The sequence below is a fragment of the Thermotoga sp. SG1 genome (assembly GCF_002865985.1).
In the GTDB taxonomy this organism is placed as follows: Bacteria; Thermotogota; Thermotogae; order Thermotogales; family Thermotogaceae; genus Thermotoga.
In genome coordinates, this window is record NZ_LNDD01000005.1 from 1 (window position 1) to 115,343 (window position 115,343).

At 46.3% G+C, this 115,343-nt stretch carries 122 protein-coding genes, 3 tRNA genes and 1 CRISPR repeat array (1 of these 126 running past the window's edge); of the genes, 73 read left to right on the forward strand and 52 right to left on the reverse strand.

Annotation, left to right across the window (positions count from 1 at the left end; all coding sequences use genetic code 11):
* Positions 1-259: 259 nt before the first annotated feature.
* Positions 260-2,230: a CRISPR direct-repeat array (repeat unit 30 nt; unit sequence GTTTCAATACTTCCTTAGAGGTATGGAAAC).
* 89 nt (positions 2,231-2,319) lie between these two features.
* From AS006_RS07550 to tsaE, 11 genes are all read right to left on the reverse strand, one after another.
* Positions 2,320-3,903, reverse strand: coding sequence for a bifunctional aspartate carbamoyltransferase catalytic subunit/aspartate carbamoyltransferase regulatory subunit (locus AS006_RS07550; protein ID WP_101513758.1), 1,584 nt, complete (start codon positions 3,901-3,903; stop codon positions 2,320-2,322).
* 34 nt (positions 3,904-3,937) lie between these two features.
* Positions 3,938-4,456, reverse strand: a complete 519-nt coding sequence (gene folA / locus AS006_RS07555; RefSeq protein ID WP_101513759.1) for a dihydrofolate reductase — start codon at positions 4,454-4,456, stop codon at positions 3,938-3,940.
* Positions 4,435-5,838, reverse strand: a complete 1,404-nt coding sequence (gene gltA / locus AS006_RS07560) for an NADPH-dependent glutamate synthase (RefSeq protein WP_101513760.1) — start codon at positions 5,836-5,838, stop codon at positions 4,435-4,437. The genes folA and gltA overlap by 22 nt, the downstream gene beginning before the upstream one ends.
* Positions 5,835-6,668 carry a sulfide/dihydroorotate dehydrogenase-like FAD/NAD-binding protein gene (locus AS006_RS07565; protein ID WP_101513761.1) on the reverse strand — a complete coding sequence of 278 codons (834 nt, stop codon included), beginning with the start codon at positions 6,666-6,668 and terminating at the stop codon, positions 5,835-5,837. Before AS006_RS07565 ends, gltA begins: the two co-directional genes overlap by 4 nt.
* Positions 6,665-7,216, reverse strand: coding sequence for an ABC transporter ATP-binding protein (locus AS006_RS07570; RefSeq protein WP_233185694.1), 552 nt, complete (start codon positions 7,214-7,216; stop codon positions 6,665-6,667). The genes AS006_RS07565 and AS006_RS07570 overlap by 4 nt, the downstream gene beginning before the upstream one ends.
* Positions 7,217-7,290: 74 nt before the next feature.
* The gene (locus AS006_RS07575; RefSeq protein WP_101513763.1) at positions 7,291-7,911 is read right to left on the reverse strand and encodes a HEAT repeat domain-containing protein; all 621 of its coding nucleotides are present in this window, start codon (positions 7,909-7,911) and stop codon (positions 7,291-7,293) included.
* Positions 7,904-10,465: an SbcC/MukB-like Walker B domain-containing protein gene (locus AS006_RS07580; RefSeq protein ID WP_101513764.1), complete on the reverse strand. Its 2,562-nt coding sequence runs from the start codon at positions 10,463-10,465 to the stop codon at positions 7,904-7,906. Before AS006_RS07580 ends, AS006_RS07575 begins: the two co-directional genes overlap by 8 nt.
* Complete coding sequence (locus tag AS006_RS07585) at positions 10,455-11,606, reverse strand: exonuclease SbcCD subunit D (RefSeq protein ID WP_101513765.1); 1,152 nt, start codon at positions 11,604-11,606, stop codon at positions 10,455-10,457. The genes AS006_RS07580 and AS006_RS07585 overlap by 11 nt, the downstream gene beginning before the upstream one ends.
* Positions 11,599-11,985, reverse strand: a complete 387-nt coding sequence (locus AS006_RS07590; protein WP_101513766.1) for a hypothetical protein — start codon at positions 11,983-11,985, stop codon at positions 11,599-11,601. Before AS006_RS07590 ends, AS006_RS07585 begins: the two co-directional genes overlap by 8 nt.
* Complete coding sequence (lon, locus tag AS006_RS07595) at positions 11,982-14,345, reverse strand: endopeptidase La (protein ID WP_101513767.1); 2,364 nt, start codon at positions 14,343-14,345, stop codon at positions 11,982-11,984. The genes AS006_RS07590 and lon overlap by 4 nt, the downstream gene beginning before the upstream one ends.
* Positions 14,299-14,784 (reverse strand): tRNA (adenosine(37)-N6)-threonylcarbamoyltransferase complex ATPase subunit type 1 TsaE, encoded by a 486-nt coding sequence (tsaE, locus tag AS006_RS07600; protein WP_101513768.1) that lies wholly within the window; start codon positions 14,782-14,784, stop codon positions 14,299-14,301. Before tsaE ends, lon begins: the two co-directional genes overlap by 47 nt.
* 66 nt (positions 14,785-14,850) lie before the next feature.
* Here tsaE and AS006_RS07605 point away from each other — a divergent pair, with 66 nt between their 5' ends.
* Genes AS006_RS07605 through AS006_RS07635 form a run of 7 tightly spaced genes read left to right on the forward strand, consistent with a single transcriptional unit; the run spans position 14,851 to position 19,859 of the window.
* The gene (locus AS006_RS07605) at positions 14,851-15,636 is read left to right on the forward strand and encodes a DUF72 domain-containing protein (protein ID WP_101513769.1); all 786 of its coding nucleotides are present in this window, start codon (positions 14,851-14,853) and stop codon (positions 15,634-15,636) included.
* Positions 15,633-15,935: a hypothetical protein gene (locus AS006_RS07610; RefSeq protein WP_101513770.1), complete on the forward strand. Its 303-nt coding sequence runs from the start codon at positions 15,633-15,635 to the stop codon at positions 15,933-15,935. Before AS006_RS07605 ends, AS006_RS07610 begins: the two co-directional genes overlap by 4 nt.
* An 11-nt stretch (positions 15,936-15,946) precedes the next feature.
* Positions 15,947-17,281, forward strand: coding sequence for a bifunctional UDP-N-acetylglucosamine diphosphorylase/glucosamine-1-phosphate N-acetyltransferase GlmU (gene glmU / locus AS006_RS07615; protein ID WP_101513771.1), 1,335 nt, complete (start codon positions 15,947-15,949; stop codon positions 17,279-17,281).
* 1 nt (position 17,282) lies between these two features.
* Positions 17,283-18,230 carry a ribose-phosphate pyrophosphokinase gene (locus AS006_RS07620; RefSeq protein ID WP_015919323.1) on the forward strand — a complete coding sequence of 316 codons (948 nt, stop codon included), beginning with the start codon at positions 17,283-17,285 and terminating at the stop codon, positions 18,228-18,230.
* Between the two features lie 22 nt (positions 18,231-18,252).
* Positions 18,253-18,903: a 50S ribosomal protein L25 gene (locus AS006_RS07625; RefSeq protein WP_101513772.1), complete on the forward strand. Its 651-nt coding sequence runs from the start codon at positions 18,253-18,255 to the stop codon at positions 18,901-18,903.
* Positions 18,904-19,464: an aminoacyl-tRNA hydrolase gene (gene pth, locus AS006_RS07630; protein ID WP_101513773.1), complete on the forward strand. Its 561-nt coding sequence runs from the start codon at positions 18,904-18,906 to the stop codon at positions 19,462-19,464.
* On the forward strand, positions 19,461-19,859 hold the full coding sequence (locus AS006_RS07635; protein WP_101513774.1) for a UvrB/UvrC motif-containing protein: 399 nt from the start codon (positions 19,461-19,463) through the stop codon (positions 19,857-19,859). Before pth ends, AS006_RS07635 begins: the two co-directional genes overlap by 4 nt.
* A gap of 19 nt (positions 19,860-19,878) precedes the next feature.
* Here the strand turns inward: AS006_RS07635 and AS006_RS07640 are convergent, their stop codons facing one another.
* Positions 19,879-22,242: a glycoside hydrolase family 2 protein gene (locus tag AS006_RS07640; protein WP_101513775.1), complete on the reverse strand. Its 2,364-nt coding sequence runs from the start codon at positions 22,240-22,242 to the stop codon at positions 19,879-19,881.
* Positions 22,243-22,343: 101 nt separating this feature from the next.
* On the opposite strand from AS006_RS07640, the gene lepA reads away from it, so the two are divergent.
* From lepA to pyrH, 21 genes are all read left to right on the forward strand, one after another.
* A complete protein-coding gene (gene lepA, locus AS006_RS07645; RefSeq protein ID WP_199167516.1) occupies positions 22,344-24,161 on the forward strand; it encodes a translation elongation factor 4 in 1,818 nt (605 codons plus the stop codon).
* Positions 24,158-24,622, forward strand: a complete 465-nt coding sequence (locus tag AS006_RS07650) for a DUF3242 domain-containing protein (RefSeq protein ID WP_101513777.1) — start codon at positions 24,158-24,160, stop codon at positions 24,620-24,622. Before lepA ends, AS006_RS07650 begins: the two co-directional genes overlap by 4 nt.
* Positions 24,619-25,287: a glycerophosphodiester phosphodiesterase family protein gene (locus AS006_RS07655; RefSeq protein WP_101513778.1), complete on the forward strand. Its 669-nt coding sequence runs from the start codon at positions 24,619-24,621 to the stop codon at positions 25,285-25,287. Before AS006_RS07650 ends, AS006_RS07655 begins: the two co-directional genes overlap by 4 nt.
* A 5-nt stretch (positions 25,288-25,292) precedes the next feature.
* Positions 25,293-25,658 (forward strand): carboxymuconolactone decarboxylase family protein, encoded by a 366-nt coding sequence (locus AS006_RS07660; RefSeq protein WP_101513779.1) that lies wholly within the window; start codon positions 25,293-25,295, stop codon positions 25,656-25,658.
* Entirely contained in the window at positions 25,636-28,317 is a 2,682-nt protein-coding gene (polA, locus tag AS006_RS07665) for a DNA polymerase I (protein WP_101513780.1), read from the forward strand. The genes AS006_RS07660 and polA overlap by 23 nt, the downstream gene beginning before the upstream one ends.
* A 13-nt stretch (positions 28,318-28,330) precedes the next feature.
* Entirely contained in the window at positions 28,331-28,795 is a 465-nt protein-coding gene (locus AS006_RS07670; RefSeq protein ID WP_101513781.1) for a chemotaxis protein CheX, read from the forward strand.
* Positions 28,795-29,082 (forward strand): AtpZ/AtpI family protein, encoded by a 288-nt coding sequence (locus tag AS006_RS07675; protein ID WP_101513782.1) that lies wholly within the window; start codon positions 28,795-28,797, stop codon positions 29,080-29,082. Before AS006_RS07670 ends, AS006_RS07675 begins: the two co-directional genes overlap by 1 nt.
* Positions 29,018-29,368, forward strand: a complete 351-nt coding sequence (locus tag AS006_RS07680) for an ATP synthase subunit I (RefSeq protein WP_101513783.1) — start codon at positions 29,018-29,020, stop codon at positions 29,366-29,368. The genes AS006_RS07675 and AS006_RS07680 overlap by 65 nt, the downstream gene beginning before the upstream one ends.
* Complete coding sequence (atpB, locus tag AS006_RS07685) at positions 29,365-30,207, forward strand: F0F1 ATP synthase subunit A (protein ID WP_199167518.1); 843 nt, start codon at positions 29,365-29,367, stop codon at positions 30,205-30,207. The genes AS006_RS07680 and atpB overlap by 4 nt, the downstream gene beginning before the upstream one ends.
* A 12-nt stretch (positions 30,208-30,219) precedes the next feature.
* A complete protein-coding gene (locus tag AS006_RS07690) occupies positions 30,220-30,477 on the forward strand; it encodes a F0F1 ATP synthase subunit C (RefSeq protein ID WP_004082074.1) in 258 nt (85 codons plus the stop codon).
* A 12-nt stretch (positions 30,478-30,489) separates the two neighbouring features.
* Entirely contained in the window at positions 30,490-30,984 is a 495-nt protein-coding gene (gene atpF, locus AS006_RS07695; RefSeq protein ID WP_101513785.1) for a F0F1 ATP synthase subunit B, read from the forward strand.
* Entirely contained in the window at positions 30,981-31,532 is a 552-nt protein-coding gene (locus AS006_RS07700) for a F0F1 ATP synthase subunit delta (RefSeq protein ID WP_101513786.1), read from the forward strand. The genes atpF and AS006_RS07700 overlap by 4 nt, the downstream gene beginning before the upstream one ends.
* On the forward strand, positions 31,529-33,040 hold the full coding sequence (gene atpA, locus AS006_RS07705) for a F0F1 ATP synthase subunit alpha (protein ID WP_041844199.1): 1,512 nt from the start codon (positions 31,529-31,531) through the stop codon (positions 33,038-33,040). Before AS006_RS07700 ends, atpA begins: the two co-directional genes overlap by 4 nt.
* Before the next feature lie 6 nt (positions 33,041-33,046).
* Positions 33,047-33,883, forward strand: a complete 837-nt coding sequence (gene atpG, locus AS006_RS07710) for an ATP synthase F1 subunit gamma (protein WP_233185695.1) — start codon at positions 33,047-33,049, stop codon at positions 33,881-33,883.
* An 11-nt stretch (positions 33,884-33,894) separates the two neighbouring features.
* Positions 33,895-35,301 (forward strand): F0F1 ATP synthase subunit beta, encoded by a 1,407-nt coding sequence (gene atpD / locus AS006_RS07715; RefSeq protein ID WP_101513788.1) that lies wholly within the window; start codon positions 33,895-33,897, stop codon positions 35,299-35,301.
* A 4-nt stretch (positions 35,302-35,305) separates the two neighbouring features.
* A complete protein-coding gene (locus AS006_RS07720; RefSeq protein ID WP_101513789.1) occupies positions 35,306-35,629 on the forward strand; it encodes a F0F1 ATP synthase subunit epsilon in 324 nt (107 codons plus the stop codon).
* Positions 35,629-36,450, forward strand: a complete 822-nt coding sequence (locus AS006_RS07725) for a DegV family protein (RefSeq protein ID WP_255408730.1) — start codon at positions 35,629-35,631, stop codon at positions 36,448-36,450. The genes AS006_RS07720 and AS006_RS07725 overlap by 1 nt, the downstream gene beginning before the upstream one ends.
* A 12-nt stretch (positions 36,451-36,462) precedes the next feature.
* On the forward strand, positions 36,463-36,999 hold the full coding sequence (gene hpf / locus AS006_RS07730; protein ID WP_101513791.1) for a ribosome hibernation-promoting factor, HPF/YfiA family: 537 nt from the start codon (positions 36,463-36,465) through the stop codon (positions 36,997-36,999).
* A 69-nt stretch (positions 37,000-37,068) separates the two neighbouring features.
* Positions 37,069-38,433 carry a ribonuclease E/G gene (locus AS006_RS07735; RefSeq protein ID WP_101513792.1) on the forward strand — a complete coding sequence of 455 codons (1,365 nt, stop codon included), beginning with the start codon at positions 37,069-37,071 and terminating at the stop codon, positions 38,431-38,433.
* 1 nt (position 38,434) lies between these two features.
* A complete protein-coding gene (gene tsf, locus AS006_RS07740; protein ID WP_101513793.1) occupies positions 38,435-39,028 on the forward strand; it encodes a translation elongation factor Ts in 594 nt (197 codons plus the stop codon).
* Between the two features lie 34 nt (positions 39,029-39,062).
* The gene (pyrH, locus tag AS006_RS07745; protein WP_101513794.1) at positions 39,063-39,758 is read left to right on the forward strand and encodes a UMP kinase; all 696 of its coding nucleotides are present in this window, start codon (positions 39,063-39,065) and stop codon (positions 39,756-39,758) included.
* Here pyrH and AS006_RS07750 read toward each other — a convergent pair.
* Genes AS006_RS07750 through AS006_RS07780 form a run of 7 tightly spaced genes read right to left on the reverse strand, consistent with a single transcriptional unit; the run spans position 39,755 to position 46,009 of the window.
* Complete coding sequence (locus AS006_RS07750) at positions 39,755-41,026, reverse strand: MFS transporter (protein ID WP_101513795.1); 1,272 nt, start codon at positions 41,024-41,026, stop codon at positions 39,755-39,757. The genes pyrH and AS006_RS07750 overlap by 4 nt on opposite strands.
* A gap of 4 nt (positions 41,027-41,030) precedes the next feature.
* On the reverse strand, positions 41,031-41,552 hold the full coding sequence (locus tag AS006_RS07755; RefSeq protein WP_101513796.1) for a transcription repressor NadR: 522 nt from the start codon (positions 41,550-41,552) through the stop codon (positions 41,031-41,033).
* Between the two features lie 20 nt (positions 41,553-41,572).
* Positions 41,573-43,228 carry a radical SAM protein gene (locus tag AS006_RS07760; RefSeq protein WP_101513797.1) on the reverse strand — a complete coding sequence of 552 codons (1,656 nt, stop codon included), beginning with the start codon at positions 43,226-43,228 and terminating at the stop codon, positions 41,573-41,575.
* Positions 43,225-43,992 carry a hypothetical protein gene (locus tag AS006_RS07765; protein ID WP_233185696.1) on the reverse strand — a complete coding sequence of 256 codons (768 nt, stop codon included), beginning with the start codon at positions 43,990-43,992 and terminating at the stop codon, positions 43,225-43,227. Before AS006_RS07765 ends, AS006_RS07760 begins: the two co-directional genes overlap by 4 nt.
* A gap of 4 nt (positions 43,993-43,996) precedes the next feature.
* On the reverse strand, positions 43,997-44,365 hold the full coding sequence (locus AS006_RS07770; RefSeq protein ID WP_101513799.1) for a hypothetical protein: 369 nt from the start codon (positions 44,363-44,365) through the stop codon (positions 43,997-43,999).
* Positions 44,346-44,915 (reverse strand): RNA polymerase sigma factor, encoded by a 570-nt coding sequence (locus AS006_RS07775; RefSeq protein ID WP_101513800.1) that lies wholly within the window; start codon positions 44,913-44,915, stop codon positions 44,346-44,348. Before AS006_RS07775 ends, AS006_RS07770 begins: the two co-directional genes overlap by 20 nt.
* 32 nt (positions 44,916-44,947) lie before the next feature.
* The gene (locus AS006_RS07780; RefSeq protein ID WP_101513801.1) at positions 44,948-46,009 is read right to left on the reverse strand and encodes a lysine racemase; all 1,062 of its coding nucleotides are present in this window, start codon (positions 46,007-46,009) and stop codon (positions 44,948-44,950) included.
* Positions 46,010-46,063: 54 nt separating this feature from the next.
* On the opposite strand from AS006_RS07780, the gene AS006_RS07785 reads away from it, so the two are divergent.
* The 3 genes from AS006_RS07785 to AS006_RS07795 are packed head-to-tail and all read left to right on the forward strand — an operon-like array spanning position 46,064 to position 51,443.
* Positions 46,064-46,861 carry a purine nucleoside phosphorylase I, inosine and guanosine-specific gene (locus tag AS006_RS07785; protein ID WP_101513802.1) on the forward strand — a complete coding sequence of 266 codons (798 nt, stop codon included), beginning with the start codon at positions 46,064-46,066 and terminating at the stop codon, positions 46,859-46,861.
* A complete protein-coding gene (locus AS006_RS07790; RefSeq protein ID WP_101513803.1) occupies positions 46,862-47,863 on the forward strand; it encodes a bifunctional oligoribonuclease/PAP phosphatase NrnA in 1,002 nt (333 codons plus the stop codon).
* Entirely contained in the window at positions 47,820-51,443 is a 3,624-nt protein-coding gene (locus tag AS006_RS07795) for a GGDEF domain-containing protein (protein WP_199167522.1), read from the forward strand. Before AS006_RS07790 ends, AS006_RS07795 begins: the two co-directional genes overlap by 44 nt.
* Here the strand turns inward: AS006_RS07795 and AS006_RS07800 are convergent.
* The 7 genes from AS006_RS07800 to AS006_RS07830 all read right to left on the reverse strand — a co-directional run bounded on the left by AS006_RS07800 (position 51,409) and on the right by AS006_RS07830 (position 53,653).
* Positions 51,409-52,152, reverse strand: coding sequence for an Mrp/NBP35 family ATP-binding protein (locus AS006_RS07800; RefSeq protein WP_101513804.1), 744 nt, complete (start codon positions 52,150-52,152; stop codon positions 51,409-51,411). The two genes, AS006_RS07795 and AS006_RS07800, sit on opposite strands and share 35 nt — an antisense overlap.
* 10 nt (positions 52,153-52,162) lie before the next feature.
* Positions 52,163-52,519 (reverse strand): 50S ribosomal protein L20, encoded by a 357-nt coding sequence (rplT, locus tag AS006_RS07805; RefSeq protein ID WP_101513805.1) that lies wholly within the window; start codon positions 52,517-52,519, stop codon positions 52,163-52,165.
* A gap of 13 nt (positions 52,520-52,532) precedes the next feature.
* Positions 52,533-52,730: a 50S ribosomal protein L35 gene (rpmI, locus tag AS006_RS07810; RefSeq protein WP_101513806.1), complete on the reverse strand. Its 198-nt coding sequence runs from the start codon at positions 52,728-52,730 to the stop codon at positions 52,533-52,535.
* 14 nt (positions 52,731-52,744) lie between these two features.
* Positions 52,745-53,431, reverse strand: a complete 687-nt coding sequence (gene infC / locus AS006_RS07815) for a translation initiation factor IF-3 (RefSeq protein ID WP_233185697.1) — start codon at positions 53,429-53,431, stop codon at positions 52,745-52,747.
* Positions 53,402-53,477: transfer RNA gene (locus AS006_RS07820), tRNA-Lys, on the reverse strand. Before AS006_RS07820 ends, infC begins: the two co-directional genes overlap by 30 nt.
* A 19-nt stretch (positions 53,478-53,496) precedes the next feature.
* A tRNA-Arg gene (locus tag AS006_RS07825) sits at positions 53,497-53,571 on the reverse strand.
* 6 nt (positions 53,572-53,577) lie between these two features.
* Positions 53,578-53,653: transfer RNA gene (locus AS006_RS07830), tRNA-Ala, on the reverse strand.
* Between the two features lie 182 nt (positions 53,654-53,835).
* On the opposite strand from AS006_RS07830, the gene AS006_RS07835 reads away from it, so the two are divergent.
* The 3 genes from AS006_RS07835 (at position 53,836) to AS006_RS07845 (ending at position 54,764) form a co-directional block, all read left to right on the forward strand.
* Positions 53,836-54,036, forward strand: coding sequence for a cold shock domain-containing protein (locus tag AS006_RS07835; RefSeq protein ID WP_015919363.1), 201 nt, complete (start codon positions 53,836-53,838; stop codon positions 54,034-54,036).
* 117 nt (positions 54,037-54,153) lie between these two features.
* Positions 54,154-54,369 carry a 50S ribosomal protein L31 gene (gene rpmE / locus AS006_RS07840; protein WP_101513807.1) on the forward strand — a complete coding sequence of 72 codons (216 nt, stop codon included), beginning with the start codon at positions 54,154-54,156 and terminating at the stop codon, positions 54,367-54,369.
* Between the two features lie 32 nt (positions 54,370-54,401).
* Complete coding sequence (locus AS006_RS07845; RefSeq protein ID WP_101513808.1) at positions 54,402-54,764, forward strand: S1 RNA-binding domain-containing protein; 363 nt, start codon at positions 54,402-54,404, stop codon at positions 54,762-54,764.
* A gap of 31 nt (positions 54,765-54,795) precedes the next feature.
* Here AS006_RS07845 and AS006_RS07850 read toward each other — a convergent pair whose 3' ends face one another.
* The 9 genes from AS006_RS07850 to thiI are packed head-to-tail and all read right to left on the reverse strand — an operon-like array spanning position 54,796 to position 62,202.
* A complete protein-coding gene (locus AS006_RS07850; protein WP_199167524.1) occupies positions 54,796-55,941 on the reverse strand; it encodes a L,D-transpeptidase family protein in 1,146 nt (381 codons plus the stop codon).
* The gene (gene coaBC / locus AS006_RS07855; RefSeq protein ID WP_101513810.1) at positions 55,904-57,088 is read right to left on the reverse strand and encodes a bifunctional phosphopantothenoylcysteine decarboxylase/phosphopantothenate--cysteine ligase CoaBC; all 1,185 of its coding nucleotides are present in this window, start codon (positions 57,086-57,088) and stop codon (positions 55,904-55,906) included. The genes AS006_RS07850 and coaBC overlap by 38 nt, the downstream gene beginning before the upstream one ends.
* A 3-nt stretch (positions 57,089-57,091) precedes the next feature.
* Positions 57,092-57,331 carry a DNA-directed RNA polymerase subunit omega gene (locus tag AS006_RS07860; protein WP_101513811.1) on the reverse strand — a complete coding sequence of 80 codons (240 nt, stop codon included), beginning with the start codon at positions 57,329-57,331 and terminating at the stop codon, positions 57,092-57,094.
* A complete protein-coding gene (gmk, locus tag AS006_RS07865; RefSeq protein ID WP_101513812.1) occupies positions 57,316-57,939 on the reverse strand; it encodes a guanylate kinase in 624 nt (207 codons plus the stop codon). Before gmk ends, AS006_RS07860 begins: the two co-directional genes overlap by 16 nt.
* Before the next feature lie 11 nt (positions 57,940-57,950).
* Complete coding sequence (locus AS006_RS07870; RefSeq protein WP_015919370.1) at positions 57,951-58,229, reverse strand: DUF370 domain-containing protein; 279 nt, start codon at positions 58,227-58,229, stop codon at positions 57,951-57,953.
* A gap of 12 nt (positions 58,230-58,241) precedes the next feature.
* Positions 58,242-59,120, reverse strand: coding sequence for a YicC/YloC family endoribonuclease (locus tag AS006_RS07875; RefSeq protein WP_101513813.1), 879 nt, complete (start codon positions 59,118-59,120; stop codon positions 58,242-58,244).
* Between the two features lie 33 nt (positions 59,121-59,153).
* Entirely contained in the window at positions 59,154-60,308 is a 1,155-nt protein-coding gene (locus AS006_RS07880; RefSeq protein ID WP_101513814.1) for a cysteine desulfurase family protein, read from the reverse strand.
* On the reverse strand, positions 60,305-61,048 hold the full coding sequence (locus AS006_RS07885; RefSeq protein WP_101513815.1) for a 1-acyl-sn-glycerol-3-phosphate acyltransferase: 744 nt from the start codon (positions 61,046-61,048) through the stop codon (positions 60,305-60,307). Before AS006_RS07885 ends, AS006_RS07880 begins: the two co-directional genes overlap by 4 nt.
* The gene (gene thiI, locus AS006_RS07890) at positions 61,045-62,202 is read right to left on the reverse strand and encodes a tRNA uracil 4-sulfurtransferase ThiI (RefSeq protein ID WP_199167526.1); all 1,158 of its coding nucleotides are present in this window, start codon (positions 62,200-62,202) and stop codon (positions 61,045-61,047) included. The genes AS006_RS07885 and thiI overlap by 4 nt, the downstream gene beginning before the upstream one ends.
* A 106-nt stretch (positions 62,203-62,308) precedes the next feature.
* Here thiI and AS006_RS07895 point away from each other — a divergent pair, with 106 nt between their 5' ends.
* From AS006_RS07895 to AS006_RS07915, 5 genes are read left to right on the forward strand one after another with little or no spacing between them, the layout of a single operon-like run.
* Positions 62,309-63,382: a lipopolysaccharide assembly protein LapB gene (locus AS006_RS07895; protein WP_101513817.1), complete on the forward strand. Its 1,074-nt coding sequence runs from the start codon at positions 62,309-62,311 to the stop codon at positions 63,380-63,382.
* Entirely contained in the window at positions 63,367-64,089 is a 723-nt protein-coding gene (locus AS006_RS07900; protein WP_101513818.1) for an A24 family peptidase, read from the forward strand. The genes AS006_RS07895 and AS006_RS07900 overlap by 16 nt, the downstream gene beginning before the upstream one ends.
* Complete coding sequence (locus AS006_RS07905) at positions 64,090-65,259, forward strand: class I SAM-dependent rRNA methyltransferase (RefSeq protein WP_101513819.1); 1,170 nt, start codon at positions 64,090-64,092, stop codon at positions 65,257-65,259.
* A gap of 1 nt (position 65,260) precedes the next feature.
* The gene (locus AS006_RS07910; protein WP_101513820.1) at positions 65,261-66,463 is read left to right on the forward strand and encodes a pyridoxal phosphate-dependent aminotransferase; all 1,203 of its coding nucleotides are present in this window, start codon (positions 65,261-65,263) and stop codon (positions 66,461-66,463) included.
* The gene (locus AS006_RS07915; protein ID WP_233185698.1) at positions 66,421-68,343 is read left to right on the forward strand and encodes an HD domain-containing phosphohydrolase; all 1,923 of its coding nucleotides are present in this window, start codon (positions 66,421-66,423) and stop codon (positions 68,341-68,343) included. Before AS006_RS07910 ends, AS006_RS07915 begins: the two co-directional genes overlap by 43 nt.
* Here AS006_RS07915 and AS006_RS07920 read toward each other — a convergent pair.
* Positions 68,330-68,932, reverse strand: coding sequence for an HAD family hydrolase (locus AS006_RS07920; protein ID WP_101513821.1), 603 nt, complete (start codon positions 68,930-68,932; stop codon positions 68,330-68,332). The two genes, AS006_RS07915 and AS006_RS07920, sit on opposite strands and share 14 nt — an antisense overlap.
* Before the next feature lie 147 nt (positions 68,933-69,079).
* Here AS006_RS07920 and AS006_RS07925 point away from each other — a divergent pair, with 147 nt between their 5' ends.
* Complete coding sequence (locus tag AS006_RS07925) at positions 69,080-70,369, forward strand: MATE family efflux transporter (protein ID WP_255408720.1); 1,290 nt, start codon at positions 69,080-69,082, stop codon at positions 70,367-70,369.
* A gap of 21 nt (positions 70,370-70,390) precedes the next feature.
* Complete coding sequence (locus AS006_RS07930; RefSeq protein WP_101513823.1) at positions 70,391-70,774, forward strand: hypothetical protein; 384 nt, start codon at positions 70,391-70,393, stop codon at positions 70,772-70,774.
* Positions 70,775-70,776: 2 nt separating this feature from the next.
* On the opposite strand, the gene AS006_RS07935 is transcribed toward AS006_RS07930, so the two are convergent.
* Genes AS006_RS07935 through murB form a run of 12 tightly spaced genes read right to left on the reverse strand, consistent with a single transcriptional unit; the run spans position 70,777 to position 81,392 of the window.
* Entirely contained in the window at positions 70,777-72,534 is a 1,758-nt protein-coding gene (locus AS006_RS07935) for an LTA synthase family protein (protein ID WP_101513824.1), read from the reverse strand.
* 3 nt (positions 72,535-72,537) lie between these two features.
* Positions 72,538-74,280 (reverse strand): peptidyl-prolyl cis-trans isomerase, encoded by a 1,743-nt coding sequence (locus AS006_RS07940; protein ID WP_101513825.1) that lies wholly within the window; start codon positions 74,278-74,280, stop codon positions 72,538-72,540.
* Positions 74,277-75,785, reverse strand: coding sequence for a lysine--tRNA ligase (lysS, locus tag AS006_RS07945; RefSeq protein WP_101513826.1), 1,509 nt, complete (start codon positions 75,783-75,785; stop codon positions 74,277-74,279). The genes AS006_RS07940 and lysS overlap by 4 nt, the downstream gene beginning before the upstream one ends.
* Before the next feature lie 13 nt (positions 75,786-75,798).
* The gene (gene greA, locus AS006_RS07950) at positions 75,799-76,269 is read right to left on the reverse strand and encodes a transcription elongation factor GreA (protein WP_015919387.1); all 471 of its coding nucleotides are present in this window, start codon (positions 76,267-76,269) and stop codon (positions 75,799-75,801) included.
* Positions 76,266-76,736, reverse strand: coding sequence for a transcriptional regulator NrdR (gene nrdR / locus AS006_RS07955; RefSeq protein WP_101513827.1), 471 nt, complete (start codon positions 76,734-76,736; stop codon positions 76,266-76,268). The genes greA and nrdR overlap by 4 nt, the downstream gene beginning before the upstream one ends.
* On the reverse strand, positions 76,733-77,620 hold the full coding sequence (gene whiA / locus AS006_RS07960) for a DNA-binding protein WhiA (RefSeq protein ID WP_101513828.1): 888 nt from the start codon (positions 77,618-77,620) through the stop codon (positions 76,733-76,735). Before whiA ends, nrdR begins: the two co-directional genes overlap by 4 nt.
* Positions 77,614-78,558, reverse strand: coding sequence for a YvcK family protein (gene yvcK, locus AS006_RS07965; protein ID WP_101513829.1), 945 nt, complete (start codon positions 78,556-78,558; stop codon positions 77,614-77,616). The genes whiA and yvcK overlap by 7 nt, the downstream gene beginning before the upstream one ends.
* Positions 78,559-78,560: 2 nt before the next feature.
* A complete protein-coding gene (gene rapZ / locus AS006_RS07970; protein WP_101513830.1) occupies positions 78,561-79,406 on the reverse strand; it encodes an RNase adapter RapZ in 846 nt (281 codons plus the stop codon).
* The gene (locus tag AS006_RS07975) at positions 79,403-79,669 is read right to left on the reverse strand and encodes a hypothetical protein (protein ID WP_101513831.1); all 267 of its coding nucleotides are present in this window, start codon (positions 79,667-79,669) and stop codon (positions 79,403-79,405) included. The genes rapZ and AS006_RS07975 overlap by 4 nt, the downstream gene beginning before the upstream one ends.
* A complete protein-coding gene (locus AS006_RS07980) occupies positions 79,647-79,913 on the reverse strand; it encodes a hypothetical protein (protein ID WP_101513832.1) in 267 nt (88 codons plus the stop codon). Before AS006_RS07980 ends, AS006_RS07975 begins: the two co-directional genes overlap by 23 nt.
* A 19-nt stretch (positions 79,914-79,932) precedes the next feature.
* On the reverse strand, positions 79,933-80,508 hold the full coding sequence (locus tag AS006_RS07985) for a YigZ family protein (protein ID WP_101513833.1): 576 nt from the start codon (positions 80,506-80,508) through the stop codon (positions 79,933-79,935).
* A complete protein-coding gene (gene murB / locus AS006_RS07990; protein WP_199167529.1) occupies positions 80,487-81,392 on the reverse strand; it encodes a UDP-N-acetylmuramate dehydrogenase in 906 nt (301 codons plus the stop codon). Before murB ends, AS006_RS07985 begins: the two co-directional genes overlap by 22 nt.
* 47 nt (positions 81,393-81,439) lie before the next feature.
* Between murB and rlmN the strand changes: the two genes are divergently transcribed.
* From rlmN to rpe, 4 genes are read left to right on the forward strand one after another with little or no spacing between them, the layout of a single operon-like run.
* A complete protein-coding gene (gene rlmN, locus AS006_RS07995) occupies positions 81,440-82,471 on the forward strand; it encodes a 23S rRNA (adenine(2503)-C(2))-methyltransferase RlmN (protein ID WP_101513834.1) in 1,032 nt (343 codons plus the stop codon).
* The gene (locus AS006_RS08000) at positions 82,429-83,082 is read left to right on the forward strand and encodes a PASTA domain-containing protein (protein ID WP_233185700.1); all 654 of its coding nucleotides are present in this window, start codon (positions 82,429-82,431) and stop codon (positions 83,080-83,082) included. The genes rlmN and AS006_RS08000 overlap by 43 nt, the downstream gene beginning before the upstream one ends.
* Before the next feature lie 2 nt (positions 83,083-83,084).
* Complete coding sequence (rsgA, locus tag AS006_RS08005) at positions 83,085-83,966, forward strand: ribosome small subunit-dependent GTPase A (RefSeq protein ID WP_199167531.1); 882 nt, start codon at positions 83,085-83,087, stop codon at positions 83,964-83,966.
* Complete coding sequence (gene rpe / locus AS006_RS08010; protein WP_101513837.1) at positions 83,966-84,628, forward strand: ribulose-phosphate 3-epimerase; 663 nt, start codon at positions 83,966-83,968, stop codon at positions 84,626-84,628. Before rsgA ends, rpe begins: the two co-directional genes overlap by 1 nt.
* Here rpe and mutS read toward each other — a convergent pair.
* Together mutS and AS006_RS08020 are read right to left on the reverse strand one after the other, a co-directional pair.
* The gene (gene mutS, locus AS006_RS08015) at positions 84,597-86,984 is read right to left on the reverse strand and encodes a DNA mismatch repair protein MutS (RefSeq protein WP_101513838.1); all 2,388 of its coding nucleotides are present in this window, start codon (positions 86,982-86,984) and stop codon (positions 84,597-84,599) included. The two genes, rpe and mutS, sit on opposite strands and share 32 nt — an antisense overlap.
* Complete coding sequence (locus AS006_RS08020; protein WP_101513839.1) at positions 86,981-87,415, reverse strand: GNAT family N-acetyltransferase; 435 nt, start codon at positions 87,413-87,415, stop codon at positions 86,981-86,983. Before AS006_RS08020 ends, mutS begins: the two co-directional genes overlap by 4 nt.
* Before the next feature lie 65 nt (positions 87,416-87,480).
* Between AS006_RS08020 and AS006_RS08025 the strand changes: the two genes are divergently transcribed.
* The 3 genes from AS006_RS08025 to AS006_RS08035 are packed head-to-tail and all read left to right on the forward strand — an operon-like array spanning position 87,481 to position 90,664.
* Positions 87,481-88,656 carry a hypothetical protein gene (locus AS006_RS08025; RefSeq protein WP_199167533.1) on the forward strand — a complete coding sequence of 392 codons (1,176 nt, stop codon included), beginning with the start codon at positions 87,481-87,483 and terminating at the stop codon, positions 88,654-88,656.
* A 3-nt stretch (positions 88,657-88,659) separates the two neighbouring features.
* On the forward strand, positions 88,660-89,526 hold the full coding sequence (locus tag AS006_RS08030) for a DMT family transporter (protein ID WP_101513841.1): 867 nt from the start codon (positions 88,660-88,662) through the stop codon (positions 89,524-89,526).
* Entirely contained in the window at positions 89,510-90,664 is a 1,155-nt protein-coding gene (locus AS006_RS08035) for an amidohydrolase (protein ID WP_199167535.1), read from the forward strand. Before AS006_RS08030 ends, AS006_RS08035 begins: the two co-directional genes overlap by 17 nt.
* Before the next feature lie 6 nt (positions 90,665-90,670).
* Here AS006_RS08035 and fabG read toward each other — a convergent pair whose 3' ends face one another.
* Positions 90,671-91,411 carry a 3-oxoacyl-[acyl-carrier-protein] reductase gene (gene fabG, locus AS006_RS08040; protein WP_101513843.1) on the reverse strand — a complete coding sequence of 247 codons (741 nt, stop codon included), beginning with the start codon at positions 91,409-91,411 and terminating at the stop codon, positions 90,671-90,673.
* Positions 91,412-91,492: 81 nt separating this feature from the next.
* On the opposite strand from fabG, the gene AS006_RS08045 reads away from it, so the two are divergent.
* The 17 genes from AS006_RS08045 to AS006_RS08125 all read left to right on the forward strand — a co-directional run bounded on the left by AS006_RS08045 (position 91,493) and on the right by AS006_RS08125 (position 107,897).
* Complete coding sequence (locus AS006_RS08045; protein ID WP_101514089.1) at positions 91,493-92,596, forward strand: alanyl-tRNA editing protein; 1,104 nt, start codon at positions 91,493-91,495, stop codon at positions 92,594-92,596.
* Positions 92,587-93,381 (forward strand): Rossmann-like and DUF2520 domain-containing protein, encoded by a 795-nt coding sequence (locus AS006_RS08050; RefSeq protein ID WP_101513844.1) that lies wholly within the window; start codon positions 92,587-92,589, stop codon positions 93,379-93,381. The genes AS006_RS08045 and AS006_RS08050 overlap by 10 nt, the downstream gene beginning before the upstream one ends.
* Positions 93,347-94,159: a 3-methyl-2-oxobutanoate hydroxymethyltransferase gene (panB, locus tag AS006_RS08055; RefSeq protein ID WP_101513845.1), complete on the forward strand. Its 813-nt coding sequence runs from the start codon at positions 93,347-93,349 to the stop codon at positions 94,157-94,159. The genes AS006_RS08050 and panB overlap by 35 nt, the downstream gene beginning before the upstream one ends.
* Positions 94,156-95,367: an S-layer homology domain-containing protein gene (locus AS006_RS08060; protein ID WP_101513846.1), complete on the forward strand. Its 1,212-nt coding sequence runs from the start codon at positions 94,156-94,158 to the stop codon at positions 95,365-95,367. Before panB ends, AS006_RS08060 begins: the two co-directional genes overlap by 4 nt.
* A gap of 111 nt (positions 95,368-95,478) precedes the next feature.
* Positions 95,479-96,483, forward strand: coding sequence for a Holliday junction branch migration DNA helicase RuvB (gene ruvB, locus AS006_RS08065; protein ID WP_101513847.1), 1,005 nt, complete (start codon positions 95,479-95,481; stop codon positions 96,481-96,483).
* An 11-nt stretch (positions 96,484-96,494) separates the two neighbouring features.
* Positions 96,495-97,184 (forward strand): YggS family pyridoxal phosphate-dependent enzyme, encoded by a 690-nt coding sequence (locus AS006_RS08070; RefSeq protein ID WP_101513848.1) that lies wholly within the window; start codon positions 96,495-96,497, stop codon positions 97,182-97,184.
* Positions 97,185-97,481 (forward strand): YggT family protein, encoded by a 297-nt coding sequence (locus AS006_RS08075; RefSeq protein WP_101513849.1) that lies wholly within the window; start codon positions 97,185-97,187, stop codon positions 97,479-97,481.
* The gene (locus AS006_RS08080) at positions 97,478-98,254 is read left to right on the forward strand and encodes an NAD(+) kinase (protein ID WP_101513850.1); all 777 of its coding nucleotides are present in this window, start codon (positions 97,478-97,480) and stop codon (positions 98,252-98,254) included. The genes AS006_RS08075 and AS006_RS08080 overlap by 4 nt, the downstream gene beginning before the upstream one ends.
* Entirely contained in the window at positions 98,251-98,958 is a 708-nt protein-coding gene (gene phoU, locus AS006_RS08085; protein WP_038067310.1) for a phosphate signaling complex protein PhoU, read from the forward strand. Before AS006_RS08080 ends, phoU begins: the two co-directional genes overlap by 4 nt.
* A complete protein-coding gene (locus tag AS006_RS08090) occupies positions 98,942-102,121 on the forward strand; it encodes an LptF/LptG family permease (protein ID WP_101513851.1) in 3,180 nt (1,059 codons plus the stop codon). The genes phoU and AS006_RS08090 overlap by 17 nt, the downstream gene beginning before the upstream one ends.
* 11 nt (positions 102,122-102,132) lie before the next feature.
* Entirely contained in the window at positions 102,133-103,488 is a 1,356-nt protein-coding gene (dnaB, locus tag AS006_RS08095; protein WP_101513852.1) for a replicative DNA helicase, read from the forward strand.
* 37 nt (positions 103,489-103,525) lie between these two features.
* On the forward strand, positions 103,526-104,362 hold the full coding sequence (locus AS006_RS08100) for a purine-nucleoside phosphorylase (RefSeq protein WP_199167537.1): 837 nt from the start codon (positions 103,526-103,528) through the stop codon (positions 104,360-104,362).
* A gap of 9 nt (positions 104,363-104,371) precedes the next feature.
* Positions 104,372-105,109, forward strand: a complete 738-nt coding sequence (locus AS006_RS08105; protein WP_101513854.1) for a ZIP family metal transporter — start codon at positions 104,372-104,374, stop codon at positions 105,107-105,109.
* Positions 105,110-105,113: 4 nt separating this feature from the next.
* Positions 105,114-106,022 carry a DNA double-strand break repair nuclease NurA gene (locus AS006_RS08110; RefSeq protein ID WP_233185701.1) on the forward strand — a complete coding sequence of 303 codons (909 nt, stop codon included), beginning with the start codon at positions 105,114-105,116 and terminating at the stop codon, positions 106,020-106,022.
* Positions 106,023-106,026: 4 nt separating this feature from the next.
* Entirely contained in the window at positions 106,027-106,494 is a 468-nt protein-coding gene (locus tag AS006_RS08115; protein ID WP_101513856.1) for a Mini-ribonuclease 3, read from the forward strand.
* Positions 106,400-107,128 (forward strand): 23S rRNA (guanosine(2251)-2'-O)-methyltransferase RlmB, encoded by a 729-nt coding sequence (gene rlmB, locus AS006_RS08120; protein ID WP_101513857.1) that lies wholly within the window; start codon positions 106,400-106,402, stop codon positions 107,126-107,128. Before AS006_RS08115 ends, rlmB begins: the two co-directional genes overlap by 95 nt.
* The gene (locus AS006_RS08125; protein WP_101513858.1) at positions 107,118-107,897 is read left to right on the forward strand and encodes an HAD-IIA family hydrolase; all 780 of its coding nucleotides are present in this window, start codon (positions 107,118-107,120) and stop codon (positions 107,895-107,897) included. The genes rlmB and AS006_RS08125 overlap by 11 nt, the downstream gene beginning before the upstream one ends.
* Here AS006_RS08125 and AS006_RS08130 read toward each other — a convergent pair.
* The gene (locus AS006_RS08130; protein ID WP_101513859.1) at positions 107,877-108,701 is read right to left on the reverse strand and encodes an aldo/keto reductase; all 825 of its coding nucleotides are present in this window, start codon (positions 108,699-108,701) and stop codon (positions 107,877-107,879) included. The genes AS006_RS08125 and AS006_RS08130 overlap by 21 nt on opposite strands.
* Positions 108,702-108,794: 93 nt before the next feature.
* Between AS006_RS08130 and ltaE the strand changes: the two genes are divergently transcribed.
* From ltaE to AS006_RS08170, 8 genes are all read left to right on the forward strand, one after another.
* Positions 108,795-109,826 carry a low-specificity L-threonine aldolase gene (gene ltaE, locus AS006_RS08135; protein WP_101513860.1) on the forward strand — a complete coding sequence of 344 codons (1,032 nt, stop codon included), beginning with the start codon at positions 108,795-108,797 and terminating at the stop codon, positions 109,824-109,826.
* Positions 109,827-109,902: 76 nt separating this feature from the next.
* Positions 109,903-110,502 (forward strand): hypothetical protein, encoded by a 600-nt coding sequence (locus AS006_RS08140; protein ID WP_101513861.1) that lies wholly within the window; start codon positions 109,903-109,905, stop codon positions 110,500-110,502.
* A 160-nt stretch (positions 110,503-110,662) separates the two neighbouring features.
* The gene (gene buk / locus AS006_RS08145) at positions 110,663-111,742 is read left to right on the forward strand and encodes a butyrate kinase (protein WP_101513862.1); all 1,080 of its coding nucleotides are present in this window, start codon (positions 110,663-110,665) and stop codon (positions 111,740-111,742) included.
* Complete coding sequence (locus tag AS006_RS08150) at positions 111,739-112,605, forward strand: phosphate acyltransferase (RefSeq protein ID WP_101513863.1); 867 nt, start codon at positions 111,739-111,741, stop codon at positions 112,603-112,605. Before buk (AS006_RS08145) ends, AS006_RS08150 begins: the two co-directional genes overlap by 4 nt.
* Positions 112,598-113,737, forward strand: coding sequence for a butyrate kinase (gene buk / locus AS006_RS08155; RefSeq protein ID WP_101513864.1), 1,140 nt, complete (start codon positions 112,598-112,600; stop codon positions 113,735-113,737). The genes AS006_RS08150 and buk (AS006_RS08155) overlap by 8 nt, the downstream gene beginning before the upstream one ends.
* 20 nt (positions 113,738-113,757) lie before the next feature.
* On the forward strand, positions 113,758-113,991 hold the full coding sequence (locus AS006_RS08160) for a ferredoxin family protein (RefSeq protein ID WP_199167539.1): 234 nt from the start codon (positions 113,758-113,760) through the stop codon (positions 113,989-113,991).
* An 11-nt stretch (positions 113,992-114,002) separates the two neighbouring features.
* Complete coding sequence (locus tag AS006_RS08165; RefSeq protein WP_101513866.1) at positions 114,003-115,058, forward strand: 3-methyl-2-oxobutanoate dehydrogenase subunit VorB; 1,056 nt, start codon at positions 114,003-114,005, stop codon at positions 115,056-115,058.
* Positions 115,055-115,343, forward strand: partial view of a thiamine pyrophosphate-dependent enzyme gene (locus AS006_RS08170; RefSeq protein WP_101513867.1) — the 5' portion only. 455 nt of this gene lie beyond the right edge of the window; 289 of the gene's 744 nt are visible here — the first part of the coding sequence; its start codon is at positions 115,055-115,057; the stop codon falls past the right edge of the window. Before AS006_RS08165 ends, AS006_RS08170 begins: the two co-directional genes overlap by 4 nt.

Here is a 115,343-nt window from a genome sequence, read left to right on the forward strand (position 1 = left end):
AATTTGTGAAAACAAGAACTAGTTGATTTTCCCCTGAAACACCCCAAAATGGCCTGACCTAGGTTAGGGTAATTTATCTTTTGTTTTTGCTATGGTTTAGGCTTTTCATTGACTATGCAATTATTCCATTTTTCCAAACAGTACTTGACTGACCCTTTCTGTGTGTTAGAATCACTTATGATGAAACACCCTCTCTATCTTCTTATATACTCTTGCTTTCTGATATGTTCTGTGGTATAATTTCTTTGAAATCCAACGGGTTTCAATACTTCCTTAGAGGTATGGAAACTTGCGTCTCTTCGCAATTCCAATTTGATCATCGCAATCCCTCGTTTCAATACTTCCTTAGAGGTATGGAAACATGAATGAAGAATGTGTAGTGATACATGGAAACGGATTGTTTCAATACTTCCTTAGAGGTATGGAAACTCATCGTGAAGTACGATTCTTACACCCGCTCGGAACAGTTTCAATACTTCCTTAGAGGTATGGAAACAATGTTCTCCAGCAATACTCAAAATGCCAGATCGGGTTTCAATACTTCCTTAGAGGTATGGAAACCACAGCAGAACACAACAGAGAAAATACAAATCACAGGTTTCAATACTTCCTTAGAGGTATGGAAACCGTGAAAGGTGTAAAATGAAAGATACAAAAAGGTAAGTTTCAATACTTCCTTAGAGGTATGGAAACAACTTCGACGACATATCTCGTATTGCTGATGTTCTTGAGTTTCAATACTTCCTTAGAGGTATGGAAACGTATACTGAAGGGGATGAGCTTGTAAAGAAAGGCTTGTTTCAATACTTCCTTAGAGGTATGGAAACAAAGACGAAGAGACGGCTTTAAGCAGCTCTACCAGGTTTCAATACTTCCTTAGAGGTATGGAAACTGTGTCTGTGCCGACAGGCGCTGTAAGAGCAAGCGTGTTTCAATACTTCCTTAGAGGTATGGAAACTTCTTCTTGTAACCTTCCTTTCTCGTTCCAACTTTCCGGTTTCAATACTTCCTTAGAGGTATGGAAACTATATAAACGGTGTTTCCTTGTACGTTTCTTCAACTGTTTCAATACTTCCTTAGAGGTATGGAAACCCGTTGAATTGCCATAGCTGAACGTTGTATCTGATGGTTTCAATACTTCCTTAGAGGTATGGAAACTCACGATCGCTACATTCGTTCGGCTTTCCTTCCTTCGTTTCAATACTTCCTTAGAGGTATGGAAACATCCGAATGCTTTTGCGAAACTAGTCTCTCGGTGGCTGTTTCAATACTTCCTTAGAGGTATGGAAACCCATGGAGGTGAAAACTTTCTGGGAACTCCTAGAGAGGTTTCAATACTTCCTTAGAGGTATGGAAACTGGGGAAGGTTTTTCACCAACTCCCACACCTCCTCTAGTTTCAATACTTCCTTAGAGGTATGGAAACCCTCCTAAAGCAATTTCGAGCCAGTTTCGCGGAAAACTGTTTCAATACTTCCTTAGAGGTATGGAAACTTTCTACGTATTCTCCAGTTGAGAAACATTCCCAATTTTCAAGTTTCAATACTTCCTTAGAGGTATGGAAACATTCCTCCTGTGGGAGTTTGATACCAGAAAATTTCCCTCGCGTTTCAATACTTCCTTAGAGGTATGGAAACTAAGTCCCCTCTACGGGCATCATTGCGCTGTTCATGTTTCAATACTTCCTTAGAGGTATGGAAACTATATACTATGGGCAATGTTACAAAAGTGTTAACAAGTTTCAATACTTCCTTAGAGGTATGGAAACACCCTTCCGTCATCGGACCACTTAAAATTTTTCCCTATGTTTCAATACTTCCTTAGAGGTATGGAAACTCGCTTTCAAGAACGAAGACTGCGCCTCATAGGGATGTTTCAATACTTCCTTAGAGGTATGGAAACTCGTCCTCGACACCAACTACCTTCTCAGAAAGAACGTTTCAATACTTCCTTAGAGGTATGGAAACCAGCAACTTGGCGAGGTTGCAGTAAAACGTATCAGTGTTTCAATACTTCCTTAGAGGTATGGAAACAACGGGCGATTGAGGAGGAAATGAGATGATCGAATTGTTTCAATACTTCCTTAGAGGTATGGAAACATGAACTCGCTTGAACGAGCGTAGACAAGGATCTCGGTTTCAATACTTCCTTAGAGGATATGGAAACTATTCGCTAGGTCTATCTGTTGAATTGCTTGGAACGTTTTAACACTTCCTTTGATGTATAAAAACGAGGTACAGACACTCAGAGATAAGCAAGGTATGAAAGCAAAAAACAAAAAGCGGGGAATGATCCCCGCTTTGTTTGTTTTTAGAAGAGATCAAATGCTCCATATTTCTTCGAACGAATGGGGAGTTTCACAATATTCGCAGACAAATCGGCCGTTTTCATCTCTCACGAACGAGGGGGACACGTTCTCACCGTGTGCAGGATTTGTGATGCAGTTTTCGTTTTTGCATCGCAATTCTTCAAACCCGTATATGGTAGGCGGCAGTTTTATTCTGTACTTTTCCACAACGGAACTGTTCTTTATGATGTTCACGGTCGTGTTCGGAGAGATCGCTGCGAGTTTCTTTATCTCCTTTTTAGAAAGATATCGGTCGGGCAGACTGATGTATCCTTTGAAACTACCATCGCTCGACCTGAAGATACCATCTGCACTGTCCACATCGTAGAGTTTCAAAATCTTCCTTATTTTGACGATCGTGGCGTAAATCTCCTCAGGCGTTTTTCCTTTGGCGATATGGTCTATCACGGTTCCATTTTCTATTGGTTTTATTCCTCTCTTTCCGTCTTTTTGAACACCCTTTGTACCGTGCACAATAGGGGCTGGTATGATGAAATCTTCCTCCTTCTCCGGTGCTTTTTTCGACGTGTCGAAGGGAGCTTCGAGAGCCCCACCGAACATGGAAAGAAGCACTATCCTCACCCAGTAACCGTTTCTTGCCTGCGTTTCCCAGCCGTTCAAAGGAAGAGAGTCAAGAAAGTTCGGTATGGTCGGATACAGCTTGTGCCGTGGAAGTGGATGGTAGAACTTCACACCTTCTGGTAGTTTCTCGAGAAATTCTTTTTTGAACGTAACGGCTTCGCGCAAAAGATGAACCTTCTCAAGGATGTCTTCACCCATTCGTTCGAGTTGAAGCCGTGTGAAGTACCACATCTTTGCCACATCTTTCTGACTCAAATACTCTTCGATCGAAGAAAAGATTCTGACCTCAAAACCGTTTTTTTTCATTTTCTCGATGTAGTGTTCGGGCATCATGAGTTCTTCAGGAGCCACAAGATCCACCCTCACGTTTTTGAAGATCTTCAACCCGTTCACCTTTGAGTGGACCGTTCTTCCATGGAGCAGATCCCCAACGAGTGCCAGGTGTATGTAAGAGTTGTCGAAGTTGTTCTGTTCTAAAAATGTGTACTCGTCCAGAAGTTCCTGTGTGGGATGCTCGTGTTTTCCGTCCCCTGCGTTGATGAAAGATGGTATCTCTATGCCGTTTCTGAGAGCAAACTCAGAGATCCTTCTTTCAAGGAGCCTGCAGACTCCCTCGAGTCTTGTTCTTACCACGAATATGGAGTAGTCACTGTATCCTGTGAGCATGGCGAAGGTATCGGTGTAACTTTCCTGTTTGTTGAATGAGGAGTGTTCAGAATCGAAGATGTTCACCTTCACGTTCGGTCCGGCATGGAACTTGGCGGCGTTTATGAAAGACTCTTTTGTTCTGGTGCTTGGCTCGACGAAAACGATGTATATACCAACATTTCTCTTTCTTATCCTGAAATCTGACACATCCTCTCCACTGTACCATCGCTTTTTCAATTCCCTGGTTTTCTCGTAGAGAAACATCTGCTCTTCCACACTCAGATCTTCTATAACGGCGAGTGTTCTGCCGAGAAAATCCCTCTTCAACTTCAGCACCTCCCCTTGATAAAAAAACTCGCACCTAACGGTGCGAGTGTTCTACGGAGTATTTGAGAAACAGTGTGCCTTTTTCGTTCAATCTCGATATCTCTAGAAGTTTCAAAGTGAAAAAACCATCGAACTCGCTGAAAAAAGGCATCCCCCTTCCAAACACGTAAGGTTCAATGGTGATGAACATTTCATCCACCAGTTTTTCTCTCAGAAACTGAGTGAACACAGTCCTTCCTCCTATGACGGCCACCTCTTTGTATCCCCTTCCTTCGAGGAATTCTACCACATCCTTTGGTGATCCGTTGAAAAAGACAAGGGAAGGGTTGCTGGAGGTCTTTCTGGTTTTCGTCAAAACCACGTTCAGTCTTTCTGGAAGGGGCTTTCCTATCTCCTCGAAAGTGATCCTTCCCATCACCACGTTTCCAATCTCTGTGGTGACCTCTCTGAAGTGCTTTCTGTCCTCAGGAGAGTTCCATCCGCTAACCGAAGATGCGATCTTTCCAGAAAGATCCATGGCGAAGATAAGGATCACTTTTGCCACGGATCCCATTCTCCCGACAGATAAGAGTGGATGAACTGTGCTGCCCTTTTTCCTGCTCCCATGGCCTCTATCACCGTTGCGGCACCGGTCACTATGTCTCCACCCGCAAAGACACTCCTCACGCTGGTGGCTCCCGTGTCTTTTTCTGCTTTTATATAACCACGCTCGTTCAGTTCAAGGCCTGGAAATTCAGAAAGGAGCACCCTGTTTGGTCCCTGCCCTATCGCTTCTATCACCATATCGACCTCGAGAACGAAGTTACTCCCTTCCACGGGAACGGGCTTTGGTCTTCCAGATTTGTCCACTCCTTTGAGTTCCATTTTCACGCATTCCATTGCCTCCACGTTTCCGTTGGCATCTCCAAGGTATCGAACAGGAAGGGTCAGCCAGAGAAACTCTATTCCCTCCTCGAGGGCATGGTGGTACTCTTCTCTTCTTGCGGGCATTTCTTTTCCTGTTCTTCTGTAGACGATGTACACCTTTTCTGCTCCAAGTCTCAAAGCACTTCTTGCTGCATCCATGGCGGTGTTTCCGGCACCGATGACGGCCACTCTCCTTCCAACACGGATCGGTGTGTCGTAATCTGGGAAGAGATAGGCTTTCATGAGATTGACCCGGGTGAGAAACTCGTTCGCAGAGTAGACACCGTTCAGATTCGTTCCGGGAATTCCCATAAACTTTGGTGTTCCCGCACCGGTTCCTATGAAGATGGCATCGTACTCTTCCAGAAGATCTTTAACCTTCACGGTCTTTCCAATGACGGTGTTCAGAAAGATTTTCACACCGAGTTTTTCTATGTAGTTGACTTCCCTCTCAACGATCTTCTTTGGAAGACGAAACTCCGGTATCCCATAGACGAGAACGCCTCCTGGTTTGTGGAGTGCCTCGAAGACATCGACGCTGTATCCCATTTTTGCAAGGTCTGCCGCCGCTGTGAGCCCGGCGGGTCCAGAACCCACGATGGCGACTTTCTCCTTTCTCTGACCGGCACTTTCTTCCACTTTTTCTTCGAGGTTTTCGGCCGCCCAGTCTGCCACGAACCTTTCCAGTCTTCCTATCGCAACAGGTTCACTGTCCTTCATCTTTCCAACAACACAGCGAGACTCACACTGAACCTCCTGCGGACAGACCCTTCCACAGACGGCAGGAAGGTTGTTGTAACTTTTCAGTATCCTGTAGGATTCTTCGAGTCTTCCGTTGCGAAGTTCTCTTATGAAACCTGGAATATCGATTCCCACCGGACACCCGGACACACACGGATGTGTGGGGCATTGAAGACACCTCTGTGCTTCTGATACAGCCTCTTCAAGCGTGTAGCCGAGTGCGACTTCATCGAAGTTTTTCTTTCTCACATCGGGTGGTTGTTCTCTCATCGGGGTTTTTTTGCTCATTTCGTTTCACCTGCCGTTTTCAGAAATCTCTCATAGGATATCCTTTCCTGTTCTCTGTACTGGGCAAGCCTCTTTAGAAGTTCATCCCAGTCCACTTCTTCTCCTCTGAACTCTGGCCCGTCCACGCAGGCAAACTTCATCCGTCCCGAAACCGTCACTCTACAGGCACCACACATGCCGGTACCATCGACCATTATCGGGTTGAGAGAGACCCATATCGGAACACCGTACTCCATCGCCTTCAAAGTACAGAACTTCATCATGATGGTTGGACCTATCGCCCAGCAAACGTTGAAAGATCCTTCCTTGAAGAGTCTGTCCATTGCATCGGTGACGACACCTTTCATGCCCGCACTTCCGTCGTCCGTTACAAGAAAGACTTCGGAGATTTCCCTGAACTCATCCACCATGATCAGATAATCCTTCGTGCGGGCTCCAAGCACAGCCACTACCTCGTTTCCAGAGTTCTTCAAAGCCTTCGCTATCGGATAGAGTGTGGCTATTCCCACCCCACCGCCAACAAGAAGGACTCTGCCATAATTTCTGATCTCACTCGGGTTTCCAAGAGGACCCACCACATCCAGGATGGTGTCTCCCTCTTTTCTCAAAGAGAGTTCGTGGGTGGTCTTTCCCACAACCTTCACGACCATTCTGAAGAGTCCTTCTTCAGGCTTTGTGTCGGCCACAGTCAGGGGAATCCTCTCTCCCTTCTCATGGAGTCTGATGATGGCGAACTGTCCCGGTTTTGCCTCTTTCGATATCGAAGGAGAGTGGACCCAGAAATCGAAAACATCGAACGCAAGACGTTTCTTCGCCACGATCTCGTTCACAGTTTTCTCCCTCCATTGTTGATGAAGAATATCCTGTCGCACACACTCTTTATGTCTTCCTCTATGTGTGAAGAAACAATTATCGTGATGCCTTCTTCTTTCAACCTTTTCAGCAACTCTCTCACAACGGTTGCAGATTCCACATCCAGTCCACTGGTGGGTTCATCGAGAATCACAAGTTCGGGCTCACCAAGAAGAGCAACCGCTATTGCCAGCCTCTGTTTTATTCCCTTCGAAGCGTTCTGGACGATAGTGTTCAAAAAGGGTTCCAGCATGAGATCTGATATCAACGAATCTTTCAATTTAACACCCTTGAGTTGAGAAAAGAACATAAGGTTCTCGTAAACGGAGAGTTCCTCCAAGAGTGAGGGAAACTCCGGAACGAAGGCTATCTTTTTGCGGACGCTCTTGAGATCCTTGGGAACATCTTTTCCAAAGAGAATCAGTCTTCCCTCGTCTGGTTTTAAGATGGTCGCCAGGATCTTTAAAAGAGTTGTCTTACCAGCCGAATTCTTTCCAACGACACCGAGGGACTCTCCTTTTTTCACGTGAAGGGAAACACCTTCCAGTATCTGCTTTTTGCCGTAAGATTTTCTGATATTCTCCGCGATGACAGGTTCAACTATAATCCCATCTCCTTTCTTTCGTTTTCGTCTATGAGTGAGGCAAGTTCTGGCTTCTTGTACAATATCATCTCCACTGCCTTTCTGAAGAACTCTTTTTGATCTTCAGAAAATTCGTTGCTTTTCAGAGACCTCAGGAGTATCTTCAAAGACTTTTCGTTTGGTATGTGTGCCAGAACCATGGCCACCTGTTCGCAGAGTTCTTTTCTGTAGGAATCTTCGAACATGAGGTACTCCAGTTCCGGCAGGAACACCTCTCCCTCACCTATCTTTGCCAATGCTTCGTATATCACAAGCAAGGCCTCTTCTGAGTCGTATTTTTCCATGAGTTCGTAGAGGATGTTTTTCATTCTCTTTTCTCCCAGATCTCCAAGGATATCCACTATGTACAGGTTCGTGATGTCGTTCTTCTCAAAGCCCTTCTCTCTTCTTTTCTGTATTTCGTTGAAAAGAAATTCCCTCGCTTTGTCTCCGAATCTATAGAACACCTCCGCGACGATCTCTTTCACCTCTGGATCCTCGTCTTCCAGTAGTTCTATTAGTTTTGGAAAAGCCTCTTCACCTTTTTCTTTGATGATCCTCTCTATCAGTTCTTCTTTTTTTCTTCTTTCCTCATTCATTTGACACAACAACCCCTTCCTCTATTCTCAATTTTCTTTCAAAGGCATTCGAAAATTCCCTGTCGTGCGTTATCAGAACGATCACCTTGTTCAGTTTCTTCAATTCTTTCAAAACAGAGGCAACTTTTGCCTTGTTTTCTGTGTCGAGACTTGAAAAGCCTTCGTCTATGAAAAACGCATCGAGCCTTCCGGAAGCAACTTCTGCCAGAGACATCGCAAGAGAGATCGCTATCAGAGAACTTTCTCCTCCAGAAAGTCCACTTGCCATTCTCTCTGTCCCTCTATCGTATATAACAAATCCTTTGCCGGAAACAAAATCTATCTCGAATCGACCGTCTGTCAGCACTTCCAGATAGGAATTTGTTCGCTTCAGAACAGCTTCGAGTACCCTTTCTGTGAAGTACGAATAGAACTCGTCCTTTCGGAAAAGAAGTCGCTTCAAAAGTCCAAACTCTTCGAGTCTTTTTTTCAACTCGAGTAGTTTGCTTTCCAGTTCCTTTCTCTTTTCCTCTTTTGCCTTCACTTCCTCCAATATGTGCCGTATGATACCCTCTTCTCTGTTCAACTCGGAAAGTTTTTCTTTTATTTTCTCAAGATGATCCAGAATCTTTTTGTGTTCTTCCAGTATTTTCGGGCTCATACCCTTTTCTTTTTCGATGTCTTTTTCGAGAAGACGGATCTCTGTTTCAACGGCTTTCAGTTTGTCTTCTGCGTTCTTTGGTTCTTCGTTCACCAGTATCCTGAACTCTTCAACGCTTAGGCCTGCGTCTTCTAATCTTTTCATAAAATCTTCCTTCAGATGGGACAGTTCTGCCTTTGAATCTTCGAACTCTTTTCTTTTTGCCTCTATTTCATCCATGGTGTTTTTGATCTGATCATCTAATTGTTCGATCCTTGTTTTCTCCGAGGCTATCTTTTCTGAGAGAACTTTGCAGTTTTCTTCTAGCATTTCGACGGTTTTTCTTTTTTCTTTGATAGTTTTTTCCATTCCTTCTTTGTAGCCAAGTCGGTTGAGGTCTTCTTCCATCTTTTCTTTTTCTTTTTTCAGTTCACTCAGAATTTTTTCTCTGCTCATCAGAGATTCTTTTGTTTCCTCGATGGCCGATGAAAGATTTTTCTTTCTTTCTTCAAGGATCACAAGTTCGCTTTCCAGAGAAGACTTTCTCTTTTCTAGCTCTTCGAATTGTTCACGATCGAAATCAACTCTTTTTGCCTCGCCGTGGTACTCTCCACCACATACCGGGCATGTGTCTCCATCCTTCAGTTGTGAGGCTATTTGATACACCAGCCATGCGAGGTGGTTCTTTTTCAACTCAGCAAGGCTCTTCTTTGTTTCTTCAAGAACTGTCTTTTTCTCTTCAACGATACTCTCAATGCGGAGAAGTTCTCTTTCCTTTTCTTCCAGATCTTTGTGAAGCTTTTTCACCTCTTCTTCTGCTTGCCTTATGGCTTCAAGCGTTCTGATCATCTTTTCCAGAATCGGTCGTGATCTCTCCAGTATTCCCTCAGCCTCTTCCAACTCACGGCGAAGTTTCTTGGCCTGTTCTTTCTTGCGTGAAAGATCTTCTTTGTACAACAAAAGTCTTTTTGATGCGTTTTCTCTTTCTGTTTGAAGTTTTTTGAGGCGCTCTACATATTTGTTTATCTCATCGGAAATACGTTTTAGATTGCTTTCTCTGATGCGTAACTCTTCAAAGATGGGCTTGAGTTCCTTTGCCTTCTTTATTTTCCTTTCCTGTTTCACCTCTTCTTCCAGTTGCGTCTTTTCCTGAAGAAGTTCTTTCAGCCTTTTTTTCTTTTTCACTATCTCCTGGTATCGTTCAACAAGATTAGACAACCTTTTTTCTTCACTTCGAAGTTTTTCTTCTTCATCCAGAAGTCTTTTCTTCTCATTCAACAGATATGAGAGTTTTTTGTTCATATCTTCTAGTCTGTATTTGTCGAGGTAACTGATGATCTCCGAAAGAAGACTTTCGTAACCTGAGGTTTCCTGGTTCAGTTCGTTCATCTTTTTGTTGAGGGTGTCTTCCAGCCTTTTCAGAATGTCCTCGTCCAGGAAGACATCAGATATGATTCTTGATATCTCACCGGAAGTTGATTTTAGAAGTTCGTCGATCTTTCCCTGTGGGAGAAAGATCGTTTTCGTAAAGGTTCTGGAGTCCACCCCCAGGATCTCTTCGATTTTCTTTCTTACATCGTCCACCTTCACCGCCTGTCTTGCTTTCTTTCCTTCTTCGAGCACTTCAACGAGGACGGCAGAATGTTTCTTTCTTACACCAGATTCTATTTCTCTTAGGACTTCGTACCTTTTGCCTCCACGTTCAAAACGGAAGATCAACTGGGCCCTTCTTTCTGGAGATTCTGTGTTCACATAATCATAGACGTTTCTTCCGTACCTTATACCCTCTCCAAACAACGCAAAGGAAATGGCTTCGAATATCGAGGACTTTCCGGCCCCGTTTGGTCCCTCTATGATCGTGATACCTTTTTCGAAGTTTATATCCACGCTTTTCAAACCGAGAAAATTTTTGGCCACAAGCCTTTCAGGTCTCATTCCCTTTCACCTCTTCGAGTAATTCCTCAAGGAGCTTTATGAGATTCTCATGATTTTCCACGCGGGTCTTCACGTATTCTTTGAAGAGTTCAAAAAAGTCCAGCTTTGATATCTCTTCCCTCACGTCATCCACACCGCTTTGAAACACCTTTTCGATTCTTTTTTCTACCTTTACCACGTTGTCGATCTCACCCAGAAGTTCGTGAGCCATGTTGAGGGGATCTTCTTCGTAGGTGATCCTCACATAACCGGGAAAGGTCCGACAGAAATCTTTTATTTCCCTTCTGGCCGATGTGTCCAGCGTTCTGTAAAAGAGGGTTTTCAGGGGAAGCGGGTTGGTGTCGATCTTTCTGAATACAGGTTCGCTGCCTTTTTTCACGACCACAAGCACGGCACCTTTTTCATCCTTTTCCTCGCCGAAATCCAGCCTTATGGGAGATCCGGAGTAGATCATCAACGGTTGTTCCTGAACCACATGAAAACCATGTAAATGACCAAGAGCCACGTAGTCAGCAAAGAACGGTATGAGGTTTCGATTTATCACGACTTCTCTTCCCTGTTCAGCACCCGCGTAAGGTTCCAGTCCTTCCACCGTGAAATGACCCACGAACACGGCAAAATCCTCTTTGCCCGCCTCTTTGAGCTTTGCCAGTTTTTTCTCAAGCCACTGCCTGAAATCCCTTCCTCTGGAGATTTTCGCCTCGAGATCCTCTGATTCCTCTGGATATGGGAAGGGAAGGATTCTTACTTTCTGGCCTCTTCCTGCAACAACGTCCACGGGTTCTGGATATCTCAAAAAAACAAGGTCATCCGATAGAACCTGAAGTAGGTCTCCAAACGCCGTCAAGCCGCGCCAGTCGTGGTTGCCCAGAAGTACCACAACCGGTGCGATTTTCAGCATCTTCTTCAGAACTTCCATGACATCTTTTATCGCAAGAACACCAGGATTCGATCTGTTGTGAAGCAGATCCCCCGCCACCAGGAAGAGATCCACACCTTCTTTCCTTGCTTCTTCAATCACCCTATCCAGTGCTTCATTTATTTCGGCTCTGCGGTCCCTGGGTTTTGAACTGCTCCAGGAAGTGAGACCAAAATGCCAGTCTGCGGTGTGGAGGAGTTTCAGTTCTTCCAACTCAATCACCCTCCAGTTTTTTCTTGCACTCTTCTACGTAAAAATCTGCTATTTTCTTGATCTCCTCGTTTTCTGTCAGATTCGACGCTTTTTCGAACAGAGCAAGAGCCTCTCCATAATTGGCAAGTTTGTACAGATCCTTTGCCTCTGCAAGAAGGGATCGTGCTTTTTTCTCTCTCAGAAGGTCCATTCCCTCTATTTTCAGTCCCTCTTTTTCGACGTAATCGGCGAATTTTTCGTAATCGGAGAATATGTAGAGTTCGTAAGCCTTCACCAGTTTTTCGGTGTACTCAACCTTTTCGTTGAGTGTCCTGTAAGAAAAGTACGTGATGGTGAAAAGAAGTGCAAATACCGTCAAAACGACCACGTAGAACACGTCTTTTTTCACCCGAGCACTGCCTCCTTCAGAACATCAGTTATTTCCCTACAGAACACGATTTCCAGTCCGTTCAGAAACTCCTTTGGGATTTTTTCTACGTCTGGTCTGTTGCGCTCTGGAAGGATCACCTTTTTTATCCCTGCTCTCTTTGCTGCGAGGAGTTTTTCTCTGATTCCCCCAACCGGAAGCACTTTTCCTCTTAGGGTGATCTCTCCAGTCATCGCCACGTCTTTTCTCACTTTTTTCTTGGTGACGGCAGAGTACAGAGCCACCGTGATGGTAACACCTGCTGAAGGTCCATCCTTCGGCACGGCACCTTCGGGAACATGTATGTGTATGTCGTTCTTTTCAAAAACATCCCTGCATTCTTCTCCACACATCTTTCTTACCACACTGAGTGCGATTTTAGCGGATTCTTTCATAACGTCCCCCATGTAGCCTGTCAATACGAGATTTCCTTTGCCTGGGACAAGAAGACTTTCCACGATCAAAACACTTCCACCCACTGGTGTCCAGGCAAGCCCGGTGACAGCCCCCACCGTATCTTCCTCCAGCACGTCTTCTGATCTGTAAACAGCCGGGCCGAGTAGTTCCTCCACGTCCTTTGTTCCTATTTTCAGATTTTTCCTCTCTTTTTTTACAAGACTTTTTCTCACAACCTTTTCTATGATCCTTTCCAGATTTCTCACACCCGCTTCTTTTGTGTATTCCCTTATGATCTTCTTGATCGCACCGGGGGTGAATTCTATCCGGGACAGACCATATTGGTTTGCAATTCGTGGAACGATGTAGTCCTTTGCGATGTGGTACTTTTCCGGATCAGAGTATCCCGGTATCTCTATGATCTCCATCCTGTCTCTGAGGGCCGGTGGGATCGTGTGGAGTACGTTCGCCGTTGTGATGAAGAGGACCTGAGAAAGATCGAAGGGTATCTCAAGGTAGTGATCCACAAAATCTTTGTTCTGTTCTGGATCGAGAACTTCAAGAAGTGCCGAGGCAGGATCTCCCTGGAAACTGATACCCATCTTGTCCACCTCGTCCAGCAGGATGATCGGGTTTTTCGTTCCAACTCTTCTGATTATCTGGATGATCCTTCCGGGCATGGCACCGACGTAGGTTCGACGGTGGCCCTTTATCTCAGCTTCATCCCTCAGCCCTCCAAGGGACATTCTTCCGAATCTTCTTCCCATAGCCTCGGCTATGGTTCTTCCAAGGGAAGTCTTTCCAACACCTGGGGGCCCGACAAGACACAGAATCGGTGCCTTGAGATTCTTTGAAAATTTCCTTGCAACGAGGTACTCCAGGATCCTCTCTTTCACCTCTTCCAGACCGCAGTGATTCCTGTCCAGAATCTTTCTTGCTTCTTTCACGTCTATTCTGTCTTCCGTTGTAACGTTCCAGGGAAGGTTCAGCAGCCAGTCCAGATAGGTCCTCACGACGGTGGCCTCAGCACTGTAGGGGGACATCTTCTCCAGTCTCTGGATTTCTTTCACTGCCTTTTCTTTCACGTACTCTGGATAATCACCCTTTTCAACTTTTTCGTAGAGTTCCCTGATCTCTACCTCTTCTTCCGCACCCAGTTCCTCTTTTATAGCCCTGAGTTTTTCGCGCAGGACATACTCTCTCTGTGTCTTTTCTATCCTATCTTTTACCTTCTTTTCTATCTCCTCTTCTATTTCCAGTATCTCTATTTCCTTCACCAGAATGGAGAGGACCTTTTCGAGGCGATGCAAAGGATGGATCGTTTCAAGGAGTTCTTGCTTTGTCTCAAGGGGAACGGGTAGAATGGAAGCCACAAAATCTGCCAGCCTGTTTGGATCCTGCATTTCCTTCAACGTGACGAGGGTTTCCTGAGGAAACTTCCTGGTGAGGTTGAAGTACCTGATCGCTTTGTCCTTCACACTCCGCATCAGTGCTTCCAGTTTTTTTGTCTTCCGGTATTTCACCTTCAAGACTTCGAGTTTCACCAGGAAGAAAGGTTCTGTGGAGACGAATTCCTCCACGCGGGCTCGTTCCAATCCTTCAACCAGCACTTTGAAGGTGTCGTCGGGAAGTTTCATTATCTGAAGAACCTTGACGATCGTTCCCACTCTGTAGAGATCTTCAGAGCCCGGATTTTCAATGGACGGATCGATCTGGTTGACAACAAAAAGCAGTCTATTGTATTTTTCCATCGCCTCTTCGAGGGCAATGAGAGATTTTTCCCTTCCAACGTAGAAGGGAACGACAGTGTTTGGAAAGACTCCCAGACCGTTTCTCAGGGGAATACAGGGAAGGCTTTCTGGAATCTCTATATCTCGCTCCCGCTGTCTGGCGTATTTTTCAAGAACCTTGAAGCTCTTTTCCACCTCTTTCGACTGCTTCGACAAGATAGTTCACCTCCTCAGGTATTGAGATTTCCACGTTCCTGGAAAGTTCATCCGCCACCTCGATCTTCACCTTTATCGCATCTTCTGGCCAGAAGTTTTCAAACAGGTCTCCCCATTCTACAACCAGCACTCCTTCTTCACTCTCCAGCACGTCTTCAACGTCGAGAAGGAGAAACTCGGGATCCTCCACCCTGTAAAGATCAAGATGGTATATCGTTTTCGTTCCGGGGTAGACGTTCATGAGTGTGAAGGTAGGACTCCTTACAATGGATTCATCCAGTCCAATTGCCCTGACCATCCCCCTCACAAACGTTGTCTTTCCTGCGCCGAGTTCGCCTGACAGTACAACCACCTCTCCTCCTTTCAATGCCCCTGTCATCGCCTCAGCCAGTCTTTTGAGTTTTTCTTCATCGAGATGTTCAAACACGAGTTTTTTCATCTTTCATACCTCCATGTGTGTTGTACAATACATATTGAAGCATTCTTCCAGAAGGGGAAGGAACGGATGGTTTATGTTGGAACGAGCGGTTTTTCCTTTGAAGATTGGAAAGGAGTTGTGTACCCTGAGTATCTAAAACCCTCTCAGTTTTTGAAATATTACTGGGCGGTACTCGGTTTCAGAATAGTCGAGTTGAACTTCACATATTATACACAACCATCGTGGCGCTCTTTTGTGCAAATGTTGAGAAAGACCCCTTCCGATTTTTATTTTACCGTAAAGTTTCCGGGAAACGTGACACACGTACTCTGGAAAGAGGGAAAAGACCCGAGGGGCGAGGTTGAAAACTTCGTGGAAGAGTTGAAACCACTCATCGAAGAGGGAAGGTTGAAAATGACCCTTGCTCAGTTTCCGTTTTCGTTCAAATATTCTTCCAGCAACCTGGAGTATCTGAAACGATTGAAAGAGATCTTTCCCCATCATCTTGCGTGTGAATTTCGCCACAGTTCTTGGGACAGAGACGATGTGTATCATTTCCTGAAGGAACAGGAGATAACCCTTGTGATAGTGGACGTACCGAAGATTCCGGGTCTTTTTCCTTACAGACCCATTGTGACAACGGATTATGCTTACTTCAGGTTCCATGGGAGGAACGAACGCTGGTTTGAAGCAGAGGGAGAAGAACGGTACAATTACCTGTACAGCCGTGAAGAGTTGAGTTCTTTCCTGAGCGATGTACTGGATGTGTCTCAGAAGGTGAAGGAAACGTATGTTTTTTTCAACAACTGCTATAGGGGCCAAGCGGCGATGAACGCGCTTGAGTTCAAAAAGATGCTGGAGGAGAGAGTGTGAGTGCTCTGGATGATATACTGAACGTCCTTGAGGGATCCCAGGAAGACATCTTCGATCTCATGGAAAAACACATTCATCATCTCAGAAAGAAGTACTCAGATGAGGAAATTCACGAGGCGCTTCAGATGATACTGTTTGCCATGGAGATCTCACAAAAGCCGATCGTTCACCACGTTTTCGAGACTTTCCCCAGGGAAAAGAGAGTGTTTGTTGAGGACGAGATAACAAGAGAAGAGATCGAAGGCTTTCTGAAGGGAGAACTGAACGAACTGGATCTTGAAAAGAAAAACTGGTTTTGAGAGGTGAAACCATGAAAGCACTCATTCTGGCTGCTGGAAAGGGAACGAGGATGAAGTCCGCGGTACCGAAAGTTCTACACAGACTCTCCGGCAAATCCATGATAGAGTGGGTGATCGACACGGCGGGGAAAGTGGCCCAGGAAGTTGGTGTTGTTCTCGGTTTTGAGGCAGAAAAGGTCAGAAAACACCTTCCAGAATGGGTCAGGATTTTCATTCAGGAAGAGCAACTGGGAACAGCACACGCTGTGATGTGTGCAAAAAGTTTCCTGAAACCAGACGATGATGTTATCATCCTATACGGAGACGTCCCACTGATAAGTGAAAGCACCCTCAAGAGGATGATCGAAGAGCACAGAAAAGGAGCGGATGTCACGATCCTTGTGGCAGACGTGGAGGATCCTTCTGGATACGGTCGGGTTGTGGAGGACGGGGGAAGGTACAGGATAATAGAGGAAGTGGATCTTCCGGAGAATCTGAAAGGAATTAAAACGATCAACACGGGTTTTTACGTCTTTTCCGGCGAATTTCTGCTGAAAGTGCTTCCAAAGATCAAGAACGACAACGCGAAAGGAGAGTACTACCTCACAGATGCGGTGAACCTCGCCGAGAACGTTCGGGTTGTCAGAACAGCGGATCCTCTGGAGATCACGGGAGTGAACACAAGGAAGACCCTGGTCTGGCTTGAAGATCAGCTGAGAAGAAGAAAAATAGAAGAGCTTCTCGAAAATGGTGTTACGATACTGGATCCGAACACCACATACATACACTACTCGGTGGAGATAGGGATGGACACGATCGTATATCCCATGACCTTCATAGAGGGGAAAACGAAGATAGGTAAAGGCTGCGAAATAGGCCCTCTGAGCCGTATCGTAGACTGCGAAGTGGGAAACAACGTAAAAATAATGCGTTCAGAGTGCTTCAAAAGCGTGATAGAGGACGGCGTTTCTGTTGGACCTTTCGCAAGGCTGAGAGAGGGAACCGTTTTGAAGAAATTGTCAAAAATCGGAAATTTTGTTGAAATCAAAAAAAGTACAATTGGAGAGGGAACGAAGGCCCAGCATCTTAGTTACATAGGAGATGCTTACGTTGGGGCGAACGTAAACATAGGAGCCGGTACCATCACGTGCAACTACGATGGAAAGAGAAAAAATCCCACTTTCATCGAGGACGAAGCCTTCATAGGAAGCAACACATCACTGGTGGCACCTGTTCGCGTAGGAAAGGGAGCTCTCATAGGAGCCGGATCTGTGATCACAGAAGACGTTCCTCCATACTCTCTGGGTCTGGGAAGAGCCCGCCAGATCGTGAAAGAAGGGTGGGTACTGAAGAGAAAGGAGGAATGATATGTCTTTTTCAAACGAGATGAAGGTTTTTGCTGGAAATTCTAACAAGCCTCTTGCAGAGAAGATAGCAAGGTACCTGAATCTTCAGCTTGGTGACTGCGAGGTTGGCAGGTTTGCTGATGGGGAGATAAACGTCCGAATCAACGAGACAGTGAGAGGCCATGACATATTCCTCATTCAATCCACGTCTCCCCCGGTCAACGAAAACTTGATGGAGCTTCTCATCATGATCGATGCGTTCAAGCGGGCTTCAGCCAACACGATAGCTGTCGTTATTCCTTACTATGGATACGCAAGGCAAGACAGGAAGGCAAAGGGAAGAGACCCGATAAGCGCCAAACTGGTGGCAAATTTGATCACGGTGGCTGGTGCAACCCGGGTTCTCACGGTCGATCTTCACGCAGAACAAATTCAGGGATTCTTCGACATACCGGTTGACAATCTATGGAGTTATCCTGTGTTTGCAGAAGAACTTCAAAAAAGGGAGGAAATAGTCCCCGAAGAAACGGTGGTTGTGTCTCCAGATGTGGGTGGAGTAAGAAGGGCAAGAAGAATGGCAGAACGACTGAAAACATCCCTTGCCATACTTGACAAAAGAAGACCGAGTGACAATGTGGCGGAGGTTGTAAACATAATAGGAGAGGTGAAGGATAAAGTAGTTATCCTTTTTGATGATATAATAGATACTGCCCATTCGATAGTAAAGGGCGCTGAAGCTCTGAAGAAGGCCGGTGCGAAAAAGATCATCGCCTGTGCAACACACGGGGTGTTCTCGGAGAACGCCCTTGAAAGAATAGAAAATTCCCCGATAGATACCGTCTACATAACGGATACCATTTACCATGAAAGGCTACCTGAAAAGGTTAAGGTTATCTCGGTGGCAAACCTGATAGGAGAAGCCATCATGAGGATCAGAAAGCATCTGTCGGTGAGCATACTCTTCAGATGAAGACCTACAGGAGGGAGAAAAGATGGTAAGTCTAGAGGTCAGATTGAGAACACCAAAGGGCAAAAGAGAAGCAAAACGCCTCAGAAGAAGAGGAGAAGTACCCGCCGTTGTGTACGGACCCGCAACGGATCCTATTCCTGTGAAGATAAAAAGATCGCTGCTTGAAAAGGTCTTCCACACGATAACCGAAACCACTCCCATTCGTCTGATTATCAAGGATGATGAGGAGAAGACCGTTTCGGAAAAGACCGTGTTCTTGAAGATGATCCAGAGAGACAAGGTCTCCGAAGCGATCGTCCACGTGGATTTTTATGAACCTGTCAAGGGTCACAGGATGAGAATCAACGTTCCTCTCAAAGTGGTAGGAAAACCCGTCGGCGTGGAAAAAGGTGGCTTCCTCGAAGTCTACCATGAAGAGATCCCCGTTGAAACAGATCCCGACAGGGTACCACAGGAGATAGAAGTGGACGTTTCTTCACTGGATCTTGGAGATGTGATCCACGCAAGGGATCTGAAACTCCCAGAGGGCGTGAAATGTCTTCTGGAAGATGAAGAAGCAGTGGTATCCGTCCTTGTTCCTAAAGAAGTATCCATCGAAGAAGAAGAAGCGGTAGAAAAGGAAGAAGTAGAACCTGAAGTAATAAAGAAGAAGGAAGAAGAGGAAGAAGAGTAAATGGTCGCTGTGGGGTTGGGAAACCCAGGCCCACGTTATGCCTTCACAAGGCATAACGTGGGTTTCCTTTTTCTGGATTACTTGAAAAGCAAAGGCTGGAAGTCGGAGAAATTTTTCGAGTGGAACAGGGCAGAACTGGATGGCCACGAAATTGTACTTGTGAAACCGCTGACCTACATGAATCTCAGCGGTGTTGCTATGCCTTATATAATGCGTTTCTTTCAAGTGAACGTGGATGATATAATAGTAGTGTACGATGATGTGAGTCTAAAGCTTGGAAAGATCAGGGTCAGAAAGAAAGGTTCGGACGGTGGACACAACGGAATGAAGTCGATAATCCAGGCACTTGGAACACAGGAGATAAAGCGTATAAGAATCGGAATAGGAGAGAAACCAGAAGGAACAAGTTTGGTGGATTTCGTTCTGGGTGAGTTTTCAAAAGAAGAACTCGAAGTACTTCAGAAAGTCTTTGAACTTTCCAGAGATGCACTGGTGACAATTCTCAACGAGGGAATAGACAAGGCAATGTCCGTTTACAACTCCTTAGAGGTGAGAGTATGAAATGCATGAAATGTGGTCAAAAAGCTTCCCATTCTTATCAGATAGACTTTGATGGTGTAGAAAAAAAGATCTCTTACTGTAAAAAATGTGTAGCCGAAGTTCTGAGAAACAGTGTGCCTCTCAGAAAGATTGCTGGTGTTCCGGACGAGACCCTCAAAAAAGGAAGACATGTTTTTGAAGATGAAATGGTAGTTTTCGTAGAGATTCCTGTCTATGTGCTGGAGCAGATGTTTGGGAAATGGCATCCACAAGAAAGGGAGGTCCTTCTGAACGAAAGGAAAATAGCGTTTCTTGAGCGAAAATTGAAGGAAGCCATAAAAAATGAAGACTACAGAAGAGCGAGCCGATTGAAACAGCTGATCACTCAGATAAAGAGAAAGATGGATGTGAAATGAAAGCCCCTCAAGGGGGCTTTCATCTTTCTAGATAATCAAAGAGAGATTTCACACCGAAAAACCCGCCTGGTTTTTTGAGGACGATCTTTTCCCCGGGCTCAAGGAACAGGAAGTCGTCTTCTGGCAGTTCTTCTGAGAGAATCTTGATACCAAAAGCAGGCCTTTCTGCTGTTATTTCGATTTCGTTCTCTTTTTCAATCACCGAGATCTCTGGATCTATAATGTCCATTTCTCTCCATTTTTTCAGGATCCTGTAGTTCTTGAAAGATCTGCCTTCTACCTTCACTTCTACAAAGAACGCCAGATCGGCCGAAGTGGAAACGGTATCCACCAGGATCACTGAATCCGCTGGTAACGTGACATCGTAGAGGTTTTCAAAAATCAGATCTCCTGACATTCTGTAGGCTGCAAATCTGACACTGGCTTTTTTAAGCTCTCTGAGATCGCTCACAACAAAAAGGCCCACCCTGTCATCGATTTTCTTCACAACTGGAAGTACGTCTGCGAAAAACCTTCTTGCGTAATAGTACAATGCTTTTGGTCTTTTGAAATAATCCACGGCAGACCAGCTGAAAACAGGCCAACTGTCGTTCAATTGCCAGAAGAGCGTTCCTGCCGTTTTGTATTTTCTGCTTCTCCAGTGTTCCACGCCGAACTTGATCGCCTCTGCCTGATTGAGCTGGGACAGATAAACAAAACTTTCGAAGTCTCTGCAACGGCCAAAGTTTCCGTAGATGAACCTGATGAGTCTTTCTTGTCCTTCGACCTGCTTGTTGTGCTTCAACATGACCGGATGAAATAGATCTCTTTCATGTGGTTTTGAGAAAAATTCAATCGTCTTCATATGGGGGGCTCCCTGAAAACCGAACTCGCTTATGAACTTTCCGCTGTCTTTTTCGTAATGATCGTAGTTCATCCAGTCGCTCCATACGTTCCAGACGTGCCTGTCACCTTCTTTTTCACTGTTTGCCTTCTCTCCACCGTATGGACTGGAAGGCCAGTACGGAGTTGCGGGATCTTCTTCCGCACATATTTTGGGAAAGTCGAAGAGATAGAGTCTGTTTCCCAGATTGATGCCGTCCACCTTTCTTGACATGTTACCCCATTCGTCAAATCCCCAGTTGTTCTCGTTGTTGCCACACCACAAAACGATGGAGGGATGATACCTGAGCTTTCTCACGATCTTTCTTGCCTCATCGTTTGCTAGCTTTCTGAACCATGGCAGATGATCCGGATATTCTAAACATGCGTACATGAAATCCTGCCATACCATGATCCCAAGTTCGTCACACAGTTTGTAGAAATCTTCGCTCTCGTAGATCCCGCCACCCCAGACCCTCAACATGTTCATGTTGGCATCTTTTGCCATCCTTACGAGTTTTTCGTAATCTTCTGTTTTCAGCCATGTGAGGATGTTGTCGGCCGGTATCCAGTTCGCTCCCCTTGCGAAGACTTTCTCACCGTTGATCTCGAAGATGAAAGTCTTTCCTTCGCCGTCTGGTTCCTGTAAAATCCTTACCTTTCTCAAACCGATTCTTTTCTCTTCCCTGTATACTTCTTTTTCCGATTCTTTCAGAACGAAGGTGAAATCATAAAGGTACGGTTCTCCAACATTCCAGGGATACCAGAGTTTTGCGTTCTTCAGGCTGAAAACACCCTCGAAGAACTTTTCACCGTTTTTCTCCATCACCTGGTAACTTCCCATCTTCTCGCCGTTTACAAAGACATCGACTACAAGGTCCCCTTCTCCATAAACGAACCCGTTCACTTTCACCACGGCATCCTTTCCTTTCAGATCAACAAGGTAAGCAGTGGAATCCTGAAGACGGGCTTTTCTGTATGTTTCGATGTAAACGGGTCTCCAGATACCGCTTGTTACGATTCGAGCGCCCCAGTCCCACCCGTAGGAATACTGAGCTTTTCGAATGTAACCTCTGATACTGTCCTCTGGGCCACCCAGCACCCCATAATTTTGTTCAAGGGTCTTTGGAACTTTCACAGGAGACTTTATGAACACCCTGAGATGATTCCTTTCTTTTAGTACATCTTTGATGTCGAAACGATACTCCAGGAACATGTCCTCTGCGCTTCCAAGATACACGTCGTTCAGGTAAATGTCGGCCAGAGTATCTATCCCCTCGAAGACAAGGTCGACCCTGTCCTCGTCTGAGAGATCTTCCTGAAAGTTGAACTCTCTCTCGTAGATCCACTCTCTATCTTCGATTTCTTTGAAAAGATCTTCGTTGGTTCCCACATAGGGATGGGGAAGTAATCCCTCTCTGACCAGGTCAGCCTGAACGACTCCCGGGACAAGTCCCACAAGGGAGAATTCCCCCTTCGAATCTCTGATTTGCCATCTTCCATTGAGGTCGATTCGTCTCATAACTTTCCCTCCTTCCTTCTGAATGTATATCACAGGGAAGTTGAAAAAACGAAATGGTAAAATTCAAAAGTGAGGTTAATTTCTCCGGAGGTGATCTGTGGGTGTACAGACCCGACCTGATCAGGAACATCTGTATAATCGCTCACATTGACCACGGTAAAACAACCCTTGTGGACAGGATTCTCGAGATCACAAACACAGTGGATAAAAGAAAAATGAGAGACCAGTACCTGGATATGATGGACATAGAAAGAGAGCGTGGGATCACGATAAAGGCCCAGCCAGTGAAGGTTATGTACACAGCCGAAGACGGGAACACCTACGAGATAAACATAATCGATACACCGGGCCATGTGGATTTCTCCTACGAAGTGGGAAGAAGCATGGCAGCCTGTGAAGGAGCAGTGCTGCTTGTGGATGCAACCCAGGGAGTGGAGGCACAGACCGTCGCACACACTTATCTTGCCATAGAGCACGACCTGGAGATAATCCCCGTGATAAACAAGATAGATCTTCCAAACGCCAACATCGAAGAGACAGCCCTTGAGATAAAGGACCTTCTCGGTGTGAAAGACGAAGAAATACTGCTCGTCAGTGCCAAGGAAGGTACGGGTGTTAGAGAACTTCTTGAGGCCATAGTTAAAAGAGTTCCTCCACCTAAGGGGGACATCAACGGAAAACTCAAAGCACTCATATTCGACGCCAAATACGACAACTACAAAGGTATTATCGTTCACATTCGTCTCTTCGATGGGCAGATCAAGCCCGGCGATCGTATCATGACCTTTTCAAACAAAAAGGTCTACGAAGTGCAGGAAGTCGGGGTGTTTTTGCCAGAGATGACACCAGTGGACGCACTCAGCGCGGGAGAGGTTGGATATGTGATAGCGGGTATAAAAGAAGTGGGAGACGCCCGGGTGGGAGACACCATAACATCAGCCGACGATCCAGTAGAAGAGCCGCTTCCAGGATACAGAGAAATAAAACCCATGGTATTTGCGGGGATGTTTCCAGGACTTCCAGAGTACTATGAGGAGCTCAGAAAAGCCCTTGAAAAGTTGAAACTCAACGATTCTGCCCTGCAATTTGAACCCACCATGTCTCCTGCACTGGGATTCGGTTTCAGATGTGGTTTTCTCGGACCTCTTCATATGGACGTTGTGAGAGAAAGAATAGAGAGAGAATTCGATCTGGCAGTCATTTTGACGGCTCCGAACGTCAGGTACAAAGTTGTTTTGAGAAACGGGGAAGAACTGGAGATCACCGATCCCTCAAAGTTTCCAGAAGAGGGAGAAATACTGGAAGTGTACGAACCCTACGTTGATCTTTCGATCATAACGCCCACCGATTACATAGGACCACTCATCAATCTCGTTCAGAACGAAAAGAGAGGAGAACTCAGGGCAACAGAGAACGCCGGGAGAAATCGTGTGATACTGAGGTTTGATGCTCCTCTTTCTGAGATAATCTACGACTTCTTTGATAAAATGAAGGCAGTGAGCAGAGGCTATGCTTCGATGGATTACGAATTCAAAGAGTACAGAAAGAGCGACCTGGTGAAAGTGACGATTCTGGTCAACAAAGAACCCGTCGATGCACTCTCTTTCGTCGTTCATAGATCGAAGGCTTATCCAGTGGCAAAAAAGATGGTGGAAAAATTGAAAGAGTTGATTCCGAGACATCAATTTCAGATACCGATTCAGGCAAAAGCAGGAGGCAGGATAATAGCAAGAGCCGATATAAAAGCGCTCAGAAAGGACGTCCTTGCCAAGTGTTACGGTGGGGATGTGACAAGAAAGATGAAGCTTCTGGAAAAACAAAAGGAGGGAAAGAAAAGACTCAGGGAGATAGGACGTGTTACCATTCCCCAGGAGGCATTCCTGGCCCTTCTGAAGATAGGAGAAGGTGATGAAAAGTGAGATGGATCCTTCTTGGAGCACTTGTTTTTCTTCTCTCTGCTTGCTCGTTTTTTCAAATAGAGGTTCCACCCGATGCCTACTCTGTGGAGACCGCTCTTCAGATACTGGAGAATCAAGAGTACAGACTGGTAGACATCAAAGAGGTGGATCAATACAGAGAAGTGGAAATGAAGGGAAAAGTAGCCATCTTCGAGTCGAAAACCGGAGATGTTTTGCTTCTTTATGCATACAGGGGAGAAGATGTCAAGCGGGTATGGAATGCGGTAAAAAAGAAGACGGGTTTTCTCTCGGTGAGAAGCATCTTGGAATTGCCAAACATGGGAAAGTTTTCCACGGTAGTGGACGGAAAAAGGATCGTTTCCTGGTGGAAAAAGAGCTGGTTTTTCACTGTGGAAGGTCGAAACGGAGTTGACGAGTTTGTGAAGCACGTGTTCAGAGTGTACGGGGTGTTGAAAGGATGATCGTACTTGGCCACAGGGGCTATTCAGCGAAGTACCTGGAAAACACCCTGGAAGCGTTCATCAAGGCCATCGAATGCGGTGCGGATGGTGTGGAACTCGATGTGAGGCTTTCAAAGGATGGAAAAGTGGTGGTGTCACACGATGAGGATTTGAAAAGACTGTTTGGAAAGGATCTGAAAGTGAAAGATGCCACGCTCGATGAGTTGAAAGAGCTTTCAGATGGAAAGATAACTACTCTGGACGAGGTGTACGAACACATCTCTGACGACAAGATCGTGAACGTTGAAATAAAAGAACGGAGAGCGGCCAGACCTGCCCTTGAGCTTTCGAAAGGCAGAAAAAACGTGATCTTTTCTTCTTTCGACCTGGACCTCCTGGATGAAGAGTTCAAAGGGGCAAGATACGGATATCTCATAGACGAGGAAAACTACGGGGACATCCAGAGCTTTGTTGATCGTGTTGAAAGAGAACGTCCTTATTCTCTCCACATTCCGTACCAAGCATTCGAAAGCGAGTTCGTGACAGAACTTTGTGATAGGTTCAGAGAAAAAGGCATCAGAATCTTCGTCTGGACCCTGAACGATCCTGGGATTTTCCAGAGGATAAAGGCTCATATCGATGGTATCATAACGGACGAAGTGGAGCTTTTCTCGAAAATGAGGTGAAAAGCATGGAATACAGAAAATTCGTCGAGACCAGACGAAAACTGAACGAGAAGGTGCTCTCCAAGGGAACGTTGATCACCAAACGATTCTTCAACTTGGACACGTCCGTGTACAGACCGGGAAAACTCGACACGAAAACCAAAGAGTTGATGGGACTTGTTGCATCGATGGTCTTGAGGTGCGATGACTGTATAAGGTACCATCTTGTGAGATGTGTACAGGAAGGTCTGAGCGACGAAGAAATATTCGAGGCCTTCGATGTAGCCCTTGTAGTAGGAGGATCGATCGTGATTCCACACCTGAGACGAGCGGTGGATTTTCTGGAGGAACTCAGGGGGATGCAAGAAAATGGCGAGACTATTTCTCTTTGATGGCACAGCCCTGGCCTACAGGGCATATTACGCCCTCGACAGATCTCTTTCCACATCCACGGGAATTCCAACGAACGCTGTCTATGGCGTTGCCAGGATGCTCGTGAAATTCATAAAGGAACACATAATACCTGAAAAGGACTACGCAGCTGTGGCCTTCGACAAGAAGGCAGCAACGTTCAGACACAAACTGCTCGAAGCGTACAAGGCGCAAAGACCAAAGACGCCGGATCTTCTAGTTCAGCAGTTACCTTACATCAAGCGTCTGATAGAAGCACTTGGTTTCAAAGTACTGGAGCTGGCGGGATACGAAGCGGACGATATCATCGCCACGCTTGCAGTCAAGGGTTGCACGTTTTTCGATGAGATTTTCATAATAACCGGTGACAAGGACATGCTTCAACTTGTAAACGAGAAGATAAAAGTCTGGAGAATCGTCAAGGGGATATCGGATCTTGAGCTTTACGATTCGAAAAAGGTGAAAGAAAGATATGGTGTGGAACCACATCAGATACCAGATTTTCTAGCACTGACGGGAGACGAGATAGACAACATTCCCGGTGTAACGGGAATAGGTGAAAAAACCGCTGTACAACTTCTTGGCAAGTACAAAAATCTTGAAGACATTCTAGAGCATGCCCGTGAACTTCCCCAGAGAGTGGGAAAGGCTCTCTTGAGAGACAGGGAGGTTGCCATCCTCAGCAAAAAACTTGCAACTTTGGTGACGAACGCACCCGTTGAAGTGGACTGGGAAGAGATGAAATACGGGGGATACGACAAGAAAAAACTGCTTCCGATATTGAAAGAACTGGAGTTTGCTTCCATCATGAAAGAACTTCAGCTGTACGAAGAAGCAGAACCAACCGGATACGAGATCGTAAGGGATCAAAAGACCTTCGAAGATCTCATCGAAAAGCTGAAGGAGGTTCCATCTTTTGCCCTGGACCTTGAAACGTCCTCTCTGGATCCGTTCAACTGTGAGATAATCGGCATCTCCGTGTCGTTCAAACCGAAAACGGCCTATTACATTCCGCTTCACCATAGAAACGCCCAGAATCTCGATGAAACACTGGTACTGTCGAAATTGAAAGAAATCCTTGAAGATCCGTCTTCGAAGATCGTGGGGCAGAATCTGAAGTACGACTACAAGGTTCTTATGGTAAAGGGTATATCGCCGGTTTATCCGCATTTTGATACGATGATAGCCGCATACTTGCTGGAGCCAAACGAGAAAAAATTCAACCTCGAGGATCTGTCTTTGAAATTTCTCGGATACAAAATGACGTCCTACCAAGAGCTGATGTCGTTTTCCTCACCACTTTTTGGTTTCAGCTTTGCGGATGTTCCGGTGGACAAGGCTGCGAACTACTCCTGCGAAGATGCAGACATCACTTATAGGCTCTACAAGATACTCAGCATGAAACTCCATGAGATGGAACTCGAGAATGTCTTCTACAGGATAGAGATGCCTCTTGTGAACGTTCTTGCACGCATGGAACTGAACGGAGTGTATGTGGACACAGAATTCCTGAAAAAGCTCTCGGAGGAGTACGGCAAAAAGCTCGAGGAACTCGCCGAAAAAATTTATCAGATAGCAGGTGAACCTTTCAACATCAATTCTCCAAAACAGGTTTCAAAGATTCTTTTTGAGAAGTTAGGGATAAAACCCCGTGGTAAGACAACGAAAACAGGAGAGTACTCCACCAGGATAGAAGTGCTGGAAGAGATAGCGAACGAACATGAGATAGTACCCCTCATTCTCGAGTACAGAAAGATCCAGAAATTGAAATCGACCTATATAGACACCCTTCCGAAACTTGTGAACCCGAAAACCGGAAGAATTCATGCATCTTTCCACCAAACCGGTACCGCCACTGGCAGGTTGAGTAGCAGCGATCCAAACCTTCAGAACCTCCCGACGAAGAGCGAAGAGGGAAAAGAAATCAGAAAAGCGATTGTGCCCCAGGATCCAGACTGGTGGATCGTCAGTGCGGATTACTCCCAAATAGAACTCAGAATCCTCGCTCATCTCAGTGGTGATGAGAACCTTGTGAAGGCCTTCGAGGAGGGCATCGATGTACACACCCTGACTGCTTCCAGGATCTACAACGTAAAGCCAGAAGAAGTGAACGAGGAGATGCGACGGGTTGGAAAGATGGTGAACTTCTCTATAATATACGGTGTCACACCGTACGGCCTTTCCGTGAGACTTGGAATACCGGTTAAAGAGGCAGAAAAGATGATCATTAGCTATTTCACGCTGTATCCAAAGGTGCGAAGCTACATCCAGCAAGTTGTTGCAGAGGCAAAAGAGAAGGGTTACGTCAGGACTCTCTTTGGAAGAAAAAGAGATATTCCCCAGCTCATGGCAAGGGATAAGAACACCCAGTCCGAAGGCGAAAGAATCGCAATAAACACCCCCATCCAGGGAACGGCGGCAGATATAATAAAATTGGCCATGATAGATATAGACGAGGAGTTGAGAAGAAGAAAGATGAAATCCAAAATGATCATTCAGGTTCATGACGAACTGGTCTTCGAGGTTCCCGATGAGGAAAAAGAAGAACTAGTTGATCTGGTGAAGAACAAAATGACAAACGTGGTAAAACTCTCTGTGCCTCTTGAGGTTGACATAAGCATCGGAAAAAGCTGGTCTTGAAGGAGGAATTGGTATGGATGCGAAAATAGTGAACGCCCTCATCGGATCTGTGTACGAGACCATAAAGAGTGTTTTGAGGGTGGATCCAAAGCTTGGGAAGCCTTCTGTTGTGCCACACATAGAGATTCCCCACTCGATGGTTACCGTTATCGGTGTAACGGGTAGTATAGAAGGAAGCCTGATTTATTCCTTTTCTTCAGAAACGGCTCTAAAAGTTGTTTCTGCGATGATGGGCATGGAGTACGGGCAGCTTGATGAACTTGCCATGAGCGCCATAGGAGAACTTGGAAACATGACGGCCGGAAAACTCGCGATGAAACTTGAAACTCTTGGGAAACACGTTGATATCACACCTCCCACGGTGGTGAGCGGGAAAGAACTCAAGATAAAAAGTTTTGGAACTGTTTTGAAACTGCCGCTCTCTGTTTTCTCAAACGAGGACTTCGATCTTCATCTGTCTGTGAAGAGCGGAGGGTGATGAATATTTCAAAGAATCTTTTTAGGGACTTCGGGAAATACAACATGGTTGTCATGTTTACGACAACACTGATATCGAACATAGTGGTAGGGGCTCTGCTTGGGTACTATCTGGACAAATGGACGTTTAAGAATGGAATTTTACTCTTTGTTTTTACAATTTTAGGGATTTTTTCTGGTTTGTATAACGGTTTCAAAATACTTTTGAAAGAATCCGAGAGGTATGATAAAAGTGAAAAGGTTAACAAAAAAGATGACAGCAGCGATAGCAATTCTGGGACTGGTTGAAGCGATCATCTTCAGTTTGATCTTCGGATTTGAAAAGGGATGGGGACCGATTCTTGGAAGTGTTGGAGCGATTGCAAATCTCTTCTCTCTGAAGAAAGATATAGAGAGAATGGTAGCCAGAAAGACAACGAAAGGCTGGGTTTTAGGGTATCTGGGCCGGTACACGTTCAACGCTGCTCTTTTTCTGATAGGTGGGTTGGTATCGCTTGAAACACTCATCGGTGTCTTTGTTGGACTGATGAACCTGAAAATCGTTTCTTTCATTGCCTGGAGGTGGCTGGATTGAAGATCACGTTCAGCAAAAAAGAGAAAATATTCCTCTCGATCTTCATTGCGGCTTACGTAGTGGTTGCTATTTTGAACATTCAGCAGTTGAAAAAGACTCCGATGGAAGAGATCTTCGGAGGTCTTGGGAAAAGGTGGATAGTGGATATAAACGGTTTCAGGTTCAACCCGATGACGATAATGGTGGGAGCCGGTATAGCCGTTCTTCTCATCCTCATTGCGTACAGATTGAGAAGGTTTGAACTGGTACCGAACAGAAAACAGGCACTCATGGAGTCTATCCTTGAAACCTTCTATGAGATCGTCGATGAGTCGATACCGGACAAGAGGTTTGTAAAACCCACCTTTGTGATCGCGACCACACTGTTTCTTTTCATAGCCTTCTCCAACGTGATCGGCGGGGCGGTACCTGGAATAAACGTTGTCGCTGCCGAAGATGGATCCATCCAGAAAATCACCCTCTTTTCTGACATCTGGCCCGCTCCCACGGGAGATCTGAACACGAACCTCACCTACGCCGTCCTTGTTTTGATCATCAGTCACGTGTTTGCAATAAAATCCAAGGGATTCAAAGAGTGGCTGAAAACCTGGTTCTATCCGAATCCTGTGATGTTCCCGATAAACCTCATCGGTGAACTGGCAAAACCCATTTCTCATTCTTTGAGGTTGTTTGGTAACATAGGTGGTGGTGCCATACTCGTTTACATTCTCTCTTACATGACGAAGTACTTCTTTGCACCCATAGTCTTCTGGGGATTCTTTGGGATATTCGTGGGACTGGTGCAGGCTTTCGTGTTCAGTATGCTCGCTGTTGCATACATCAGTTCACAACTTTCGTGAGGAGGGATGAATATGGAAAACCTGGGTGATCTCGCACAGGGACTGGCACTTCTTGGGAAATATCTTGGAGCAGGGCTCTGCATGGGAATAGGTGCCATAGGACCGGGTATAGGAGAAGGTAACATAGGTGCACACGCCATGGATGCCATGGCAAGACAGCCCGAGATGGTCGGTACCATCACCACAAGAATGCTCCTTGCTGACGCTGTGGCGGAGACAACTGGTATATACTCACTTCTCATAGCCTTCATGATCCTCCTCGTGGTGTGAGGAGGGATAACTTTGGGTTTTCTAGAGATAAACTGGACTTCGGCGGCAATGTTGATGCTCTTTGTATTGATGGTCTACTTTCTGAACAAGTTTCTCTACACACCATTCATCGAAATGGCTGAGAAGAGAAGAAAAAAAGTCGAAAGTGATCTAAAAAATGCTGAAGAACTAAAGAAAGAGGCAGAAAAGATGAAAGAAGAAGCGGAAAAACAACTGCTGGAGGCTCGCCAGAGAGCCGATGAAATAGTTGAGAGTGCAAGAAAAGAAGCAGAAACAATCGTTGAAGATGCAAGGGAAAAGGCAAAAAAAGAGGCACAGAGCATCATAGACTCTGCAAAAGCCCAGATAGAGGTTGAGTACAAAAAAGCCCTGGAGCAGATCCAGGAACGTGCCGCGGAGCTTTCCGTGGTTCTGGCCACCAAGTTGCTTCAGAGGGTCTTCCAGGATGAAAGGGCAAAGAAGGAATACCTCATCAAAATTCTCAAAGAGGAGATAGAAAAATCATGAAACTTTCTGCGGTAGCCGGAAGATATGCCAGGGCTTTTCTGAACGTCGCCATCGAAAATGAAAAAGAAGATGAATACCTGAGATTTCTGGATTTTGTTTGCAACGTTTACGAGTCGAACAGGGATCTGTTCGACAATCCGGTTGTGAAACCGGAAAAGAAAGTAGCGTTGATAAAGAGCGTCCTGGAAGAGTTCGGAGAAGAGATGGATGAGTTTCAAGAAAGGTTTTTGATACTTCTTTTCGAAAGAAAAAGACAGAAACTGCTCAGGAACATTCGTGAGCTGTTCGAGTACGAAAAGATACTTTCAGAACAGAAGGTGCCTGCAGATCTGAAAATAGCACACGTTCCGATAGAAGAAGAGCTAATTCTTCTCAGGAAATTCATACGAAAATACGCCCTCAGAGATCCTGTGTTCAAAACGATTGTAGATGAATCTCTGATAGCGGGAGCCGTCGTGGAATTCGAAGGATTCAGACTGGATACGACCGTTCAGGGCAGGTTGAAGAGGCTCTCCCAGGAAACCCTCAAAAGGGGTGAGATGAGTTGAGGATAAATCCCGGTGAAATCACCAAAGTACTGGAAGAAAAGATAAAGAGTTTCGAAGAGAAGATAGACCTTGAGGATACTGGAAAGGTCATCCAAGTGGGGGACGGTATAGCCCGTGTGTACGGTTTGAACAAGGTGATGGTGAGCGAACTTGTGGAGTTTGTGGAGACGGGCGTCAAAGGTGTGGCCTTCAACCTGGAAGAAGACAACGTTGGTATCATCGTGCTCGGCGAATACAAGGATATAAAAGAAGGACACACCGTCAGAAGGCTCAAAAGGATCATAGAAGTGCCCGTCGGTGAAGAACTCCTCGGAAGAGTGGTGAATCCTCTCGGTGAACCTCTCGACGGTAAAGGCCCCATAAACGCCAAAAATTTCAGACCAATAGAGATAAAAGCCCCTGGTGTTATCTACAGAAAACCCGTTGACACACCACTTCAGACGGGTATAAAGGCCATAGACTCCATGATTCCTATTGGTAGAGGCCAGAGAGAATTGATCATAGGCGACAGACAGACAGGAAAGACCGCCATCGCTATCGACACGATCATCAACCAGAAGGGACAGGGTGTTTACTGTATATACGTGGCAATCGGTCAGAAAAAATCTGCAATAGCAAGGATTATAGACAAACTCAGGCAGTACGGAGCCATGGAGTACACCACGGTGGTGGTGGCTTCTGCATCCGATCCCGCCACACTCCAGTACATAGCACCTTATGCGGGATGTGCCATGGGAGAATACTTTGCTTACTCCGGAAGAGACGCACTCGTGGTGTACGATGACCTTTCGAAACACGCCGTTGCCTACAGGCAACTCTCGCTTCTCATGAGGAGGCCTCCTGGAAGAGAGGCATACCCCGGTGACATATTCTACCTGCACTCTAGACTCCTTGAAAGAGCGGTTCGATTGAACGACAAACTCGGTGGTGGTTCTCTGACGGCACTCCCCATTGTTGAGACCCAAGCAAACGACATATCCGCTTACATACCAACGAACGTGATATCCATCACAGATGGACAGATCTACCTGGAACCCGGCCTGTTCTACGCAGGACAAAGGCCTGCTATAAACGTTGGTCTGTCCGTGTCCAGGGTGGGAGGAGCCGCACAGATAAAGGCTATGAAGCAGGTGGCCGGAATGTTGAGAATAGAACTTGCCCAGTACAGAGAACTGGAAACCTTCGCCCAGTTTGCAACGGAGCTAGATCCGGCCACAAGAGCTCAGATCGTAAGGGGTCAAAGGCTCATGGAACTTCTGAAACAGGAACAATACAGTCCAATGCCCGTTGAAGAGCAGGTTGTTGTGATATTCGCAGGAGTCAGGGGCTATCTGGACGATCTGCCTGTGGAGGCGGTCAGAAGGTTCGAAAAAGAGTTCCTCAGGTTCATGCACGAGAAACACCAGGATATATTGGACGATATCAGAGAGAAGAAAGAGCTTACCCCCGAGACAGAAGAAAAACTCAAGAAGGCCATCGAAGAGTTCAAAGCCGTGTTCAGGGTGTGATGGGACATGAGCAGGGGTCGAATGTTACAGATAAAACGGAAAATAAACGCCACGCAGTCTCTCATGAAGATCACACGTGCCATGGAAATGGTGGCACGTGCGAAATCGAGAAAGATGGAAGCAGAGTATCAGAAATTCAAGCCCTTTTACGAAGAGGTAAAACGTCTGTGGTCACTGATACCGGATGAGAGTCTTGATCCCGTCTTCTTCGAAGAAGGAGACAGAGATCTGATCGTGGTGATAACGAGTGATATGGGGCTCTGTGGTTCCTTTAACAGCGAAATTATAAGAGAAGCAGAGAAAGTGATCTCTGAGTCGAAAAATCCCCATCTTATACTCATAGGTCTCAAGGCAATAAACCATTTCAGAACAGGGAACATTTTGAAGATGTACGATAGATTCTATGAAATACCGGATTTCAGGAACGGTTCAACGATCGTGGAGGATATCTACGAATTCATGGACGGCAGACCTGTGAATGTCAAAGTGGTGTTCAGTCGATTCAAGAACATACTCATTCAAAGACCAGAGGTGTACGATCTCATCCCTCTCAAAAGGAAAGAGAAGAAAAGAGAAGATTTTGAATACGAACCTCTTCCTGAGCAACTCGTCCCTGTCGTACTCCACTACTATCTGTCTACCACTTTGATGGAACTCATGTTCCAGACGAAGATAGGGGAGTTCTACGCCAGACAGAATGCCATGAAGAACGCAACCGACAACGCCCAGGAAGTGATCAGAGAGTTGACACTGGCTTACAACAAAGCACGTCAGGCTTCGATCACCCAGGAACTCATAGAGATAGTGACGGGTGCCGAAGCACTGAAGGAAATCGAAAAATGAGGTGATACGGTATGGCAAAGGGTTCAAAAGGATACATAGTGGGAGTGATGGGACCCGTTGTGGATGTGAAGTTCCCCGAAGAAGAACTTCCAGACATATTCAACGCCCTTGAGGTTGTGAACCCTCAGACGGGACAGAAAGTTGTTCTTGAAGTAGAACAACTCATAGGAGACGGTGTCGTGAGAACGGTGGCAATGGACTCCACCGATGGGCTCACGAAGGGTCTGGAAGTGGTTGATACGGGTGAACCAATTACCGCTCCTGTGGGAAAAGAAGTACTCGGAAGAATACTGAACGTTATAGGGGAACCTGTGGACGAAGCCGGCGAGATAAAGTCGAAAGAAAGGTGGCCGATCCACAGGCCGGCCCCTGAACTTGTGGAACAGTCCACCGAGATCGAAATCCTCGAGACGGGAATAAAAGTTATCGATCTGCTTGCACCGTTCCCGAAAGGTGGAAAGATAGGTTTCTTCGGTGGTGCCGGTGTTGGTAAAACAGTGCTCGTTATGGAATTGATCAGAAACATCGCTATAGAGCACAAAGGGTTTTCTGTGTTCGCGGGTGTCGGTGAGAGGACAAGGGAAGGGAACGAACTCTGGCTTGAAATGCAGGAAAGCGGTGTTCTTGGTAACACCGTCCTCGTCTTCGGACAGATGAACGAACCACCGGGGGCAAGATTCAGAGTCGCCTTGACAGCGCTTACAATAGCAGAGTACTTCAGGGACGTTGAAGGAAGGGACGTTCTTCTCTTCATAGACAACATATTCAGGTTCGTTCAGGCAGGAAGTGAGGTTTCTGCCCTTCTTGGTAGAATGCCGTCTGCAGTCGGTTATCAGCCCACTCTTGCAACCGATATGGGAGAACTTCAGGAGAGGATCACCTCGACCAGAAGAGGATCCATCACTTCTGTTCAGGCCATTTACGTACCCGCAGACGACATTACCGACCCCGCCCCCGCAACCACCTTCGCTCACCTGGATGCAACCGTCGTTCTGTCAAGAAGAATAGCAGAACTTGGGCTTTACCCTGCCGTTGACCCACTAGATTCTTCTTCGAAGATACTCGATCCCGCTGTCGTTGGAAGAGAACACTACGAAGTGGCAAGAGGTGTTCAGGAAGTACTCCAGAGATACAAGGACCTGCAGGATATCATAGCCATTCTCGGTGTAGAGGAGTTGTCTCCGGAGGACAAACTCGTTGTTCACCGCGCAAGGAGAATTCAGAGGTTCCTTAGTCAGCCTTTCCATGTTGCCGAAAGGTTCACAGGAAGGCCTGGTAAATACGTTCCTCTCGAGGAAACGATCAGAGGCTTCAAAGAGATCCTAGATGGAAAGCTCGATGATGTGCCAGAGCAGGCGTTTCTCATGGCTGGAACCATCGACGAAGTCAAAGAGCGCGCCAAAGAAATGAGGAGTTGAAACCGTGAAAGTGAAGATCGTAACACCCTACGGAACGGTGTTCGACAGAGAAAGCGATTTCGTTTCTTTTCGTACTGTCGAAGGTGCGATGGGTATCCTCCCGAGGAGGGCCCCCATCATCACGCAGCTTTCTGTGTGTGATGTAAAAATCAGATCTGGTGAAGATGAGTTTCGTCTCAAAGTTGCAGGTGGTTTTCTCGTGTGTGATGGAAAAGAGGTGACCATAATAACTGAGGAAGCGGGAAGGGAAGAGGACATCTCTCCGGACAGGTTCATGGAAGCCAGGGAAAGGGTAGAAAGGGTGAGAAAATTCTTCCAGTCTTCGTAATCGACAGTGCCGTAACCGTTGGAGATTGGAAGCTCCCGTTTCCGCTGAAGACTATTGGAATAAAGGTTTACATCGACGATAGAGAGTTCACCGATGGAGTAGATCTTGATTCGGAGACGTTTTACAGTTTTTTTGGAAAAGCAAAAGACTTCAGAACGGCCGTTCCTTCTCCAGTTGAAATGGAGAAGGTTTTGCGTGATATAATTTCTGAAGGCTACACCAGAATCTTCTGTGTTCATCTGTCCTCGAAGTTGAGTGCTTTCTACAGTGTCATGAACGGCGTTGTAGAACGCTTGAAGAAAGAATTTCCAGATGTAGAATTCAAGGTGATAGATACCAGGCAGGTTTCGATCGGAGCGGGATACGTGCTGCTGGAACTGATGAGAGCAGTCGAAAGAGGAGAGGAAGATCTGGAAGCAGTCGTTGAAAACGTGAACAGGAGGATAAAAATAAGATTCTCTGTTCTTGAGTTCAACTACCTCATAAAGAGTGGAAGGGTCAGAGCAACGGTCGGCATACTGGGAAATCTGGCGAAGATATTCCCTATCATGAGTCTTGAAAACGGAGAACTGAAGGTCGCTGCAAAAAAGCGAGGTTTGAAAAACGTCGTCGAAAAAATCGTGGAAGATCTGAAGGCAGAAGAACCCATAATGCTTGGATTGGCTTACGCTGGCGAAGAGATGAAGGAGATCGTTCTTGAACTGAAGGCAAGACTTCAGGATGAGAAAGTGAAAAGAGTGGACATCGTCAGATTACCCCCTACCCTTGCCGTTCACTCGGGACCCAAGATGTTTGGAGCAGGGATTCTGACACTCGAATGAGGAGGTGTTCACATGGATTACAGAATAACGGGAAAGGGCGTAGAGATATCGGACGCCATAAAGAACTATCTCGAAAAGCGTCTCGATAAAGTCGACAGAGTGATCTACGATGACGAACTGGTTTCGTTCAACGTCAGGATAGAGAAAGACGGAAAGAACCAGTACGTTGTGAAGTTCAACATGAACCTGAAGGGGAACATCATAAACGTGGAAGAAAGGCATCCGGACATCTACACGGCGATAGATTTCGCATCCGACGCTCTGGAAAAACAGGTGAAGAGGCTGAAAGAAAAGATAAAGAACCACGATCACAGAAGGTCGGTCCCGGTGGAAAGACCTCTGGAAGAACCCGGGGAATTTTCTCCTTCTGATAAGATCTCTTCTGTGAAGAGAGTCTCTCTGCTCAACATGGATCTCGATGAGGCGGTCATGCAGATGGAAGAATTGAATCACAAGTTCCTTGTTTTCAGGAACGTCAACACCGGAGAGATAAACATGCTCTACAGAGACGAGGATGGTGGAATTCACCTTCTCGAAATGGCAGAGTAAACCGGAGGTGTCGAAGATATAAGAGAGTTCCTTCTGAACATACAACCAGACAGTTTATCTTACGCAATTCTGAACGAAGGTGATCTGGAAGAAATCTTCCTCGATGAAATAGAGACGATCACGGGAAAGATCTATCTTGGAAAGGTAGAAAGGATCGCACCTGGCCTTGAGGCGGCCTTTGTGAAGATCGGAAAGGGCAGAAACGCTTTCTTGAAGCTCAACGAGATAAACGGGTCCTACAGAGAGATCGTTCTGAAAGGGCAGGAAGTAACAGAGGGAGCAAAGGTACTTGTACAGGTGAAAAAGGACGCCTCTGGAAAAAAGGGGCCACAGGTGACAGCACAGATCGGAATTGCTGACAGATTCGTGGTAATCTTTCCCTTCAAGAAAGCGGTGGGAGTCTCCAGAAAGATCGAAAACAGACTGGAAAGACGGAGGTTAAGAAGTCTTGCCATCGACTTGAGAAGGAGATACGGCATTGGAGTGATCATAAGAACAGCCGCTGAAGGAGTTGAAGAGGAAGAAATCGTCAAAAACTTTCAGGAAGCCCTGAACAAATGGAACGAGGTCCTTCAAAAGTTCAGAAGATCGAGAAAACCAAAACTCCTTTATGAAGAGGACCCCATCGAACAGATAGTGAAAGAGAAAGTGAATTCAAAGATCGACAGGTTGATCTACAACGAAAAATCGATCCTGAGCACTCTGGAGAAGTACGTTCAAACGCTTCCGAAAAAACCAGAACTCGTGTATACAGAAGGCGATCTGTTTGAAAAGTACTTCATTTACGACAGGTTGAAACAACTTCTCTCTCGAACGGTGCCACTGAGGAGTGGCGGAAACATAGTGATAGACAGAACAGAGGCCCTCACGGTGATAGACGTAAATTCAGAAAGTTACACGGAGGCTGAAAATCAAGAAGAACTTGCTTTGAAAACCAACTTAGAGGCCATCGAGGAGATCATCAGACAGTTGATCCTCAGAAACATCGGTGGTATCGTCGTGGTGGATTTCATAAAACAGCGGAATCCAAAAAACTACGAAAAGATCCTGGAACGCTTCAAAGAACTTGCAAAGAAGGATGGAACAAAAATAGAAGTTTTCGGTTTCACGAACCTGGGTCTTCTGGAAATGACAAGAAAAAGAACAACCAGACCACTAGATACTTTTCTTTTCACTAGATGTCCTGTTTGTGGTGGTACCGGAAGAGTCATCTCGCAGAAGGTCCTTCTAAAGAGGATAAAAGAGGACCTGAAAAAACTGAGAGAGTTCGGTGAAGTTACTCTAAGGCTCCATCCGAACATGTCTGGATATTTTAAGAAAGAGGATGTGAAAAGGCTGGAGAAAGAATTCAAGGTGAAAATTTCTCTGGATTACACTTGGAACGACCCAAATTCTTATGAACTCAGTGCAAAGACCAAGAAAGGAGGAAAGTGAAATGGAAGTATCCATGGATCTCATCAAAAAACTCAGAGAGATGACGGGTGCGGGAGTGCTCGACTGCAAGAAAGCACTTGAAGAGTCCGAAGGAGACATAGAAAAGGCAGTGGAAATTCTGAGGAAAAAGGGAGCAGCGACCGCAGAGAAAAAGGCAGGAAGGGTCACGAAAGAAGGTATAATAGTTGCCTACGTCCATTTCAACGGAAGAATAGGAGTTTTGCTCGAGATGAACTGTGAAACGGATTTTGTGGCAAGAACAGATGAATTCAAAGAACTGGCTTACAACCTGGCAAAACAGGTTGCTGCCATGAAGCCGAGATACGTCAGAAGAGAAGACGTTCCAGAAGAAGTCATAGAGAAAGAGAAGGAAATCTACAGAGCTCAGATAAAGGACAAACCAGAACATGTGATCGAGAAAATCGTAGAGGGAAAACTGGAAAAATTCTTCGAACAGGCGTGTCTCTACGAACAGACCTACATATTCGATGACTCGAAGAAGGTGAAGGACCTCATCAACGAACTCATAGCAAAAACGGGAGAAAACATAAGAGTTTCTAGGTTCACAAGATACGAAGTCGGAGAAGAAGGGTGAGCAGAAAGCTCACCCTTTTTTTGGAGGTAGAGTCATGAGGGTGCTGGTAAAACTGAGCGGAGAGGCACTATCCGGTGAAGGAAAAAAAGGTTTTGATCCAGAAAGGGTCTCGTATCTCATCTCGGAAATAAAGAAGGTGGTCGAAGAAGGTTACAGAGTGGGAATAGTGGTGGGAGCGGGAAACCTGTTCAGGGGAATTGAATTGAAAAGTCTTTCCAGAGAGAGGGCAGACCAGATTGGCCTTCTTGGAACTGTCATGAACGCGGTGTATCTGAAAGACCACTTCGAAAGGGAAGGTTTGAAGACAAAGATATTCTCTCAGATAGTGAACCTTCCCGACGTGGAGAGCGTGAGTTACGATTCGATTGAATCGGCCATTGAAAACGGTTTCGTTTTGATATTCGCGGGTGGAACGAGCAATCCGTTCTTCACAACAGATACCGCCGCCGTTTTGCGTGCGAAAGAGATGAAGGCCCAGATCATCGTCAAGGCAACAAAGGTGGATGGAATCTACGACAGAGATCCCAAACGATTCTCAGATGCCAAAAGGATCGAACGCTTGACCTTTTCCGAAGCGATGAAAATGGGAATCGAGGTCATGGATGCCGAGGCCTTTGCACTTTGCAAAAAGTTGGGCATAACCGTCAGGGTTATAAATTTCTTCGAGCCAGGTTCACTTTTGAAGGCCCTGAAGGGAGAAAACGTAGGAAGCATCGTTTTGCCCGATTAATCGATATACCTTCCTTTTGTCTCTCTTCCGAAGATCAAAACAGCGATTCCTGCTGCCACGGCCATCGCAGAGATCCATGAAAGGGTTTCTGCGATGCTCTTTCCTTTTTCCATCATGAAACCTGTGTAGTACGGTGCTATCATTCCGGCTATCCTTGCCCATACACCGGCTGCTCCATTCCCGGTGCCCCTGAGTGGCGTGGGGTAGAGTTCGGGAGTGTAGGCATAGACCAGTCCCCATACTCCCAGACAGAAGAATGAAAGAACCATGGCAAAAGCAAGAAGCGAAACGTCTCCACGTACGTTGGCCCAGAGCAGAGCGGCAGCTCCCGTTCCTATGAAGTAAACTCCCAGAGAAATCTTTCTTCCCCATTTCTCTATGAAGTAAGCCGCTGAAAGATATCCGGGAAGCTGAGCCACCATCATGTAAAAGGTGAACCATGAAGACTTGAGCACGCTTATGCCCTGAGAAGAGAAGATCCGTGGAGCCCACGTGAACAGTGCGTAGTACACGAAGCTAACCACAAACCACACAGACCAGATCAAAACTGTGTCTTTCAGATGTTCTTTCTTCAAAAGTGAAACTATGGGTACCTTTTCTTTCTTCGGAGGAACTATCTCCTCTTCCACTTTTCTTCCAAGAACCCTTTCCAGAGCGCTCTTTCCACCTTTCAAGAGGGCGTATTTTGGGGTTTCTGGCATTTTGGAAAATACCGGAACGAAGACGTATCCAAAACCGAAGATCCAGAAGATCCATCTCCAGTTTGGAAGAACGAAAACCGCGAAAAGCCCGATCAGAATGCTTCCAACTGCCCAGCTGGATTCCAGAAGAACAAGGTACCTTCCTCTGAGCCCAGTACTGGTGAACTCGGAAAGGTACGCGTTGAAAGACGGCATCAACCCACCGTATCCAAAACCAGACAACGCCCTTAAAACCACAAGTGCACTGAGCGACTTCGAAAATCCTGACAGGAACGTGAAGGTGATTGTGACAACGAAAAAGAAAAGGTTCGAGGTCTTCCTTCCAAGAAGGTCTGCCACAAAACCAACGGAAAGAGCACCAAGGAGCATTCCCAGAAAAGTAGCACTTGCTATCGTAGCCCCCTGAGTAGAAGTGAGTTTCCATTCCTCGATCACGTAGGGAAGAACGAACGAGAGGAGCATGACACCTGCCGCATCGAACATCCAGGCGATAGAGGTAAGTATCAGAAATTTTCTCTGAGTTTTCCTGTCAACGTACTTTTCGACGATTTCGTCTATTCTTTTCACGGTCTCATACCTCCTCTATCAGAAAGCCTTTCTCATTCAGTTCTTTCAGTATTTTTCTCATAGTTTCTTCGTCAGGAGCCTCTATGGTGTGAAGATGAACTCCTCCCGACAGTTTCAAAAGTGGTTCCGTCTTGGTCATCTCCATGAGGCTGACAAATTTTAGAACATCCTCTTCTGTGGAGACATCAATGATTCCCCTGATCTCACCGTAGACCGGATGTTCCACGATCACGTCCAAAACTCTTCCGCCGTTTCTTACGATACAGAGCAGTTCTTCCTTTATATCTTCCGGCTCATGCTTTACAGCGACAAGCTTTGAGACCTTCGCTTTTCCTTCACTGAGAAAATAACCTCTGGGAGTTGCGATTATGCCGTATCCCTGGCTTCTCAGATAGGCGATATCCTGGACTATTATCTGTCTGCTCACACCAAGCTCTTCTGCCAGTTTAGAGCCACTGACAGGTTCTTTTGACCTTTCGAGAATCTTCAGAATAGACCTCAGACGTTCCTTCTTGAACTCTCTCATGTTCGTCACCCATAAATATTTTACACCTGCTGTAAAGAAATGTCAATCTTTTTCAGCACTCTCATCGTTTCGGGGGGAATTATCTTTTCCAGTTCACTCCAGTTTCTGAACGGGCGATTCAGGATGATCTTTCTCGCCAGTGCCTGGCCAATTCCGGGTATCGCGGTGAGTTCCTCGAGTGACATACTGTTCAGGGAAGGAGGATAGGGGATGGCAGTGACGGAACGTTCTCCGTGCGACACAATCACGACGTCCATCACATCGGAATGAACACCGGGAATTCCCACGAGAATGGGGTAACTTCCAAGTTGCCTTCCAAAGGTGAATTTCCCTTCCACATACTCTGGTATCACTTTCCTCAGAATGGTTCCCACGGGAAAGACCCGTTTTAACATCTCGTGGTCGATCTCCTCACGGATCTTTCTTTTCCATTTTTCATGGAGGTGGCTTTTGATCTTGGGCTTTCTGGTTTTGAAATATTCGTAAACAGGTGTTCCTGGATACACAAGGAGTTTTCTGATGTTGATCCTTCTTAAGAGGTATCCATCGTCCAGAATTTTTTTCAAATAAAGGTAGTCTTTCTCGAGGGTTTGTTCGGTCTCACCGGAAAGACCGAAAATCAGGTTTATACCGGGAAGAAGTTTTGGGATTCCTTCCACACGCTTGCCACCTATTTCGTTCACTATGAAAACGGCTCTCAGGAATTCTTCAGGAGAACCTTGTATGTTGTTTCTTTTCAGAACAGTTTCATCGAAAGATTCCACACCGAAGGAGAACACGTCCCCGGGTGTATTGTACCTGACGATGGTTTCCACAATCTTTCTACACTCTTTTTCGTGTTTGACAAGATAAACAGGGTTGGCGTTGTCGGTGTGAAGAACCTCGAGTGAAGGGGCAACCATTCTTGTGCCGGAGTACAGCTCTTCAATTATCTCTGGAGAGGGTTTTCCAGCATTCATATCGGATCCGTAGGCCAGGATGTTCGCCGTTCTGCCAAAGCGAAACGCCCTGCATCCTGCCTTGTAGAGAGACTCTATCTCTTTCAGTATAGAACTGACCTTTCTTGAAATCAGTCTTCCATGGAGTATGGGTTCCGTACAGAAAGTACAGAAGGTCTCCCTTTCACATCCCTTTGAAAGTTCTATTTCGCAGATAATGTGTGGAAAGTTGGGGTGTTTTCTGAGAATGACCGCACCGTGGGGTGCTACCATGTCGATTGTTTCGTAGTCGCTTTTGGCCGTTGGATCGGGTTCTCCCCTGAAATAAGAAAGCACAAAGGCCTCTAAGTCACCCGTCACCAGATAATCTGCTGAAATTTCCGGAAGCTTGGCAACGGTTCCTCCTCTGAGAGAATAGCCCCTGACGATGGGACCTCCCACGATCTTCAAGGGCTTTCTGGCAAGGTTCAGTATCCTCTGGAGCTCTCCAAGGGTCAGGGGTGTTCCTCCCTTGTACCGTCCCGGAACGGTGATACCCGCCACCACGAAGAGATAATCGTATTCGTTGACAATTTCCCACAGCTGCTCTTTTCTCATCCTGTCTACGGTGATGTAGTCAACTTCCAGCCCCGCCAGAACGAGAGCACCCGCGAGGTATCTTACGTAAGGGCTTATGTAAGGTGGGACACCGAAAACGGCAGGCTCATCAACGTATCCATCGAGAATCAGCGCTTTCATTTTTTCAAAATCACCTTTATCTCTTCAAGTGTTTCCTTGTCAGCAACTATAGCTATCTCCAGACCGTTCACGTTGATCTTCATTGCACCGTCTGGAAGGTTACTTCCGATAAATATCTCCACCTTCTGCCCGTTCTTGTAGATACCTTCTATCTCAAGTCCAGAGGCACCTTCTCTGATGATGATGAACTTGAAGTTGTTCAAAACGTTCACGAGTTCTTTCGGAAACTCTATTTCTGTGTCCACAAGGGAGTAATTTTTCAGAACATCCTCTTTGGAAAGAGAAAGAGACTTGACTTCTTCATAGATCAATCGGCTCTTCGTGTTCATGTAGTTTCTCTCTATCTCTTTTGGAAATCCCTCTTTTGTTAAAAGGATCCTGTAGCTTCCGGTATCCTGCAGTGTGATCTCGTATCCATCGTCTGTTTCTCTGAGTGTAAGATTTCTTCCCTGCAAAATCTCCTTGAAGGCAAGATCTTCAAGATCCAGGATCAGCATTGGTGATCTTCTCAGAGTTGTATCGGAACCCATGTAACAACTCTGGCCCAGCCTAACCCAGTTCACCCTGATCGGTTCGTGAACGAGGACCATTTTGTCGGCTCCCCACTTGTAGACTTCTTCGTATCTGAAGCGTGTCTTGAGACCTATCTCGATCATGACTCTTTTGGCGTAGTAGTTCGAGTACAACCACCTTTCCACGATATCAGGTAGTGCGAAGATGGTGGCCGCTATTAGGAAAAAAAACATGAACACCTGTTTTTTCACGTTCTCACCATCCATCGTTCACCATTTCCACCGTTTTTATGTAATTTATGACCTCGTTGACCACCGGTTTCTGATTTTGAACCACTTCCGTTCTGGAGGGAGAGATCGGTAGAATATCGAGAACAAGAGAAATCAAAAGAAACGAAGTGATCGCTCCCGTGAGAACGAAAGAAAGGATGAGCTTTTTGCGCTTTCTTGTCTTCAGAATTTTCTCCATCAATCTGCTGCTGGGGATGTACTCACAGCGCATTCTGTATATCGACATCGCTTCTTTGTAAATCCGGTAATCTTCGAGTAATTCCCTTGGCAGGTTTTCGAAGGGTTCTTCTCCATCGAGAATCCTGTTCAATCTGTCATCTTTCAACCCTTTCACCCTCTTTCAGGAGTTCCCCCAGTCTTTTTCTGGCGTAGTGAAGCCTGCTTTTGACAGTACCAACAGGCTTTTGAAGAACGGACGCTATCTCTTCGTAGCTCAATCCATCTATGTCTCGAAGTTTTATGAGCAATCGATCCTCCGGTGAAAGTTTCTCCAGGGCTTCCTGTACCTTTTCGACTGTTATGGAACGCAGTACCTCTTCTAGCACATTTTCTTTGGCCTGTGGCTGGATGTAGATTTCGTCTTCGTTGTCGCTTTCCTGAAAATCCGTCAAGAACTCGTTTCTTCTTTTGTACTTCTGAAGGTAGTCCTTGCAAACGTTCACCGCTATCCTGTAGATCCACGTGGAAAGTTTCGAGTCTCCCCTGAACTTTTTTATACCTTTGAAAATCCTCACGAAAACATCCTGCACCACATCGTCCACATCGTCCGTGTTCAGATAACTTTTTGCTATGCTTCCTATTTTGGGTGCAAACTCTCTATACAAAACCTCGTAAGCCCAGTTTTCTTTCTTCTTCAAGGCTTCCACGAGTTTTTTCTCGTTCAAAGCAGTTTCCTCCTCGTATTAAGACTCACCCCTCAAATCGACGGTTCATACCGCTTTTCTACGAAAGGAGAAGTCATCGCCTTCAGAAGGCACGAGTACGTCATTCTGAACCTGAACACATCCCCCACTTTCACATCACCGTATTCTGTCACATCTAAAACTATGTGGTCGCTGGAGGCGTGAAGTACCTCCACCTCCTTGTCCACTGGTATGAGTCCTCTGCTGTCTATATCCTGCTCACCGAGAGCACAGATTGCCCTTCTTCTTATACCCCTATCGACGAATTCCACCTTTCTGCCAAAAACATCCAGGCCCCTCTTTCCAACAGGGATCGAGGGTTTTTCCTTCACTTCGATCACTTCCGCTTCCACGATGAACGTATCTTGAGACAGCCAGTCTATCACACGGTTGTTCGTTATATCCCTTCCGAGAGCGATCGCTTCTCCTATTCTCAGTTGATTAACACCTTCTGGAATCTCCCCGCTTTCCAGTGCAAGCAACGTGGGAGTGTTTCCACCAGACACTATTTCTATGTTGAAGCCGTGTTCTTTTTCCAGTTTTTCTTTTATGCTGAGAAGCATCTCGAACTTCTCTTTCGTGGGAATGATTCCCCCATAGCAACCAAAGTTCGTACCTATTCCCGATATACTAGAAGGGTTGCATTGGGAGATCTCTTCCACTGCTTTTTCGTACCACACACCCTCCCTCAAATCGCCCACGTCTATCATGTAGATGATCTTCACGTTCCTTCCTGCTTCCTTTGAGAGTTCTTCCACCATCTGGGCAACTCTTGGATCGGAAACCATTATGTAATCGAAATGCTTCACATCTTCAATCAGCTCGCTCATCATGGGAAGCCTCAACAACATAAAAGGTCCTTCTATCCCCTCTTTTTTCATCCTCAGAACGTTCTTCAGTCTTGATTCTCCCAAAATTTTTATTCCTGCTCTTTTCAAGGCCTCGGCGAATTTCGGATCTCCCAGCGTCACCTTGGTGACTCCCACTATCTCTATACCTCTTTTTCCTGCCATCTGGACAACTTTTCTGGCGTTCTCTTCGATCTCCTTCAGGTTTATCAGAACTCTTGGATACACGCTGAACACCTCTTTTTGTAGTAGAATAGTACTGATATGGAGGTGGTAAGAAATATGATCACAGAGATCAAAAAAGCAAGTGAATTCTTAAGAGAAAGAACGAGTGTTTTACCTGAGATCCTCATCGTTCTTGGATCTGGCTTCAGCTCTTTTGTAGAAGTCATGGATAACCGTACTACTATAGATTATAAAGACATTCCACACTTTCCACAACCAACGGTGGAGGGCCACAGCGGAAAACTGGTCTTCGGGATTGTGAAAGATCGTCCCGTGATGGTGATGGCAGGAAGGTTTCATCTCTACGAGGGACACGTTCCCCAGACAGTTGCTTTTCCCATCTACGTTGCGAAGTTTCTTGGAGTAAAGGGTGTGATCGTCACGAACGCTGCTGGCGCGATAAATCAGGAGTTCAAACCCGGAGAAGTGATCCTGGTGCGGGATGTTATAAACTTCATGTTCAGAAATCCTCTGAGAGGCCCGAACGATGAAAGGCTTGGTCCCAGATTTCCCGACATGTCATCAGTGGTGGATCCAGAGTGGGCCAAAAGAGTGAAAGAGAGAGTAGAATTGAAAGAGGGGGTTTACATAGGAGTGTTGGGACCGAGTTACGAAACACCAGCTGAAATAAGGGCTTTCGAAAAACTTGGGGCCGATCTTGTGGGAATGTCCACAGTTCCGGAGCTGATAGCAGCTAAGCACTGTGGTTTGAAGACGATCGTGTTTTCCTGTGTGACCAACATGGCCTCGGGTGTCAGCCACGGAAGGCTTTCCCACGAGGAAGTGATAAGAACAACGAAAATGGCACAGGGCAGAATAGAAAAGGTGCTGAGAACGGCAGTGGAGGTGTTTTGAGTGAAGGAAATAGTAGATGCCATATCGCAATACAACAGAATACTCGTTGTGGGGCACATTATGCCAGATGGTGACTGTGTGAGTTCCGTTTTGAGCCTGACACTGGGACTGGAGAAGATAGGCAAAGAAGTAAGAGCCGCTATAGATTACAGGGTTCCCTACGTGTTCGAAAACTTTCCACACATCGAAAAAATTGAGCAGAATGTTGACTTTGAACCTGAACTTGTGGTTGTAGTGGATGCTTCATCTCCAGACAGAATAGGAAAATTTCAGGATCTTCTGAAAGAGGTTCCCTCCGCGGTGATAGATCATCATTCGACGAACGTTCTCTTTGGAAAGTGGAACTGGGTGGATCCTTCGTTCGCTGCCACAGCACAGATGGTCTTCAGATTGAACAAAAAGATCGGTGTCGAGTACGATCCTGTCCTCGCCACTCTGAACTATCTTGGAATAGCAACGGACACAGGATTTTTCAGGCATTCCAACACGGACGCCAGGGTCTTTGAAGATGCTTACGAACTGGTGAAAATAGGGGCGGATGCGCACTTTGTTGCAAAGGAAATTCTGGAAAACAAGAGGTTCGAACAGTTCAAACTCTTCGCAGAGGTCCTGGAAAGACTACAGCTTCTGGAAAATGGCAGGATCGCTTACTCTTACATCGACTACGATACGTACTTGAGACACAACTGCACTGATGAGGACAGTGCCGGATTCGTTGGTGAACTTCGCTCCATAAGGGATGTGGAAGTCGCCGTTTTGTTCATGGAATTCCCGAAGGGGAAGATACACGTTAGCATGAGGTCAAAAGACTGGTTCAACGTGAACGAGGTGGCCTTCGAACTTGGAGGAGGGGGACATCCCAGGGCAGCGGGTGTGACTTTCGAAGGAGAAAAATTGGAAGATGTGATTTCGAGGGTTATAGATCATCTCCTTGGAAGATTCAAAGAAGGTGTAAGCCGTGAGGGTGAAAAGACTTCTCAGAGAAGCATACTGGGGGGATGAGTTTCTCGTAGAAGAAGACGGCGAAGACAAGGTTCTCAAGATAGTGAACATTCCTCTGGACAGGTACTTTTTCTTCAACGAGTACTCAAAACTGAAAAGACTGAAAGTTCCAAACGTCCTCATACCTGAAAAGATCAAAATCTCAGGAGAAAAATATCTGCTCTTCTATCCTTACTATCAATCTCTCAAGCCGCTTGAAGCCTTGAGCGAAGAGGTTTCGGGGCAGATTTTGAGGCTCTTCACGTTTCTTTCAAAAGCGGGAGTGATCGTTCCAGTTTTGGGACTGGACGATTTTTTGCTGGGAAGCGGTGTGGTATTCGTTCCCTCGTTCATCAGTGACCTTTCGGATAAGACAAAAGAAGTGGTGTTTTCCGTCGAAAAAACTCCTCAAGCAACCCGAAAGGTATGCCATCAGTTCTTGAAAAAACATGGAATAGACCCGATTGAGATCGAAGATGATCTGCCAGTTACATTGACCACAGAGATCAGGTTTCCATACGTACACAGGGAAATCGAAGGAGAAATAAAAGAAGGTATAGATCAGACCACCCGTTTTCCCTTGTTCATCTTGATAACCGGCGAACAGAGAGTTGGAAAGACGAAGATGGCATCTGTTCTGGCGGACGATCTCAGAGAAAAAGGGTTTCTCGTGCACCAGGTTTTTTCTCTTTCGGACCTGAAAATGTGGTACGATGCTTCTGATGAACTAGATCTTCTGACCAGACTGGACGACGGTGAGAAGAAAGTGATTCTGATCGATGATCTTTCAGATGGGTCGGATCTCATTCCTCTCATAGAGAAGTTATCGACGATCTCCACCAGCACAGAAATCGTGGTCATTGGGACATCTACAAAGACCTACGACTTTTTCCACAGGATTTACAGGCTTTCTCCGTTCACCCTGGAAGAAACACAAGTTTTTCTGGAAAGATCCCTCGGAAAGATTCAAGATAGCACTGTGAAATTGATCTACCATCTCAGCAGAGGCCTTCCCGGATACATGGTGGAAATCCTCAAGGTCCTGAACGGAGCAGATCCTGGAGACGATGCTTCAAATGTTTTTGAACCTCTTCTTCAAAAACTAGACTCACCTGGGATCAGAGATCTGAGCGTTTTGGGTCAGAAATTCACAGGAGATGAACTTCGTGCACTTCAAAAGATCACTGGAGAAGATCTTCCCAGAATCGTAGAGAAAGCGATGAACACTGGTATCATGATGGTGGAAGATGGATACTACAGGTTCACGTTGAAAGAGTTCTGGGATTACTACTACAGGAAAGTGCCCAATAGGAGAAAAAGTTTTCTTCACGAACGGCTCTTTAAGGAGCTTCCGGAAGATCTTGCTCTAAAACATGTTATGTCCATAGAAGACGTGAAAGCCCGGGCCGTTCAGATTTTGAGGTACGTGAGGAACCACTTCTGGGAGTACGAAAAAACGAGGTCGATGATCGAGTATCTGGAAAATCTGGAAAAATCTCTTGGAAGAACTCTCTACACTATTGAAAGTCTCAAGACAAAGCTTCTTTTCAGAATAGATCACTCCATGATAGAAAAGGAGAACTTCAGATTTTCATGGTTTGTGAGATTCAAAGAACTTGTTGGCAATCCGGAAAGGGTGTTCGAAAAAAGCGGACATCTTTCCTACCGTGATCTCTACGGTCTTGCTATTGCTTCACGCTCTTACAGAAGGGCTGGCAAAAGAGTGCCCCAGAAACTGTTGGAACTCATCGAAGAGGAACTCGAAAAGAAGAACTTCTCAACAAAAGAGCAGCGCTATCTGAGGGCTGTTTTGCTTTACGAAAAATTTTCTGCAAGCGAAGAGCATGATCTTTTAAAAGAAGCCATGTACATCGCTACTCAGGAAAGATTCCTGGATGTGGAGATAGCCGGTTACAGAGCCCTTGGCACCCTGTCGAGGACCAGGGCAATGAGTAATTATTATTTCAACCGTTCCCTTGAGATCTCAAAAAAGATAGATCCGTCCCTTGCCATCGTCGATGAAAGCAATCTGACGTGGAGACTTCTCTACGAGGGAAAAATCTCCGACTTTCTCACGCAGCTTCACCGCCTCAGAAAACAGTCTCAACTCTTTGGAAGTGCGACCATTCTCTCCTACACTTACTTTCTGGAGGGGCTTTACTATCTTCATAGAAAAGACTATCAGAACGCGGAGAAAATTTTCAGGATTGAACTCGATCTGGAAGAAAGAAGCCACATCGAAAGGCGGGCACTTCGAGGCCTTGTGATAAACCGTCTCTTCGCTGGGGATTTCGAAGGTGCAAGATCTCTTTTGAAGAAAGAAGAACCGGAATTCGAAAGGTTCGGTTTTGGGTTGTTGAGAAAGATGGTACTCGCAGAAAACGACGCAGAATTTCTAAAGACATGGAAAGAAGTGATTGACCAACCAAGGAAGTTTTTCAACGAGGAGATCGCCTATGTCTTTTCTGAAAAACTTGCAAAGTTAGATCCAGAAGGTTTCGAAGAATTCGCTCTGGAACTTGAAAAGGAGAATGTGGAAAACACCTCCAACCTCACACTGGCACTGGTTTATGAAAGCTTTTACAGATTCTACACCGTCCTGGGTCAGAACTTCAAGGCAAAAAGATTTCTGAAGAAGGCTATTCTGGTCTACAACACAATAGGGTTGAAAGAGGTATCGTCGAAACTGGAAACAAACCTGGAGACCTTTTCCTTTGAGAGCAGAATACCCCATTACCTTTTCGTGAGTTTCATCGAACCAAACAAGGATTTCTCTGAAGTGATGGAACTCGTTGCTGCGAAACTTTCGGAGATATTACCGTATGATGTTTTCTCTCTGAAGATAGTGGAAAGACGAACTGGGAAGGCGATAGAAGAATTCAGTACCTCTTTTTCGGGTGTTTCCGATGGAGAGGATTTCCTCGAGACGTCTCCTTTTAAAACACGCATGTCCTTCAATCTGGACATGAGACACGACATGTTGATCTACATAAGCACCAACCTGGAGTGCGACGAAAAATCGGCCTGGGATTTCGTGGAAGCGCTCGAATGGTTCGGCCATACCCTCACAGCGGTGCTCAGAGAGCGTCTGTACAGGGACAGAAGCATAAAGGACTCGCTCACGGGAGTTCTTTCCAGGTGGTATTTCATGGAAAGACTCGAAGAAGAGGCGTACAAATCAACCAGGTACAGAATACCTCTTTCTCTGATAATGTGTGATATTGATGATTTCAAGAAAATCAACGACCAGTTCGGTCACATGAGCGGGGACAGTGTCCTCAGATGGATTGGAAAGAAGTTGCTTTCAAGTTTGAGAAAAAGCGATCTTGTGGGAAGGTACGGGGGAGAAGAATTCGTGGTTGCTCTTCCCGGAACCTCCTTGAAAGAAGCCAGACTGGTGGCTGAAAAACTGAGAAACTCTATAAAAACCGATCCTGAAAACACCCACCATATCACCATGAGTTTTGGAGTTTCAGAGTACATTCCAGGTGAATCCACATTTGAAACCATAAAGAGGGCCGACGAGGCCCTCTACATGGCAAAATCCCTTGGGAAAGACATGGTGGTCACAGAGCAAGAACTCTCTCAACGATCTTTCTGAATTCTTCTTCTATCACAGTTCCTCTCTTGTAAACCACAGCGGGTTTTCCATCATCCGAAAGTACAGCCACCTCTGGATCCATGGGAATTCTTGCAAGAAGTGGAACGTTGAATTCCTCTGCTATCTTCTCTGTTTCACCCTTTCCAAAGAGGAATATCCTTTCTCCGCACTTTGGACAGACAAGGTAAGACATATTTTCCACAACTCCGAGGATCTTTCCGTTCAATCTTTTCACAAAATTCATGGCCCTTCTCACGTCGTCTCCTGCCACTTTTTGAGGTGTAGAAACTATTATTACGGCATCGGGCTTTATTATCTGGAAGGTGGAAAGTGCTTCATCTCCCGTTCCTGGCGGAAGATCACAGATCAGATAGTCAATTTCTCCCCAGTCCACATCTTTTGTGAGTTGTTCTATCGCCCGATGTTTCAACGGACCTCTCCAGATCACGGGGGCGCCTTCCTGAAGGATCATGGCAAGAGAAAACACTTTAAGAGACTCTCCGTATTTTGCCGGAACGATCTTTTCTCCTTCAGAAGGGGGAAGGGACACACCGAGCATTCTCTGAACGTTGGGGCCGTGAAGGTCGAGATCCAGAAGACCCACCTGATACCCTTCCGATGCCAGAGCGACGGCGAGGTTGACTGCAACGGTTGTTTTTCCGACCCCTCCTTTTCCACTCATGATCGCCAGTTTCTTCGTTTTCTCCAACGTTAACACCTCACGATGCGAGGGCTTCTTTGGCAATTCTCACGTACTCCTTGAATGCCTCTGGATCGTTCACAGCAAGTTCAGAAAGCATCTTTCTGTTGATGGAAACACCTGCCAGTTTCAAACCGTGAATGAACTCACTGTATTTCAAACCTTCATTTCTAGCGGCTATGTTGATCCTGGTGATCCAGAGTTTCCTCATGTCTCTCTTCTTTATCTTTCTTCCAACGTAGGAGTACCACTTGGACCTTACGTACATCTGTTTTGCGAGTTTGTACCTTCTACTGAGGGCTCCTCTGTATCCCTTCGCCTCTTTCAGAAACTTCTTTCTTTTCTTCTTTGCATGCACGGCTCTTTTTACACGCATAGTTCATCCCTCCTCATTTTTTCCCAAGAAGCCTGAGAATTCTGTTCTTGTCTGCACTTGACACGACATCCTTCTTCCTCAGTGCTCTCAGAACGTTCCTTCTCTTTTTCCTCGTCTTGTGACTCTTGTAGGCATGATTTCTGATGATCTTTCCTTTTCTTGTGATCCTGAACCTTTTTGCTGCGCTCCTGTTCGTTTTCATCTTGGGCATTTTCGGGACCTCCCTTAAGAATTTTTGGGCTTCAGGACCATCCACATGTCTCTTCCTTCCATCTTCGGTGGTCTTTCAACGACCGCAAGATCTTCAGTGTCTTTGATCACCCTTTCGAGAATTTCCCTGCCTTTGTCTGTGAACATCATCTCTCTCCCGATGAACATGACAACAACCTGAACCTTGTGTCCTTCTTCAAGAAACCTTCTGATATGCCTTACCTTGGTCTGATAGTCGTGTTCGTCGATCTTCAATCGGAACTTCATCTGTTTTAGTTGAACAGCCTTCTTTTTGTTTTCTTTCTGTTTCTTGGTGAGTTGGTACTTGTACTTTCCATAGTCCATTATCCTGGCAACGGGGGGATCTGCGTTTGGAGCAACAAGTACAAGATCAAGCCCCTTCTCTCTTGCAAGATCCAATGCCTTCCTGGTGGGCATGATACCTATCTGTTTTCCGTTTTCGTCCACTACTCTGACCTTCGGAACCTTTATTTGTTCGTTCCTAGGAAGATCCACGTTTGCACCGATACCGATCGCCTCCTCTTTCACAAAAAATAGCGGGCAAAAAGCCCGCTTCCCTTTGAAGCTGATGTTCTCAGGGATATTTACCCTGGTAGCCTTCTGCTCCAGGGTGGGAAGCCGGGCTGGCCTCCACTTGCTTTTAAAAAATTCTGGTGGGCCGTGCAGGACTCGAACCTGCAACCCCCTGATTAAGAATCAGGTGCTCTACCTGTTGAGCTAACGGCCCACCCCAATGGTTTCCTCTGTGGTGCCCCCGGGAGGAATCGAACCTCCATCTGCGGATTAGGAATCCGCCGTTCTATCCGTTGAACTACGGGGGCCCCCGCTGGTGGAGCCGATGGGACTTGAACCCACGACCTCTACCGTGCCATGGTAGCGCTCTCCCAACTGAGCTACGGCCCCACCTTCTGCTTCTATATTATAACATGACTTGTTTTCCTTGAAAAGACCTTTTTTGACACACCGGAGAGAATTATAACATGAAGATCTGGAATGTTCAATCCCTTACTCCAAATTACTTGACACGACAGGTTGGAAAGTGTTATGATTAGTCAGTACCATCTTTTGTTAAGGAGGCATGTGGTATGAGAGGAAAGGTCAAGTGGTTTGACGCCAAGAAGGGTTACGGATTCATCACAAAGGACGAAGGAGGAGACGTGTTTGTACACTGGTCAGCCATCGAAATGGAAGGTTTCAAGACGTTGAAGGAAGGCCAGGTAGTTGAGTTCGAAGTTCAAGAAGGTAAGAAAGGTCCTCAAGCAGCGCACGTAAGAGTAGTTGAGTGAAGAGACCAATCAGCCCCCATCCGGGGGCTTAAATTTTGCCTTCCTCTTGATTTTTGATCTCATGTGTGGTAGTATTTGGCATGTGAGAACATACAATGTTGGAGAGGTGAGGACCCGGTGAAAAAGGGAATACATCCAGAAATAAAACTTGTAACGGTCAAATGTGCGTGCGGTGCAGAGCATACTTTCTACACAACAGCCGATAATGTAAGAATCGATGTGTGTTCAAAGTGTCACCCCTTCTACACCTCCGGTGGAAAAGGTGGTGTCCTCATCGTCGACACGGAGGGTAGAGTGGAGAAGTTCAGAAGGAAGTATGGAGACAATTACTGACGGTAATACCACTTTTGTGAGGAGGGTTTTTTGTGAAAGTTGGTGAATTTGTGAAAGGGAAAGTTTCTAGGATCGTTAGGTACGGAGCTTTCGTGGATATCGAAGGGGGGGAAAGAGGCTTTATCCACATCTCGAAGATCTCTAAAGACTACGTCAAAAGAATAGAGGACTACTTGAAAGAGGGACAGGAGATATCCGCGAAAGTGATTGGAAAAGCCAGAAATGGTGGCTGGGAACTTTCTCTGAAAGACGTGTCCGAAGACACGGAAGCGAAAACTGAGAAAAAAGATATGGATTTTGAGAGAAAACTCTCTAGATTTTTAAAGGAAAGCAGTCAAAAGTTCTCCGAGTATAAAAAGAGACTTGAGAAAAAAGGCAGAAGAAGTTCGTGGTGAAAAAAGCGGGGGATTTCCCCGCTTTATTTTTTTAGTAGAGCCTTTTTGGGAAATCTCCCTCTTCTTTTACAACGATCACCTCTGTTCCAACACCCGCAAAGGCGTCCAGTTCTTCTACATCCCTGTTGAACATCCTTATACATCCGTGTGATATCCTCTTTCCTATTTCCCAGGGTTTTGAAGTACCATGAATCGCATAGGTGGGGTTCGAAAGTTGAAGGTATCTGGTTCCAAGACCGTTCAACGGTGTCCTGGGTGAGATGTACTCTCCGAACCAGTAAAGAGCGGGATCGATCTCTTTCCTCAGGATCCAGTATCTTCCAGGAGGTGTGGCATCGCTCCTTCCCAGTGCCACCGGGTACACCTTCAGCAGGACACCATCGTAGTAGAGCCCCAGTTTGGAAGAAAACAGGTTGACGACGATCGTAACCGGATTCTCTCGAAAGGTAACACGACCTATTTTCAGGATCTGTCCCACCATGATCCTGTGCGGATCCTCCAGGCGGTTTATCAGGACCAAATCCCCCACCCTCACACCGTACTGATTCGCTATGCTCCAGAGGGTCTCACCTTTTTGAACAACGTGCTGAGAAAACACGGTGTAGTCAAAATTTCCGTCTTCTCCGCGCATGGAAACGGCAACCCGCTTTATAACGTAAACTTCCTTCTCGACGAAGAAGGTGTAGTCCAGTGGCCCTTTGAACTGAACTTTCACAACGTGGGAGCCGTCTTCAAGGAAAGACCTGAAAACACTGATCCACTTTCCTTCGAATTTGAAGAATCTGAAGGTCCTGCCCTCCAGTTCCAGAGAAACCGGTGTGAAATCATCTGATTCGACAACCACGTAGATGTAAACATCGTCTTTTTTGATATCCGAGATGATCTTTATATTTGGCTTTTCACGGGTTAGCCGCAGAAAGGTGGGTGATACGTGATGCATTCTTTTGCCGAAAACGTTGAGGCCTTCAATCACTGGAATGATAAGATCATCTCTCTTCAATTCAAAGGTGTATTCATCACCTTCTATCTTTTCTGGAAAAACGAATCCAGTAGGAGTGTAGAGGTAGAAACTTTTGATTTCACCGGTGTAGAGTTTTTTTACAGAGAGGGTTATCTCAAACTCACCCATGTGTTTCAACTCAACGAGATGATCCGCTAACGATATCTGAAACAACATCAAGAATACCGCCAGCCACACGAGTCTTTTCATCTTCATCAATCCTTTTGATGAGACCTTCTCTGTTGTAAATGAAGACCTCCACTCTCTCAGAGGAGAAGGCTTTCCTTGCGTCGTTTAAAACGATGAGGTCCAGGTTCTTTCTTTTCAACTTTTCCAGGGAGTTTTTTTCGAAGTCTTCGACTTCGGCAGCAAAGCCAACAAGAAACTGATGCTTTTTCCTTTTACCGAGTTCTTCAAGAATGTCTCTGGTTCTTTCAAGGTGAAGTGTCAGTTCTTTTTCTGTCTTCTTCAGTTTTCCACTGAACGTTTCTTTCGGTTTGTAATCACCGACGGCGGCGTTCATGATGACGATGTCCACGTCGTCGTATCTTTTCATCACTTCGTTGAACATCTCTTCTGAGCTTTCCACCGAGACAAATTCATCAACGAAATAGGGTGGTTTCAAATGTGTGGGACCAGACACCAGATACACGGTTGCGCCCATTCTCTTTGCAACCGTTGCCAGAGCGTATCCCATCTTACCCGAGCTTGCGTTGGTGATAAATCTAACATCATCTATTCTCTCACGCGTCGGCCCCGCTGTTATCAGCACACGTTTCCCGAGGAGTTTTTTTGGGGTCGTGAGAAGGTAGATCGCTTCAACTATCTTCTCGTTCTCCGGATACCTTCCCCTGCCAGTTTCTCCACAGGCGAGATGACCCTCTTCCGGTTCCACCACGAACCAGCCGAGTTTTTTCAGCTTTTCGAGGTTTTCTTGAAGGACAGGATTCATGTACATTCTGTGGTTCATCGTCGGCACGAGAATCTTTGCTTTTTTGTTGAAACCCATCGCAACAAGAGTAAGCAGGTTGTCGGCGATCCCGTTTGCGATCTTCGAGATCGTGTTGGCCGTCGCAGGGGCTACGACGAACACATCTGCTTCTCTTGAAAGCTCCGTATGAGGAATCCAACCGTTTTTTACTTCCATATGATCGATATACACCGGACAATTTCCCACCGAGGAGAACACCACCGGTGAGATCATCCTGGCTGCATCCGGTGTCATCACCACACAAAGTTCGTGGTTTTCCTTTCGAAGTTTACTGACAAGATCAACCGCTTTGTAGATCGCTATACCACTGCTGACACCGACCAAGATCTTCATGTATCACTTCACCTTCGGAATGAGGGCTTTGAGAATATCTTCGTTCTTTATTCTGATGTAGTTCATACTCAGCTCCATGAAGGCGATGCTGACGGGATTTTCGTCTTCTGTGATCACAAAGGGCTTGGCGTACTCTCTTATGGCTTCCGCCCGCTTGGCCACAACGACCGGGATGGCGTACTTGTAAGGTATCTTTTCCAGAATTTCGTCGTATTTCAGTTCGAACTTCACCATCTTTTCCATCCTTTCACCTCCATCTTGAACTGTTCTATCCTGTCCAGGTTTCTGGAAACTTTTGATCTTTCCGCTGTCAGAATCGCCAGTACCGTTTCTATTGCCCTCTGGAGATCATCGTTGATCACAATGTAGTCAAACTCATCCATGAACATGAGTTCCCATTTTGCGTTCTCCAGTCTCACGAGGATGTCCGCTTCCCTTTCCGTTCCCCTTGCAAGGATCCTCTCTTTCAAATCTGAATAAGACGGAGGAGCGATGTATACGAACACTGCGTTAGGATAGTTCTTTTTGACGGACAGCGCGCCCTGCACGTCGATATCCAGTATCACATCTTTGCCTTCGGCGATGTGCGTTTCAACGAAAGAGCGAGGTGTGCCGTAAAGATGTCTGTGTACACGTGCCCATTCCAGAAACTCACCTTTTTCAACTCGCCTCAGGAATTCCTCCTCTGTGATGAAAAAGTAATCTTCTCCATCCACCTCGTGAGGGCGTTTTGGCCTGGTGGTGCAGGAGACGGAAAATACCACGTTGTCTATTCTTTTGAGAACTTCTTTGATGATGCTGGTCTTTCCTGCTCCCGACGGTCCACAGATGACGAAGAGTTGGCCTTTCATTGTTCACACTCCTACTTTTTTCCTTCCCGGAGAGTTTTTTCTATCTCGTAGAAGTTTTCCATGAATCTCTGTGCGATCGTTTCAGGCTGTATAGCACTCAGAATGATGTGGTTACTGTCTGTGATTATTATGGATCGTGTTTTCCTTCCATAGGTTGCATCGATCAGTTTTCCCTCTATTTTTGCCTCGTCTTTCATCCTTTTCAGAGGTGAGGACTCTGGATTCACAATGGCTATCACGCGATCTCCCGCTATGACGTTTCCAAAACCAATGTTGATCAACCCGTACACACTCTCTCCCCCTCATTCAACATTTTGGACTTGCTCTCTGAACTGAGAAACAAGCACTTTCCCCTCAAGGGCAAGGTTAGATATGTCAACAGAAATCGATTTCGATAGAATTGTATTCAATTCCCGTAACATCTCCTGACCGAGAAAATCCAGATTCAACCCAACGGAAGAATCACTTTCAATCAGTTCAAGAGACCTTTTTATGTGACTTCTGAGGCGCGTTATCTCCTCTCTTATATCAGCTTTCGTCGATATGAAGGCTATGTGGTTCTCCAGTACATCCTCTCTCACCGATATGTCCTGAGGAAGGATCTTTTCAACTTCTTCTTTCAATTTTTCCCGGTAAAGAGCAGGGATTTGATCTGAATACTTTTCAATTTTCTCGACTCTTGCCAGTAGATCTTCCAGAATCTTTTTCAGGTCGACGGCGATTCTTTCTCCTTCTTTTCGCCTCTCTTCAACCAGTTTTTCCAGTGCCTCCCTCAAGATCGGCACGAAGTGATTCCAGACGTTTTCAATCTCTTCGTCTGAAAGCTCCATACGGAAAACATCCCTGAACATGAGGAGGTCCGAGAGCTTCACTGGTTCGGGCAGAGAAAGTGTGTTGACAACGTCTTCGAGCATGGAATGATAGGCCTGTACGATGTTTTTGTCGATTTCGAGCACTTTCGGTGGTTCAAGAAACTTTATCTGAACCCTGAGATGGATTTTCCCTCTTTTTACGTACTCCTGAAGGATGCTGTTCATCTCCAGTTCCTTCATGGAGAGATACCCAGGTATCTGGCTTGTGATGTTCAGACCCTTCGAGTTGAGGGACTTCACCTCTACCCTGAAATGGTAGGGACCAGACACTCTTTCAACCCTGCTGAAACCTGTCATGCTTTTTATCACCGAATATTCCTCCTTCTGATTGAAATTATACCATTATCGGCGATTATTTTCGTTTATGCCCAGAAAACTCAAGATTTCTCCTGTTTTCTCCAGAAAATAATTTACTTCCTCCTCGGTGTTGTATCTGCAAAGGCTGATTCTTATCGCACCCTGAGCAATCCTGCGATCGATTCCCATGGCTGTCAGAACGTGACTGAGGTTTTCATCTTTACTTGTGCAGGCAGAAGAGGTGGAAACGAATATGTCGTGGCTGGAAAGAAGGTTCTGAAGGGTTGATCCTCTCAGATTCGGGAAGGAAACGGAGAGAGTGTTGGGGAGTGAAATGTCGAGCGGCGTTATGATGTGAGCCCCTAGTTTTCTCAGGCCTTCAGCGAGTTTTCTTCTCAGTCTTTCCATGTGTTCCATGGCACTCTCGAGGTTTTCAACGGCAAGTTCCATCGCCTTCGCTGCACCGACTATACCTGGAACGTTTTGAGTGCCGGATCTGAGACCTCTTTCCTGTCCGCCTCCGTGTACAAAGGGGCGTATGGGGGCACCTTTTTTTATGAACGCTATACCGACACCCTTTGGACCGTGGAACTTGTGTGCGCTGAAACTCGCATAGTCCACGTTCAGTCTTTCAAGAGAAAAGGGAATTTTTCCTATCGCCTGAACGGCGTCCACATGTATCAGGATTTCTTTGTTTTTCTTCTTGACGATTTTTACGACTTCTTCTATGGGTTGAATGGTACCCACTTCGTTGTTTGCGGCCATTACGCTGACAAGGAACGTGTCCTCGTCTATCATTTGCTCCAGTTCCTCCAGTTTCACGACACCTCTGGAGTCAACGGGGACGTATTTCACCCTGAAACCCCTGAGGGAGAGATACTTCAGTGTTTCGAGAACTGCTTTGTGTTCTATGGGAGTTGTGATGATGGTTCTTTTCCTCTTCTCAAAGACTTCCGCAACCGCTTTGTGTATCCAGTTTATCGCCTCTGTTGCGCACGAAGTGAAGAATATCTCTGAAGACGATACACCGAGGATCTTCGCAATCTTTTCTCTTGCCTTTTCAAGATGAAGGTTTGCTTCTATTCCCATTCCATGGGCGGAATTGGGATTTCCAAATTTTTCTTTGTAGAACGCTATCATCTCTTCTAGTACTCGTTCGTCCAGCCGCGTCGTCGCGTTGTTGTCGAAATAAACTCTCACTCTGTCCACCTCGCTTTCAACTCCTCTACGCCTTTTCCGACAATACTTTCTACGTAATCTCTCAATTCCCTTTCACCAGAAAATTCCCGTGGGTCAACGGGCTTATGTATCTTAAGAAACACCTTTCCGGGGGTGAAAATCCAGTGGTTTTTCGGTATCAAATGGTAGGTTCCCCAGATGGACACGGGAAGAACAGGTACACCGGTCTTGATAGCGATCATAAGGCTGTCCTTTTTGAACGGAAGCATTTCACCGTTTGGAGACCTTGTGCCCTCTGGAAAAACGACAAAAATAGTACCGTTTTTCAGTTTCTCAATCGCTTCTCTCAGTGCCCTCACAGCCTTTCTTGGATTTTTTCTGTCAAGAAAAACCCCATTCAGATATTTTATGTACCAGTTCACGCCCGGTATCTTTTTCAGTTCTTCTTTGGCAATGAAGGCACCTGTTGCGACAAACCCGAGTATCAAAGGAATGTCCATAATGCTCTGGTGGTTCGCTACAACGATGAAATTCCTGTCCTTCGGTATGTTCTCTTTCCCCTCGACGACCACTTCAGAGAAGAGCCACTTGAACGCTCTCCTTCCGAACTTTTCTATCTCTCTCAGGACGTACTCTCTTGCCCTTTCTCTGCCCTTCATTAAAAAGGACCTGAGGAGCACGAATCCCCCATAGAAGACGATGTAGACAACCGCTATGAAATAAAAGTACAGGGTCACCAGTAGGTTTTTGAACTTTTTCACTCTATCACCTCGATCCTTCTTGTCCTGAACGCTTCTTCTTCAAGTACTGATAGATCGGGTATGTTCCGTTCCAGATCCTCCAGAGTAGAAGGGTGAGATCTTGTGGCGGGGTTTTTCGGTGCAAAGAAAACGCAACTGTCCTGGTAAGGTTTGATGGATATTTCGTACGTTCCTATTTCTTTTGCTTTTTCTACGATCTCCGTCTTGTCGAACCCCGCAAGGGGTCTGATCACCGGCCTTGTTGTGACACTTTCAATCGACCACAAATTCTCCAACGTCTGACTTGCAACCTGCCCAACGTTCTCACCGGTGTAGAAGGCGATCGCATCGACTTCTTCTGCTATTTTCTCTGCGATTCTGAACATGGACCTTCTGTACATGATCAGGGAATATTTATCTGGAACACTCTTTTTTATCCTGAGCTGAATTTGTGTGAGATTCACCACATGCAATCTCAGAGGATGTCCTCCACTGAATTCTCTGAGCACCCTGAGGATGTCTTTTACCTTTTCAACAGCGCCTTCCGATGTGAACGGAGGTGACACGAAGGTGACGGACTCTATCAAAACACCCCTCTTCAAGGCGTACCATCCGGCAACCGGGCTGTCTATTCCACCGGAGAGAAGCAGTATCGCCCTTCCGCCCGTGCCAACAGGAAGACCGCCGTAGCACTCAACTTTGTCCGTGAACACAAGGATACCCTCTGGCCTCACCTCAACCCCCAGAACAAAGTCTGGATTGTGCACGTCCACGCTGAGTTCTTTGAAGTTTTTGAGAACGAGAGCACCGAGTTCACTGTTCATTTCGTAGACGCCCTTTTTGTACTCCTTGTATGCCTTCTTCGCCTGAACTTTAAAGGTCCTGAACTCTCCCTGTTTCAGTTTCTCCTTCACCGCAACAAGGACTGTTTTTTTCACTTCCTCGAAATCGTGGCTCACAAGAAACCCTCTACTGAAATTCTGAATTCCAAAAATCTTTTTCAGCTTGTCGTCGAGATTGATATCTTCATCGAGTGGTATGATGAACCTCCCCCATTGTTTTTTCACCTTCACACCCGTTATCTTTTCGATGTTCCTCTTCAGAGCGTCCTCGAAATTTTTTCTGTTTTTTCCTTTGAGACCTATCTCGGCGTACCTTATTATGTAAACTCTCAATCCGTCCACCTCCGGATAAAATTTTAGCAGATGGGCAGAAAGGTTGCCCGTCTCAGGTGTATAATGTAAAATGAAAATGAACCGAAAGTTTCAGGAGGGATGTTACATGGCAGAGTATATAATAACACTCGCTTCATCGGACGGCAAGGTGGATATCACCACTTCCACTCCGTTCGTTGTGGCCCTCAGAGATCTTCTTTACGAGGGCGACTGGGAAACCTTAAAAGAGGATATGAAAACAAAGGAGAACATAATGAAAGAGGTTCAAACGTGTGAAAAACTCGAAAAGGTTGTTCATCTGGACGAGACCATCTATGAACCTCTCATCTTCCCGGAGTTTCAGGAGTGGCTCGGAGAAGAAGGTATCAGTGTGAAAGACTTCAAAAACGTTTCGCTGAAAGGTCTCTACGATCTTGCCCTTGAGTACGCCGATCGAAATCTTTACGATGTGGCGCACGATATAATCAAGTTCATGCTCGACATCGACGGTAATTACGCTCCTGCGTACGAATTGAAGGGATCTCTCCTTGTTGAACAAGGAAAGATAGAGGAAGGTATCAAGTATCTTGACAAAGCGGTGGAGATAGATCCATGGCTTGTACAGGCTTACGCTTCTTTAGGAGAGGCCTACTACAACCTCGGTGATTATGAAAAGGCGGTTCATTACTGGGAAAGGGAACTGGAATATGCTCCCGATGACAAACTCACCTATTTTGTTTTGGCGGAAGCTTATCAGGAGATGAACAGAAAAGACCTTGCCGCCCAAACATTGGAAAGGCTACTTGAAAGAGATCCAAACAACATTCCCGCTCTGTATCAGCTCTCAGAACTCTACCGAGCTTTCGGCAAAGAAGGGAAGGTGAGAGAGATGGAAGAACGCATTATGAAGATCAAACCAAGGTACCCCACTGAAATTGAACCGTGGGCAAAGGTTATGCTCAAGCATGGAAAATACGAGGAAGTAGCGGAAGAACTGGAAAAGATAGTTGAATCGTCTCCTCTGAACACGCTTGCAAAACTTCTTCTTGTGGTTCCCTATGTGAAAATGGGAAAGATCGACAGGGCAAAAGAATTACTCGAAGACCTCGAACAGACAAACGTCTGGTATTATTATGGAAAAAAGGAAGTCTTCGATGAATTTCTAACAGAGGAGGAAAAATCAGTTTGCGGCATATCCTGATGTTTGGACTTGGGTTGATAATCGGAAGTTTCCTCAACGTGGTGATCTACAGATCAACGAAGGAGGGTCTCAAACTGTGGGATCCTCCTTATTCATTTTGCCCTAATTGTAAAAGTAGAATACGATGGTATGACAACGTACCCCTTTTGAGTTATGTTCTGCTGAAGGGAAAGTGCAGGTACTGTGGCTGGAAGATTCCTTTGAGATATCCGACTGTGGAATTTCTGACGGGGCTGGTGTTTCTTTTGAATTCTCTTTTCATGAAAAACGTGTTGGATCTTCTACTGTCTTGCGTGATATCCTCGGCTTTGATTGCCATTTCTTTCATAGATCTTGAGACTTTTTTGATACCGGATTATCTGAACTTCACGGTCGTTGCAGCCTCTTTCATGATGGCGCTCAGAGGTTATTTTCTAGATCATCTGTTGGCCTTTTCCGTGGTGACGACCATATTTCTGGTGTTGAAGTTTCTCTATAAAGAAGGCCTGGGAATGGGTGATGTGATTCTTGCAATGGGAATAGGCATTCTTCTCCCTCCCTTCCCGGCTATAGTTGCTGTTCTCACCGCTTCAGTTACAGGTATTCTGTTTGCACTGATAAAGGAAAAGGGTAAAATGGATATAAAAATGCGTATCCCGTTTGGGCCCTTCCTTGCTCTGGGAGGATACACATTGTTTCTCATATCGTACAAGATGGGGTGGTTGTAGTTGGCCAGAGTCTTTCTTAAAAAACTCAACAGGAGGCTTTTGAGTGGTCACCTCTGGATTTACGAAAACGAGATCTCGAGAATAGAGGGCGACTACGAAAACGGAGAAGTTGTGGATCTTTTCCGTCCCGATGGTTCTTTCTTTGGGAAGGGGTACATAAACGATCACTCGAAAATTAGGGTGAGAATCCTCACCCGAAAAAACGAAAGAATAGACGGTGAATTCATAAAGAGAGGAATAGAGAACGCCATCAGAAAGAGGAAATCTCTCAAAGACACGAATGCCTTCAGAGTGGTACACGGTGAGGGAGATTTTCTGCCAGGACTCATTGTGGATCTTTTCGGTGATTACGTTGTCGTTCAGATCACAACGCTGGGAATGGAAAGGATGAAGAACTGGGTTCTCGATGCCTTGATAGAACTTCTACAACCAAAGGGAATATACGAAAAGTCGTCCGGAACATTCCGCGAGAAAGAGGGACTGGAAGATCGGGAAGGATGGGTCTACGGTGAGGGTCCTGAGTTAATCGAGTTTGAGATGAACGGGCTGAGGTTTCTCGCTGACATGAAAGGACAGAAGACCGGATTTTTCCTTGATCAGAGGGAAAACGCAAGGATGGTGCTCGACTTTGCAAAAGACAAAGTGTGTCTGGATGCCTTTTCCTATACGGGAAATTTTGCTGCACACCTTTTGAAAGGTGGAGCCAAACATGTCACTCTCGTGGACTATTCCGAAAGGTCCCTGGAGATCGCAAGAGAAATACTGAAGATGAACGGTTTTGAAAATTTCGACACGATCACCGGCAACGCCTTTGACATTCTGAAGAACTTCGACAAAAGTGGAGAAAAGTACGATCTTGTGGTGTTAGATCCTCCATCCTTTGCGAAAAGTACCAGAAGTCTTGAGAGTGCAAAAAGAGGATACAAAGAGATAAACCTGAGAGCGATGAAGATTTTGAGAAAACCGGGAATCCTTGTGACATCTTCCTGCACCCAGATTGTTTCTGAAGAGACGTTCAGAGAGATCCTCATGGACGCTTCCCTCGACACCAGGACCTACTTGACTGTGTTGAAAAGAGGAGGGCAACCCTCCGATCATCCTGTCCTTCTGAACGTTCCGGAAACGCAATACCTGAAGTTCTACATTTTCCAGGTCGAGAAGAGGTGGTAACGTGTTTTCAAAACGGGTGTTGAACTTCGAAGAAAGTCCCATAAGAAAACTCGTTCCGTACGCCGAGGCAGCGAAAAAGCGTGGCATAAAGATCTACCATCTCAACATCGGACAGCCCGATCTGAAAACCCCTGAAGTGTTCTTTGAAAGTATACGAAAAAGAACACCGGATGTTGTCTACTACTCACACTCTGCTGGTATACCGGAACTTCGAGAAGCGTTTGCCTCTTACTATCAGAGAAGGCAAAACGCCCGTGTGAAATCTGAGAACGTTCTGATCACAAACGGAGGAAGCGAAGCAATTCTTTTCTCCTTCACCGTTGTGGCAGATCCTGGTGATGAGATACTCGTTCTAGAGCCTTTTTATGCGAATTACAAGGCTTTTGCGAAAATAGCCGGTGTGAAGCTCGTACCCGTGATCAGGCAGATGGAGGATGATTTTTCGATCCCAGGCAACCTGGACAAATTTGTGAGCGATAGAACGAGAGCGATCGTGCTGTCCAACCCCTGCAATCCAACGGGGGTGGTCTACGGCGAAAGGGAACTACGTTATCTTTTGGATTTCGTTGAAAGAAAAGACCTTTTCATGATAGTCGATGAGGTCTACAGCGAAATAGTCTTTCGTGGAAACTTCGTGAGCGCAACGACATTCGAAAGCGACAGGGTGATAGTGGTTGACAGTGTTTCCAAGAAATTCAGTGCGTGCGGTGCTAGGGTAGGATGTCTCATCACGAAGAACGAGCAGGTGCTGAACCATGCCATGAAACTGGCTCAGGGAAGACTGGCACCTCCTCTTCTTGAGCAGATAGGCTCTGTTGCCCTTTTGAACCTCGATGAAGATTTCTTCAGAACCATCAGAGAAACCTACAGAGAACGCGTCGAGATCGTCATAAAAAAACTTGAAGAGTACGGACTGAAGAGATTCACCAGACCTTCGGGGGCCTTTTATGTCACCGTGGAACTTCCTGTGGACGACTCAGAGGAGTTCGCCAGATGGATGCTCACAGACTTCGCTCTCGACGGTGAAACGACGATGGTTGCACCGCTGAAGGGTTTCTACATCACGCCAGAACGTGGGAAAAGGGAGATCAGAATTGCGTGTGTGCTTGACAAAGAGGTTCTCTCAAGGGCCATGGATGTTCTCATGGAGGGATTGAGAACGTGGTTGAAAAAGTTCTCTTCGGTTCAGCAATATCTTTCCTAACCGCTCTCTATTTTTCTATCCCGAAAGTTTTCAGTTTGAAAAAGCTCTTAAAAGCTGCTCTTTTCTCCCTGCCGTTTAGTTTTGTGGATTGGAAAATCCTTTTTATGGTTTTTCCAGTTGCTTATGCCCTGGAGGTTCTTGGATCGAGCGGTCTTCTGGTTCTTCTAACGCTTCCTGTTGCTTTGTTCAACATTTTGCTCTTTCACGTATCCATCATGATACTTGGTTTTGTTGTGTTCTTGAGGAAAAACCCTCTTGAGAAAAACCTCCCTTTTCTGGAAGTTTTCTTCATCTTCCTTCTTGCCTTCTTTTCCATACTAGGTCTCATCAGAAGAGAGTATACCTTCCTGTTTTTCACGGTCTTTGCTTTTCTGATTTTTCTACTTGAGAAGAAGTGGCGGGCAAAGAGTGAGAGAACACTTCAGGAGAAAACGGAAGAACTTTCCGCTGTTAACCAGGAACTTACCGCACTGAATCAGCAACTCACGGCTGTGAACCAGGAACTGGAAGCATCTTACGAGAGCCTTCAGGTGTTGTCCGCTCAGTTGAATAGAACGATGGAGATCCTCGGAGAAATAGATCTTGAAACCGATCCGTTTCCTGTTCTGGAGAGGATCTATTTCGAATCAAAAAAGTTGCTGGAGCCTTTCTCAGGACTTGAAGTGAAAAATTCAAAACAAGAGCTCATGGTTGGAGAAAAAACTGAGGAGTTCCTTTACAAAAGATCGAAAGATTCAAGCGTGAAACTGTTCGTGTCAAGGGAACTGGAGAAAGACGAGGAGGCGTTTTTAAAATCCTTAATGAACTTTTCGCTTTTCCTTTTGAGAGCACATGACTCCTATTGCGAAGTGGTTGAAAACCGGAACGCACTGTCTCACATGCTCGCTTCCCTGGAAGGGGTCCTAACGGTTTCGAGCAGAACGGAACTTCTGGAAAAGATGCTTTTCTACTTGAAAAGCATGTTTCCGGGAGTGGTTGTCTCTTCTGTCACCATGTCAGAAGATGGTGAACTGTCCACCTTCTTCTTGAGAGACGGGAAAATGGAAAAGGTGAAACTGGATCGAGGAATCGTTGTGAAAGCCTTCAGAGAAAGAAAGGACATTCTCGTTGAGGATGTCAAAGACTTTCCGGAGTTCTTCGACGTGACAGGCGGAAGGGTAAGATCTGCCGCCGCTGTTTTCTTTGAGTACGAAGGTGTGTCTTTTGTGATAGAGATAGAAAAAGAGTCAGCGTTTTCTGAGTTTGAGTTTTCCACATTGAAGATAATGGCCCGTGTTCTGGGTATTTTCCTTTCAAGGCTGGTTCTCTACAGAAAGTTGAGGAGAACGTTCTTTCAGACCATCGAGGCGTTTTCCTACGCGGTTGAGCTGAAAGATCCTTACACCAGTGGTCACAGTGTGAGGGTTTCAGAGTATGCGCAGGAGATCGCCAAAAGGATGGGGCTATCAAAGCACAGAATTGAGAGGATAAGAATAGCAGCCCTTCTGCACGACATAGGAAAAATAGGGGTGAGAGGAGCTATCCTCAACAAGACTTCAAAACTCACCAAAGAGGAATACGAAGAGGTAAAGAAACATCCAGAACTGGGAGAAAGGCTGATCAGCAAGGTAGAAACCTTTTCCGACATCGCAAAGATCGTAAGACACCACCACGAGTGGTACGGTGGCGGAGGATATCCGGACAACCTTCGTGGAGAAGAGATCCCCCTGGAGGCCAGAATAATCGCAGTGGCAGACGCTTTCGATGCCATGACCAGCGACAGACCGTACAGAAAAGCCATGAACAAAAGAACAGCCCTTGAGATTCTTCGAAAGAATGAGGGACTTCAGTGGGATCCCTCTGTCTTGAAAGTTGCTCTGGAATATTTCAGCGAACTTTGATGAACTTCATACCTGTTTTTTTACAAGCACCGTCGTTTACTTCATCGTCGCCGTACATGACACAGTCCTCTGGCAAAACTCCGATTTTTTCACATATTTCAAGGTAATACCTCGGATCGGGTTTGCAGAAGTGAAAGCTCTCCATATCCGTTATCAGATGGAAATCCTCTTCTGAGAGACCTATCCAGTTCAACCTTTTCGTTATGGCTATCCTTGGAAAAACAGGATTCGTTGCAAGAACGATCTTTCCTCCTTTCTTTTTCTCACTGAGAAGATCCAGCGTTTTTCTGAGAGGCCTAACTGTGTTTCTGAGAGCATCGAAAAGATCACTTCTGTAGAAATCCATGAAAAGGTCTTTCCATTCTTCGGCCTTTCGCTTCGTTTTACTTTCAAGGCATTTCATGTATCTTTCGAGATTTGTGGGGCCATCCGGTTTTCTTGTTATTTCCTCTACACAATCGAGAATCAGGTTTGGCGAGACCAGGACGCCCTTTTCTTTGAAAAACGAAATCAGATGTTTGAAGTATTTCTCCGCAAAGCCATTATCTTTTGCCAGCGTTCCATCATAATCGAAAAGAAAGACCTTCATTTTCTTGACCCTCCTTTTTAACTATTCTAACACTAGTTCGGTGATAGAATTTTTAACGGGAGGTGGTGCGCTCTGGAAAGAGAAACAAGAGGAATCAGACTTCTTAGGGGAGATCCCAAAAAGGCGATTGTCAAACTCTCCGTTCCCATGATGCTCGCAATGCTCGTTCAGACTATTTACAATCTGGCAGATGGAATCTGGGTAGCAGGACTTGGGCCTCAGGCTCTTGCGGCAATAGGATTGTTCTTCCCAATCTTCATGATCATCATCTCGCTTGCGGCAGGTATTGGTGTTGGTGCAAGTTCCGTTGTGTCTCAGAAGATAGGTGAAAGAGACAAAACGGGTGCCGATGTTGCCGCTTCTGTTTCAATGCTACTTTCGGTGATCATCGGTTTGATAGGGATCGCTGTTTTTTTGCCCACCGTTCCATCCATTCTCGGTTTTGCCGGTGCACGCGGAGGAACTCTAAATCTGGCTTTAGAGTACTCTGTTGTTCTCATATATTCCATGCCCCTTCTCATGTTCAACAACGTGGCAAACGGTGTTCTCAGAGGAGAAGGAGACGCAAAAAGGGCGATGATCGCAATAGCTGCAGGTTCACTTCTCAACATAGCCCTGGATCCTCTGTTCATATACGTTTTTGGATTCGGGATCAAAGGAGCCGCTTATGCCACAGTGCTCTCGATTGCTGTTTCCTCTTTTCTGATCTCCTTCTGGCTTTTCTTCAAAAAGGATACGTACGTATCCTTCCATCTCGGATGGAATTGGGAGATATTGAAGAAGATTCTAAAGATAGGAATTCCCGCTTCCTTGGCGCAGGCCATGATGTCCATAGCGATCTACGTTCTCAACGTTTTTGCAGTGAAGGCTGGGGGAGATTATGGAGTTGCGATCTTCACGAGTGCATGGCGTGTGGTGAACTTCGGAACGGTTCCACTCATTGGAATGGCCATGGCGGTGACCTCTGTCACGGGGGCTGCGTTCGGTGAAAGAAACGGCGAAAAACTCGAAACGGCGCATCTTTATGCTGTGAAACTTGGCTTTTTCATCGGGCTGGTGGTGATGCTGGCAATACTTGTCTTTGCACCTTTCATAGCAAAGGCGTTCACTTACTCTCAAGAAGGAGAGAGTATCTACAGCGAACTTGTGAGGGCTCTTAGAGTACTGAGCCTTTTCCTTCCTGGTGTTCCCTTTGGAATGTTCACCTCTTCCATGTTTCAGGGTGTGGGGCAAGGTTTGAAGAGTCTTGCTGTGACCATAATGAGAACCGTGATCATGCAGGTGCTCTTTTCATGGCTGTTCGTGTTCGTTCTGAAGGCAGGGCTGATGGGTGTCTGGTGGGGAATAGTCCTTGGAAACGCCACATCCGCATTCATCACTTTCACCTGGGGAAGGATCACGGTGAACCGGTTGAAAAAGGAGTTTCAGGCATTATAATGTCATCGAGGAGGGAGATGCATGGTCAAGATAGAGGCCTCTTATTCCACCATTGAAAAGGTCGTTTTAAAAACAGCAGAAGGTATATCTCACTTTTCGATCTCGAAAGACGAGGAAAGCCTTCTGGTGAAGATGAAGCACGGGTCTTTTCCCTTTGCCATATCGGTGAAGGTTAAAGTACTGTCAACCCAGCGAACACCGGACGATCCCATTGTACTGAAGGTGGGTGTTCCTTCCTTTCTAATGGAGATGTTAAAAAGCAGGATAAAGCGGGAAGGAGTGGAACTTCACGGAAACGAAATACACCTTTACCCAAGAAAGATCTCCAGGGTATTCGAGGATCTCATAGTCCCAAATGTGGAACTCAAAGAGGACAGAATCATACTCCATGTGGAGGAGGCATGAATTCACTTTTCTGCGAGATCTGAAGTGGCCTTGCAATTTCTGAGGATGAAATATCTGGAAGCCTCTATCTGCTGTATGGCCTTCACGTATCCGTCCAGAAATTCCACGTAGTTTCTGTTTTCACCGTTTTCAATGGCAAGACTCTCGTCCAGCCTACCGTCCCAAGAGATTATGAAGATTCGATCGTCGTCTATGAACGAACCGTCTGGAACGTGGTATCTCAGTGCAACAAAGCCACGGGATGTGTTCAAAAGATCGTGTCCCATGAAAAATCCCTTCCTATACTCTATACCCATAACGTTGAGGATCGTTGGTAGAAAATCGATCTGTCCACCTGTGGTCTTCACAATGCGGTGCACACCACTTCCTGGTACATGAATCGCGAAGGGAACGTTGAGAGCCTTCTCAAAGGTGTACTCTCCCCCCAGGATCTTTGGCATGTTGACTCTGACTTCTCTGTTGAACGGGTACAGACCTGCATGATCACCGTAGAGAACGATCACCGAGTTGTCGTAGAGTCCTGTGCGCTTGAGTTCCTCAAGGAAAACTCCAAAGGCCTCATCCGCGTAGTGTATGGCCTGAAGATAGTGTCCAACTACGGTGTCACTTATCTTTTCCGGAAGGTTCAGTTTCCTGTGCTCTTCAGGAATGACAAAAGGAGTGTGGCTCGATATGGTGATCAGAAAAGCGTAGAAGGGTTTTGGTGAGTTTTTTAGTTTTTGAACGGCCTGTTTGAAGAAAGAAACGTCTGCAAGCCCCATTCCAAAGATTTCGTCCTGTTTGAAATCCTCAAGACTCGCAAACTCATCAAATCCTATATGCCTGTAAACCTCTTCTCTGTTCCAAAACCAGGCAACGTTTCCATGGAACACGATCGTGTAGTAGCCGTTCGACTTCATTATTTTTGGAAGTGTTGGAAGCCCAATCACAGGGTACTCTTCGTAGACCACGGCATCTCCCAGGGTGTGAAGAGAGGTGTTCACGACAAATTCAGCGTCCGCCGTGTTTCCACTTCCCACCTGTTGATAACACCTTGAAAAGTAAATCGTGTCTCTATCTTCCAGAAAGGCGTTTATGTTCGGCGTGATCTCCTGCCCGTTCACCGTGAGTCCAACAACGAAGTTCTGGAGTGACTCCATCTGAACAACTATCACGTTCTTTCCTTTTCCAATCCCGAAGAATTCCTTCTGTAAGTTGTTTTCTTTTACCTCCATTCTAGGAACTTCTTCGGCTTTGTTTTCTCTTTTCTCTTCAGGAGAAAAAAGGTCAATTATATCCTGAAGGTGATAGGAAAACATACCGTATCTGTTAAAGACGAACTTCGGTTCCAGACGCTGAGATGTATGAATGGCCGCTATGAAAGTGAAGGAAGTCAGTATCAGGCTCAGCGTGAGAAAACTGCCAGATTTTCCTCTCTCCTTAAAGAGAAACCACACGAAAGGAAGATCCGCCACAAAGAAAAGGGAATAAACGTCGATGAAATATTTTATGTCCCCTCCAAGGTCACCCACCTGGGGAATCAGGGTTATTTCCCTTATGGAAGGAAGGTTTCCAAAATTCTGGAAATACAGATAATCAACGAAAAGCAAAAGGGAGAGCACAATGTAGAGGAATCTGTGCCCTCCCTTGAAGATCAGAAACAGTATCAAAAGCCAGCCGGCCGTACTGAAAACAATCGAAACGCTGAAAGAGTTCAGAGTGACCGCATAGAACAGAACCAGTTTAACGGCAAAAAGAACCATCAAAAAGTAACTGTTCATCGTTTATTCACCCGTTGCTGTAGATGGTGTTGATTCTTCTGTTTCCAGTTCCTTCAAAAGCGATTCCACCTGGTTGTAGGCAGACTCATAATCTATGAAACTTGGATCCAGGTTTTTCATCTCATCGAGGTAGAACTTTGCAGATGTTGGGTCCTTCAGTGCAAGACTCATATCGTAGAGCATGTAGTAAGAATCGAGTCTCATATCCGTAGAAGCATCTGTGGCGTTGGCCACGGTATAGAGTCCAAGCATAGTTCTGAGAACCTGATTTGGATCGTAACTTCCCATCGACAAATAGGGCTTGATTTGATTGTACAGGTTGGAATAGTAGTTATATCTTATGTTGATGTCGTTTGGATTCATCTGGTATGCGTACTCGAGAACGTACGTGGAGGACGGGTAGTTGGAATAGAGGTAGTTTACAACGGTTCTTTTTCGGTTCTCCACTGTATTTTTCTCGTTTTCTAGTTCCTGCTTCTTTCTGGCGACTTCCTCGAGTGAAAGTTCTCCGTACTTTTTCACAAGATCCTCATCGGGTTTTTGAGAGTTCTTGAGGGCTTCTTCGTACTGCGTCATTTCGGCTATCCGTTGAGTGAGATCTTGTATCTTCGTGTCGGAGAGGAGGACAAAGAGTGATTTCAACTCATCAGATGCTTCTTCAACCAGCCTATCTTCCTGAAAGAGAAGATCCGATAGTTTTTCGTAAAGCCCTTCTTCGTTTTTCAGGTATCTCCACCAGTACTCGAGCACCTGGACGTTGAACGCGTAGGACACATTCTCTTCTTTCATGAATTCTTCCAGCCACTTCTGGAATTTTTCCTGCTCCAGTTTCGTCTTCACTTCACTGTACGCATCGCTGTTTTCGAAGGCGTTGAAATCTGTGAGGACCGAAGAGGTTTTCACCCTGAACACGTACCACTGATCGAGGAAATAAAACGGTCCTACGATCGAACCCGGCGTGGCACTGAACAGAGCCGTGTCTATCTCTTCCGGGAAGATCCCCCTTGTGGCGTTTGAAAATGGCTGTACTGTGAGTCCCATGCTGGAAGCAGCCTCATCGAAATCCATTTCATTGGCTTTTGTCAGAAACTCTTGAACTGTTGAGCTGCTGTCGAACGATATGGCCTCCAAATCCACCCTGTCGTACTGGTTTTGAAGCTCCTCCTTGTTTTCCTCAAAGTACTGTTTTATCTCATCCTCACTGACAGCACCCACCGCTTCCTGGACCTTCTTCACCGTGAGTTGAACACGTATCTGCGGCTCAAGATAATCCTTCTCGTAGACTGAAAGGCTTCCATATCTTCTCTTTATTTGATCAAGCTGATTCTGATCGTTCTTTATCGTGTTAATAATACTCTTCACTTCCTGTTCTACTTCCTTTTTGGAGGGTTTTATGTTGTTTTTCTCCGCGTAATAGAGGATCACCTTTTGCTGGAGGAACACATCTGCTATCAATGCCTTGAGCCTGGGTTCCTCAAACAGGGGATCTAAAGAGTTGATCCTGTAGGAACTGAGCAGATTTGAATAATAGTCGTTCACTTCCCAGGGCATGAGCCAGTAAGTAGGATCGGTGAGCGCTGTACCATCTTTTGTGATGTAGGCAAGGCTCTGGTCCAGGGTATAGTTCACATTCCTTGGGGTGCCTCTCAGGTTTATCGACACAGACCACCAGATCATACCCGCAACGAAAGCGATGGCAATCACCCAGATGATGACTCCCTGCCATTTTTTCATCCACCTTCTCATTCCATGACCCCTCCTTCGAATTCCGCCTCTTCTTCCTCGAATTTCTTCGGTTTCACAAGTGGGAAGGGAATGACATCCCTTATTGTGGGAGAATCCGTGATGAACATGAAGAGTCTGTCAAGGCCGATGCCAAGGCCACCGGTGGGAGGCATGCCGTACTCGAGTGCCCTTACAAAATCCAGGTCCATCATGTGGGCTTCCTCGTCGCCTTCTTCTCTCATCCTCATCTGTTCTAAAAATCTCTGATACTGATCGATGGGATCGTTCAATTCGCTGAAAGCATTTGCAATCTCCCTTCCAAATATGATGAGTTCGAACCTTTCAGTGAGGCGAGGATCTTTCCGATGTCTCTTCGCAAGTGGAGAGATGTCAACGGGATGATCGATGATGAACGTGGGATTCACCAGTTCTTCCTCGACGATGTCTCTGAGTTTGTCTATGAGGTGTGCTCTGTTCTTTATCTCCACCTCAACACCGTGTTCTTCGAGTTTTTTCAGAAGAACTTCATCGCTGTCTTCGAGGATGTCAACTCCGAGTTTTTCTTTGAGAAAGTCCCTCATTCTCACCCTTTTCCAGGGAGGGGTGAAGTCTATTTCTTTACCCTGGTATGTGATCTTCAGAGTTCCACAGGTTCTTTTCACCACTTCCACTATCAGTTCTTCGGTGAGATTCATCATATCGTTGTAGTCTGCATACGCCTGGTATATTTCGATGCTTGTGAACTCAGGACTGTGCTTGTACGAAATTCCTTCGTTTCTGAAGTTTTTGCCTATTTCGTATATTTTTTCAAAACCACCGACGATCAGTCTCTTCAGATAGAGTTCCGGGGCTATTCTCAGGTACATGTCGACGTCGAAGACGTTCAGGTGCGTGACGAACGGTCTTGCCTCCGCACCGCCAGTGACGTAATGCAATATCGGTGTTTCAACCTCCACGAATCCTCTGCTGTTCAGGAACTCCCTGATCACTTTCATTGCTTCGAATCTTTTCTTGAACCTCTCGATTGCTTCATCACTCATGATCAGTTCCAGATACCTCTGTCTGTAGATGATCTCTTTGTCTTTGATACCGTGCCACTTCTCCGGAAGAGGTCTCAAGGCTTTGCTCAGGAGCGTGAAATCTTCCACGTAGATCGTGAGTTCTCCCGTTTTACTCTTGAACGGAAAGCCTCTTATTCCGACGAAGTCTCCTATCTTCACGTGCTTTTTGAAAAGCCCCATCCTGTCCTTCCCAACGGCATCTGCCCTTATGTAGGCCTGTATCCTTCCCGTGTCGTCCTTCAGATGGAAGAAGGCCGTTTTTCCATGATGGCGTATGGACATCACCCTGCCAGCAAAACTCAGTTTTTCGCTCTCCTGCACCTCTCCAGCCTGAAGGTGGTCGTATTTTTCTTTTATCTCTGAGGCCGTCATTTCCTTTTCAAAGCGATAGGGATAGGGTTCTATGTTCATGGAACGAAGTTCCTGGATTTCCTTGATGCGTTGTTCTTTGAACTCTTTGAGCACAAAACCACCTCCATTACCTGTTCGTTACCTCTACCACCTGATACCTCTGAACTCCACCCGGAGCCTTTACCTTAACGATGTCTCCCACCTTTCTTCCAAGAAGACTCTTTCCAAGCGGAGAGTCTGCGCTCAGCTTCTGGGCAAAGAAATCAGCCTCCTGTGGGGTGACGATCCTGAACTTGTGCTCTTCCCCCGTGTCGAGGTTTCTTATGGTAACCCACTTTCCGAGGGTCACCTCGTCTCCTTCCTCCGAATCTTCTATGATTTCAGCGTTACTCAAGATTTGCTCGATTTCCATGATCCTGCTTCCCACGCGGCCTTGCTCGTTTTTCGCTGCTTCGTACTCGGAGTTTTCAGAAAGGTCTCCCAGTTCTCTGGCTTCCTTTATTCTTTCGGAGATCTCGTACATGAATTTTCTTTTCAATTCCTCCAGTTCCTGTTTCAGCTTTTCGTACCCTTCACGGGTGAGACGCACCTTTTTCATTTCCCTTCGCCCTCCTTTTCCCTTTTGAGTTCCTTCACGATCTCCAGAAATTGATCAACTTCCCGGAAATCACGATAAACGGATGCAAATCTCACATACGCAACCTGGTCGAGTTTTTTCAACTCTTCCATGACGAGTTCTCCTATTTTTTTCGTCTCCACTTCGAAGAGGCCTTCTTCCCGAAGTTTCAGACAGATTCTGTTCACCGCTTCCTCTATCTGGTCGTAGGTGACAGGTCTTTTCTCACAGGCTTTTATCATACCATTTTTTATCTTGTTCCTATCGAATTTTTCTCTTCTGCCGTCCTTTTTTATGACGAGAACGGGGGCCTCTTCGTACCTTTCGTACGTGGTGAATCTTCTGCCACATGAGACGCACTCTCTTCTTCTCCTGATGGCGGCACCATCTAGAGTCGGCCTTGAGTCCAAAACTCTTGTGTCCATGGAACCACAAAACGGGCACCTCATTTTACATCACCGAACCTTTCGGCTATTTTAATGATCCTTTTCAACTTGGAGTACAGTTGAGACTTTGTAAGGTTCAACCTCTTTCCAAGTTCTCTCAAAGACAATTCCTTGTTCATCAAACGGGCAAGAGCCACTTTTCTCAGATCTTCCGGCAATTTATCCAGTCCCATCCTCCTCTGTATGAGTTCTATCGCCTTCACCTGTCTTGCCGTGCTTTCGGCGGTTCTGACAGCGTTTGCCTCTATGAAGTTCACCGTTCTGTTCACATCGCTTATCACCCTTCGTTCCGTCACTATCCGTTCTATCTCTCTCAGTTTCTCCTGAACACCGATGGCCTCGAGAAATGTCATAATGTCTCTTATAGATTTTATATAAAGCTTTCTCGTGTTTGGAAGATCCACTACACCGGAGTTTACGTTAAAAAAGAATTTCAAGGCTTTTTTTGTGAATACAAGAACGTCTTCTTCGAACAGGTTGATTTCCAGATGATAATGGTGTTTTGGATCCGTCATGGAACCTCCTCCAAGGAAGAGGCCCCTCAGAAATGACACAAAAAGAGCAACATCAGAAAAAGGATCGATCTGCATGAAACTTTCCGAATATTCGGTCATGATTTTTATAAATCTCTTCCTTATGTTGTAGGATTTCTCCACGACTATCTCCACAACGGGAACGGATATGTACTTCATTAAGTTCAAAAGCCGCCTCGAGGCGGCAAAGGAATGGAGCGAAAAGACGAGTTGCCTTTTTTTGACGTCGAAATCTCCCCTCGCCTTTATAAAGCCAAGAAGTTCTGATCTGGCCTCATCACGACTTCCAAAAGGTATTTTGACGAGTTCTTCCTTTATCTCTTCTGAAAAAGTGCGCCTCAGAAGGATCACCACCTCGAGATCCTCTCTATAACACCGGCAAGTCTCAGGAAATCATGGCGTACCTTTTTCTTTCCGTCCAGTGGATCTACGATCTCTGTCAGGAGGGGTTCTGCGATGACTGTGTTCTGCGTGTTTTCCACATCTATCTCTACAAAATCACTCCCTTCCTTTCTGTACCTTTCGAGAACTTCTGGAGATGGCCTTTTTGTGTTCACCACCACAAAATCCAACTTCTCTTCGAGATATCTTTCGAGTTCTCTTACGTGATCGGAAACCCTGTAGCCTGTTGTCTCACCAGGTTGTGTCATGAGGTTGCATATATAAACCTTCCTGGCCTTTGATCTCTTTATCGCTTCTTTCACACCTTTCACCAGTACGTTAGTTATGATGCTCGTGTAGAGACTTCCTGGTCCGAACACGATCATTTCCGCTTCAAGTATCGCTTCTGTCACTCCAGGTAGAGCTTCTATAGGTCTGTCAAGCCATACTTTCGCTATCTTTCCGTTCTTTTTGACTATGTTCGTTTCACCTGTTATTTCTTCTCCGTCTTCGAACCTTGCCACAAGTCTTGCGTGATCTTCACTCACGGGAAGCACTCTTCCTCTTATGGCCAGCACCTTCTCCAGGGTTCTTATGGCCTCAGAGAAGCTTCCTTCAATCTTGGTGAGTGCTGCTATGATGAGGTTTCCAAGACTGTGCCCTTTCAAAGATCCTTCCATGAAACGATAATTCATGAGTTTTGCCAGAAGGTCCTCATCTTCAGCGAGTGCAACGATGTTATTTCTGACGTCACCTGGTGGAGGTACGTTCAGTTCTTTCCTGAGTTTTCCAGAGCTTCCCCCCTCGTCCGTTACAGAAACGACAGCGGTTATTTCGAAGGATGAAAGGTGTTTTAAGCCCTTCAGCAGGGTGGAAAGTCCCGTACCTCCCCCTATCGCGACCACCTTCATCTTCACACCTTCTCCAGATCTCTATGTTTCTCAACAACCGAAAATCCTTCTTTTTTCAACATTTCAGCGATTCTGTGGGCAATGTAGACGGATCTGTGCCGCCCACCGGTACACCCAACACCCACCGTCACGATCCTTCTGCCAGATCTTTGATATTCTTTCACTGCTATATTTACCGTCTCAAAGATCTTATTTACGAATTCGTCCACAAGGGAGTATTTTTTGAAATACTCCTCTACTTCCCTGTCAAGGCCTGTCTTTTGGGAAAGCTCTGGCACGTAGTGAGGATTGGGAAGAAATCGCACATCGAATATGAAATCTGCGTCCATTGGTATCCCATGCTTGAATCCAAAACTCAATATTCTGACGGAGATTCCACCGGATTGGTTCATGAGTGACTGTCCCAGGATTTCCCTCAACTGGTGGGAAGTCATCTTCGTTGTGTCTATAACAAAGTCGGCTATTTCTTTAATTGGCAGCAGAATCTGTCTCTCTTTTTCAATAGCCTCTTCGAGCCCGACATCGTTTCTCTGAAGAGGGTGTTTTCTTCGGGTTAGTGCGTATCTTCTCAGAATCTCTTCTTTTGAAGCCTCAAGGAAAACGATCAAAGCGTTTGTTCTTTTCTTTATCTTCTCTATCGCTTCAACAGGATCACTGAAATGTTCACTCCGTGCGTCCACTGCTATCGCCATCTTTTCAAGATCTGAACTCAAGAAGAGCTTCAGGAGTTCTTCCAATATGATTCCCGGCACGTTGTCCACACAGAAATATCCGAGATCTTCAAGAAAACCCATAGCGGTCGTTTTTCCTGCACCGGATAGACCTGTTACCACCACTACTCGCTTCAAGGTGCATCTTCACCGTCCTTTAAAACGTAAGAGATCTTCTTTTTGAGTTCCCTGATCTTTTCTGCCATCTTCATGTTCTCCAGAACAGAGTTTGCCAGCATAACAAAGAGGATGTGATCTATCCCCACTTCATCCACATATTCTTCGTATCGTTTGAAATCCTTCTCTATCCTTTCTATGGTTCTTCTCACTATCTCCGTATCTTCGTCTGTGATCAGGTTGTACACTCGCTTTCCAAGTCTAACGCTCACTTTCTTCTTCATCCTGTATCATCTCCTGATTGGCCGTGAAGGAGAGGAATCTTTGAATCTTTTCCACTAAAGTGTTTAGAGAACGCTTGTGGTTTTCCAATGTCTTTTCCAGTTGTTCCTTTTCTTTTTCAAGGACGAGAATTTTCTCGTTGAGTTGTTTTACTTTGCTCCACAGTTCTCTGTTCTCTTCCTCGAGCTTTCTGTAGTTCTCTATCATTGTGTCGAGCATCTTTTCCAGATCCTCGATCTCTTTCATCACATTCCCCCCTTCGTGACTATATTAACACATCCCGAACCGTTTTTGGGTTCAGTTCCTCAGGCACTTCGACGCCTCGGAGCAGAAACCTTGCCCCCGTTTCCGTGTAGATCATCTCCACAAGATCCAGTTTTTTCGTCTCGATGATCCTGAACACACTGTTCAGTTCGGAAAAAGTGGCTTCAACCTCAAACTCCTTCATGAGACTGAGTGATCGCAATTTTGCCTCCGCCACCGCAAGTTCTGCGGCTGCTGAATATGCCTCTATTAGTCCTCTGACACCCAGTTTTACTCCTCCAAAGTACCTTGTGACCACGATGGCAGTGTTCATCAGGTTGTGCTTTTTCAGAACACCAAGGATCGGTCTTCCAGCCGTCCCGCCAGGCTCTCCATCGTCCGAGCAGTGTTCGAGTATTCCCTCTGTTGAAAAAATCCTGTACGCCCAGCAGTTGTGTGTAGCGTCTCTTTTCGATATTTCCTTCAGTTTTTTGCGGAAATCTTTCTCATCTTTCACAGGAAATACTGTTGCGTAGAACTCCGATCTTTTCACGTTGATTCTTTCGCTGTGTGGACTCACAACCGTTTTCCACTCCACCAGATCTCTACCTCCGTTTCCAGATCAACTCCGTATCTTTCCTTCACCTTTTTTCTCACAAAATCTATGAGTTGGATCACATCCTTGAAGGTTGCGCCTCCAACGTTCACGATGAAACCAGCATGCTTTTTCGATATCTGTGCTCCTCCGATCGTGTAACCTTTCAATCCCAGAGATTCTATTGCCTTTCCCACGTAAAAATCGTTTCTGGGACGCTTGAACACACTGCCGGCACTCGGCAAATCGATTGGCTGCTTTTCCAGACGTTTTTCCAGAAAATCGTCCATCCTTTTTTTTATGAGGTCTTTTTTTCCTCTTCTAAAGAGCATCTCGACGCGTGTTATGATCATCTTTTCTCTCTTGAAAATGCTGTCTCTGTATCCAAAGGACAGTTCACTTTTCGAGATCCAGTACCTTTTCCCTTCTTTCAGAACTTCGACTGCCTCAACAAACTCTCCGATCTCTTTCCCATAGGCTCCTGCGTTCATGTACACAGCTCCACCAACACTTCCAGGAATTCCGTACGCGAACTCGAGCCCTTCGAGTTCTGCCTCCATCAGAATCAGACAGAGTCTCTTCAACGGCGTTCCACTTTCGACGACAACTCTTTCTCCCTCGATCTCTACTTGATTGAGTCTCTCTGTCTTCAAGACGGCAATTTCAAGATCTTCATCCTGAACCAGAAGGTTCGTTCCAAGTCCCATAATTTGAAATGGAATAGTTTTACTCAAAAGTTCAACTGCTTTTTCGAGGGATACAACATCGTTCGGAAGAACAAGATACCTGACCTTTCCACCTATTTTCATGCTGGTATGACAGGATAGTTTTTCAAACATCCTGACATCGCATCCTGCTTTGTAGAGATCAGAGAACATTTTGTCCAATTTACATTCCCTCCTTATAGTATAATTTCAAACTGGGAGGTGTTGACTTGAAAAACTTACTCGATCTTTCCTACGATGAACTGGTCAGCGAAATCACTGGTCTTGGACTTGAGCGCTACAGAGCGGATCAAATTCTGGACTGGGTGTTCGACAAAAAGGTGAATAACTTCGACGAAATGACGAATCTTTCAAAGAAACACCGTGCTCTGTTGAAAGAGCACTTCACCATTCCTTTTTTGAAGCTCCTGGAAAAGAGGGTTTCCAAGATAGATGGTACCACCAAATTCCTGTGGGAACTCGAGGATGGTAACACGATAGAGTCCGTGATGATCTTCCATCCAGGCAGAATAACAGCGTGTATCTCCACACAGGTTGGTTGTCCTGTCAGGTGCACGTTCTGTGCCACGGGAATGAGCGGATTCGTGCGAAATCTCACCACAGGAGAGATCGTTTCACAGATTCTCTCCATGGAGAAAGAAGAGGAAAAGAAGATAGGAAACGTTGTTTACATGGGAATGGGAGAGCCGCTGCTCAACTACGAGAACACGATAAAAAGCATAAGAATCCTCAACCACAAAAAGATGGGAAACATAGGAATCAGAAGGATCACGATTTCGACTGTGGGGATACCGGATAAGATCATCCAGCTGGCCGACGAAGGACTCGATATAAAACTCGCACTTTCTCTTCACGCTCCCACAAACTTCAAGAGAGATCAGCTCGTTCCACTGAACAGGAAGTATTCTGTGGAGGAGATTTTGAACGCTATCAAGATGTACCAGATGAAGACGGGAAAGCGAGTGACAATAGAGTACGTTTTGATAAGAGGCGTGAATGATGAGATAAGCGATGCAAAAAAACTTGCCGAAATACTCAAAGGACTGAAGGTGTTCGTTAACCTGATCCCTGTGAACCCGACCGTGGCTGGCCTTTCGAGACCTTCCAGACAGCGCATATTGGCCTTCAAAAAAATATTGCTTGAAAACGGTATAGAAGCAGAAATCAGACAGGAGAAAGGTAGTGACATTGAGGCTGCATGCGGCCAGCTGAGGCTGAAGAGAAAAGTCTCATCGCCATGAAAGTTTTCCTTGGAATGTTGACGGGTGTTGTCGCAGGAGGATTGCTTTTTCTCCTCACGATCGGGTTATACCAAAATCAGTTTGTGATAGTTCCTGATGTTACGGGACTTTCAGGAACGAAAGCCTGCGAAAAATTGAGGGAATCCGGTCTTTTATGTGATAAAGTATCCACCGAGACAGTGATCGACACGTATCCTCAGAGTGGTTCGAAGGTCAAGAAGGGAAGGATCATAAACCTGTATTACGAAAACTCGTTGAAGGATGTTATCCCTCGTTTTGTGGATGTGAAGCTTTCGGTAGCAGAGGAGATCTTGAAAAAACTTGGGTGGAACTACGAGATCGTTCGATTTCCTTTTGGTGAAGAAAAGGATAGAGTGCTTGCTACCTATCCTGAAGCAGGAAAACTCTACAACGGGAAACTGATTCTTCTTGTGGACACAGGAGAAAAAGAAGAGTATTTCGTTGTGGAAAATTATGTGGGAAGGAGTCCATCCGACGTAGAAAACGAAGAACACGTAGTTTTCGTTGGAAACGGTAGCAGGGTGGTATCCCAGTATCCACCGGCTGGATCCATCGCAACGGAAGTCATATTGATCCTCGGGGAGGAGTGATCTTGAGGAGAAGAGGTATTGTGTTGAGCTTTCATTCGAACATGGTCACGGTCGAGGACGAAGAAACTGGGGAGAGGCTTCTCTGTAAATTGAGAGGGAAGTTTCGTTTGCAGAATCTGAAGATCTACGTCGGAGACAGAGTGGAGTACACACCGGACGGCACAGGGTCCGGTGTGATAGAGAACGTTCTTCACAGGAAGAATCTGCTCGTAAAACCACATGTTGCGAACGTTGATCAGGTCATTCTCGTTGTCACCGTGAAAATGCCAGAAACCTCGACCTACATCATCGACAAGTTCTTGGTCCTCACCGAGAAGAACGAACTGGAAACCGTTCTTGTCATAAACAAGATGGATATATACGACGAAGAGGATCTCGAAAAAGTAAAGGAGCTGGAACGTATCTATTCAAAACTTTACCCGATCGTGAAAACAAGTGCGAAAGCGGGAATGGGCATCGAAGAACTCAAGGAATACCTGAAGGGAAAAATCAGTACCATGGCAGGGTTGTCTGGTGTTGGAAAGAGCAGTCTTCTCAACGCGATAAATCCCGGCCTGAAACTTCGGGTAAGTGAGGTCTCTCAAAAACTCCAGAGAGGAAGGCATACCACCACCTCCGCCCAGCTTCTGAGGTTTGATTTTGGAGGCTATGTGGTTGACACTCCGGGCTTTGCAAACCTTGAGATAGGTGACATAGAACCAGAGGAGTTGAAATATTACTTCAAAGAATTCAACGGAAAGCAGTGTTTCTTCTCCGACTGTAATCACATAGACGAGCCAGAGTGTGGTGTGAAGGAAGCCGTGGAAAATGGTGAAATCGCTGAAAGTCGCTACGAAAACTACGTGAAGATGTTTCACGAACTTCTGGGAAGGGGGAAAAGTTGATGGTAAAGATCGCCGCTTCGATCCTTGCGTGTGATCTTGCAAGACTCGCCGATGAGGTAAAGAGGGTGGAAGAACACATAGACATGGTTCACTTCGACGTCATGGATGGACACTTCGTTCCGAACATCTCGTTCGGACTGCCCGTTCTCAAAGCCCTGAGAAAAGAAACCAGCCTTCCAATAAGTGTTCACCTGATGATCACAAATCCAGAGGACTATGTAGACCGCTTTGTGGAAGAGGGAGCAGACATGGTGGCGGTCCACTACGAGACAACACCACATCTTCACAGGATAGTACACAGGATAAAAGATCTTGGTGCGAAGGCGTTTGTTGCCATCAACCCCCACACACCGGTTTTTCTCCTGTCTGAGATCATAACGGATGTGGATGGCGTACTCGTGATGAGTGTGAACCCGGGCTTTTCCGGCCAGAGATTCATCGCGAGGAGTCTGGAAAAGATAAGGAACCTGAAGAGGATGATAAGGGATCTGGGGCTCGAAACGGAGATCATGGTCGACGGTGGTGTCAACGAAGAAAACGCTTCAATTCTGGTAAAGAACGGTGCAACGATCCTTGTGATGGGGTACGGTATCTTCAGAAACGAAAACTACGTGGAACTGGTGAAATCCATCAAGCGGGAAAGAGAGGAATCTGCTGACTGAACTTCTTCACTTTTTCATTCTTTCTCTGACTCTTTGTTTTGAAGCCTTTTTCCATTATCTCAAAGGCCCTCCTTATAACGTTCTCTGGAATACCTGCAATCCTCGCCACCTCTATACCGTAACTCCTGTCTGCCACTCCATCCACGACTCTGTGGGTAAACACTACGTTGCTTTCCTCTTCCTTCACAAGGATCGTCTTGTTCTGAACCTGGGGGAAGAGGTTTTCCAGATTCGTCAATTCGATGAAGTGTGTGGCAAAGAGGACCTTGCATCCTCTGGAGATGAGTTCTTCGGAAATCGCCCATGCGATGCTGATGCCATCCTGTGTGCCGGTTCCTCTTCCCACTTCGTCCAGGAGAACCAGACTCTTTCTTGTGGCCTTCAGAAGGATGAGCGCCATTTCGTTCATTTCAACAAGAAACGTGCTTCGACCACCAGCAAGATCGTCCCTTGCTCCCATCCTTGTGAATATCCTGTCGAACACAGGAAGAACTGCTTTTTTCGCAGGAACAAAAGAGCCAATCTGTGCCATGAGAGAGATGAGTCCCACCTGTCTTATGAAAGTGGATTTACCACTCATGTTTGGACCAGTTATCACCGTGAACCTCTTTTCATCGTCCATGTAGAGATCGTTTTCCACGAAATCCCGTGTGAATCTCTCAACGACCGGATGTCTTCCCCCGATTATCTCCATCCTATCCTCGGAAAAGGTGGGTCTTGTGTAATTGTAGAGAATCGCATCGTAGGCCAGGGTGGAGAGTACATCTATTCTGGCAAGTTCTTCTGAAATCTCAAGGAGGATCTCTTTGTGTCTTTTCACTTCTTCGCATATCTTCCTGAAGAGTTCCTTTTCGAGTTCTTCTATCCTCTCTTTTGCGGCCATTATCTTCGTTTCGAATTCTTTCAGTTCTGGCGTGATGAATCTCTCGGAGTTCACAAGGGTCTGTTTTCTTTCGTAATCTTCGGGGACCTTGTCCAAGTTTGCCTTCGTCACCTCAATGTAGTAACCGAAGACCTGGTTGTATCCAACCTTCAGTTTCTGTATCCCCGTTTTTTCTCTTTCCTTTTCCTCGAACTCCTTCAATTTCTCTTCTGAGTGTTCAAGAAGATCTCTGTACTCGTCCAGTTCTGGGGAAAACCCTCTTTTTATCACCCTTCCTTCTCCCGGACTGCCCGCAGGATCGTCTTCGATCGCTTTGCAGAGAAGATCGAAAAGGGAGTCTGGAAAGTTGAGTTTTTCGAAGAAATCGAAACTTGATAGCTCCTCGTTCAGCTTCGGCACAACGCTCAAGGTCTCCCTCAGTGCCACAAGGTCTCTCGGAACAGCCCGGTTGTACTCCACTCTTGAGACAATCCTTTCAACGTCTCGCACCCCGGAAAGGAGTTTTCTGATCCTTTCCAGTTTCAACCTGTCCTCTTTCAATTTCTCGACGGCGTTGAGTCTATCCTCTATCTGATGTCTATCGGTCAGTGGATGAAGGATCCATTTCTTCAGAAGCCTTGCGCCCATGGGTGTTTCCGTGTGGTTCAGAACGTCGAAGAGGTTCTTTCCTTTTTCCCCGGGAATGAGGGAGAGATTCTCCACTGTGGCAGAATCGAGTATCATGAAGGTCTTTCTGGAAATGGTGACTGGTGGTTTTAGGTTCAATTTTTCAGAGATCATCGTGTATTTGATGTACTTTATCAAAGCCGAAAGTGATTTCATGGCAAGCGAAGAGAGTTCGAAGTGGTGTATGTCCTCTATTCCGTAGACCCTTTTCACTTCTTCTTCGGGCTCGGAGAAGTACCATTCGTCGATAACTTCGATGTATACGCCGGGAAGCGTTTCTCTTAACTTCGATTCGAGATCTTCCGGACAGACGATTTCAGATACAGAGTAGGCCTTCATCAGGTCTAGGACTTCCTGTTCATCGATACTTTCATGGATCAACACCTCTCCGGTGGAAACATCACAGAACACGGCACAGTATTTCTCTTTTTCCCTGACGAGAACAACCATGTAGTTGTTCGTTTCGCTGAGGAACTCGTCTTCCACTATGGCTCCGGGAGTCACAACACGTGTGACCTCTCTCCTGATGAGTTTTTTCGATTTTGAAGGCTCTTCCATTTGATCACAGATGGCGACCTTGTAGCCTGCCTCGACCAGTTTTTTCAGGTAGGTGTTCAGGGCATGGTACGGTATGCCCGCCATGGGAGCGTCCTGTCTTTTTGTGAGAACGATGTTCAAAACCTTCGACACGGTCTTGGCATCTTCGAAGAATGCCTCGTAAAAATCTCCCAGACGAAACAGAAGGATGGAATCCTTGTACTGTTCTTTTATCTTCAGGTACTGTTCCATAAGGGGTGTCATCTTCACCGTCCCACCACCTTTTCCATTCTCACGTGCGGAATGTTTGCTTCGTAGAATATCTCCCCTTTTGCCTTGTATCCAAGCTTTTCGTAAAACCCCCTCACTTGAATCTGAGCGTTCAGAACAAGCTTTTTCGCTCCTTTCGATACGAGCTCTCTTTCCACCTCTTTCATGAGAAATCTACCGTAATCTTTTCCACGTTCTTCCTTTAAAATTGCCACGCGCTCTATTTTGAAAATCCCTTCGCCGATTCTTCTTATCCTGGAGACGCCTACGTACTTTCCATTCACTTCCAGAAGAGCATGCAAACTCTCTGGATCTTTTCCATCCAGTTCATCTTCCTCTGATACTTTCTGCTCTTCTATGAACACCTTCCTTCTGATTTCAAACGCCTTTTCCATGAGCTCACTGTCACCTTCGAAGAAGATCACACGCACCTTTTACCACCTCTCAGGATATTTTAACTCCAGGTGGTAGAATTTCCAGGAAGGGGGTGAAAGACATGAGGATCTTGTTGATAATTTTATCTGTTCTGTCAGCAACAGCCATGGCATCACCCGTGCTTCTTCTTTTCGAAGACAGTGCGATACTCATGGAAGACGTTTCTGTGAACAATACGAAGAACATCACGATACCGGAAAACTGGGATGTTATGGACGTGTTAGGGGCAGAGAGCTGGCATGTTCTACCACAAGAAAAACTCTCATGGGAAGATGTTATGAAGGGAAAGGTCGTCGAAATAGTGGAAAATCCTCCTGAAAGATCTGAACTTGTGAGTCTGTCGCCTCTTGTTTTCAGGAAAGGAAAAAAGTACTTCTTATACAGTACCACTCTGGAGAAATGGCTGGCGTTCGACTACGAAGAATCAAAAACTGAGCGAACACTCGTTTTGAACGGTCAGGGAGAGGTAACGGTTCTGCTTTACTCCAGCGCAGGCTGGAATGTCCAGTACTATCTTTTTGAAAATCTCCTGATCGGGAACGCTTTCCTTTCTGTCTCCGGTGTGGATCACGCAGAGGTTTTTCTTGTTTCAAGACGCCTGAAAGAAACATCGATGAAAGAAACCTTTGCCATAAGCAGGGCTCCGTCTGGTGAAACCTTCGAAGAATATGAAGCCGAAGAGGTGAAAATTTACCCTCTTGGAGAAGTAAAAAATCTGAACAGATCCCCTGTTGTGGAGTTTTTGCGCACGAACCTGTCAAATCTGGAGGAATTTTACGACTACAAATTCAGTGTGAGCGATCGAAGTTTCGATTTCCAGAAGACCACGTTTACAAAGAGGTTCAAAACCTTCGTTGACCTTCCAAAGGGTACAGTGAACATCTTCTCAAAAGTGGCCGGAATGAGCCTGATCGTCGGGAAAACAGATATAATGGACACCCCAAAGAACACTCCGCTGGAGATTCCAGTGACATCCTCGTGGGACGTGCGTGTGAAGGGGGATCTTCTGGAAGAAAAAGAATACAAAGATTTCCATGAAAGACGCTGGAAAGTGACGGTCCAGAATCTTGGAGAAACAGAATCCAGGGTGAGAATCACCGTATACGGAAGCGAGATGACCTTGCAGAAGACCTCCGTCGAGCCGTCAAAGGTGACTTCTGATTTGATCGTTTTTTATCTACTCGTCTCCGGCAGTTCAGAAAAGGAGATCGAATTCACTGTGAGGAGCAGGTGGTGAGGTTTGTTAAAAGCACTGTTCAGTTTGCTTTTCGTTACGTTCATCTGGGGTGCCACATTTCCTCTTCAGAAGATAGCACTGGTGGGAGTTTCTCCCACCTTTTATATCGCTATCAGGTTCACTGTGGCAGCTGTACTTTCTTATTTTTTGTTTGGAAAGGGAAATTTCAGGTACGGAGTGATCCTGGGCGTTGTTCTCGGGGTAGCGTACATCACACAGACGTGGGGGCTCACGCTCACCACTTCCACAAAGAGTGGTTTCATAACGTCACTCTACATAGTTTTTGTTCCGATCTTCGCCTACTTCATTGAGAAAGAAGTTCCCACACCTTTTCAGATCGTTTCATTTCTTGGGGGAGCGCTGGGGCTCTACATGATCTCTGGAAGAATCGAAGGACTCAACCTGGGAGACCTTCTGACGATTTTCTGTGCGATAAGTTTTGCCCTTCATGTGGTGTTGATAACGCGATTTTCAAAACGGGTTGACGAAAAAGACCTTCTCTTTCCCCAGTTTCTTGTAGTCACCATATTCAGCCTGATTCTGAGTCTGTTCTTCAAAGACTGGAGATTTAACTTTCCTGCGTTTGGAAGCGCCCTCTTCACTGCCGTGTTCGCCACGATACTTGCCATTTATCTTCAGGCAAAGTATCAGAAGGTGCTTGGAAACAACATATCAGCTCTTGTTTTTCTTGGGGAGCCCGTTTTCGGGGCAAGCCTTTCCTATCTTGTCCTGGGGGAAACTCTCTCTTCAGAACAGATGATCGGATCGCTTTTTCTTCTGGCCTCCATTTTACTCTCCAGCCTCGAACGTGCTAAAATAGTTCGTAGTACGAACCAGAAGGGGAGGGGTGAACATGAAGGTGCTCTTTAAAAATGCAACGGTCTTTCCCGTCTCTTCAAAACCCTTCAAAGGAGATGTTCTGGTCTCGAACGGAAAGATAGAGAAGGTGGGGGAAAACCTTGAGGATCCAAACGCCGAAATCGTTGACCTGACGGGAAAGTTCCTTTTTCCTGGTTTTATAGATGCTCACTCACACATCGGCCTTTTCGAGGAGGGAGTAGGCTACTATTACAGCGATGGAAACGAAGCAACGGATCCTGTCACACCCCATGTGAAGGCACTGGACGGCTTCAACCCACAGGACCCAGCGATCGAGAGGGCTCTTGCTGGTGGAGTCACAACGGTGATGATCGTTCCCGGAAGCGCCAATCCGATAGGCGGACAGGGAAGCGTTGTGAAATTCAAGTCCATCGTTGTGGAAGAGTGTGTGGTGAAAGATCCTGCGGGCCTGAAGATGGCGTTCGGTGAAAACCCAAAAAGAGTTTACGGTGAAAGAAAACAGACTCCCTCAACGAGGATGGGAACGGCCGGTGTGATCAGAGATTATTTCATGAAGGTGAAAAACTACATGAAGAAAAAGGAACTCGCAGAGAAAGAGGGAAAAGAGTTCACCGAAACAGATCTGAAGATGGAAATTGGGGAGATGGTCTTGAGAAAGAAGATCCCCGCACGAATGCACGCCCATCGAGCAGACGACATCCTCACAGCCATCAGAATAGCCGAGGAGTTCGGTTTCAACCTTGTGATAGAGCACGGAACGGAAGCCTACAAGATCTCCAGGATTCTTGTAGAAAAGAACGTGCCTGTCGTTGTAGGACCACTTCTCACTTTCAGAACGAAACTGGAGCTGAAGGATCTCACGATGGAGGTCATCGCAAAACTCTTGAAAGATGGAGTGCTCATTGCATTGATGTGTGATCATCCGGTGATCCCACTCGAATTTGCAACGGTCCAGGCTGCAACCGCCCTGAGATACGGTGCGAAAGAGGAAGAACTCCTGAAGATCCTAACGGTGAATCCTGCGAAGATCCTTGGGATGGAAGACAGGATGGGTACCATAGAACCTGGAAAGGATGCCGATCTTGTGGTTTGGAGTGGTCATCCGTTCGACATGAAATCCAGGGTAGAAAGGGTTTTCATCGAAGGAACTGAAGTCTTCAGAAAATGAGGGGCCTCAGATCACGAGGCCCCCATCCACTCCTATCACCTGTCCTGTGATGTAACTCGACTCGTCGGATGCAAGGAACAGGTAGACCTGTGCCACCTCCTCGGGTTTTCCAAACCGGCCGAGGGGAATTCTGGAGAGTGCCGCTTCGCGTGCTTTATCTGGGAGTTTCTCTGTCATCGGTGTTTCTATGAAACCGGGTGCCACAGCGTTCACCCTGATGTTTCTCCCGGCGAGTTCTTTCGCCCACGTTTTTGTCATTCCAATGACACCTGCTTTGGAGGCAGCGTAGTTGGTCTGACCGGGATTTCCATAGACACCCACCACGGAGGAGACGTTTATGATCGATCCGCTTCTTTGTTTGATCATGTACGGAACCACCGCCTGTGTTACGTTGAAAACTCCCTTCAAGTTCACGTTTATCACCGCATCCCAGTCCTCTTCCTTCATTCTCACAAGAAGAGCATCCCTTGTTATGCCTGCGTTGTTCACCAGAACGTCGATGCGGCCGTATTTTTGAACGATCCTTTCCACAACTTCCCTCACCTGCTCTCTGTTCGTCACATCGAGTACGTAGGGTTCCACCCTTCCTGGAAGATCCTTTGCTTCTTCAACGAGAGTGTTGAGACTGGGCTCGGACACGTCACACGCGGCCACGATCGCACCTTCTTGAGCAAAAAGAAGAGAAGTGGCCTTTCCTATTCCACTCGCAGCTCCCGTGATCATGCACACCTTTCCTTCAAGTCTCATGGATACACCTCCTCTGGTTTTTTTAAGATTCTACCATGGACGGGTTAAAATATGTGATGAAAGGGGAGAACGCATGTGAAGATGAGAATAGACGATGTTGTAAAAAACGAAAACCAGGTGATAGCAATAGCAAAGGAGAGCCCTTTCTATCCAGATGGAAAGGGAGGCCAACTAGGAGACAGAGGAAAGATCGGCCCTGCAAGGGTATTGAGAGTAAAGGAGAAAAACGGCTACATCCTCCACTATCTGGACACCGAACTTGAGCCAGGTGAGTACGACTGCGAGATAGATTTTTCCAGGCGGAGAGACATCGCATGTCAGCACACCGCCCAGCACATACTCTCTGCTGCTTTTCTCAAAACGGCTGATCTTGAAACCGTGAGTTTCCACATGGGAGAGGAAATATCCACAATAGATCTGAACGCACCATTCATCCTGGAAGATGTTCTGGAAGAAGTAGAAGACCTAGCGAACGAAGTGGTGAGAAAGTGTGAAAGAGTGGAGATATTGGAGGTAGACCAGGAAGAAGCAAAAAACATGAATCTCAGAAAGATTTCCAAGGTGAAAGAAAAGATAAGGGTGGTGAAGATAGGAGACTTCGACATCGCAGCGTGCGGAGGCTTCCACGTGGAAAACACTGGAGAGATAGGACTTATAAAAATCGTCGACACGGAGAAGGTCAAAAAGATGTTCACAAGAGTGTACTTCGTCGCAGGAGAGCGCGCCCTGAAAGATTACAGAAACAAAGACAAATTGATCAAAGCTCTGACCACTGTCCTCACCACATCTCCCCAGGAGCTGGAAAAAAGGGTGAAAAATCTTCTGGAAAGCGTAAAAGAAAAGAGCTCAAAACTCGAAAAACTCGCAGAACTCTGTGCGTCACTTCTGGCCAAAAACATGGCGTCGGAGAAGATCGGCCGTTTTGAGGTGTACGATTTTGATGGTCCGCAGGAGGTCGGAAAGTACTTGCCGAAGTTTCTGGCAGACAGAGAAAACACGGTCATCTTGTTGAGGTATCCAGACCGGGTCGAGATCATCTCGAACTGGATCGATTGCAGGAAGATTTTCGAGAGGTTGAAAGAAGACATGAACATCAAAGGTGGAGCCGGTCAGAAAAGAGCGATAGTATCGACGGGTTCCTCAAAAGTCGTGGAGAAAATCAGGGAGATATTGGAATGGTTCTGAATTTTGTGGGAACGGGAAACCTCACAAGATTCTTCCTTGAGTGTCTGAAGGGTCGGTATGAATTCGGGTACATTATCTCTCGTAGCATAGAACGAGCCACCGGTATCACCAGACTTTACGGAGGAAAACCCGCCACTCTGGAAGATCACCCTCCGTTGAATGGAGTGGTGTTCATCATCGTCCCCGATAGGTACATAGAAAGTGTGGCAGAAATTCTGAGAGTTGAAGACGGTGTTCTTGTACACTGCTCTGGTTTTCTTCCCTCGGATATCCTAAAAAGAGAAAAAAGAGCATCTCTTCATCCCAACTTTTCCTTTTCCAGTCTCGAGAGGGCTCTGAGGATGAAAGAGCAGATTGTGTTCGGTATCGAGGGTGATGAAGAAGGAATCCGAGTTGCCGTGGAAATCGCGCAGGTGATATCTGGGAAATACATCGTGATCCCACCGCAGATGAAAAGGGCCTATCATCTTGCTGCTGTTATCGCCTCGAATTTTCCGGTAGCGCTCGCTTACCTTTCAAAGAGGATATACTCTTCCATGGGAGTGAAAGATCCGGATCGCCTCATCTCCACCCTGATGCAGGGAGTTGCAGAAAGCATCGGAAAGATGGGTATGGAGAAAGCCCTAACAGGGCCGGTTAGACGGGGAGACTGGGAAGTGGTAAGGGCAGAACGGGAAGAATTCAAAAAGATCTTTGGGAACTCTTCTTTTTACGATGAGATCGTGAATCTTTTGAAGGAGGTGGCAGGGAGTGAACGTAGAAAAACTGAAGAAGATGAAGGGTAAAGAAAGAATTGTGATGGTCACAGCATACGACGCTCCCAGTGCCAGAATAGCCCAGGATGCGGGGATAGATATCATACTCGTTGGAGATTCCCTGGGAAACAACGTTCTTGGGTACGAAAACACCATCCCTGTGACGATGGAGGAGATGCTCATACATGTGGCGGCGGTCAGAAGAGGAGCACCGAAAGCCTTTGTAGTCGCCGATATGCCTTTTCTTTCCTACCAGCCGTCCCTGGAGAAGGCCATAGAGAACGCTGGAAGGTTCTTGAAGGTGGGGGCAAATGCGGTTAAGATAGAGGGTGGAGAGGAATTCGGTGATGTTGTTCAGAGGCTTGTTGAATCGGGAATTCCGGTGATGGGACACATTGGACTCACACCGCAGTTTGTGAACCGCTTTGGAGGTTACAGAGTCCAAGGAAAAACGGAAAAAAGCAGGGAGTACCTTCTGAGAAGTGCCAGAGAACTGGAAAAAAGGGGAGCGTTCGCCATAGTTCTGGAGATGGTCGTTGAAGAAGTGGCAAAGGAGATCACAGAAAGTGTTTCCATTCCGACGATCGGTATTGGATCCGGCCGTTTCTGTGACGGACAGGTTCTTGTATGGCACGACCTTTTGGGACTGAACCCGGATTTTGCGCCACGCTTTTCCAAGAGGTACGCAAACCTGTACGAAACGATTCTGAAGGCTCTTCAGGAGTTCAGAAAGGAAGTGAAAGAAGGTATTTTTCCGTCCGAAGAACATGTGTTCACAGATAAATCTCAGGGAGGTGTATCTTCATGAGGAAATTTCTGGCATTTGCTCTGATACTCGGAGCACTCATCGGTATCTCACAGCAGTTCAAGGACGTTCCAGTAAACCACTGGGCTTACGAGGCAGTAACTGAGATGGCAAAACTCGGTGTGATCACCGGGATGCCCGACGGCACGTTCCAGGGCAATTCCTACCTCACAAGGTATCAGGCTGCGGTTGCGTTCTACAGACTCTACAACATCCTCAAGCAACCATCCGTTGAGGTCTCAGGCCTCATCAACAAAGTTTCTACACTCGAGGATCTTGTGAGCACTGCCCTGATGAAGGTTCAGAACCTCTCCGATAACTTCGGGGGAATCACGTCCGATCTTGAAAGTCTCAAAAACGATGTGGCCAACCTGAAATCTACCCTTGTGGATCTCAAAAACCTCAGAATGGAAGTCATGAGTCAGCTGCAGAGTCAGTCCGACACGGTTCAGAAACTCGACTCCAGAGTAAACGAAGCCCTCACCAGAATCGCCGCCCTCGAATCGAAGGTCTCTGGAGATTTTGTGAGCAAGGATTACGTGGATACCAGAATATCTCAGACTGTCTCAAGATTGAGCGATCTTGAAAAGAAACTTTCGATGCTTGAGACGAAAACAGCAAATCTTGAAGCCCTTGTGAACAACACAGAGACTTCCTTGAAAGATTACGTGGAGAAGGCACTCAAAGCATACACTGAAACGCTGGATCAGAAACTCTCCGAAATCTCCGCTACTCTTGAGAAAAACAACACCGCACTCTCTGGAGAAATAGGAAACCTCAAGGTTCTTGTTTCCAAACTCCAGAGCGACCTTGAAACACAACAAAAGGCAGCAAGAGCCCTTGACGCACGCGTGAGCGTTCTTGAAGGGCAGGTCACAACGGTCAACAACCGTGTAGAGAACCTCGAAAAGAGAGTCTCACAGGTTGAGTCCTCCGTTGGTAAAATCAGCTCCCTTGAGAGAAGCCTGGGGGCAGTCACCGCGAGAGTCACCAAGGTCGAAGAGGAGGTTCAGAACCTCAGTCAGAGTAACACAGAACTCTCGCAGAAAGTTGACGAGATCGTCTCCTCCAAGCCGTGGATGGAAGACGTGAACAGCGTGAGTGCCACCCTCAGCAAAAAGATCTCGGATGTTCAGACCATGGCCCTTGCAGGAGTTGCCATTGGAATCGTCGGAGTGATCATCGGATTCGTCATGGGTAGTAGCGAATAACGAAAACCGACACAGAATCAGAGGGGGCGTAAGCCCCCTTTGTTTGTCAAGTTCACCCCTTTCCACTGTGCTAAAATGAAATTTGAACAGAAAAAGCAAAGAGGTGAAACAGTGAGTGATTTTCTCTCGCCGGAGAGAACCGTTTACGACAGCGGTGTTCAGTTCTTAAGGCCCAAAAGTCTGGACGAGTTCATCGGACAGGAGAAGGTTAAAAGGAAACTTTCCCTCGCACTGAAAGCCGCAAAGATGAGAGGGGAAATACTCGACCACATACTCCTTGCGGGCCCTCCCGGGCTCGGGAAAACGACCCTTGCCCACATAATCGCAAGCGAGATGCAAACGAACATACACGTAACCAGTGGCCCCGTTCTGGCAAAGCAGGGAGACATGGCCGCCATTCTCACGAGTCTGGAAAGAGGTGACGTACTGTTCATAGATGAAATTCACAGACTGAACAAAGCCGTAGAAGAGGTGCTCTATTCTGCAATAGAGGACTTCCAGATAGACATAATGATCGGAAAGGGACCGAGTGCAAAGTCCATAAGGATAGACATCCAGCCGTTCACCCTCGTTGGAGCCACAACAAGAAGCGGCCTTCTGAGCTCTCCCCTCAGGAGCAGGTTCGGTATGATCCTTGAGCTTGACTTCTACACAACGGAGGAACTGAGGGAGATCATAAAGCGAGCAGCCAGACTGATGGACGTTGAAATAGAAGAAGAAGCGGCGGAGATGATAGCAAAACGCTCCAGGGGAACTCCCCGAATAGCGATAAGGCTCACAAAGAGAGTGAGGGATATGCTCACAGTCGAAGGTGCAGACAGAATCGACATCAGAATCGTTCAGAAGACCATGGAAATCCTCAACATAGACGAAGAAGGACTGGACGAATTCGACAGGAAGATCCTGAAGACGATCATAGAGGTGTACAGAGGAGGGCCGGTGGGTCTGAATGCCCTTGCCGCCTCTCTCGGTGTTGAGGCAGACACCTTAAGTGAGGTGTACGAGCCTTACCTTCTCCAGTCTGGTTTCATCGCAAGGACTCCACGTGGAAGGATCGCAACAAAAAAGGCTTACGAACACCTCAAATACGAGTTTCCAGAAAACCGCCTCTTCTGAGGTGATTTCGGATGGGATTGAGAGAAAACCTGGAGAAAGTCATGGAGAGAATAGAAAATGCTGCCCTTCGTTCGGGTAGAGACCCTTCGGAAGTGAAACTCGTTGTCGCTTCAAAGTACGCCAGCGTTCAAGAGATGGAGGAACTTTTCCTTCTTGGAGTTCGAGATTTTGGTGAAAACAGAGCGCAAGATCTCATCAGAAAGAGTGAACATTTCAAAGGGGAACCCATCATCTGGCATTTCATCGGAAGAATACAAACGAACAAGGTGAAATACATCGTGCCAAAGTGTGAACTCATACACTCTGTCTGGAGAGTGGAAGAACTCGAGGAGATTGAAAAGAGAGCAGCAAAGATCAACAAGGTTCAGAAGATACTGATCGAGGTGAACGTCTTCGGTGAAGAATCGAAGGCTGGCCTACCCGTTGAGAGTGTCGAAGAATTCCTGAAAACCTGCCAGAAGTTCGATCACGTGGAAGTCCTTGGATTTATGACCATGGCACCATACGTTGAAGATCCCGAAGAGGTGAGATGGGGGTTCAGAGAACTCAGAAAACTGAGAGATGAACTGTCGCAGAGGTTCAGTGGAAACATAAAACTGAAGGAGCTTTCCATGGGGATGAGCAACGACTTCGAGGTTGCAATAGAAGAAGGTGCAACCATAGTCAGAATAGGAAGCGCCATATTCGAAGGAGGGAAGTGAATGTTCGTGATAGGAAATCTGTTGAGAGCGATCGCTGTGACTCTGAGGAGTTTCATCTACATAGAGATCGTTTCAATCGTGATTTCGGTGATCTTCAGCTGGGTCATGCCTTACTATTACCATCCCGTGAGGAGATTTTTCGATTCTCTTTCTTCTCTTGTTTTGAATCCCATAAGACGTTTTCTTCCTCCCATAGGATCGGTCGACATTTCACCCATGATAGCCATTTTCATCCTTCTTTTTCTAGACGAGTTCCTTGTTGAAACCCTCTTCGATCTGGCGGTGAGGCTCTCATGAAGATAGCGATTCTGTACAGAGAGGAGAAAGAGAAAGAAGGAGCTCTGCTGAAAGAAAAACTCTCAAAAGAACACGAAATTGTAGGCTTCCATGAAGCAAGCACTGTAAGCGTCGTTGATGCAGATCTGATAGTGGTGGTCGGTGGAGATGGCACGATGCTCAGGGCGGCAAGAAAGGCCGCTGATGGAACACCTCTGGTGGGATTCAAGGCAGGAAGACTGGGATTCCTTACGTCTTACACTCTCGAAGAAGTGGATCAATTTCTGGAGGATCTGAAAAAGGGGAACTTCCGAGAGGAGTTGAGATGGTTCATCCGTGTGGAGAGTGATATCGGTTCATACCTTGCGTTGAACGATGCTACACTGGAAAGGGATCTGAGCGGAAAGATGGTGGAGATAGAGGTGAACGTCGAACATCATTCCTCCATGTGGTTCTTTGCTGACGGAGTGGTTGTTGCTTCTCCAACGGGCTCCACGGCGTACTCACTTTCCATCGGTGGACCGATAATATTTCCTGAATGTGAAGTGCTGGAGATCTCTCCCATCGCACCGCAGTTTTTTCTGACCAGAAGCGTGGTGATACCCTCCAGTTTCAGAGTCACTGTAGAGTGCCAGAGGGAGATCAACCTGTTGATAGACGGAACGATGGTGGGCAAGACCAAGAGAGTGATCGTTCAGAAGGCCGAAAAGTACGTCAAGATCCTCAGACCAACCAAGTACGACTACGTGGCGATTGTGAGGGAGAAGCTGGGTTACGGGAGGCGCATCGAGTGAACAGGTTGTTGAGTGACAGGGTTGAGGAGTTCAAAAAAGGTGTTTTGAAGGCAGGATGGTTCATAGAAAAGATGTTCCGCAACTCAATATCCGCTCTCGTTGAAAGAAACGAATCACTGGCAAAAGAAGTGATCGCTGACGAGGAGGTCGTTGACCAGATGGAAGTGGAGATTCAGGAAAAAGCCATGGAAATCCTTGGACTCTTCTCTCCTATCGGAAAACCCCTCCTGACTGTCACAGCCGGTATAAGAGTTGCAGAACTCATAGAAAACATCGCAGACAAATGTCACGATATAGCCAAAAACGTCCTCGAACTCATGGAAGAGCCTCCGCTGAAACCGCTGGAGGACATACCCAATATGGCAAACCAGACCTCAGAGATGCTGAAATTTGCTCTGAGGATGTTCGCAGATGTGAACGTGGAGAAATCCTTCGAGGTCTGCAGAATGGATTCCAAGGTGGACGATCTGTATGAGAAGGTCAGAGAAGAACTTCTTCTCTACATGATGGAATCTCCAAAGTACGTGAAAAGGGCTTTACTTCTGCTTGAAATAGCCGGTCATATAGAGATCATTGCAGATTACGCAACGAACATTGTGGAGGTCTCCGTATACATGGTTCAAGGAGAACCGTACAAGTGCTACCACGACGAGCTCCTTCTCTTCAAGAAAGCCGGAGGGGTGTTGTTTGAAAATATTGACTAAGTACCTTCTGAAACTTTCTGCTGTACCTTTCCTGATAGGGCTTGGCGGTTTCATCATCTTCGTCAGCATCGAGATACTCTATCAACTTTCGGATCTGATAGTTCGGCACAGGGTTGGTATCGGAAAACTTTTTCTTCTACTCTACTATTACCTGCCCTATTTCGTCGCAATGGGCGTTCCTGTGGGTGTGCTGCTTTCCATCTTCTGGACCTTCTCAAAACTCTCTGAGGACAGAGAACTCATGGCCATCCAGGTCCACGGTATCTCTCAGAAAAACCTGATCGTTCCTTTTCTTTTGCTGAGCATTTTCCTGTCTGTGGCTGTTTTCTTTCTCAACGATCAGGTGGTTCCGGTCTATCAGTCCAAGGCAGAGGAAGCCATGTCGAAGTACGTTCTCAAAAAACCGGAAGTCTTCGTTGTGGAGAACGTGATCTCGAAGATCGGCGAAGACCAGTACTTCTACGTTGAAAAGTACGATGAAAAGACGAACACCCTCTGGAACGTTGTGATCTTCAAGTACGGAAGTGAAGAGAAGATAGTCACCGCAAAGAGGGTGCAGAAGAGAAAGGACAGATGGTATCTCTTCGATGGAAGGTATTACACGGTGGACAAAGATGGCTTTTTGAAACTGGACGTTCATTTCTCCGAGATGGAGCTCGACATAACCGAGGATATAGAAAACCTCCTTCGCGTGGGAAAGACACCGAGAGAAATGACTGGAAAAGAGCTCAAGGAGAAAATAGAGTTCTTCAGAAAGGTCGGCATAAAGCCCTCTCCATGGATAGTGGAACTTCAGAGCAGATACGCAAATTCTCTCACTCCCATCGTGATAGTTCTCGTTGGGGTGCCGCTCTCTCTGCTCTTTCAACTCAGAAGCAAATCCTGGGGTGTGATATTCACTTTTGTTCTTGTTGTTCTGTACCAGGGAAGCGGAGCCTGGCTCAGTGCTATGGGAAAAGAAAACCTTCTGGATCCTGGTTTCGCACCGTGGATTCCAAACATCGTGTTTTCCGTCGTGGGTGGTTTTCTTTTTGTACTCCTTGACACCGCTGTTGCCTACAGGATTCGGGAGTTCCTCACCAGGATTTTTCTGCTCTTGATCTTCATCTTCGGCACTTCCCTTTTCTCCTCTCAGATAAACATTGTGTCCGATCAGATGGAAAGATTCACAGACAAGATGATTTTTCTGGGAAATGTGGAGATCACCTACAAAGATGCGACCATACAGGCCAGCAAGACCGTTGTTCATCTCACCGAAGAAGACAGAGTAGAATATCTCGAGGCCACCGGAGAAGTGGTCTACAGAAAAAAAGACACGATTCTGGAAAGCGACCGCTTGATCTTCTATCCCGAAGGTGAAAGGAGCCTTCTTTTCCACGTGAGGGGAAGCACCATCGTTGAGATAGAAAGAGAGAAGAAAAAGATCTATCTGTCAGGAGAGGAAATCAGAGTCGAGGGTTCAAAAACGACTGTGGACTTTGGCTACATCACCACCTGTTCGGAGACTCCTCCTCACTACAAACTGAAGGCCACGTACATGGAGATGAAGGAAAACGACTACCTTCTGGCCAAAAACGTGGTTTTTTATCTTCTGGAGATACCGATATTCTACCAGCCTGTGTTTTTCACTTCTCTGTCCGACAAACCGCACCCCTTTTCTGTGGAGATTGGATGCGGGCAGAATCCCTATCTGAAGACCTCGTACAACGTTTCCTACGCACGGGGTCTTGTGTCCTTTTCTGCAAAGAGTGTGCTTGGGAAGGGAAACTGGAAGGAGTTCGGATGGAACCACAAACTGGGAAACTGGACGGTCAACGTCAACTACGAAGAATCACCAGACTCTCGTGAGGCTCTGGTTAAACTTTTCGACGAGAAAAACACGATTCTCTTTTCCCAGGATGAGGAAAGAACGTATCGTTTTGAGCGAAAGGAAAAAGTTCTGAACGGAAATCTGAACATCTTGCTGGAAAAATCGTCGGATGGTGCTTACATCGTTCCACGTGTAACTCTGAAGAGGGCTTCCTTCAAATCGAGTCAGGGAACCCTATCCGTGAACAGTTTCACCCATGAAACCCGTGTGGAGGGTGAAGACAGCGAGACCTCCGGAACGGTGAACCTTTCATTTCGATCGGTTCCGTTTTTTCTTCTTCAGACTGTGAACGTCAACACCACCGGAAAATACCTCTTCGAAAACGGGATCTTCGATGAAGAGGTGAGCTTTCTCAAAGTGGATTCTGTCTGGGATCTTCAGAATCTCTCTCTCGGGAAACTTATAACACTGGATGATAAAATATACGCTGGCATCTACAGGGCCGAAGAAAGTGGATATCGCGTCGGGAATTTTTTCACAACAACACTGAAAGTACCGCTTGGCCCTTTTTCCTTTGAGAGTTACTACAAACTCTACGTGGTTCGTGGGGAAAACCTGAGAAAGTTCTCACAGAACGAGTCCAGAAACGAGGTGGACCTGAAGGCGAAGTTCTCTTACGGAAGTTTTCGCTTCTCACTTGAGACAACGTACGATTTCATCGAAGAAGAGTTTTCCGATCCATACCTGAAGACTTCTTTCTCCTTCAAAACGAAAGATTTGACTCATACGATCAATGCCACCACCCGTTTCGTCCTGGATGATTTGAAAAAGAGTTACACCAGATGGGAATTTCAACAGAGGGCTGGATCGTTGCTGAACAAACTCTACTTCACCTACTTTTACGACAAAATGAACATCGAATACATTGAAGACCAGATGAGAATATACGGAAGTGATTTTCTCTTCATGGAGGATCCAAGGATAACGGCGTACTCTAAGGTGAAGGTCGATCCTTTTAAACTGGAAAGATTCTGGATACGTGGGAACTTCAAAAGAGAAGAGATCGTACATTCCATAAAACTGGATTTCGATGGCGAGGATCTGGATCTTTCCTACGGGATGAAAAATGGAGATCCCACTTTCGATCTGTCGATCTCTCTTGAAAACTGGAACGTCAGGTCTTTCAGCGTGTCCGTTGAAAAGGCACTTCACTGTCTCGGGGCAAAGGTATCTGCCTCTTTCGGTAGGGACTTTTCCCTCGAAAACTTCTCGGTGTTCTTCTACATAAGGGACTTTCCAAACAGTGGTATCGGATTCGACTCGGAGGAAGGTCTGGGCGTGAACGTCTTTTGAGAGGTGATAGGATGCGAGTACCTCCGCACAATCTGGAAGCAGAGATCGCCGTTCTTGGGAGCATACTGATAGATCCATCCGTCATAAACGATGTACTGGAGATACTGAGTCACGAGGATTTCTATCTGAAAAAACACCAGTACATATTCAGGGCGATGGAAGAGCTCTACGACGAAGGAAAGCCGGTGGATGTTATTTCCGTGTGTGACAAACTTCAGAGTATGGGAAAACTCGAGGAAATCGGCGGGGACGAGGAAGTTGCCCGCCTGGCAGAGGCGGTTCCAAGTTCTGCTCACGCCGTTCATTACGCAGAAATCGTCAAGGAAAAATCCATTCTGAGACAACTCATTGAGGTTTCAAGAAAAATCTCTGAAAGTGCTTACATGGAAGAAGACGTGGATGTTCTTCTTGACAACGCCGAAAAGATGATATTTGAAATCTCCGAAATGAAGACAACCAAGTCGTACGATCACCTGAGAGGAATCATGCATCGTGTCTTTGAAAACCTGGAAAACTTCAGAGAAAGGGCAAACGTCATAGAACCCGGTGTTCTCGTTACTGGTCTTCCAACGGGCTTTAAAAGTCTGGACAAGCAGACCACGGGTTTTCACAACTCCGACCTGGTGATCATCGCTGCAAGGCCATCCATGGGGAAAACGTCCTTTGCGCTCTCCATAGCCAGGAACATGGCTGTCAGTTTCGAAATACCAGTTGGAATTTTCAGTCTTGAGATGTCCAAGGAGCAGTTGGCTCAGCGACTTCTCAGTATGGAGTCTGGTGTGGATCTGTACAGTATAAGAACGGGACATCTCGATCAGGAACAGTGGGAAAGGCTCACACTAGCCGCATCCAAACTCTACAAAGCTCCAATAATAGTCGACGATGAAACCCTCCTGGATCCGAGAACACTGAGGGCGAAAGCAAGAAGGATGAAAAAGGAGTACGATGTAAAGGTCATCTTCGTTGACTATCTTCAGCTCATGCATCTCAAGGGAAGAAAAGAGAGCAGACAGCAAGAAATATCGGAGATCTCCAGATCTTTGAAACTTCTCGCAAGAGAGTTAGATATCGTTGTAGTGGCTCTATCTCAGCTTTCCAGGGCGGTGGAGCAAAGAGAGGATAAGAGGCCAAGACTCAGTGACCTGAGGGAATCTGGTGCGATCGAACAGGATGCCGACACGGTCATCTTCATATACAGGGACGAGTACTATAAGAGCAAAAAGGACAAGGAAGGAAGCAAACTCCATGAGCCTCACGAAGCGGAGATCATCATAGGAAAGCAAAGAAACGGACCCGTTGGAACGATCACACTCATCTTCGATCCGAGGACGGTGACGTTCCACGAAGTGGATTTGGTGCATTCGTGATAGAATTTTCTTGAAAAAGGCCGGGGAGGTGTTCGAAGTGGATATAAAAGCCTACAAGGAAAGAGTGGAGAAAGCCGTTGAATATCTGAGAGGACAGATCGATGAATCACCTGAAATAGCCATAATACTGGGTTCCGGACTGTCGGTGATAGCGGACGAGGTAGAAAAGGAAGGTACTTCAAAGAAGATACCTTACAGCGAAATACCCGGTTTTCCCATCTCCACAGCACCGGGACACAAGGGAGAGTTGATCTTTGGAAAGCTCTCTGGAAAAAACGTCATGCTGATGAACGGAAGATTCCACTACTACGAGGGATACTCGATGAAAGAAGTCACCTTCCCCATCAGAGTGATGCAGCTTCTTGGAGTGGAGATCCTGATCGTTACCAATGCTGCTGGCGGTCTGAATCCCGATTTTGAAGTGGGAAGACCGATGATAATAACCGATCACATAAACTTCATGGGGGACAATCCACTGATAGGTCCCAACGTGGACGAGTGGGGGCCCAGGTTTCCTGACATGTCAGAACCCTACAACAAAGAGCTGATAAATCTTGCCTACAACAGTGCAAAAGAGCTGGGGATACCGGTTTACCAGGGAGTTTACGTGGCGGTGACTGGTCCGTGCTTTGAAACACCAGCAGAACTCAGAATGCTCAGAAGACTCGGTGCGGATGCCGTTGGTATGTCCACCGTACCCGAAGTCATCGTTGCAAGGCACGGACAGATCAGAGTGCTTGGGATCTCCGCCATCACGGACAGGGCGGTCCCCGAAGATCTCAAACCCCTGACTGCCGAAGAGGTTCTTGAGGTTGCAGAGAAGACAGGAAGAAAGATCGCCCAGATCATATTCGAGGTCGTCAGAAAACTTTGAGGTGAAAAAATGATTTTGAAGGGAATCCTCTACAGTTCCATAGCGGGAATGGCAACCTCCCTTGGTGCGTTGCCATTCCTTTTTTTGAAACCACACCGCACGAGTGACAAAACGATAGACTCGTTTCTGGGTTTCGCCGCGGGTGTCATGATAGCGGCCAGTGCTTTCAGTCTGGTTGCGCCCGCTCTTGAGATGGGGGGAATCATCAGGTTCATAGTGGGCTTTGCTCTTGGGGGATTGTTCGTCAACCTTGCCGACAAACTCATTCCCCACAAACATCTTTTGAAGGGTCATGAGGGACCGGACGCGAAAAGATTGAAAGGTATCTGGCTCTTCGTGATCGCCATAACGATACACAACTTTCCCGAGGGAATGGCAGTTGGGATCTCTGCCTTCACTCCACAGGCTCTGTCCATAGCCATTGCGATCGGTGTACAGAACATTCCAGAGGGAGCCGCAGTTATGGCGTCTCTGATCCCCATGAAGTACAAAAAGGGCAAAGCCTTTCTCATTACCTTCCTCACGGGACTTGTGGAAGCAATTGGAGGACTCCTTGGAGCGGGTATCGTCTCGATTTCACAAAGGCTGCTTCCTTACATGATGGCCTTCGCCGCCGGGGCGATGATATACGTTGTGAGTGATGAAGTGATTCCAGAAACACATTCCAAAGGGAACGAACTTCTTTCCACCTGGTGGATCATGGTAGGTTTCATCGTCATGGCGTCCCTCGATGTGGCGCTGGGGTGAGAACGTGCGTATCGAAAGGGTGGAGAGTGTACAGAACGAGATCGAAGAACACAGAAGGGATCAGAGTTTTTCGGAGAAATCGAACTTTCTTGAAGAAGACAGCCGAGAAGATGGAACGGTTCTGGAGCGCATCATCTTCGTGGATGGAAAACGAAGAAGTTTCGTGTGGATAGAAACCGATGAAGGATTCAGAGGAGTGTTCGCCGAACTCTGTGTGGGGGCTGTTGTGTGGGAAAAAGATAGGGGAACGTTTCCTCTTTTTTCACCACAGTCTCCGCCGGTTGTTGAAAAGGTGCTGGGATTTTCCCAGAACTTCCCGGAAGAAGGATACGTTGAGGTGGAGGGAAGTGTCTTTAAGATAGTAAAAGGTGGAAGAGAAGCAATGGAATCGGTGGATTCCCATCTTAGGGAACTGGAAATCCAGGAGGTCAGAAAACACCTTCAAAGTGGCACTCTCGTTGTAAAGGACGGACCTGCTGTTTCGGAATTGCCGTTCAGAGAAGGTACTGGCCCAGTCGGTCTTGTGAAAAACGTAAACACAACGGATCTGAGAAGAGAGGATTTCAGGAAACTTCGCTCCCTCAGAAGGGGAGAGAGAAGCCAGATGTTCGTTGTGGGGACCGGTACCATGAAGAAGGTAGGAACATATGTGAAACTCGTTGACGGTGAAGGAACGAAGGGGTTGATCAGACTGGAAGCATACGTTGAAGATGACACACAGATTCCTTCTTTGAAAAAGACCTTCGATGATCTTGCAGCCACTCTACCTCACCTCACAGCGGACCTTCCCATTCCAAGACTCCCAGAGAACATCCTTCCGATCCAGTTTCTAGAGGAGAGTCTCTCCCGTTATCTCACGGACAAACACTACATGAACACGAAACTGTTCGCGTATTTGAGAATCGGGAGATGAAAAAGTGGAGGGTATATTCCAGTTCGACACGAAGGCTGATCGTGTTCCATCTGCTGTTCTTGCCTACGTAGGAGATGCCGTTCTGGAACTCGTGTTTCGCCTGAGATTCGCTGGAAACTACAGAATCTCCACTATACACGAGAGGGTGAAAGAATGGACGTCGAAGCATGGGCAGGCACGGATGTTAGAATCTCTCTGGAACTTTTTGACCGAAGAAGAACGGGAAGTTGTGAAAAGAGCGATGAACTCAAAGGCTGCCAAAAGGTATGGAAACGATCCACTTTACAGGAAAAGCACGGGGTTCGAAGCGCTCGTTGGCTATCTTTTCCTGAAGAGAGATTTTCAGCGAATTCAACAACTTCTGGCGGTGATGGACGTTGAGGGTGTACGGAAGGAAGATACTGGAGGAAGCACTCAGAAACAACGTTCCGATAAAGAAAGTTTTCTTTCAGAAGATGAAAAATCCAGGTAATTACTTTCTGTCTCTGATAAAACAGGTCGAAGAGAGGGGCATAAAATATTCCTTTGAGTCAGAGGAGAATTTAAGAAGGCTTTCAGGAACGAAGAAACATCAGGGAGTGGTTTTCGATATACAGGAATACAGGTACTCCTCCGTGGAAGAGATTCTGGAGTCGAAAACGTCCCCCCTGATAGTGATACTCGATCAGGTTCAGGATCCGCACAATCTGGGAGCCATCGTCAGGACCTCCGTTGGTGCTGGTGCAAGCGGTATCATCATTCCGAAAGACAAATCCGTGAAGGTGACAGAGACGGTGGTTAAAGTTTCTGCGGGAACAGTCTTCAGAGCAAAGATAGCGATCGTGACGAATCTTGCAAGAACAATAGAGGAACTCAAAGAGAAGGGGGTTTGGGTCTATGCCTCCGACGTGAACGGAACACCCATCTACGAAGAGGACTTCACACTTCCAACCGCTTTTGTCTTCGGAAACGAAGGAGAGGGCATCAGAAGACTCGTGAAAGAAAAATGTGACAGAGTGCTGACCATCCCCATGGAAAGCGACATAGATTCTCTGAACGTTTCGGTGAGTGTGGGAATCGTCCTTTTCGAAGCAGTGAGGCAGAGGAGGATGAAGCGTGCTGAGTGAAATAGATCTCTTCATTCTGGATATGGATGGAACGTTCTACCTCGATGACTCCCTCCTTCCCGGTGCGGTAGAGTTTTTGGAAACCCTGAAAGCAAGAGGGAAAAAAGCAGTGTTTTTTACCAACAACTCTTCCCTTGGGTCTTCCGATTATGTAGAAAAACTGAGGAAAATGGGTGTTGACGTATCGGACGACTCTGTGATCACCTCAGGTGAGGTGACGGCAGAGTACATGTTGAGAAAGTACGGACCAAGCAGAATCTTTCTTCTGGGAACTCCCCAGTTGCAAAGGGTTTTCGAAGAATACGGACATCTTGTGGTGGACGAAGATCCTGACTTTGTGGTTCTCGGTTTCGACAAGACCCTCACGTACGAAAAACTCAAGAAAGCCTGTATATTTCTGAGATCCGGGAAAGAATACATAGCCACCCATCCGGATGTGAACTGTCCTTCGAAGGAAGGACCCATTCCGGATGCCGGTAGCATCATGGCGGCCATAGAAGCCTCGACCGGAAGAAGGCCGGGTGTCATAGTGGGAAAGCCGAACCCACTGGTGGTTGAGGTGATATCAAGGAAATTCAACGTTCCAAAAGAAAAGATGGCGATGGTCGGAGACAGACTCTACACCGACATAAAACTTGGGAAGAACGCCGGTATAGTCTCCATACTCGTTCTCACGGGAGAGACCATCCTGGAAGATCTGAAGTCTGCCAGCATAAAACCCGACTTTGTGTTCGAAAACCTGAAAGAACTATGCGAGGCTATCCAGTAGTTTCATCTCTTCCTCTGTCAGATTTATCTTCGTTGCCTCCAGGTTCTCCCTGAGGTGTTCCGCTCTGCCCGCCTTTGGTATGGCGACAACACCTGGCTTTGCGAGAAGCCACGCCAGCATGATCTGAAACACGGTGGCGTTGTGGTTTTTCGCTACATTCTCAAGGGCAGTTTTCACCTTCTCCGAGAGGAGGGTTCTTCTCAGAGGCGAGTAGGCAACCAGCGTTATGCCGTTTTTCTGACAGAACTCCAGAAGGCCGTCTTTTTCTGGTTCTCTGTCTTCGATGTTGTACTTGACCTGATCACAGACGATGGGTTCTTCCGATTTGTTGATCGCCTCTTCCAGGAGTTTTCTGTCAAAATTGGAAACACCGATGTATCTGATGAGGCCCTGTCTCACCCCTTCTGCCATTGCGGACAGAGTTTCCTCGAGTGGAACTTCAGGATTTGGCCAGTGGATGAGGTAAAGATCCACGTAATCTGTGTCGAGACGTTTCAAGGTGCTCTCCAGGGATCTCAAAAGATCGTCCCTTCTCAAGTGAGTTGGCCACACCTTCGACACTATGAACAGATCTTCCCTTTTGAATTCTTTGATCGCCTTTCCTATGAGTTCCTCCGTGTGTCCTCCTCCGTAGTACTCGGCGGTGTCTATGTGTGTGTATCCCATCCTTATCGCCGTTTTGAGAAGTTCTACCATCTCCTCGTCTCTCGAGTAATCCGGAGTTTCAAATCCACCTATTCCCCACGTACCAAGCCCAAGGGCGGGTATTTTCTCTCCTGTTCTTCCAAGTTTTTTGTATATCATTCTCAACGCCTCCTGAATTAGTCTGATATTATTATAACTCATTCTCTGGGAAACGGTGATAGAATTCAAACAAAATCGATGGGAGGTGAAGAAATGATAGATCTTCGTTCTGACACAGTCACAAAACCTACAGAAGAGATGAGAAAAGCGATGGCTCAGGCCGAAGTAGGAGACGATGTGTACGGGGAAGATCCCACAGTCAACGAACTGGAGAAACTTGCAGCGAAGATCTTCGGAAAGGAAGATGCTCTTTTCGTGCCATCTGGCACCATGGGAAACCAGGTCAGCATCATGGCACACACTCAAAGAGGCGATGAGGTGATACTCGAGGCAAACAGTCACATCTTCTGGTACGAAGTTGGAGCCATGGCAGTTCTTTCAGGTGTCATGCCCCATCCCGTTGCCGGGAAAAACGGTGTTATGAACCCTGCCGATGTGAAGAGAGCCATAAGACCTGAAAACATCCACTTTCCCAGAACCTCTCTTATCACCATCGAAAACACACACAACCGCTCCGGTGGCAGGGTAATACCCCTTGAGAATATGAAAGAGATCTACTCGATAGCCAAAGAATTCGGAATAAACGTCCATGTGGATGGTGCAAGAATCTTCAACGCTTCTGTTGCCTCCGGAATTTCTGTGAAGGAATACGCCAGGTATGCCGATTCCGTCATGTTCTGTCTCTCCAAAGGACTGTGTGCACCCGTTGGATCGGTAGTGGTCGGTGATAGCGAATTCATAAAAAAGGCAAGGAAGGCAAGAAAGATGCTCGGTGGCGGAATGAGGCAGGCGGGTGTTCTTGCCGCCGCCGGGATAATCGCCCTCACAAAGATGGTCGATCGTCTGAGAGAAGATCATGAGAACGCCAGATTCCTCGCCACGAAATTGAAGGAGATTGGATACCAGATAAGCCCTGAAGATGTAGAAACCAACATGGTGATCCTGAGAACCAGCAACCTGAGGGTGAACGCTTCCATGTTTCTGAAAGAACTCGAGGAAAACGGTGTTCTGGCATCCGTTCTGTCTAACACGGAGATCAGACTGGTGACACACAAGGACGTCTCAAGATCGCAGATAGAAGATGCTCTGAACGTTTTTGAAAAACTCTTCAGAAAACTCTCCTGACACGAAAAAATTTCACGTTTTTTTCACGATCGAGGCGATAAGATGAAACCGAAGACCTTAAAGAGGAGGTGGTAGCATGAAGAAGTTCCTTGTGGTGATGATGGTTCTTGTGGTGGCCATGGGACTCTTCGCGGCGGGCAGAGGTTTTGGCGGATACCCCATGGGTCCCGGATTCGACAGACAACCCCTGATGTATGAAAGAGAGAACTGTTTTGGCTACGGTGTGCCGGAGTATCACATGAGAACTGAGAGAGGTTTCAACTATGGCCTTGGATTGAGGATCAGAGACGAAGAACAGTTGAAACTCGCATTCAAAACAAGAGTGGCAGAAGCGATAGACCAGTTGAATCTGAGCGATGATCAGTTGAAAGAACTCTACGACATCGTCAAAGAGGCAAAAGAAAAGATCGACTCCCTGGAAGAGAAACTGGCACAACTGCGCGAAGAGTACTACAACGCACTGGTGAAAAGAGATACAGAAACAGCAGAGGACCTTCAGGATCAGATATGGGACCTGAAAGATGAGATCAGCGACACCTACAGAGACTTTGTAAGAAAGGTGGATGACATCATAACAGTTGACCAGTACAGAAGACTGGGAGGACTTGAAAGAATGCTCTTTGTTCTCCTCACAGACGAAGGGTTCGAGGTACTTCAGGATATGGTTCAGGAGTGAATCTTTTTCCCCACCGCCCGGCGGGCCCCGCAAGGGGCCTGTTTTTCTTTTTTTGGTGTAATGTTGATGAATTTTGATCTTGATGTTTCTATATGGTAATATTCCTATGGAACATTCCTTAAAAATGCTTGTAACATTTGGATAAAAAAGGGGTGGTAGGTTGTACAGAATTCTCGGCATAAATCCCGGATCGAGTTCCACAAAGATCGCCGTGTTCGAAGACGAAAGAAAGGTGTGTGAAGAGAGGATCTACCACAGTCTGGAGGAACTGAATGATTTCAAAAGAGTGATGGATCAAGAATCATTGCGAAGAGGTGCTGTTGAGAAATTCCTGAAAGATAACAACTACAGAATAGAAGATTTCGATGCCATCGCTGCTCGTGGAGGCATTCTTGAACCGGTGCCCGGTGGCACCTATGTGGTGGACGATCATATGGTGGATTACCTTTTGAATCGCTCTCCGGTGGATCATGTTTCAAACCTGGCTGCCGTCATTGGGTACAGGTTGGGCAAACCGTATGGAATACCCTGCTTTGTTGTTGACCCTGTTTCCGTGGACGAAATGTGCGATGAGGCCAGATTCTCCGGGATCCCCGAAATCGAAAGAAAGAGTTACTCTCATGCACTGAACATCAAAGCCGTGGCACGAAAGGTAGCAAAAGAAATAGGAAAGTCCTTTGAAGAAGCTAAGATGGTGGTTGTCCATCTTGGAAGTGGTATCTCTGTGGGTGCACTGAAGAATGGTCGGATGATAGATGTGAACAACGCCAACGATGAAGGTCCATTCAGTGTAGAACGAACGGGAGAACTTCCCGTTGGGGACGTGGTGAAAACAGCCTACTCCGCTAAATACTCTGCGGAGGATCTGAAGTGGAAATTCACCAAAAACGGTGGTTTGATCTCCTACCTTGGTACAAGAAACCTGAAAGAAGCGATAAGGATGACGAAACGCTCATTTAAAGCACGATTGGTTATCGAAGCCATGGCATACCAGATAGCAAAGGAAATTGGAGGAATGTGTGCCGTTCTTGGAGAAAAGCCAGACGCCATAGTGATAACAGGTGGAATGGCCTTAGAGAAAAGATTTGTGGACACGATAGTTGATCACGTTTCAAGTTTTGGAACGGTGAAAGTAATACCAGGAGATATGGAGATGGAGGCCCTCGCATTTGGAGTTCTGAGGGTCCTCCGAGGGGAAGAAAAAGCCAGAGATTATCGGGAGGCTAGAACAAAAAGATGAGAACCTTTTCAGAAATCATTGAAGCGGTCCACTCACGAGCACGTGGAATGAAACTCGCCGTAGCAGCGTCTCATGATGAAGAGACCATGAGAGCCGTTTTGAGAGCTAAAGAAATGAAAATAGTGGAACCCGTGCTTTTTGGAAACAAAGAAAAGATAAAAACCCTTGCAAACTCAATGAATTTGATGCTCGATGTGGAGATGATCAACGCAGAAGATTCCATCGAAGCATCCAGAATGGCTGTGGAAAGCGTTGCAAAGGGCGATGCAGACATCTTGATGAAGGGAATGGTAAAAACGAGTGATCTGATGTCTATCTTCCTCAGAAAAGAGTACAAACTCAGAACCGAAAGGATTCTTTCCGCCGTGAGTGTTCATGAGGTTTCCACCTATCACAAGCTACTGATTGTCTCTGACGGAGGAATGGTCATCTCACCGAATCTTCAACAAAGATTAGACATCGTGGAAAACGCCGTTCTTGTTGCTCATACCCTTGGAATAGAAAAACCAAGGGTTGCTCTTCTTGGAACAGGAAAAGAAGATTCTTTGACAGCCGAGATTGCCATTCTGTCGAAAATGTTTCAGCGGAGAAGCGACTGCATCGTCGATGGACCGTTCACCCTGGATGCTGCAATCAGCAAAGAAACGGGTTTTTCAGATGTTCTGATCGTTCCACACATAGAAGCTGGAAACATCCTCAGTAAAGCACTCGTACATTTTTCTCATAGCAGAACCGCCATCGTTGTTGTTGGGGGTAGAGTGCCAATCATCCTCACATCCCGGGCGGATGGAGAGGAAACTAGATTTTTTTCGATCGTTCTTGGAGTGCTGATAGCCCAGAATGAGGTGAAATCGAATGTTTAGAATACTCGTTATAAATCCTGGTTCCACTTCCACGAAGGTGGCGATATTCGAAAATGAAAACATGGTGAATATGAAAAGCATCGTACATACACCCGAAGAGATTGGAAAGTATCGAAGGATTGTCGATCAACTGAAGTTTCGAGAAAGTTTGGTGAGAGAATTTGTTGAGGATTCTGGTTATTCTCTCTCCTCTTTTTCGGCTTTCGTTGGTCGTGGTGGTCTTGTAGATCCTGTTCCAGGTGGAATCTACATAGTAGACAGCCTGATGATTGAAACTTTGAAATCGGGAAAAAACGGCGAACACGCTTCGAACTTGGGAGCACTCATAGCGTACGATCTTTCACTTGAAACAGGTGCTCCCGCTTACATCGTTGATCCTGTTGTGATCGATGAGATGGAAGAAGTCGCCCGTGTCAGTGGACATCCTGACTATCAGAGAAAGTCAATCTTTCATGCGCTCAACCAGAAAGCTGTTGCAAGAGAAATGGCAAAGACTGTTGGAAAAAAATACGAAGAATTGAACCTCGTTGTTGTTCACATGGGCGGAGGAATCTCGATTGCCGCCCATCGTAAAGGAAGGATCATCGATGTGAACAACGCACTGGATGGCGAGGGGCCTTTCACACCCGAAAGAAGCGGCACACTCCCTCTGACACAGCTCATCGATCTGTGCTTCAGTGGGAAATTCTCCTATGAAGAGATGAAAAGGCGCATTGTAGGAAACGGAGGGCTCGTAGCCTACCTTGGAACCAACGATGCCAGAGAGGTAGTAAAGCGGATCAAAGAAGGTGACAGGTGGGCAGAAAGGGTTTACAGAGCAATGGCGTATCAGATAGTCAAGTGGATTGGAAAGATGGCTGCCGCTTTGAAAGGAGATGTAGACTTCATTATTCTCACAGGAGGTCTTGCCCATGAAAGTGAGTTTCTCGTTCCCTGGATAAAAGAGAAAGTGAGTTTCATAGCACAAGTTTTGGTATTTCCTGGAAGCAACGAGGAAAAGGCACTCGCTCTTTCAGCACTCAGGGTTCTGAAAGGAGAAGAGAGAGCAAAAAACTACTCAGAAGAGGCAAGAAAATGGAAAGAAAAGTACAATTCCTACCTCGAGCTTGTCCAATCGAAAAAATCTTCTTGAGAGAATCGGGGGGTGAAAGGATGAGAGGATACATAATGATCGATTCGGAAAGATGTAAAGGCTGTGGTCTGTGCATCAATGTCTGTCCAGTCAAAGTGATAGGTTTTTCCAAAAAGTACAACTCTAAAGGTTACCACCCTGCCGAATACAAAGGAGAAGGTTGCATAGCGTGCGGACTGTGCTATCTCAGTTGTCCAGATGTCTGTATCACGGTCTTCCGTGATGTCAAGAAGAAGGAGAAGATGAAAGTTTGAGGAGTGATAGTATGAAAAAGATCATGATGAAAGGCAACGAAGCGATAGCAGAGTCAGCCATAAGGGCGGGTTGTAGACTCTACTTTGCTTATCCCATCACACCTCAGAGTGAAATAGCCGAATACATGGCAAAAAGGCTTCCAGAAGTGGGAGGAGTTTTCCTTCAAACAGAGAGTGAAGTGGCAACCGTGAATATGGTGTACGGAGCTGCTTGTACGGGAAAGCGTGTTATGACCTCAACGTCTTCTCCCGGTTTCAGTTTGATGCAGGAAGGAATATCGTACATAGCCGGTGCAGAACTACCATGTGTTTTTGTCAATGTAGTCCGCGGTGGACCGGGACTTGGTAACATTCAGCCTTCCCAGGGCGACTATTTTCAGGCGGTGAAAGGAGGAGGGCACGGAGATTACAGACTCATTGTTCTGGCTCCTTCAACGGTTCAGGAAGCCGTCGATCTGACACAACTTGCTTTTGACCTCGCTGACGAATACAGAAACCCCGTTCTTGTTCTGGCGGATGGAATGATAGGCCAGATGATGGAGCCGGTGGAGCTGCCGCCAGTGAGAGATCTGTCTACTTTACCTGATCACTCAGACTGGGCATTGACGGGTGCTAAAAACAGAGAACCTCACAGAATAGCTGCTTTCAACATAGATCCAGTTGGACTTGAACAGATGAACATACGATATCAGGAAAAATACAGGCGTATTGAAGACAAAGAACAGCGATGGGAGGAGTACAGAGCAGACGATGTTGAATATCTGATGGTAGGATACGGAACCGTCGGTAGGATTTTAAAGAGCGTTGTGGACGAATTGAGAGAGGAAAAACTACCGGTGGGACTGTTCAGACCAGTAACTCTCTGGCCCTTCCCTCAAAAAAGGTTGGGTGAGATCTCAGAAAGGGTGAAATGTATCTTCGTGGTGGAGATGAGTTCCGGGCAGATGGTGGAGGACGTCAAGCTTTCGGTGAACGGAAAAGTTCCCGTCTATTTCTATGGACGGATGGGCGGGATCGTTCCAACACCCGAAGAGATATGTCTTGCCTTCAAGGAGGTGATACGATGAAAGTCATATTCGAAAGGCCAAAATCTCTGAACGACAAAGAGTTCACTTACTGCCCTGGCTGTCACCACGGAATAATTCATCGTCTGATAGCCGAAGTGATAGACGAACTGAACATACAGGACAGAACCATAATGGTTGCCCCTGTGGGATGTTCTGTTTTTGCCTACGAATTCTTCGATGTGGATGGAACCGTGGCCCCACATGGAAGAGCCCTTGCGGTGGCAACTGGTATTAAGAAAGCGTTGCCAGATAGCGTGGTCTTCACCTATCAGGGTGATGGAGACC

What these genes read in the sequence shown, in the direction of transcription:
- tsaE (WP_101513768.1), bottom strand. Translation starts at nt 14,784, where the DNA reads ATGAAAAAACTCGTGTTTGAACATCTCGATGAAGAAAAACTCAAAAGA.
- buk (WP_101513864.1), top strand. Translation starts at nt 112,598, where the DNA reads ATGTTTAGAATACTCGTTATAAATCCTGGTTCCACTTCCACGAAGGTG.
- AS006_RS08080 (WP_101513850.1), top strand. Translation starts at nt 97,478, where the DNA reads ATGAAGATAGCGATTCTGTACAGAGAGGAGAAAGAGAAAGAAGGAGCT.
- AS006_RS08140 (WP_101513861.1), top strand. Translation starts at nt 109,903, where the DNA reads ATGAAGAAGTTCCTTGTGGTGATGATGGTTCTTGTGGTGGCCATGGGA.
- ltaE (WP_101513860.1), top strand. Translation starts at nt 108,795, where the DNA reads ATGATAGATCTTCGTTCTGACACAGTCACAAAACCTACAGAAGAGATG.
- AS006_RS07675 (WP_101513782.1), top strand. Translation starts at nt 28,795, where the DNA reads ATGAATATTTCAAAGAATCTTTTTAGGGACTTCGGGAAATACAACATG.
- AS006_RS08105 (WP_101513854.1), top strand. Translation starts at nt 104,372, where the DNA reads ATGATTTTGAAGGGAATCCTCTACAGTTCCATAGCGGGAATGGCAACC.
- AS006_RS07835 (WP_015919363.1), top strand. Translation starts at nt 53,836, where the DNA reads ATGAGAGGAAAGGTCAAGTGGTTTGACGCCAAGAAGGGTTACGGATTC.
- AS006_RS07760 (WP_101513797.1), bottom strand. Translation starts at nt 43,228, where the DNA reads ATGAAAGCGCTGATTCTCGATGGATACGTTGATGAGCCTGCCGTTTTC.
- AS006_RS07935 (WP_101513824.1), bottom strand. Translation starts at nt 72,534, where the DNA reads ATGAACAGTTACTTTTTGATGGTTCTTTTTGCCGTTAAACTGGTTCTG.
- fabG (WP_101513843.1), bottom strand. Translation starts at nt 91,411, where the DNA reads ATGAGACTTGAAGGAAAGGTGTGCATGATCACGGGAGCTGCGAGTGGA.
- AS006_RS08130 (WP_101513859.1), bottom strand. Translation starts at nt 108,701, where the DNA reads ATGATATACAAAAAACTTGGAAGAACAGGAGAGAAAATACCCGCCCTT.
- AS006_RS08060 (WP_101513846.1), top strand. Translation starts at nt 94,156, where the DNA reads ATGAGGAAATTTCTGGCATTTGCTCTGATACTCGGAGCACTCATCGGT.
- AS006_RS07690 (WP_004082074.1), top strand. Translation starts at nt 30,220, where the DNA reads ATGGAAAACCTGGGTGATCTCGCACAGGGACTGGCACTTCTTGGGAAA.
- pth (WP_101513773.1), top strand. Translation starts at nt 18,904, where the DNA reads ATGGTCGCTGTGGGGTTGGGAAACCCAGGCCCACGTTATGCCTTCACA.
- atpG (WP_233185695.1), top strand. Translation starts at nt 33,047, where the DNA reads ATGAGCAGGGGTCGAATGTTACAGATAAAACGGAAAATAAACGCCACG.
- AS006_RS07575 (WP_101513763.1), bottom strand. Translation starts at nt 7,911, where the DNA reads ATGAATGAGGAAAGAAGAAAAAAAGAAGAACTGATAGAGAGGATCATC.
- glmU (WP_101513771.1), top strand. Translation starts at nt 15,947, where the DNA reads ATGAAAGCACTCATTCTGGCTGCTGGAAAGGGAACGAGGATGAAGTCC.
- AS006_RS07670 (WP_101513781.1), top strand. Translation starts at nt 28,331, where the DNA reads ATGGATGCGAAAATAGTGAACGCCCTCATCGGATCTGTGTACGAGACC.
- AS006_RS07680 (WP_101513783.1), top strand. Translation starts at nt 29,018, where the DNA reads ATGATAAAAGTGAAAAGGTTAACAAAAAAGATGACAGCAGCGATAGCA.
- nrdR (WP_101513827.1), bottom strand. Translation starts at nt 76,736, where the DNA reads ATGAGGTGCCCGTTTTGTGGTTCCATGGACACAAGAGTTTTGGACTCA.
- AS006_RS08035 (WP_199167535.1), top strand. Translation starts at nt 89,510, where the DNA reads ATGAAGGTGCTCTTTAAAAATGCAACGGTCTTTCCCGTCTCTTCAAAA.
- yvcK (WP_101513829.1), bottom strand. Translation starts at nt 78,558, where the DNA reads ATGAAGGTGGTCGCGATAGGGGGAGGTACGGGACTTTCCACCCTGCTG.
- AS006_RS07580 (WP_101513764.1), bottom strand. Translation starts at nt 10,465, where the DNA reads ATGAGACCTGAAAGGCTTGTGGCCAAAAATTTTCTCGGTTTGAAAAGC.
- AS006_RS08160 (WP_199167539.1), top strand. Translation starts at nt 113,758, where the DNA reads ATGAGAGGATACATAATGATCGATTCGGAAAGATGTAAAGGCTGTGGT.
- AS006_RS07635 (WP_101513774.1), top strand. Translation starts at nt 19,461, where the DNA reads ATGAAATGCATGAAATGTGGTCAAAAAGCTTCCCATTCTTATCAGATA.
- coaBC (WP_101513810.1), bottom strand. Translation starts at nt 57,088, where the DNA reads ATGAAGATCTTGGTCGGTGTCAGCAGTGGTATAGCGATCTACAAAGCG.
- AS006_RS07700 (WP_101513786.1), top strand. Translation starts at nt 30,981, where the DNA reads ATGAAACTTTCTGCGGTAGCCGGAAGATATGCCAGGGCTTTTCTGAAC.
- dnaB (WP_101513852.1), top strand. Translation starts at nt 102,133, where the DNA reads ATGCGAGTACCTCCGCACAATCTGGAAGCAGAGATCGCCGTTCTTGGG.
- greA (WP_015919387.1), bottom strand. Translation starts at nt 76,269, where the DNA reads ATGAAAAAGGTGCGTCTCACCCGTGAAGGGTACGAAAAGCTGAAACAG.
- AS006_RS07895 (WP_101513817.1), top strand. Translation starts at nt 62,309, where the DNA reads ATGGCAGAGTATATAATAACACTCGCTTCATCGGACGGCAAGGTGGAT.
- AS006_RS08070 (WP_101513848.1), top strand. Translation starts at nt 96,495, where the DNA reads ATGGGATTGAGAGAAAACCTGGAGAAAGTCATGGAGAGAATAGAAAAT.
- AS006_RS07660 (WP_101513779.1), top strand. Translation starts at nt 25,293, where the DNA reads ATGGAATACAGAAAATTCGTCGAGACCAGACGAAAACTGAACGAGAAG.
- AS006_RS07980 (WP_101513832.1), bottom strand. Translation starts at nt 79,913, where the DNA reads ATGAAAGAGATCGAGGATCTGGAAAAGATGCTCGACACAATGATAGAG.
- AS006_RS08150 (WP_101513863.1), top strand. Translation starts at nt 111,739, where the DNA reads ATGAGAACCTTTTCAGAAATCATTGAAGCGGTCCACTCACGAGCACGT.
- pyrH (WP_101513794.1), top strand. Translation starts at nt 39,063, where the DNA reads ATGAGGGTGCTGGTAAAACTGAGCGGAGAGGCACTATCCGGTGAAGGA.
- AS006_RS07975 (WP_101513831.1), bottom strand. Translation starts at nt 79,669, where the DNA reads ATGAAGAAGAAAGTGAGCGTTAGACTTGGAAAGCGAGTGTACAACCTG.
- rpmI (WP_101513806.1), bottom strand. Translation starts at nt 52,730, where the DNA reads ATGCCCAAGATGAAAACGAACAGGAGCGCAGCAAAAAGGTTCAGGATC.
- AS006_RS07860 (WP_101513811.1), bottom strand. Translation starts at nt 57,331, where the DNA reads ATGGAAAAGATGGTGAAGTTCGAACTGAAATACGACGAAATTCTGGAA.
- AS006_RS07785 (WP_101513802.1), top strand. Translation starts at nt 46,064, where the DNA reads ATGATCACAGAGATCAAAAAAGCAAGTGAATTCTTAAGAGAAAGAACG.
- gmk (WP_101513812.1), bottom strand. Translation starts at nt 57,939, where the DNA reads ATGAAAGGCCAACTCTTCGTCATCTGTGGACCGTCGGGAGCAGGAAAG.
- folA (WP_101513759.1), bottom strand. Translation starts at nt 4,456, where the DNA reads ATGGGATCCGTGGCAAAAGTGATCCTTATCTTCGCCATGGATCTTTCT.
- AS006_RS07625 (WP_101513772.1), top strand. Translation starts at nt 18,253, where the DNA reads ATGGTAAGTCTAGAGGTCAGATTGAGAACACCAAAGGGCAAAAGAGAA.
- AS006_RS07605 (WP_101513769.1), top strand. Translation starts at nt 14,851, where the DNA reads ATGGTTTATGTTGGAACGAGCGGTTTTTCCTTTGAAGATTGGAAAGGA.
- atpD (WP_101513788.1), top strand. Translation starts at nt 33,895, where the DNA reads ATGGCAAAGGGTTCAAAAGGATACATAGTGGGAGTGATGGGACCCGTT.
- polA (WP_101513780.1), top strand. Translation starts at nt 25,636, where the DNA reads ATGGCGAGACTATTTCTCTTTGATGGCACAGCCCTGGCCTACAGGGCA.
- rplT (WP_101513805.1), bottom strand. Translation starts at nt 52,519, where the DNA reads ATGCGTGTAAAAAGAGCCGTGCATGCAAAGAAGAAAAGAAAGAAGTTT.
- AS006_RS07930 (WP_101513823.1), top strand. Translation starts at nt 70,391, where the DNA reads ATGGTCAAGATAGAGGCCTCTTATTCCACCATTGAAAAGGTCGTTTTA.
- AS006_RS07850 (WP_199167524.1), bottom strand. Translation starts at nt 55,941, where the DNA reads ATGTTGTTTCAGATATCGTTAGCGGATCATCTCGTTGAGTTGAAACAC.
- rpe (WP_101513837.1), top strand. Translation starts at nt 83,966, where the DNA reads ATGGTAAAGATCGCCGCTTCGATCCTTGCGTGTGATCTTGCAAGACTC.
- AS006_RS07940 (WP_101513825.1), bottom strand. Translation starts at nt 74,280, where the DNA reads ATGAGAAGGTGGATGAAAAAATGGCAGGGAGTCATCATCTGGGTGATT.
- AS006_RS07755 (WP_101513796.1), bottom strand. Translation starts at nt 41,552, where the DNA reads ATGAGAGAGTTCAAGAAGGAACGTCTGAGGTCTATTCTGAAGATTCTC.
- AS006_RS08045 (WP_101514089.1), top strand. Translation starts at nt 91,493, where the DNA reads ATGAGAATAGACGATGTTGTAAAAAACGAAAACCAGGTGATAGCAATA.
- AS006_RS08025 (WP_199167533.1), top strand. Translation starts at nt 87,481, where the DNA reads ATGAGGATCTTGTTGATAATTTTATCTGTTCTGTCAGCAACAGCCATG.
- hpf (WP_101513791.1), top strand. Translation starts at nt 36,463, where the DNA reads ATGGATTACAGAATAACGGGAAAGGGCGTAGAGATATCGGACGCCATA.
- tsf (WP_101513793.1), top strand. Translation starts at nt 38,435, where the DNA reads ATGGAAGTATCCATGGATCTCATCAAAAAACTCAGAGAGATGACGGGT.
- AS006_RS07920 (WP_101513821.1), bottom strand. Translation starts at nt 68,932, where the DNA reads ATGAAGGTCTTTCTTTTCGATTATGATGGAACGCTGGCAAAAGATAAT.
- AS006_RS07640 (WP_101513775.1), bottom strand. Translation starts at nt 22,242, where the DNA reads ATGAGACGAATCGACCTCAATGGAAGATGGCAAATCAGAGATTCGAAG.
- AS006_RS08075 (WP_101513849.1), top strand. Translation starts at nt 97,185, where the DNA reads ATGTTCGTGATAGGAAATCTGTTGAGAGCGATCGCTGTGACTCTGAGG.
- AS006_RS07655 (WP_101513778.1), top strand. Translation starts at nt 24,619, where the DNA reads ATGATCGTACTTGGCCACAGGGGCTATTCAGCGAAGTACCTGGAAAAC.
- AS006_RS08050 (WP_101513844.1), top strand. Translation starts at nt 92,587, where the DNA reads ATGGTTCTGAATTTTGTGGGAACGGGAAACCTCACAAGATTCTTCCTT.
- AS006_RS07925 (WP_255408720.1), top strand. Translation starts at nt 69,080, where the DNA reads ATGATGCTCGCAATGCTCGTTCAGACTATTTACAATCTGGCAGATGGA.
- AS006_RS08165 (WP_101513866.1), top strand. Translation starts at nt 114,003, where the DNA reads ATGAAAAAGATCATGATGAAAGGCAACGAAGCGATAGCAGAGTCAGCC.
- gltA (WP_101513760.1), bottom strand. Translation starts at nt 5,838, where the DNA reads ATGAGCAAAAAAACCCCGATGAGAGAACAACCACCCGATGTGAGAAAG.
- AS006_RS07620 (WP_015919323.1), top strand. Translation starts at nt 17,283, where the DNA reads ATGTCTTTTTCAAACGAGATGAAGGTTTTTGCTGGAAATTCTAACAAG.
- AS006_RS08000 (WP_233185700.1), top strand. Translation starts at nt 82,429, where the DNA reads ATGCGGCCAGCTGAGGCTGAAGAGAAAAGTCTCATCGCCATGAAAGTT.